Origin of the sequence: Bradyrhizobium sp. WBAH42 (genome assembly GCF_024585265.1) — a bacterium.
Classification (GTDB): domain Bacteria; phylum Pseudomonadota; class Alphaproteobacteria; order Rhizobiales; family Xanthobacteraceae; genus Bradyrhizobium.
The window spans coordinates 7,353,979-7,469,321 of sequence record NZ_CP036533.1 but is presented as its reverse complement, the minus strand read 5'-3'; the positions used below and the strand labels follow the sequence as shown (position 1 = coordinate 7,469,321).

Here is a 115,343-nt window from a genome sequence, read left to right as displayed (position 1 = left end):
CGTTCTTCGAACGCCTGATCAAGGTCCAACGGCTGATCCGTCAAGGGCTTTCGACGCAACATACCCACGCCGAGCACGATGACGACGGCGATCCAGACGATCGCCGCGATGACGAGAAAAATGAACAGCGTATGCTGGATCTGCTCTGACTGAAGGCCCTGCGGGTCGAGCGCCGACTGCTGACCGGCGCACGCAGCCAGCGGCCATATCGTGCATAGCACCAGGACCCCTCGTACCCAGACCGACATGGAAATCTCTATACTCCGCCTCACAGGCGGAACCGTGCGATCCTACAAAGGTTCCTATTCGTCGTCCGAGCGATTGGCAGAATGGGAGCCGCCCAGCCGTGATAACGGCGAGTGCGCTGGCACTGGGCCCGAGCGTCCTGGTGACGCTGAAAGTGCCGTCGGCCTCGGGCACGACAGCATCCACATCTTCAACGCGGCCAATACCTTGATGCCGGATCGCCGCGCGGACGTCCGCCTCGGCGACGCGCTGGCGGCGCATCGCATCCTGAAGAAACTTCGCGCGATGGAGCAGCAGTTCCGGTTGCGGATTGGCCACGATCCGCAGTTCGCTCCAATGCGCTACCGGAAAGCGCCATTACGGATCGCAGCGCGATCGGGATGGCGAAGCCTACCAAAGACTACGCCACGCTGATGTTGCCGGACAGAACGCTGTTGGTGAAGGTCGACCCGAGTGCGATGGGTGACGATTAGGTCGAAGGCGTACCACTTTGCAAGGGTTCGCGGACCTGCGAGGCGGAGCAGGACAATCACGGCGATATAGGTGATCGTGGTGCCGATCGCGGTTCGCAGAAGGGGCGCCCAGCCCAGAAAATGATTTGGCTGACGTCGACCATGGCCGGCCAACTAAAATGGCCAGCCCTTGATGGCAATCAGAATGAAAACGTCACCCCCGGCCATCAGCAGCAGGACCATCAGAACAGCGACGATCGCTCCGGGCTGGGCAAGCACGCGCAGGTCTTCGTGCATGGTCGGCTCCGTATCCCGATGTTCTGTGTGCAATATCTTGATGCGCGGGAGGTTCCTAGAAGGATCTGGTGGCGTGAACCCTGCTTCAGGAAGGGCACATCAATCGGCTTGATGAAGATGCGTCGAAGCGTTGCATATTTGCAACCCGCGCTGCCGTGCAGGCTAGTAAGCTCGTCGACCGGAATGACGAAAACATATTTCGCTTTGATATAATCGCGGGGACGAAAAATGTTTGATGTTTATCGCAATGGCAAGCGTGACGTGCTCGTTCTAAGCGCAGGCTCCTCAATCCCAGGCGCTTGTTCTACAAATAGGTGGCGCAAGAGCAGAACAAGAATTCTCAAAGTAAGCGAGGAGATTAGGTCAACGGTTCAGCGACAAGGGTATTACGTCCGTAGCTTGCGGGTCACGAAAAAAGGACTGATCTAATTCGGGCGCGGACCCCGGCATCACTACCACCTAGCCGCTATGCTTTCGCTTTTCCGGGTGTCAACCGCTACTTGCCTAAATCCGGCGCCCCGGCCATTTCCGAGCCAACGTTTGCCGACAGCGTTCTCGACGCAACCTGCATACCGCATCGGCTGCTCGCAACCTCCTAGCTGCTTGCCAATCGCTTTGGCGTAAAGTTCGGAGTACGGACATTCTACGGGAGGTGCGAGCACGGGCGTGATGGCCAAGCTCGCCCGAGCTGGCCTGTCCAGATTAGGGCGTCGAGATCAATCCGTTGGCTGTGGCAACTATCCAGCGATTCCCCCAGCGCACGATAGAGTCAATTCGCCCTATGCCAGGGACCACGTCACCGCGTGCGGCCATCCGAATTCCGTCGGGCCCTTCGAGCACCGCCGTTCCCCCGCGAACGTCCAGCACGGCCCAACCTGCAATGGTCGTTGGTCTTGTCTCGGCGGCCGACAGGAGCGGCCCCGCAGGCGCCAGCGAGCCAGTCACAGACGCGTCCGCGCCGACAGCCGAAGAAGATGGGTTCGAAGTTTCCGCGGATTGCGCCCCGCTCGAGGTTTTGGCCAGAGGCTTCGCAGCAACGCTCGCGAACACCGTGGAGGGTTGCGCTAAAGCAGGCGCTGTTCGCGAGGCCGACGCTGACGCAATCTTTCGGGCGCTTTCGCCCTTACCGCCTGACTTTGTGTCCGGCATGCGGCGTGAAGCCGTTTCTCCCTGAGCAGTCGGGCTGAGAGCGGAGAGAGCTGCAGGACCATACCAAGCACCAACCCAGCCCAATCCGAAGCCCCCAGCCAAAGCGACCACGACGAGCCAAATGGTGGGTTTTGAGGGACCGCTTGGTGCCAATAACGCCAGGACCTCATCTCGCGTAGAGGTCGAGAAATCCGATTGGTCGAAAGTGACGGGCCGTGCCGCGACCGCGCCATTGCCGTGATTGGCGACGGTCACGATCCTGTCCAAGGTATTCGCATGGTGCAATTGCATGCTCGGGTCCCTTGCGGTCGCCATGATCGCGCCGGCAGCTAAACCAACCCTTAACAGCCGGCGCACTCAGCAATAGTACGAGAGCCGTGGATCGAAGGGCTACCCAAGCGATACGAGCGTCATCCCTGTTAGCAGCCGTCGCGCGAGTAAAGGGCAGAATGGGACCACCAGCCTGAGAGTGGTGCGCGTGAATGCTGCGGTACCAAGCCTGTAGCTTTGCCGAACAGGCCGAACTTGCAGAACGAAAACGACCCGAAAGACAAGCGAAAGGAATGCGCTGTGACAACGGTGTAGGGACCTTTTCATGGCCCCATTTTAATACGGTCGTCATTTAAGGGTTAATACCGCCGTCATTTATGGGGTGTATGTTCGTACCTGGATTGCATATTTTCCCGTTGTCGACCGCCTATTGCTTTCAACGATCATGGTTTGGGCAGTAATGAGTAATCGAGGTCGGGTTTACAATTGTTCGACTATTCTGGGCGAGCGGGTCGAGGGACTGCTCGCACTGTTTCGAGAACTGCAGACTCTCCGGCGTCGCCTACGAGCCGCTCAGGCGAGAACGATTGCGAGGACCAGCCGTATCCCCAAAGCCCGCCGTAGAAGGGGAGTGCTTCGGCGGAGATAGCTATTGCGAGCTCGTAGCCGTTCAGTGCGATGACCGAACTTGCCACTTCCGCTTTCTGGAAAGCTCGCGCCAGATCGCTCGACCGCGACCTCACTATCCGGTACGCGCGCAGCACCGAAGCATTGGAGCAACAGTCGCACAGCTTTTTGGATCGGTGCACGACTGTTAATTTGCGTCGCGTGCGCGATTCAGGCCTGCTCTCTGCCAACGAACCAGACAATAGATGGGGTGGCGGGAATGATCGTACGGGCCGGGGCTATTGTTGCGTTGTTGCTGATCCCGCTGGGGTCCGAAGCCTTCGCTTCGCGTCACCACAGGCCGACGGGGCGCATCTCGTGCAGCGAGGTCAGATATTACGTCGGGAAATATTCGGCACCAGTGGCCGAGATGTACGCACGCAATCATGGTGCTACTGACGCACAGATCGAACGGGCGCGACGTTGCTTGGCCTCAAACGAGACTGCAGAAACCGAGCGACCACGCGCTTATACCGATTAAGGTCGGAGATCGGCCCCCATGGAAGTGCTCTTGTGTGTCGTTTGCGACACAAGGATGTAGGGCTGAGTGCTAGCATTGCCGAATGGATCATGCTGCGCATGCTAAACGGCTCAGAGATCGGCCGAAGAGTGCCGGGTACTCGCCGAGATCATGAAGGCTAGGTGGCCCGCGACAGCTACTTAAAGCTCGCTGAGGCTTGCGAAAGTTCTGGCGCAATAAAGCAGGTCGGCACCACTTTCGCTATATCCCCCGGGAGTGGCTCTAGTTCTTGTTTCGCGCTAGCCTTGGCGATATGTGAGTCGGGGCAGTCATGGAACGGACGCCTTTCGAGAGCATGGCTCTTGAAGAGCTCTGGCAACTTCACACCCTCGTCAATGATATTCTGGCCAAGAGACTTTTGGCGAAGAAGGAAGAGCTAGAGCGACGTCTGGAGCTTCTCAAGCGAGAAGACAAATCCCGCCATTAAGGCTCGCAATCCGCTCGCCGGTTCACGCTGGTGGGACTAGCTGCTTGAGGGAACCTTCATTGCCGGCGCGAATCGTTCGGAGAACGTTGCCGCTTTTGCATCCCATGCCGCGGACAGGGCAGCCGAAATAAACGTGGAACACCCGATGGTTGCCAGCGCCAGGAGGGTCGCACCGAAAATCAGGCTACGCATTTGACCCTCCCTCAACAGGCGTTGCGATCACCACAGCATCGGACTGCATTGTTTCAGCTTCGCTTCGTTGGACGCCTCAAATGGCTTCGTACACGCGGCCGTGAATGCGCCGCACGTGCACCTAAAGCTCCCGATCGATCGCCGGGCGGCTAGCGGCCTGGTTGTTCATTGATCTATCATAAGTACCGCACGTGCTCCGGATGCAGCCTCTTCCAGTGAGGCAACGATGCAGCTTTTGGATCTTGGATGCGCTGGGGTCGCAGGTATCGAGAATACGCGGTTGGCAGGATGCTGCAGTGTTCCCTCCGGGAACAACTCGAGCTGGCTGGGACGCGGTAGTCGTCGTTTAAATTTGTTAACGACTAGGTTCGCCGAAAAAGGAAGACTCCGAGCGGGTGCCAACGGCGGCCCCAAAGAAGAACAAGTTGGGGGCGTCCATGAGCACCCGCGGTCGAGCGGTGATTCCTGCTGCTGCAATTCGCGAACGTCTTCAGAGCATCGTTTCTGCACTGGTTGAATTGGAGGAAATCCGAGCTCGAGTTCTCGCGGCTGAACAGAGCGAAAGACCAACAAGGTCCAAGCCGAAGAAGCGCCCCCACCGAGGCAAGCCGACTGGCAGGAAGCGCTAGCCACACATCGCTTGCGACCGCACGGCGGGCGGCTAGGTGCGATCGTGCCTGCTCTCAGTTCGACTGTCGGTCTTGCGTGACGTCCTTCGCACGACCTGTTGCCAGCTCGTTCCCCCACGGGCTGGAGTATTCCATGGATCGGATTCACAAAGTTGAATCCCAAGTGGACGATTTCTTGGGATGAAGCTGTGTTTGCCGACCAGACAGCGGCAGACCTCTCGGTCCCAGCTCCGTTTTTCGATCCGGAAAAACCTCCAGGCTGGGGCCGATGTGGTCTACTCCGGAAGCAAGCCTTTTCCTTCTAGCAGCCGCACACTGCAGCTCGAGCCAATGTCCGGCCCATACACGCCGGCCGATGATGGGGCCTGCTCAATTGATCTATCGCAACGGTCTCCTCGGTCCGCGAGGGATGGTCGGTTGGGAGCTTGCGATGGGCATGGATTACATGGCGGAAGCCGCCCGGCATCGGCACGTGGCCGAGGAGTACCGAACCATAGCGTTATGTAAGTCAGATGAGGGGCTGCGTGGGATCTACCTTAGACTTGCAGACGATTATGATCTGCTCGCTGCAAACGAAGATAGGATTGCCAGCAATCGCAAGCTCGTAAACTAGAGGTCGCTCAATTGTGACTTCATGCCAACGTCGGCGTTTGACCATCTCGGATTTCTAGGCCCTTATCCTTCGACCAGTGCTCGCGCTCGGGAGATTGCCCACACTTCGACTGCTGTTGGAGCTTGAGCGGGACATCAGCCGGCAAGTCGATCATGAGTACGCAGGCCCAATTTTGGGCTATGCGGCGCCTCTTTCTGAGGTCGCGATGATGCACTCAACGCCGGGGCGGGACGCAACCATGGCGCCCCGCCGCCCGCGGATCACAGGACGCATCCGCACCGAGCCGATTGGGCATAGGCCGACAGGCGCGGGTCGATCCCGGAATGCACCTCGCAGAAGCGATCGATGATGTGGCTGACCTTATTGCTGTAGTCGCGGTGCCAGTGTCCAAGGCCGTGGAGAGCACTTTCCTGACAGGCGATCGATTCAAGCTGAAGGATGCGGTCCATGGTTTGCAGCGCACAATCGTGGAGCGTTGGCAGGTCGGGATCGTCGGCAAGAGCCAAGCTCGGAAACGCATCCCACCACATATAGCAAACACCGTTGAGTGCTTTGCTCGCGGCTTGGCTGAGGTGAGACAGGCGAGGCTCGCAACGAGGCTCGAACAATTTGGCAAATAGAGCAGCGACAGACCGGACGCAGCGAACACGACCTTCGACCGGAACGTCAGTTGAACAGAGCCACCGGCGATCGCCGGCGGCGTTGGTATTCACAAGGTAGGTTAGGCCCTGCGCGATTTGGCTGTCGGAAAATCCCTGTAACGCTGGCTCCGGGTCTTCAAACAGTCGAGTGAGATAAGACACGGCTTCAAGCGCCGGCGGATCCCACCAATCATGCTCGGGATCGAAGTACCAAGGTGCTTGCTGAAAGCGAACCTCGCGTCCAAATGCGTGCTCCAGCCAAGCATCGAAGCTGAGGTATTGAAGGCGCATAGTGCGGCGGCTCGAAGAAGCAAGTGGATCGGCCGAACGACGTCGCGGCCGGATAAACCCTATCGAACGAAGGGCGCCGGCCGAGGCGGTTTCGCCTTGAAACGAACCTAGGCGAGATGCGGCATGAAGCCAAGCCGCTAGAAATCGCGACCGCGTGCCGCCTGCAAGGTCATCGCCCGCTCTGGCTTCCACCGTCGCAGAACGCGGCAATGCCAGCAGCGGGGTTGTCGCAGCCCGTACTCGCTCCGTCTTGGCCAGCTTGACCATCCGGCGTTTGTCCGTCTCGCTGAATCGTCGTCTTGGACGCGTCCAGAGCGGCCGCTGCTACGCATCGATCAGCCGCGTTCTGCACCATGAAAGCAGAGCGGGCGATGACCGTTCTCCTCATCTGCAAATCACAGCGAGAACGGATCGTGCTTGCCGAACCACAGGAAAAGTGCGGAAGCAATGGACGCTTGCGACCGTTCCCTGTTCGGACGCCGCCCGCTCCCTGATCTTCAGCAAAAATTCCCTGTTCGGTGTTGGCCCCCGACCACCGTGACACGCTTGGATTCGAAGGCGTTTCTGTCGTTTCTTACGTTGCGGCGGCGGCGATTGCGCTGCGGTTTCCCTGTAGTATTCCCTGTTACCAGGGAATTGAACGTCGGCGGGGCCTTTCCGCGCCCGAACAATGACCCGGTGCTCGTGAGAAGATCGAGTTGAGGTGATTTGCGGAGCCGTTTAGGCACCGAAGTGCCCCATCGGACTGTTGCAAGCAGTGCGCCAGTAGCCGTCGGGACTAGACGGCGCCGCCCCAAACAAAAACCGCCGCGACCGTTTGCTCGGCGCGGCGGTTGATGATTGAGGACGGTTGGGTAGCGGTTAGCCTGTTGCCCCGGCGCGTCAGCGCACGTACCAATATCCCCACCAGCGCTGCGACACCGGCCGCGCCTGCGCCTTCATGGCCGCGACTTCCTCCACGGGGCGCAGCTGCGGGCCGTAGATTGCCGGCGGGTAGACGTCGTCCCAGAACACAAGTCCGCCTTGGACGGCGGCCGCCCGGTGTGACCGGGCAAGCGCGAGCTCGGCGGCTGAGGTGACGGATGTCGCCAGGGTGAGGCCGAGAGCCGACAGGGCAATGGACGAAACAACGGCGCGGAAGTTCATTGGATCGAATCCCTCATGAAATGCGATGTGCGATAATGCGACGGGTTCCGGATGGTTGCAAGGGTATGGGCTCACCGGCTGACGCCGAATTTCCAGTTGCAGGGGCGCATGGTCTCGCCGGCGCGCGTCGGCTCGACCGCGACGGGCCTGGGTGCATCGCTACGAGAACGTCTCCAAGATTGTGGTCGCCATATATAGAGTGTTCGATGATCACCACCGGCCGAGACGAGATCGGGCAGAGGTCGGCCGCTTTGGCACGCGCGCGGCATGCATGCAAAGCAGGCCGAACCTTGAACATTTTTTCGGCGCCCGTGAATCCTCTTGAACCATGATGTCGACACACTGCTCACTCTTCATAGGAGGCGCACGATCCAGGACGCTCCCATGACTTCTACGTTTGTCTCGGCTTTCATTTTCGGCGCTGGCCTCATTTTCGGATACGCGTTGCGCGCGTGGCGCGTCGAACGAAGAGCTGTGAACTCATCCAGCGGCGCCTCGCGCCGGGCGTCGCGGCCCGCTCCGACCTCTACGTTCGGCCATGCCCGGCGAGCCTTCTAGGCATCGTCCCATGCCACGGCTGCATCCAGCGTCACACCGAACCGATGGGACATGAAGACATGAGTGAGCCCAAGAACGATGCGCCGCGACGCTATATCGTGGACGGCGCCGGACAGCGCGTGCTCGTTGGTCTCACGATATCGGAAACGATCGAGTTCGAGGCGCTGGACAAGCCGGACACTCGTGCCGGTGCCGGCATGCTCGGCGAGGCGGCGCGCGTCCGCGAGGCCAGGCATGGCGAACGGTGGGTGGAGCTCTACGTCAAGCACGAACGCGCCTGGAATGACTGGATGGCCCAGACGCGTGTGCGGCCGGCGCAGTCGCCGCTGCTCAACTAGAAACCGCGAGCGTCCATTCCATCCTTGAGACCCTCTCGCGCGTCGGGGGCAGGAGGCTGAAACTCATCACACCGCGAGCATGCGGCTTCCCTGGATGCTCATCAGGGTGAGGTTGCCGGTCGCATAGGCGCCGGTGTCGATATTGGCGCGGTTGGCCAGCAATTCGGCGCTGCGGACCGGCGTATGACCGTGGACGATATATTTGCCGAACTGCTCCTCGCTCCGCAGGAATTCCTCGCGAATCCAGAGCAGATCGCGCTCGGTCTGCTCGGCCAACGGGACGCCTGGACGTACGCCGGCGTGGACGAAAAAGAAGTCTCCGCAACTGAAGCTCAACCGCAGATTGTCCAGAAATTCCAGATGCTCGGTCGGCATCGCGCGAATCAAGTCACGCAGGATCGATGCCGGCTCGTCGCGCTTGAGATCGGGCGGAGCAAGCCCGTAGGACATCAATGTCTGGGTGCCGCCGAAGGCAATCCAGTCCTCGAACAGTGAAGGGTCTTCGAACACCCTCACCAGAAAGGCCTCGTGGTTGCCCTTGAGGAAGACCGCATTTCCCCGGCGACTCCGCTCGACCAGAATGTCGAGGGTGGAACGCGTATCCGGGCCGCGATCGATGTAATCGCCCATGAAGACTTCGATAGCATAGCGCGGCTGGCTGCGCGCAACGTCGGCGTCGATCACCCGCAGCATGGGCTCGAGCAAGTGCGCGCAGCCGTGAATATCCGAGATCGCATAGATGCGGACGCCGTCCGGCAATTGCGGTTTGGGAAGCGACGGCTGGGATCGCGCGAAAGATTTCATGGCGCTCATCGATCGGGTGGTCGGAAAAACATCCCCAAGTCGCCGGCACCGGAGAGCGTCCATCCAACGCGAACAAGGCGAGTTCCATGGGGGCGCAACCTGTTGTCCGTCCCGATCACGCCAAAAGAAGGGCACGGCATTTTTTGCCGAGTTGTTTTTGATGGTGTCAGGAACGAGAGGGCTCCGTAGGAATTGCATCGCTGCCTCGAAGCGTGCGGCAAGTCTGCATGACTCGTGGCAGATTCTCGCATACACCCGCAGATAGAAATCCCTGGAAATTCTCGCAAGTGATCCGATGTTGCGTTCGGCGGCAGCAAAGCAGCGCCTCAAAGTTGAGCGAAGAGCGGTTCGTGCAACGATTGCGTCGCGTCCGATGCGGAACTTGATTCAAAATAGGGCAGTCCGTTCGCTCATATGTCAGCACTGTGACGACATTTTCAGCGCGTCGAATTTCGCGACGCATCTCAACGCGACGCATCGTTCGTGCGCCGCAAAAGTTTCGCGTGCAGCGCCACAATGTCGCTGCGATCGAACAACACTTTCGGTGCGGGGGATTGACGAGTCTTCAGCATCACGATGAGCGTCAGGCACTCTCTCGATACGCAGAGGTTCGAATGGCTGTTGCAACTTATGGTTCTGAAAGCGCGCATGCGCTGTCATCTGCGCGCGGCAGTGCGCTTCAGAGGCCCTTTCAGATCGTCGTCATCGCTGCTGACTTTCTGTTGATTCTGCTGAGTTACGTGGCGGGGGCTTCGCTGTATGGTGTGGCCGTCGCATCGCCGCCCGACGGTGCATCGGTGGGAGCCGGATTGTTCGTCGGCGTGGTGTTCGTCGGAATCGCCTATTTCCGGGACGTCTATTCCACGCACCGCCTGCTCAATCTGCTTTGGCAGCTTCGAATGGCGGCGTTTATCTGGCTGACGTCGCTCACGATCCTTGCTGTTGCGGCCTTCCTGCTGAAGTCGACGGACAATCTGTCGCGCGGCACCGTGATCCTCTTCGCCGTGATCGGCGGGCTCGGCTTGATCAGCCTGCGCTTCGTCTGGCAGGCCGTGTTCGGCACGAGCTTTGCGAGAAGCCGCTTGGTCGATCGCAAGGTGATCCTGCTCAGCCTGAAGCCGCTCGACTTCACCTCGAGCCGCTTCAAGGATCTGCGCAGGAACGGCTTCGACGTCATGCGCCATTTCGTGCTCGGAGATGACCGGGATGATGGCCAATGGGAGCGGCAGATTCGCGACGTCATCCGTCAGTCGCGCGCGGCCGATGTCGACGAATATCTGCTCGCGATCGACTGGAACGAATTGCCGATGCTGCGCAAGCTCGGGCCATATTTGCGCGCCGTCCCGCAGCCCATTCGCCTGCTGCCGGACGATTCGGTTGCCGACCTGGTGACCCGTCCCTTTTTGCCGGTCAGCGGCACCGTCGCGGTCGAGATCCAGCGGCCGCCGCTCACCATTCTCGAACGGCTGCAGAAGCGCTGTCTCGACGTCGGCGTCGCTCTGTTCGCGCTCGTGCTGCTGACGCCGCTGCTGCTGACCGTGGCCGTGCTGATCAAGCTGGATTCGCCGGGAACCGTCATATTCCGGCAGTCGCGCCGCGGCTTCAACGGCAAGCCATTCGAGATCTGGAAGTTCCGCACCATGACGGTCTCCGAGAATGGCGAGACGGTAACCCAGGCGACCAAGAAGGATGCTCGCGTCACCAAGATCGGCCGCTTCCTGCGCATGACCAGCATTGACGAGCTGCCGCAGCTCTGGAACGTGCTGCGGGGGGACATGTCGCTGGTGGGACCGCGTCCGCACGCGCTCGCCCATGACAATTACTACGACGAGCTCATCAGCAAGTATGTCTACCGCCATCACATGAAGCCGGGCCTGACCGGCTGGGCTCAGGTGAACGGATTCAGGGGCGAAACGCCCACGATCGATCTGATGGAAAAGCGGGTCGAGTACGACGTCTGGTACGTCAGCAACTGGAGCATCTGGCTCGACCTGAAGATCATGGCCCGCACAGCGTCCGCAGTGATGTTCCAGGAAGCCTATTAGGCGCTCAATCTCTCAATCGCCTGCCTCCGGCCCCCCGGGGGCCTCAGGTTTTATTCTGCGGGGGCTTGCCGAGGAGCCGCATGATCGCATCGCGCAGGGCGAGCAGCGGCGGCACGAGCACGAAGAAGGCGCCCATCGCGACGGAGACGATGACGTGGCGGATCGAGAAAGGCTCGTCCTGCTCGATCTGGCGCCGGCTCGGGTCGATGGGCGCGGGTGAGAGCGTCGTCGCCATGGGTTGGCGGAGCGGCTTGCGTGGAGGGACCACGATCAACACGAATAGAATGTTGAGCAGAACCCAAATAGTCAAAATCGTCAGGACGATCAGCATCCGAGCCTACCGGAAAAGAACTGCGAGTATGAGCCGAGATTAGCCTCGGGGAACCGAGAAAGAAAGATGCCTAAAGTTTCGGCATTTTCAGGCATCAAGCTCGGATTGTCTCGTCTTATCGACGGATGATTGTCCCTCGGCGCATTGTTCCGGCGACCACCGTACCCGTCAATCCTTGCTTTTGGCTAGAGCAATAACTGCAAGTTGTGGATTCCGGACGAATACGGACTCGCGCGCAGGTCCGGCGCGCTTGCCGCATCTCCGGTCCGTGTGCGAGGGCGCACGCGACGCCATTCCAGCGACCGCCAAGCACGAATAAGGCCCGCTGCCAGACGGCTGCGGGCCTTAAGATCGCTCAGTTCGGCTGGACCTCGCTCTAGGCGTGCTCGACGTAATAGCTGTTGTGGTGCTTGCCCTTGTAGGCCTCGATGCGCTTGAGCATCTTCGGATTGGCGCGGTTGAGCACGGCGCCGAGCAGCTTCTTCTGCAGGACCTCCGACCCGGAAACCGACTCCTGTAGCGCGCTTCGCGTCGTCTGCCCCCATTCGATGACGTAGACCATGGCGTCGATCAGGAGGCTGACGGCCTTGGAGTCCGCCACCGGCATCACCGGGGCGAGATCGATCACGATGTACTCGTAGTGCTCCCTCAGCACCTTGAGCAGCTCGGCCATCGCCTTCGAGCCGATGACGTCGGCGGAATTCACCATGCGGGACGCCACGACGGAGGGGAGGAAATCCAGTCCCGTCTCCTTGCTCCGCTGCACGTGGTAGCCGAGGCTCGCGGGGTCGTTGAGTGCCTCCACGAGCCCGCTCTTGGCGTTGGGCGCGAGCTCCCGCGTCAGCGAGCGCGTGTGCAGGTCGCCGTCGATCAGAACCGTGCGATGGCCCGTGAGCGCGATCAATTGCGCGAAATTCGCAGCGACGGTCGTCTTTCCTTCCTTGGGAAGGGAAGAGACGATGCCGATCACCTTGATCTCGCGGGTCAGGCGCGCGACATCGATCGACACCTTGATATTGCGCAGTGTCTCGGCGAACCGCGAGAACGGATGGTCGACGACGTAGCGAGACACATCGGATGCGCCGGTCTTCGTGGCCGGACCGATATCGGGCAGGACGCCGAGGCACTTCACGCCGAGCTCGTCCTCGACCTCGCCGGGGGTTCGCAGCACGTCGCTCAGCAGCTCGCGTGCAAAGGCGACGCCGAAGCCGAGACAGAGGCCGCCGACGAGGCCCCCCACCAGCGCGAGGACCGTGCGCGGCGAGCTCTTGCGATCGGGCTTGGTGGCGGTGCTGATGAGGCGCGATTCGCTCAGCGGGAAGCTCTGATTCTGCGTCGCGCTCTGCAGCTTCTCGAGGAAATTGTTGTAGAGATTGCGATAAGTGTCGGCGGCGCTTTCGAGATCGCGCAGCTTGACTGCGGCCTGGCCGGTATCGCCGGCCTGGGCGACGAGCTCCTTCACGTTCTTTTCGAGCGAGGCCTCGCGGCTCTTTGCGATCTCATAGTCGCTGCGATAGGCGTCGCCGATCCGATGCAGCTCATCGGCGATGTTCTTGCGCAGCTCCTCCATCTTGTTGGCCAGGTTCACCGCCGCAAGATGGCCCTTGCCGTAGCGCCTGGACCAGTCGGCATATTGGGCCTGGAGGTCGAGATATTGGGCGCGCAAGCGGGTGATGACCGAGTTGTTGAGAGCATCGGTCACCGTCGATTGTGCGACGTCCTGGTCCGAAATCGCGGTGATCCGGTCGAGCCGGGCCTTGGCTTCGGCCGTCGACGCCCGCGCTTGAACCAGCTGGGTGTTGAGGTCCGACAATTGTTGTTCGGACATCAGGCCGCGGCTGGTTCCGACGATGTTGTGCTCGGCCTTGAAGGTCTGCACGGCGCGATCGCTGGCCGACGCCTGCTCGCTCAGCTCGATGCTGCGCTGCTGAAGCCATTCGGTGGCCCGCTTGGTGGATTGATATTTGGCCTCGAGAGCGCCGACCAGGTAGGCATTGGCGATGGCGTTGGCGATCTTGGCGGCCTTGTCCGGGCTCCGCGCGCGATAGTTCAGCGACAGGACATAGGTCGTCAGCACGCGCTCCGTCCGCAGGTTCTTCTGAACCTGCTCGACCACGGCATGTTCGATTCGCTCCTGTGACGCCGGCTCGCCGGAGCCGAACAGCGAGGTGATCTTGCCCATGATCAGGGAGAGAAGGCCCGGATTGGAGCCGTTGAACTCCGGATCCTCCGTCAGCTTCAGGCGACGGACGACGGACAGGATCAGATCGTCCGAGTTGATGACTTCGACCTGACTGTCGACATAACCGGTGTCGATCAGGGCGCTGCTGGCGTTGCTGTCCTTGTCCAGCACCTGCGCCTGGCGCGTGTCCATCATGATGCGGGCGTTCGCCGTATACATGGGTTGCGCCGTGACCAGATACAGCATTACCAGCGCCAGCGAAGCTCCGACACACGCCGCGATGATCGGCCACTGGCGGCGGAGCACATCGGCCACACGCTCGAAGCTGAGGACTGCCCCGCCGAATTCGATGCCGAATCGGTGTCCCGACTGGAAATGTTCTCTAGGCTGGTACATGTGCTAATTCGCTGCCTTTGGTCATCATCGATCAATTCGGAAGGGGGACGGGCTTGAATGGATTGGCCAGCTTGGTCTTCCACTCGCCGTCGAGCAGGCCGCCGCCTCGGGGCGGTTGGGCCGGGCCTTTGATCTGCGATTGCGCCTGGACGCCGGAATTGTCTTCGCCCGCGGCGGCATAACCAGACTGCACGTTGAGATCGCCGATCCGCTGCGCGAAATCCCTGATCTTGCGCGCGGCATCCGGCTTCGTCGTCGTGCACCGCCCTTCGGCGATCCGCAACGCGGCGCCGATGGCCGAACGATCGCTCGAAGCCGATGCCGAAATAAGCGTCTGCACCGACGGCAGCAAAGACGGATTGGTCGCAATCAGCGTCGCGAGCCGGTACCGCAACTTTTCCTTGTCATTGCGCAGTCGCTCCAGAAGCGAGGAGGGCGACTTCACGAAGGTGTCGAGTTCCAGTTGCGAGGCGCGGTCCGAAAATTCGACGCACTGAGCGCGGCAAGCATCGGCGCTCGAGACGATCAGCGCAGAACCTATCAAGACAGTCGGTAGCCATCGCGGTTGTGCATGACGACGTGTTAGTCCGCGGCCCATCCGTGTTCCTTGCTTCTGTTGCAATTGGAGAACAGGCGAAACTTGGCAGGTAACTGTGTCATCTTTTTGTGCGGCGCAAAAGCTGGAGCGCGAACGTCCATGCCGCACCACGTTGCTCGAATTTGCGCCGGTTGCAAAAGCACGATTTACAATGCCTGCGAGATTGGCATATCGCGCTCACGAATGTTGCAACTTGAAAACATATCAGGCACTCGCAGGCCGCCACGTCGCAAAACCGACACAAGTCGAAGCGCGCGACTATTGTTCCCTCGCATAAAAAATTTTTCATTGCCGCATCCATGCGCAGACGGATCAATCTCATACGCGCCGCTCTTCATCGCATCAGCGCCGAATTTCGCGCACACTTTCCACGCAAATACTCGCAATCATCACGGCTGATGAAATTTGCGCCCGAAGCACGCGGCGTCTCAAACAAAAAGTGGCGTGAAGTTGGCGCTCGCATGTCCGAATGATCTGCGAGCACTGAAAGTATCGTCGGTCGTCATGCATCGCGTGCGAGTCGTGGGATCGCGGCGATTGAACATGCGCGAGACCTGATACACACTGCTGCGGTGCAATAGCTATGGAATGTTGATGTGACGGAGTTGGTTCATCGTGAGAAGGCACATGTCCTGCCGCTCGACAGCATTCGGGGGATCGCCGCGACGTCGGTGGTGATTCACCATCTCCTGCTGATGCCGACATTCCTCGCGGCGTTTCCGCACAATGCGTGGATCAATTGCTCGTTCTTCCGAAGCGCTTGGCTGCTGGTCGACTTGTTCTTTGTTCTCAGCGGGATCGTCATGTCGCTCAGCTACGTCGAGAGCGACTTCGGACGCTTCTCGCTACGCGAATTCATGGTGCGGCGCCTGGCGCGGGTCTATCCGCTGCATATCGTCATGCTGGTTGCCAATCTGTTGTTTCGCCTCCTGCGCATCAGCCTGGTCATGGCAGGCGTCGTCGTGGCCGCGCCGGCGGCCTTCGAGGTGAACAACGCCTATTCGTTCGTGCTCAACGTCTTTCTGCTGCACTCGATGGGCTTCATCGACTATCTCAGCTGGAATGCGCCGAGCTGGAGCATCAGCGTCGAGTTCTACACATATCTGGTGTTTGGCCTGATCGTCCTGTTTGCCCAGCGCATGCGCTCCCTGCTGTGGTTCTACGTTCTCTGCGGCCTGGTCGCGGTGGCTAGCCTCGTCGTCATCATCTTCGTGCTCGATAAGAGAAGCCTCGGGCTTCAGACCGATTTCGGCATTCTGCGCTGCTTCGTGAGCTTCTTTCTGGGCGTGTTGACGGTGCGGATCGTCGATCGCCTGCCGGCCAAGCCGGGCCCGGCCGTCCAGGGCCTGGTGCAGCTCGCCGCCATGATCGCCAGCGTTGTCCTGGTGAGCTTGGCGGAAACGAATCCCGCTGCGACCTTCCTCGCGCCGGTGACGTTTGCGATCTTCCTCGGCAGCCTGCTCGCCTTTCCCGATGCGATTCTCGTTCCGCGGATGCTGGTGGCGGGGCCGCTGGTCTGGCTCGGACGCCGCTCCTATTCGATCTACATGGTGCACGCGCTCGTGGTGCTGCTGTCCGAGTATTTCGTGCGGGCGCTCGGGGCCGGGCGGATCGCCGCTCTCGATTCGGTCTGGGCGGGCCTGCCGGCCACGCTGAATCTCGTGGTCTCGCTTGCCGCCGTGCTCGTGGTTTCGCACTTCACTTATCGCTACGTCGAGATTCCCGGCGGCAGGTGGATGCGGAACGCTCTGGGTAGCCGGACCGATTTCTCCGCCTCTCCGGCGCCATCGGCGCGGCCGACGAACTGAGCCGGACATGACCATCCTCGCGCTGAACCGGCCGAAAATGACGCTGATCAGCCTCAACATCGAGGCGATCGCGCTCGGCGTCTATCTGATCCGCGACGCCTTCGGCGGCGTCATCCGCTACTACACCAGCATCTATCACTTGAATCCGCTGTGGTATCTGCCCGACGCCGTTGCGCTTCTGTGTCTGGCCCAGTTCTTCGTCCATTGCATCCTGCGTAATCGTAGCACTCTGGCCCTGCTGGTGCTCGTGCAGATCATGCTGTCGCTCGTGCTCGGCTATTTCATGCTGGGGACGACGAACGCAGCGATCTCGTCCTTCAAGATGATGTTGCCGGTCTTCGTCGGATTTTGTTTCTGCGATTCGAGCCTCGGCTCATACCGCAAGCTGCTTTCGGTGATCGCCGTGACGTTCTACCTGTCCGTGATCGGCGTCTTCCTGACGAAATTCTACCTGATGCCTTGGGTCGGCTACAAATACGAATCCTTCGGCGCCGTCCGCGAAGCCGGCCGGCTGTGGTGGGCCTATGGCGGCGACGACCAGCGCCTGATGGGCTTTGCGGCCGACAATACCATGGCCGCCTTCTTTATCCTGGTGTCGTTCGCGATCACCTCCATTCGCAAGAGCACGACGTGGTGCCTCCTGTTCGGCTCCATCGCGATCTATGCCATCAAGCTGACCACGAGCAAGACGACCATGATCGTCCTGGTGCTCTATTTGCTCTTGCTGGTGTTCGTGCGGATGCTGCCGGAAAAGTCACGCTTCCCCGCCATCCGATCCATCGCGCAATGGTCTTTCGCCTCGATCTTCGTGCCGTTCTTCATGATCGTGGTCGCGTCCGGCACCGCCGCCGTGCCGCATTCGACCTTGTTCAGCATCCTCGATCGCATCAACAACAGTTGGCAGAAGCCGTTCATCTACCTGAGCCAGCTCATGCCGGTCGGCCTGGTGACCGGCTGCGGCGCGGGCTGCTTCAACTATCCGCAGCAGCTGTTCTCGCCGCTCGCGCCGTTTTGGGTGCCGGTCGACAATTTCTACATCGGGACGTACCTGATGTTCGGTCTTCCCTTCGTCGCATTCATGGTGATGGTGTTCCGGGCAACATTCGGTGCGACTGACGTGTACAAGCTGACGCTGCTCTTCATCGTCAACCTGTTCACGATCACGGTCTTGAACTACGGCCCCGCCTCCGGCCTTCTGATCATCGCGCTGAGCTTCAGCGAAGTGTTCTCGCGGCGTGCGACCTCTGCACGTGGGGCCGACGCCGTGCCAATCGTCATGCGGCCACCGGTGGTGCCGCCACTGGATGGCTTCCGCCCGGATCTACCGGCGGCGAGCGGAAGCAGGTGAGAACGAACGATGCATAGACGGCTCGCATTCATCGACACGCTGCGCGGTATTGCCGTGTTGTCGGTCCTGGTCCAGCACGTATTCGAGGTGATCGTCGAGAAGCACCCGACGGGCGCCTATTACTGGCCCATCCACGACGTGTTCGGCTATTACATGAACTTCGGCCGGTTCGGCGTCGTCTTGTTCTTCTTCGTCAGCGGCTTCGTCATTCCGTTCAGCTTCCCGGACAGCGCCACGCCCGTGCGGGATTTTACCATCAGCCGCTTCTTCCGGCTCTATCCGGCCTACTGGACATCGCTCGTCGTCGGGCTCGTGACGATGCAGCTCTTCGACTCGAAAGTCTATCCGCTGGGGCAGATTGCCGCCAACGTGACGATGTTGCAGACGTTCGTGAACGTCCCGAACCTCTGGGTGTTCTACTGGACGCTGGCGATCGAGCTCTTGTTCTACGTCGGATGCACGATCCTCTTTGCAATGGGGCTGCTGAACCAGCGCTTCACGGCGGTGACGATCGTCATCGCAGCCGCTCTGGTCGGAACCACCGCTGCGCTTTGGGTCGAGAACAGGGCCGTCTCGTCGGTGATGGAGGTCGGGTTGAACCTGTCGGCGATGTTCCTCGGCAAGATCATCCGTGACACCGTCATTGGTGGCAAGCTGCGATGGACCCATGTGGCCGTCTGCACCCTGCTGTATGCGGTCTTCGCCGCCACCCTGTCCGACCGGCGTTTCGGAGGCGTGTACCACGAGAATTTCTTCTACAGCTATTCGATCGGATCGGCCTATGTCTGCGCGGCGCTGGTCTTCATCGCCTTTGCCGTGTTCGGCGAGCGAATGGCGTGGCGTCCGATGGCGTTCGTCGGCGTCATCAGCTATTCGGTCTACCTGATGTCGCCGTTCGTGATCGTCGCCGTCCATCGCCTCGTTTGGTTCGGCGACGGGCCGCTCGGATGGTCGATCTTCATGGGCGTGATCCTGGCGTTGTCGATCCTCGTCAGCTGGATGACCTACGCCTTCGTCGAAAAGCCCTGCATTTCCTTCGGGCAGAGGTTCCGCTCGGCGCGACGGAAGCCGGTCGTTCTCGAGCCCGCTCTCAGCACTCAGGGTGCCGCGGAGTGATCAAGACACCGCACCAGCCGGGCGCCGCCTATGACGGGTCGTTCGTTCCGTCGGTCCAGGGCCTGCGCGGCATCGCCGCGCTGAGTGTGCTGATGGACCATTTCTACGACATGCCGAAGGGCGGCATGTACGACATCCCCGATCCCGGCTTCCTGCCGCCGCTCTGGGCTTGGCTGCAATCGGTGATCAATGTCGGCGGGCACGGCGTCGAGCTGTTCTTCATGATCAGCGGCTTCCTGATCCCGGCGAGCCTGGTGCGGCACGGGTCGTTGTCGCGGTTCTTCTTCGATCGCGTCCTGCGCATCATGCCGGTGTTCGTCGTGCTGCATCTTGCGCTGTTCGCGATCGGTCCGATCGTGGCGTACAAGTTCTTCCGCGGCATCGACCTGAGCAACTATCTCGCGATCTTCGCGGCCAATCTCTTCTTCGTGCAGGACGCGCTCGGCCTGCCGATCGCCCAGCAGAACGCCTGGACATTGACCTATGAGTGGGCGTTCTACATCTGGTTTGCGCTGACGTTCTCGGTCTGGCGCACCGGTGGCAGATTGCTGGCGGCGCCTTTGCTGCTGCTTGGCATCGCCTGCCTGATGCACTGGCCGATCACCGCCTTCTTCTGTATCGGCATGCTGTTCAGCGCCACTGGATTTCGCATCTCGATTCCGGGGCGGGCCGGCTTGGTCGCCGGCCTTGCTTGCGGAGCTGCGCTATATGCGAGCCTGGTGTTGTTTCACCCCTTCGTCGGGCTCATCCCCGGATTTCTGCTGTTCGGCATGGTGCTTGCTCCGGACTCCGGCCTCGGCAAAGCTCTGAGCGCACCGGCGCTGCAATATGTCGGCAAGATCAGCTACAGCCTCTATCTCGTGCACCCCTTCGTGCTCTTCCCCCTGCAGGTGATCGGCCTGAAGCTGGTCGCCGTCGGCGTCGACCGCTGGCTGCTGTGGGCCGGCTTCATCGGGCTTGGGCTGGTGATGTCGTTGGTCGCAAGCGCGATCAGTTATGAGCTGATCGAGGTCAGGCTGAGGCGATTGCTGGACGGCGCGATCCGCGGCATGTTCTTCCGGCCGCAGATCGAGCAATCGGTTTGAGGGCGCCGCTCGCGCTCAACTCACGGTGCGACCGGCGAGCCGGTGATACGATCCAAGGAGCTGCTCGGCGATGCGATCCCAATTGAGAAGGCCGGCGGCGGTCTGCCGTGCGCCTTCGGTTAACGTCGCGGCCAGCGGCTTGGAGGTCAGCACGCGTTCGAGTGCGTCGGCCAAAGCCGGGGCATCGCCGGGCGGAACCAGCAGCCCGTTGACGCCATCCGTCACGACGTCGGGAATGCCGCCGGTGGCGCTGGCAACGACTGGCCGGGAATTGCCATAGGCCGATGCAAGCACGCCGCTCTGCGATGCGTCCTTATAGGGCAGGGCAACCACGGTGGCGGATTGAAACAGTCGGCCGGTATCCGCGGGCGAGATATAGGCGTTGATGGTCTTGACCGTCGGCATCGCCTCCATTCGCGCGCCGAGCCGTGTCATCTCGGGGCCGCGGCCGGCGACGATCGCTTCATGAGCCACACCGCGCTTGGCCAACATGTCGATCGCATCGATGAAGACGTCGAGACCTTTGTAGGCCCACATCCGCCCAAAAAACAGGATGCGTGCAGCCTCAGGCGCGGTGACCGCACCTCCGGCCGGCGGGACCATGAGCACGCCGTGCATGCTGGAGACGATTTCGCCCTTGAAGTCGGGCGAGGCGCTGCGAAAATCGGCGATGCAGCTCTCGCCATGCGTGGTGACGACCGATGCTACCGCGCGCATGCGACCCCGCCATGCATCTTCGCGCGGCGACGTACCGGAGCCGCCTTCCGAATGCGGGATCGCATCGTGAACGGTCAACACCAAGGGAATGCCGAGCGGACGGAGAAACTGGATCAGCTTGGACGTGTAGATCTCCGGAACTTCGTGACAATGAATCACGTCGGGGCGAAACGAAATTATGTCCAGGAACGAGGCCGGGATGCCGATCGCGCCGCCGCGCCGCAGGCTCAAGTCACGAATTCTCGTCTCGAACGGAGCCGTCACGGCGATATCGGCCAGTTCCCATTGCTGATTGGCGTCTTTGCGGTTGAGCACCAGCCGGACGTCGCAATGGCGGGCCAATCCCGACGCGAGACGGTAGGAATATTCCGCAAAATGCGGTGCGTAGATGGCCACACGCAAGCGCCTGGAGCTGCGGAGAGAACGCTGGGCGGGCGGGTTCATCAAGGCATCCATTTTGCATCACTCGCAAAGTTGATCGGAGTGTAGTCCACGATTTGAACTCACTTCCACTCTAAATCGGAATCGTGACGGCACTCATCTGATTGCCATCACTCCGTCGTATTGTCGCGAGCATTCAGTGCTCCGCCGTGATCGGAGATGGTGACGTCGCGGCAGCATCGCATGCCACGCGTCTAGCTTACGATTGTGGTTGGATCTGTCGGAATTGGGTCGAATTGTTGATGAACGTCACGGGCAAACAGCATCAGGTCGTAATTGCCTTGTTCTGGTCGCTTGCCCAGAATTGGGGCGGCCGGGCGCTGTCCTTCGTGCTGTTCCTGGTGCTGGCCCGGCTGCTCAATCCCGCGGATTTCGGCGTTGCCGCGCTCGTCGCCTTCATCCTGCTGCTCTTGAGCTCGGTCGCCGAATTCGGCTTCGGTGATGCGTTGATCCAGCGGCGAACGCTCGAACCTGCCGATGTGACGCTGCCGTTCTTCTGCTCATTTGCAGCGTCGACGATCCTTGCGGTTCTGATTGCTGTCCTGGCGACGGATATCGAGCGCTGGTTCGACGTGAAGGGGCTCGCGCCGCTGCTCACCGCCGCGAGTCTCTCGCTTCCGATCGGCACCGCGACCCTGTTCCAGGAGGCGCTCTACAAGCGCCAGATGGATTTTCGCGTGCTCGCGGTCAGGACCATGGTGGCGACCGCCATCTCCGGCGTCGTGGGAATTGCCTGCGCCTATGCCGGGTTCGGTGCGCTCAGCCTGGTGATCCAGGTGGTGGTTCAGAGCGCGGTCAGCGGCCTGTGGCTCTGGAGCCAGCCGCGTTGGCTGCCGATGCGCGGCTACGATGCCAGAAGCTTCCGCGAGCTCTCCGGCTATAGCGTCCATGTCGTGCTGAACCGGCTGCTGGATTTCGCCATCGTTCGCACCATCGACATGATCATCCTGTCGCTCTATGGCGTCGCCGCCCTCGGCATCTACACGGTCGGTGCGCGGGTCTACATCATCCTGATGCAGCTGCTCACCCAGGCGGTCATGGACGTCGCGCTCAGCGCGCTGTCCAAGATCGCGCATGAGCGCGACCGGATTGCCGGGGCCTACCTGCGCAGCGTCAGTCTCGGCGCGCTGGTCGGATCGCCCATCTTCGTGCTGCTTGCGGCGATCGCGCCGGAAGTGTCCCTGCTGCTGTTCGGCGCGAAGTGGAGCGGCAGTGAAGCGGTGATGCGGCCGCTGATGCTGGTCGGCGCGATCCAGACGGTGCAGTTCGTCAACAGCGCCTATTTCGGCGCGCTGGGCAAGCCGAACTACGTCTTTGCGCTGAACATCATCAAGTTCTGCACGGTCGTGCCTGCGATGTTCCTGCTGCCCTCGCGCGACATCGGCCAGCTGGCGACGATCTTCGCCTTCGCGCAGCTCGTGGTGACCCCCGTGACTTTCGCGCTGGCGCTCCGGCTCTTGGGCCTGAGCTGGAGCCAGTTCCTGCGTCCGATTGCGGGCTGCCTGTGCGCCATCGTCCTCGCCTATGGCGCGGTCGTGCTGTGCCGCGCGGCGACGCCGGACATCAACCCGTATTTGCGGATGGGGTTGCTGTCGTCATGTTTCGGCGCGACCTATCTGATGAGCATTCTGCTGTTCTGGCGGAAGCAGCTCTTCTCCCTGATCGATTTCGTCGTGAAGCGCGGTGCGACCGCCTGAGGAAGACGAGGAGGACCACGTGAAGCAATTGATCCCCGTACCCGTGCGCAGGCAGCTTCGAGGCTGGCTCAACAGCGCGAAGAACACGCCCTTCGCGGTCGATCTCCTCGAATTGCGCAGATGGCAGATCGCCCGGAAGGATGTCGGCATCAACGCCGCACCGCGCAACAATCCGCGCCGTCTGCTGGTGCTGCCCTCCGATCCCTGGAGCATTCATCAGTCGCGCGGCGACGAGGCCATGATCGAGGCGGCCGCCGGAGAGATGAAGCGGGCCTATCCGGATCTCGAGATCTACATCGTCACCGCCACCGCGGCGGCCAGCGCCGACGTCCGCGTCATGGGCTTCAAGCCGCTCGAGCTCTGGAAGCAGCCGTTTTCCTATGAGACGGTCGCGCAGGAGCTCTCGATCATCCGTCCCGATTTCGGCGTCATCCTGGGCGCCGACGTGCTCGACGGCTATTATTCTCCGGTGGATGCCGCGCGCATGCTGCTCGTCGCCGACCTGATGGCGGCGTTCGGCGCCAAGGTCAGCGTGCTCGGCTTCAGCTTCAATTCCCGCCCCGCGAAGGCGCTGCGCGAGGTGTTCCGGCTGATCGATCCGGGTGTGGTCCTCAATCTGCGCGATGCGATATCGCTCCGGCGTTTCGACGACTTCGCCCGGAAGCGCGCCCGGCTCGTGGCGGACGCGGCGTTCATGCTGACGCCGCGAGCGGACACCGCCGCAGTCAAGGCAATCGCGGCCACGATCGCGCGACAGCGCGCGCAGGGTCGCAAGGTCTTCGTCTTCAACATCCACCCGATGCTGTTCAAGAAGCCGGAGCCGGCCAAGCTGCGGAAGATGATTGAGCTCGCGGCGAGCGCCATGGAGCGGCTGTCGCGGCAGCACAATGTAAGCTGGGTGCTGCTTGCACATGACTACCGCCCCGAGATCGCCGACGACAATTGCCTGCGGCCGCTGGCCGACCGGCTCAAGCCCACGCTCGGCGAGCACGTGCACCATGTCGAACAGACGCTGTCGGCGGGCGAGATCAAGGCCGTCGTCGGGCTGGTCGACGGCGTGATCACCGGCCGCATGCACCTCGCCATTGCGGCGCTCGGACAGGGAACGCCTGTCGCCGCGATCACCTACCAGGACAAGTTCCAGGGCCTGTTCGCGCATTTCGGCATCAGCGAGCAGCTGCTGCTCTCGCCGGCCCAGTTCCTCAACGGCGACAGCTTCGAGCAGTTTGTGGAGCACTTCATCGGTGCCTACGAGGCCGCCGGCGACCAGGTCCGCCAGGCGCTGCCTGATGTCATGGAGCTGTCGCGTGCCAATATCGCACCGTTACTCGGCGATAGCGCGATCCGGATGGCAGCGAAGGCCGACGGCAAGGTGGCCTGAACGCCTCCTAAAGCGCGATGCGATTAGGATCAATCGTCATCGCGCTTTAGGCGTCAGTTGACCGCCCGCTCGGTATTGTCGAAGCGCAGCGCCGGTTCGGCTGCCTGAGTCGCGCGCGGCGACGCGACGCCGATGTCGGCCCAGCGATTGATCAGGCGCCGGGCAGGATTTTCGAAATAGGCGTAGGTACGGTCCGCGATGACGGTGAGGACTACGCAGCATGCCAGGGCGAACAGGCCGAACTGGTCCGGGCGCAGCTCGAGCCAGGTCCATAGCGGCTTGAACACGGCAATAAGGATGGCGTCGTGCAGCATGTAGATCGCGTATGAGGTGTTGCCGAGCCGTCCGAGCAGCCGCGCGCCGGGAAATTCCTTGAAGGCGCTTTCGCCAACCGCGGTGAGCAGGATGGCACAGGAGAACAGCAGAATGGCCAGATCCGGCTTGGCGAAGACGTTGAGCACGAGCACGGAGAGCCCGAACATTGCGATGCCGGCGAACACGACCGGCTTGTGCCGGTAGGGCCCTGACATTCGGAACAGGATGGCGAGCAGGATGCCGTTGAGGAAGCTCGGCAAGGCGCGCAGCATGCCGTAGTCGAAATTGGCGCCGTACATCTGCGATCGCTCCTGCCAGATCGGCAGATGGCCGTGGGCAAGGACCAGATAGAGCGCCGCCACGATGACGCCGAGCATGACCGGCTGGACCTTGCGCGCCAGCAGCATCAGGAGCGGAAAGATCAGATAGCAGAAGAATTCCGCGCTGATCGACCATGACGGCGAGTTGAAGCTGAGATGGTTGGTGACGCCCCAGGCCTGGAGCAGCAGCAGGTTGTAGAGGAAGTCCAGCGGGGTTGATCGCGCCGTGCGCTCGAGGCCGACGCCGATCAGCACCACGAAGACGAGCAGGCTCAACAGGTGCAGCGGATAGATCCGCGCGATGCGCCGGATCATGAACCGGGAATAGGCCCTGACACCACGCGCGTCGGACGGGTAGGAGTAGGAGATCACGAAGCCGGACAGGATGAAGAACATGTCCACGAACAGGCCGAAGGACCCGTTCCAGGCCGGCGAGATGCCCGGGTCGATCATCTTGAGATGAAAGATGAAGACGCCGAGGGCGGCAACGAAGCGATAAAAGTCGAGGACGACGAAACGTCTTGCTTCACTGGCTTCCATCGGGCCTCGGAGTCCTTGCGCGGGTCGTCTGTCTTCTAGAGACGAATTGTGACGCAAGTTCGCAGGGCGCGGCGCCGTCGCGGCCATCCGTCCGAATTCATGCGGCCCATCCAATAGCGGATGGCTGCCAGCTCTCTGCTCATCATTGAGGCAGGCGCCCTGCAAACGAACAGGGGGCCGGAACATGGTCCCGGCCCCTGCGATGTCGATGCCCGCTTGGGCAAATGGCGCCCAGCTCAGACGAACAGGAAATCGTGGCTCGTCAGGTTCGAGACATAGACGTTCTTCAGCAGGATCGTGTCGTTGGCCGAGAACGTGATGACCGCGTTCGTGCCGGACTGCGTCATCTGCAAGTGGCTGTAGTCTGCGGCCAGGAGCTTCGAGATCTGGATCACGTCGTGGCTCGTGCCGTCGCCGGCCTGGAAGTTCAGAACCTGGTCCTGGCCGTGATCGTAGGCGATCGTGGTCGAGCTCGGCGCGGCCGAGAACACGTCGTTGCCGGCCCCGCCCTGGATCGTCACGCCGGCAGCGACCGCCGTGACGTTGTGGGTGCCGTCGGTCTTGGTCTGATCGAAGAACTGCAATGCGCTGGCGCTGTTGTAGTTCTCGTGCTGCGTCGTTCCGGTCTGTCCGTTGAAGTTGAACAGGAACACGTCCTTCGTGCCGTCGGCATTGTTGGCGATCTCCTGGGTCTTGACGCCGGCACTGTTGTAGATGTCCGTCAGCTTGCTGCCGTCGTTGTGGATGACCTGGGTATAGTCCAGCGTGCCGTCGGCGTGGGTCCGGGTGAGCTCGACCAGCTTGCCCGAGGCGTCGAGGTGCTGATGCTGGGTGGTGTAGGACTGCCCGGTGACGTTGTAGTTCCAGTTGTCCGATGTGCCGTCGGCATTCTTGATGTAGGCGGCGGTCTTCACGCCGGCGGTGTAGACCGTCGTGGAATTGTAACCGTCGCTCTTGGTCGTCACCTCGCTGGTGATGACGCCGTTGGCATCGTACCAGTCCGAGGTCTTGGTGCCGTCCGCGCTCTGCACCAGCTTGAAGGCCAGGCTGTTGTCGGCGTGGGTGCGCACGATGTTGGTGAGGAAGCCGGTCGTATCGTAGGTGTCGTGCTCGTTGGTGTAGTTCTGGCCGACGACGTTGAACTGGAACACGTCCTTGGATCCGTCGGCGTGATAGTCGGTCTCGGTCTTCTTGACGCCTGATGCATCGTAGTTGGTGACGACGCTGCTGCCGTCGCTGTTCACCACCTGGGTGTAATCGAGCGAGTTGTCGGCATGCCAGCGGATCACCTCCGTCGTCCGGCCGGCCGGATCGAGGTGCTGATACTGCGTCGTATAGGTCTGGCCGGTGATGTTGTAGCTGTAATTGTCGTGGCTCATGTCGGCGTTGGTGATGTAGGCCGCGGTCTTCACGCCGTTGGTATAGACCGTGGTCGAGCTGTAGCCGCTGGGCTTCTCCAGCACCTCGCTGGTGAGCACGCCGTTTGCGTCGTACCAGTCCGTCGTCTTGGTCCCGTCGCTGCTCTGCACCAGCTTGAACGCCATGCTGCCGTCCGCGTGCTTGCGGATCAGCGTGGTGAGGAAACCGCTCGCATCGTAGATGTCGTGCTCGGTCGTGTAGCTCTGGCCTTTGATGTTGAAGAGGAAGACGTCCTTGCTGCCGTCGGCGTGGAGATCGGCTTCCTTGATACGCGTTCCCGCCGCATCGTAATTGGTGACGACGCTGCTGCCGTCGGCGTTGATGACCTGCGTATAGTCGAGCGTGCCGTCGGCATGCTTGCGGGTCACTTCCGTGATCTTGCCCGTGGGATCGACGTGCTGGATCAGCGTGGTGTAGCTCTGGCCGGTGATGCCGAAGGCGTAATTGTCCTGGCTGCCGTCGGCGTTCTTGACGTAAGTGTTGGTCTTGACGCCGTTGCTGTAGACCGTGGTCGACATGCTGCCGTCGGCTTTCTGCACCACCTCGCTGGTGAGGGTGCCGGCGGCATTGTACCAGTCGGTCGTCTTGGTGCCGTCGGGCGTCTGAACCAGCTTGAAGGCGAGGCTGCCGTCGCTGTGCAAGCGCGTCAGGTTGGTGAGGAAGCCGGTCGAGCTATAGACGTCGTGCTCGGTCGTGTAGTTCTGGCCCTTGATGTTGTAGGTCCAGACGTCCTTGCTGTGATCGGAATGATAGGTGGTCTGCACCAACTTGACGCCGGTGGCGCTGTAGGTGGTGATCACGCTGCTGCCGTCGCTGTTGTAGACCTGGGTCGAGTCCAGCGTGCCGTCGGCGTGGCTGCGGGTCACCGAGGTGACCTTTCCGGAGGCATCGAGGTGCTGCACCTGCGTGGTGAAGCTCTTGCCGGTGATGCCGTAGGTGTAGTTGTCCTGCGAGCCGTCGGCATTCTTGACGTAGGCGGCGGTCTTCACGCCGTTCGTGTAGAGCGTGGTGGAGTAATAGCCGCCGGACTTCTGCACGACTTCGCTCAGCAGCGTGCCGGCCGTGTTGTAGGTGTCGGTGGTCCGGGTCCCGTCGGTGGCGATGTGGACGAATTTCGTCTGCACGCCCGAGGTGTAGCTGATCAGGTCCTTGGAGCCGTCGGTGTAGGCGACGGTGGTCGAGGTCGGCTGCCCGTTCGAATTCAGGCCGGTGTCCGCCTTCGACACAAGCGTTCCGCTGGCGTTGTAGGTCTTCGTGCTGCTCCAGGTCGCGGCCGTATTCGTCACCGAGAACGAGTACCCGCCCTGGATCTTGGAGAGGGCGCTGCTGTAATGGGAGATGATGTAGTCCATGGTCGCCTTCGAGGCGACCGGCAGGACGTGTGAGTCGGTCAGTGTGATGGTCTGCAGCGCCGTCGACTTGCTGAGGTCGGACAGTTGCGGGACGATCTCGGCCGCCGTGCCGGTGACGCTGGTCCGCGTGTCCGGCGGCGTCGGCGTGGTCGCAGGCGCGTCGATCTCGATGATCAGCGGGTGATCGCTGACCGGGATCGTGATAGAGCTGACGTCGGTATAGCTGGCGATCGCGGTGGTTCCCGTCAGCGTGTCGTACACCTTCACGGTATGATGGACGGCGCCGAGGTTCACCGTGACCGTCTGGGCTGCATTGGACAGCTCGGTATCGGTGGCGTCGTTCCAGAGCTTCGGCTCGGCCCAGACGACGAGCTCGTAGGCGCCGTTGCTCTTGCCGAGCACCATGCTGTTGCCGGTGGCCGGCATGTTGCTCAGGGTGTAGTTCAGTGGGTCAGTCGGCTGCAGGCCGCCTTTGCCGTCGTCGGCCAGAATGGTCGTCAGATTGTGAATCGCCGTCGCGGCGAGCTTGGGCGTGCCGTCGGAATTGAACAGTCCGAAGTTCGCTTCCGGGTTGGTGTTGGCGGCCGAGGAGTCGCGGTCGAACAGCTCGTAGAGATAAGTCGCGCTGACGCCGGCCTTGTAGGCATCGACCAGCGTGTTCAGGATCGATTTGGCCTGCACCGTCTCGTTGACGCCGAGATATTGGGTGTTGGCCTGCGTGGTATAGCCGGTCTCGGTGATGACGACGGGTTTTCCCGGTGCCGCGGTCATGACGGCGCTGAGCGTTGCCGCGATGGAGCTGTCGGTGGTCAGGCTGGTGCTGACATAGGCGTGGGCGTTGGCATAGTCGACCGAGCCCGACATGTCGCCGAGCTGCTTGTAGCCCTGTGGATCGTTGTAGGCCAATGACAGATTGTAGACGGGGATGCTGGCGAGCGTGGCGTTGGAATTGACGGCCTGATAGAGCGCGCTCTGGAACTGGGCCGCGGCCGAAAGGCTGGAGCTGCCATTGTAGCTGAAGGGCTGGTGATTGGCCTCGTTGAGCCCCTCGATGGCGCTGATGCTGCCCGCATGGCTCGATGCGAATTTCTGCAGCGAGGCGATGTAGTTCTGCAGCCCGACCGTGCCCGTCTGCGGCAAAGCGGACGAAACCAGGAAATCGAACTTGTAACCGGCGGCGGCGAGGCCCTCGACCACCGGTTGCGCAGCCGGGCTGGTTCCCATCGCGTCGCGGAGATGGGTGACGCCGAGATATTTGAGGTCATCGACCATCAGCGCGAGATTGTTGTAGCCGGTCCACCCGAACCCGGCATGCGTGTTGACGCCGATGGAGTTGATGAAGCCGCTGGCAGACAGGATTGTTTGATCGGACATTGCCCACTCGAATTTCAGCGCGAACGAAATTGCTCGCAGGGATTTGCGTTCAACCTTCTCTGTCGAGTGTGAATTTCAGATAAAAATGGAAGCTACAAATCGCGAGTGAAACGCGGTTCCTTGCGTAGGAACAGATCGACTCGAGTCGCAGCAGAATGCTTGATGCGATGCCCGTGCAGCGTGGCGTCACGAAGGCGCTTTCAAGATTTTCATGATCTGCGTTGCTGAATATATGCGCATAAGATCCGAGATCGTAGGATTGCACAGCGAGCCGGCAGCCATGCCGCCTTCATGGGCGGGTAAGTTGATGCTTTTTAACGCACTGGTTGTGTCCGTATTTTCCCGGGTATTGGTGCCTCGGCTTCTGGGGAAAGGCTGACGGTCTCGCGAGGGAACTGGATCGGCTCGGCTCAAGCATCGGCTTGACCATCCGCAAGGTCCGGCAAGAAGCGATGCGTGCCGCCGATTAACCGCGGCGGGCCAGCATCAGAAAGTCGCCGCGCCATCCGACGATCGCCGTTGCGATCGCGGCGATCATGATCTTGCCCGCGAGCCAGGCCGCCGGCTCGGTCGGCATCGCGCCGAGCGATCCGATCAGGACCGCGGCTGCCAGCGCCTGCACGACCAGGGACCAGCGCGGGAATGCCTCGAACCGCAGCGTCGGGCCGAGCGCGACCAGGATCGTCGCGAGCGTGGCGAGGCAAGCGCAGCCCACTGCCTGTCGCGGCGACAGGCCGGCCCATGTCGCGGCCAGCGCGAGGGCGGCGACGATCGCGAGCTGGCCGGCCGCAACGACCACGAGCCTCGTCGCGCGCTTCTCCAGGTGCGGAACGACCGCAACGGTCGCCTGGAGGTGCGTGTGCAGGAAATAGAAGACGGCGACAACAGGTGCCGTCGTCAGGAAGCCATCAAGGCTCTCCCGCGGCACCAGGATTCGGGCTGCATCCGGAATGAAGCCGACCAGGCCGCCGAGCAGCACGAGAGTCGTGCAGACCATGAATTCGAACATCCGCCGCGCCGATTGAACCGACTTCATGACGGTTCCGCGTTCGAAGTCCTTCACCACATCGGGATAGCTCACGGTGTGGATCGCTGCATTGAGGACCCAGAACGGGCGTTGCAGCAGGTCGAGCGCGATCGAAAATCCGGCGCCGGCTCCCGTCGCGCCCAGCCGGCCGATGATGATGAAGCGGAGCAGCACCGGCACCGACAGATGGATGACGGACGCGCCCGCCGCCAGCATGCCGTAGCGGGAGAAATCCTTCCAGTCGGCCAGCACCCTCCGCAGCGGTACGCGCTCCAGGGGTGTGCGATAGGCCAGCAGCCCGGTGAGCAGGCCGAGCGCGTGGCCCGCGCCGACGCCGAGCAGCGCCGCCTCGGCCGTTCCCCAAATCGCGGCTCCCGCGGCGGCCCCGGTCAGGAGAGCGGTGGCGCGAAACGCCAGAAGAGAGGAGGCGATGCCCAGTCGGTCGGACAGACGGACCGACAGGAAATAGAGGTCGGTCAGGCCCTGAAGCACGGAGATGCCGAGGCCCAGCGCGATGATCCCGGCCGGGAGCACGCTGGCCAGCGATGCGCAGCTGCCGACCACGACGAGCGCGGCCGCGCTCGACAGGCCTGCGGCGAAGAGCGACCACCTCAGCCGCGCCGCCTCGTCCTCCCCGGCTGCTGCCAGAAAACGCAATCCGGCGAGCTGCAGCCACTCGAACATCAGGACGCAGAGCAATTGGCTCGAGGCCAGTGGCAGCGAGAAATTGGTGTAGTCGGCGGCGGGCAACAGGTGACTGATCGCGAAGATCAGGATGATCGCCGCGGCACTCTGATAGAGGTAGCCCGCCATCGCGAAGAGGCGTGTCATCTCGGAATGAGGCGTTCCTTGCCGACGGCCCGCGGCGCTTTGGTTGCCGAGCGCATGCGCGACATCCGCTGCTCGCGCAATTGCTCATACAGAGTCTTGTAGGATGACAGCACGTCGGCAAATATCCATTTGTTGGTATCCGCGATCAGGCGCCGGCTGATCTCGTCGATCTTGTGCGGATCAGACGCGACTGCCAGCATGCTGTCGGCCAGGGATTGCGGATCGGCATCGGTCAGCCAGCCCGTCACGCCGTGCTCGATGACCTCGGGCATGCCGCCAAAGCGCGTTCCGAGCAGCGGCCTGCCGGCCGCCTTGGCATCTGCCACGACGAGTGGACCGGGGTCGTGCCAGATGGATGGCGCGACCACCACGTCGACCTGCTGGTAGAAATCGTCCGGCGCCACGAAGCCCATGAACTCGATGCGCGCATGCGGCGCGAGCGCCCTGAGGCGGCGTTGCTCCTCCTCGCTGACCCGGCCGGCGATCATCATCCGGATGCGCTCGGGCGGCAGCATGGCAAGGGCATGCATCAGGTTGTCGATGCCCTTCTCCTCGGTGAGGCGGCCGATGAACCCGAACGTCACTTCCGAGGTGCAGACCGGGCGAGGATAGGGCTCGCGCGGCGGCTCGGTCGAGGCGTTGCGGATCACGGTGCGGATCGGCGTCTCCGCGAACATGCCCATATCGGTATGGATCGACAGCACGCGCTCGCTCACGCCGACCACGGCGCTCAGCCAATGCGTCGCCCGCTTGCGATGAAAGGTCAGGATCCCGCAGCTCGTGCAGGTGTGCTCGCAGGAGCGTCCCTTGTCGAAGCGCGAGCAGCGCGGGCAGGTCAGATAATAGTCGTGAAGCGTATGCAGCACCGGCACGCCGAGCTGGGCGGCGACGCGCCAGATCGCGGTGGTGAGACCCGACAAATTGTTGGAGTGCAGCACGTCCGGCTTGAAGGCCCGGATGCGTTCCGCGATCAGCGGCGCCTCAATCTGCCAGTCGTCGACCGCATGCCAGATGCTGCGCAAGACGGTGTTCTTCTGCTCGGTGAAGGGCCGATAGATGTTCTGGACCGGCGCGGAATAGACGTTGATGCCGTTGCAGCTTTCGCGCTCCTGCCCATGGGAGGACGCGGCCCGGATCACCTCGACCTCGTCTCCGCGCTGCGCCAGGCCCTCGGCGAAGCGCCGCGCGAAGATCTCTGCACCGCCGACGATCTTCGGGGCCTGAGGCGTCGGATAAAGCGTGGACGTCAAAAGAACTTTCATGGCGTAACCTCATGTCTTGCAAAATCGCGCTTACCGCGCCGGTCTTATCTCCAGGGAGGGCATGGCACCGTTGCTTGCTGCAATGAGAACCGGCGTGCTCGAAACCGGAATCCAGGCTCCGGACGCAGGTCTTGCGGCCGAGTCGCACGGCAGCGCAAACGTTGCGCCTTCCTGATCGCCCTTGAGCCGGACCTCGTAACGCCGGTCGGGAGCCTCGGACCAGACCGCAACTCTGGCGCCGGACGTCGTCGTTGCATTGATCGACACGACGCCGCTGGCGAGCTCGCGCTTCTCGGCGCTCAGGCTGGAGCGGATGAAGGCCCAGGCGCCCTGGACCGCGCAGGCGACGGGCTTCGGCGAATTGTCGAAACGGTAGAGCCCGAAATTGTGCTCCAGCTCCGATGGATTCTGCCCGCTGTCCTTGAGCTCGTAGAGCCAGATGCCTTTGAGCCAGCGCGCCGCGGTCGACGCCCACAGAATGAGCTGCGCACTATTGTCGGCCTGGGCCTGCTCGCTGACGCCGCATTTGTTGCTGGCCGTGGTCCATCCGGTCTCGGTGACATAGACCGGGAAGTCGGGGTTTCCGCTCGCCTGGCCGACGAGGCGGTGAAACGCCGTGAGCCGCTCGATGATCTCGGCCGAGGTCCGTTTGCTCGGGCCCATGCAGAAATTATAGAGATGGATCGAAGCGCCGTCGGCATACTGCAGAATGCCGGTTCGCAGCATCTTCTCCGTCCACGCCCAGCCCAGATCGTCACCGAGGGCGCCGACCAGGAATGGCGCATTCGGCGCCGCGCGCTTGACCGCAGGTCGCGCGACTTGCGCCAGCGCCAGATAATTTTCCGGCGAGAATGCGGCATCTTTCTTTGCCGCCAGATTCCACTCGTTCCAGAGCTCGAACAGGGGATGCTGCGCCACGACGGATTGCGCCGCCGCTGCCGCATAGTCGGCGAACCGCTGCCGCGCCTCATCGGTCGTCGGCGGCGAGGAATTCGGAACGAGATGATGGCCGAAGGCGAGGATCAGCATCGGACGCGCAATGCCGGATCTGACCTGCGCCTCGAGCCGGCCCAGTCTGGGCGTGAAGCCCATCCGGCGTCCCGCCGTTTCGAAATCGGACCAGGGGAAATCGTCGCGGAAGGCATTGAGGCCGAGTTGCTTGATCTGGGCGATGTTCTCCGCAGGCACGTATCCCCGCGCGCTCACCGGCCCGCCCAACCCCTGATGGGTGCCGACACCGAGCAGGAATCGGGCGTCGAGCGGTTGAGCGCAGGCGGGGACCGACAGAACAATGACCGAGATGAGGCCCGCGAGGCGAAGGACATTGTCGCGAAGCAACGTGCGTGGGCGTGTCATGGTCTAGATCATGCTCACGCGCGATGCAGGGGCAGTGACATTATTCGAGAGCATCGCCATCGCGATCTCCCGCATCTGCTAGGGCAAGCGTGCATGTTGATCATCAGAAATTCTTGGAGAGGTCCGACTGCAGCCCCGCCTTCGCTTCGACGGGCGTCTGGTCGTCCCGAAGCAGCTCGGCATAGACCTGCTGCAATTGTGCATGCGTCTTCTCGACGTCATAGAGCTGCTTGAAGCGGTCGTAGCCGCGCTGTCCCAGCACCTTGAGGTCGAGATCGAGTGCTCGCCGGAAGCCGTCGACGAGCGGCTGCACCGCGACGGGCTCGCAAAGCACGCCGGTGACGCCGTCGACGACGATTTCGGGCAAGGCGCCGCTGCGGAATGCCAGGATCGGCTTGGCCGCGCGCATCGCTTCCAGGGCGACGAGGCCGAAGGCTTCCCATCGTGACGGAATCACGACGAGATCGGCTGCCTCGAGCTGGGTCTCGATGGTCGGGCGGTCCAGCCAGCCCAGCAGGGACACGTTGGGCGGCACCGCCGGGCCTTCATACTTGTTGACGACGGAGGCGCCGATCATGCGGATGTCGAGGACGTCCTCGAGCGCGCGCGCCGCTTCGATCAGGAGATCGAAGCCCTTCTGCCGATCCAGGCGTCCGATGAACAGCACCTTGACCTTCTTGGAGGTCCAGTCGGCCGAGACGGGCTGCGGCGTGCGGCTCTTCGAGATGCCGTTGTGGACCAGGGTGAGGCGGTCGGCAGGAATTCCCGCGCGCAACGCCTCGCTATGCTCGTCGCCGGAAATGCAGATGATTCGGTCCGACGTGCGCGCAAGCAGGTTCTCCGCCGCCTTGGTCAGCACGTGACTGAAGCGGCCGGTCTCGCGCGAAAATGCCCAGCCGTGCGGACAATAGACGACGCGCGGTCCGCCCGAGCGGGCTGCCAGCGCGGGCCGGAGCACGAGCCCTGCAAAGGACGAATGCAGGTGCACCACGTCCGGTCTGAAGGCATCCAGCGCTTGCATGCTTGCACGCAACATTTGGAATAGGCCGGCGACGCTGCGGCCGGATCGCTCGAATGTCGTAATCTGGTTGTCATCGACCGCGCCGAGGTCGTCTCGATGATCCGACGGCACGACATAATGCACGTTCTCGGCCCCGAAGCTGGCCTGCTGCTGAGGATGCAACTCGTTCAGATAGCTCGCGATCCCGCCACGGATCGTTTCGGCGATGTGCAGCACTTTCATCGTTTGCCTTGCATAGGGCCGCGTTGGAGAGCCGGACATCTGTATCCCTGTTCTGTGTTCGCTAGTGCGAAACACAGTTCCTCGAATACGTAGCGATATTGGGGCAGGGATGTGGTCATGTTGCGCCAAGGCGCTCGTGCTTGCGATCGCCGCAAGAACGAAGAAGAAGTTTCATGGAACCGTGCTGAGAGACGCGAGTTGCAAATCGTTTGTGCAAAAACCATTGCGCGCGATAGGCGAACCGCGCCGCGTTTCACGCAGCGCTGGCGACGTTCGCCGGCGCCGCGAGGTGATCGAGCAACGCCTTCGCCGATTTCTTCCACGAATAGAATGCAAGACGATCCTGTTGTCGTCTGCGTTCCTGCTCAGAGATCGCGCCGATTGCCAGTCTTTCGAGCATGAGCTGCTTCAGTGCTTCGGCATCCGTGGCGCCAAAATACGCAGCCGCGTCGCCGCACGTCTCCACGACGGCGTCGGCCGTCGAGGCGATCACCGGGCAGCCGAAGATCATGGCTTCGAGTGGCGGGACACCGAATCCCTCGTAGAGCGACGGAAACACGAAGGCCGATGCGTGCGCATAAAGTGCGGCAATCTCGCTGTCGGTCAGGCGGCCGGCCAGCAGCAGGCCGGAAACCCCTTCGCCGGAATGATCCTGAAAGACCTTGCTGTTGTCGCCGCCGACGATGACCAGGGGAACGTCAGCCCGGTCGAGCAGCTGGATGGCACGGATCGCGACGGACAGATTCTTGTTCTTGGTTTTCGAGCCCACGAACAGGAAGAACTTCTGCGGCCGGACGCCAAGTCGGGCCAGAATGCCGGGATCGGGCTTCGTGGCCGCAAAGTGTTCGGCACTGTTGGGGAAGATCGGAATGCGCGATGCCGAGAGATTCAGCACATCCGCAAGCTCCTTGCGTGAAAATCCCGATACCGTTGCGATGCTTGCGTGCCGGGCGAGCATCCGACCCATCGTGCGATGGACGGTCAGATAGCGCCAATTGAAGAAGTCGGGCCTGCGAAAGACCTGGGCGTCGTGAATCACGACAATGTGGTCGCGATGGAAGACGGGCCCGGAATTGGCCAGGCTGATCAAGCGGCCTCCGGCGGCGGCGCGGGCGAGATCGACTTGATCCCACGCGTGCCCATGCAACCGGCCGACGACGCGAATCTTGATCCGGTCGAGATGAAGTTCCTCGCTTGCATCCGCGGGCTTCAACAATTGCCAGTCTGCGTTGCGAAGCACGGCCGGAATCTGCTCCGACGCGAGCAGCCCGTCGATCGCCTTGACCATTTCGGCGGCATAGCGCTGCACGCCCGTGAGCTTTTGCGACAGAAAGCGGCCGTTGATGAAGAATTTCAATTGACTACCACGATGGTTCATGGAGTCCCGGCCGGGTTCGCGGGGAGCTCGCGGTGGAGAAGCCGCACGTGAGCAATCGTTAGGTACAGAAATATGACGCAGCCCGGCATGGCTCGGAGGCGCCGCCTGCATGGCCGGCGTCGCCTTGCTGCGTGCCAGGGCGGGGTGTAGAGGTCGGCAATGACCGACGACACCCACTCCTTTCGCAGCGGCTCGCTCACCGCGACCGTCAAGGCGCACGGCGCCGAGCTCTGCTCGCTGAAGGGCGGCGGCACCGAATTCCTTTGGCAGGCGGGGCCGGAATGGCCGCGTCACGCGCCGCTGCTGTTTCCGATCGTCGGGCGCCTTGCCAACGACGAATTGCGGCACCAGGGCAAGACGTATCGGATGACGCAGCACGGCTTTGCCCGCGACAGCCGCTTCGTGTGGGCGGAACGCGGCGAGAGCCGCTGTACTCTTGTGCTCGAGGACAACGAGACGACGCGCGCGCTCTATCCATTCCCGTTCCGGCTCACGGCGGCCTATGCGATCGATGAGTCCGGCCTCGATCTGACGCTCACGATCGCAAATACCGGCAAGGAGACGTTGCCGGCGTCGATCGGCGGTCATCCCGCCTTCAATTGGCCGCTGCAGCCCGGCGCGGCCAAGGAGAGCTATGCACTGACCTTCGCGAGCGCCGAATCGTCTCCGATCCGCCGTCTGGAAGCTGGATTGCTGCGCCCCGTGGCGGAGCCGAGCCCGGTCATGGGCACGTCGCTTCCCTTGTCGGATTCCCTGTTCGTCGACGATGCCATCATCTTCGACCGCATCGAGAGCGGTTCGGTCCGCTATGCCGCGGCGGGTGATGCGTCCAACGGGCCACGGCTGAAAATGTCCTGGCGCGGATTTCGCGAGCTCGGCGTCTGGTCGAAACCGTCAGGCGTGCCGTTCCTCTGCATCGAGCCCTGGCGCGGCTATGCAAGTCCCGCCGGCTTCCAGGGCGAGTTCACCGACAAGCCGGGACTGATGCACATCGCGGCCGGCGCGGAAGAGCAATTGTCGTTCCGCATCGAGGTCGGATCGTCCTGAGGCCGGCGAGCTGATCGACGATGCCTAGACCTCGATGCGCGTGAGATCCTCGCCGAGCACGACCGGTCCTGCATAGTCCCGCCTGACGTCATCGAGCAATGCGGTCAGCATGGCGTCGTCGGTGCGCGGACGGTGATGGGTCAGCGCGAGCTTCTTGACGCCGGCTTTGGCCGCGATCCTCCCGACGGTGTCGCCGCAGGCGAGCGTGTGTTTCGCAAGCCGGCGGAAGTGCTCGTTGTTGATCTCGGGCGTTGCGAGAAAGCAGACCTGGACCAGCAGGTCGGCGCCTTCGGCCAGGCGCTCCAGTCCCGGGCAAGGGACCGTGTCGCCGGAAATCGCAATGACCTTGCCCTCGGCCTCGAAGCGATAGCCGAGACACATCCAGCGCGCCAGGAAGGCCGGCGACATGTCGAGACCGTCGCCATGCGAGACTAGTTCGGCGCTGATCTTCCAGCGACCGGTATCGAGAATGGGACCCGGCACGATGTCCGTTGCGGCGACAGGCTTCCAGCCGCCGAAGGTCGGCTCGCCCTGGTCGCGCCAGGCGATGTCCTTGTCGTAGACCTGCGTGACCAGCGTGTTGACGAGCCGCTCGGTGTCCGGCGGTCCATAGATGCGCAGCTCGTCCTTGCGCCCGTGCATCCACGAATTCAACATCACGTCGTAGAGATCGCCGATGTGGTCGAAATGGTGATGGGTGGGGAAGACCGTGTTGATGGCGCCGAGCGGCACGCCCGCCTTGTGAAGCTGCACCATGACGCCACGGCCGGCGTCGAACAGGATGTTCTCCTCGCCAAGCCTGATCAGCGTGGTCGTCGCCATGCGACGCGGGTCTGGACGTGGGCCGCCGGTGCCGAGCAGTATGACCTCCATGGGCCACCTCCGAGTGCAGGCTTTTGGACGCACAGTAGATGTGAGCTCACGGGCGGAGCAAGCCGCAGCGGGCTACCCGAAGTGTAATCTGATTTTCAGAGATCGGGAGGCTGCCGGCGCGATGGTGCGCGGAATGAGAATTGTGGGCCAATTCATACTAAATACGTTGAGACCATGACCAATATTGTTTGCGCGTCACAACGCGCCTAGTATTGCGGCAGGCAATTTCGGGGGCTCGAACAGGCTGTGAATGTCCGTTCACATGACAGCGCGACGCGCAGCGACTTGAATTCGCAGGTCGGATCATCCAGGACCGTGACGGTTTCCGCACGTCAGGAATCGCGTCCGGTCGGCCGCGAGCGGCTGATCGTCGTCGAGGACGATCCGGTGACACGGACCATGCTGGTCGACTATTTCAGCGACAACAATTTCGATGTGGTCGGCGCCGGCTCCTGCACGGAGTGCCGTCAGGCGCTGCGCGCGCGCACTGATCTCGTCTTCCTCGACGTGCAACTGCCCGACGGCGACGGCTTCGAGCTCGCCAAGGAGATCCAGGCCGCCGGCAACGTGGGCATCATCTTCGTGACGCGGCGCGACACCGACGTCGACCGCATTCTCGGCCTCGAGGTCGCCGGCGACCATTACGTCACCAAGCCGATCAACCTGCGCGATCTGCTCGCGCGTGCGCGCAGCGTGCTGCGGCGGCGCTCGATCGACCGCAAGGCGGCGCGCAACCACAATTCGATCGCCTTCGGCGACTGGATCATCGACCTGACCCGGCGCGAACTGCTCGGCAACGACGGCAAGCCGGTGGCGCTGACGCGCGCCGAATTCGACCTGCTGGCGGCGCTCGTCGGCGCCGACGGCAGGCCGCTCAGCCGCGACTATCTGATCGAGGTCGTCAGCAACCGCCAGGCCGACGTCGACATCCGCACGGTCGATGCGCTGGTGGCACGACTGCGCCGCAAGCTGGTCGGCAGCGGCACGCCCGTGATCGCGACCGTCACCGGCGTTGGCTACAAGCTCGCGCTCAGCGAGCGGCTCTAGAGCATAGGGCATCGCCGTCAGCGCGATGCAACGCGCTTCCAACGTGCTTCGATGCGCGCCTTGATCTGGCTGACCCTCGCCTCGTGAGCGGCCCAATAGGCGCGGCTGCCGGCTGCAGTGCCTTGACGATAGCTGGCATAGACGGCTTTGGGCTGCACCGGCATCTTCGGGCGGCTCGCCGCTTTTGCGGGCGCCGCAGCCGCGGCCGCAACGGCAACTGCAGGCGCCGGATCCGGAGCAGCCGCAGCTTCGGGGCCTGCCGGCATCGCGCTCATCGCGAGAAGCCGGTTGCGGGCCCGGTTGCAATAGACCTGCGACCGCCCGGTCATCCCCTCTTCGCCGTGACCCGCCCGGTATTTCATCAGGGCGCGGCAGAGGTCCCCGCCCGAAAGACGCCAGGCCTGGCTGAGATAAAGCACCCCGTAATGGATGTTGACGTCGGGTTCGGCCAGCTCCGCGTTGCTGCCGCGGAAGCCCAGCATCGCCGCCGTCTCGGGGCGCACCTGCATCAGGCCGATTTCGCCCGCGCCACCGATGATTGCGGGGTTGTAGCCGCTTTCGACGAAGACGACCGCCTCGGCGATATCGGCCGGCAGATTGGTGCTTTTCGTTTCCCGCTCGATGATCTTCCGGATCATCGCGCGCGACGACGGCGTTTCGCCGGCGCCGAGCTCGGTGTCCCCGTCGCCCGCAAGCGCGCCGATCGGAGCCGACACGAGCAGGACGACCGCGACATGCCTCCACGTCGCGCCGAGATTGAAGCGTGCCCGATCCCACAGCATGGGCTTGTCATAGAGCTCCGGAGTTAACAAACCGGCCTCTGGCGCGTCTGTCACTGCCGCGCGCGGGCGCTCTGGTCGGTGGGTCTGGCCTGCGATGGCTCGGCCAGCTGGTCATCGACCGCATAGAGCGTGCAACTGGGCGACCATTTCATGCAGGCCGCCAGCGAGTCGCGCCGGGCCTCTTCAGTTGTCGCACGGCCGGTGCGCCAGCCGTAGCCGCCGTTCGGCGACACCGCAAAGGCCTTGTGCGGCAGCAGGCTGGCGAGATAGCGCGCGAACTCGGCCCGCGCGGCCTCGCTGAGCTGGGGCGGTGGCGGCAGCGGATCGGGCAGGCTCAGGAGTTCACGGCCGAGCCCGCGCTCGCGCAGGAAGGCGTCGAGATACGGTGTCCATTGCGGCCGGCCCGCGACCGAATAGAGATAATGGCCGTCGTCGCCGTAAGCCGGCGCCGCCACGAACCTCGCATTGCCGCCACCGGCGCGAAACCCGTCATGGAGGCGGCGCGCGAGATCGGGACCGAAATAGGAATCGTTGCTCGCATAGACCCACAGCATCGGCACGCGCGAGCTCTTGCCGAAGGTGGCGAAGGCCTGCACCAGCCCCTCCTCGTTGCAGACATCGTCGTCGTCGCGCGAGCCGCGGCCGCCGGCGAAGTTGATCGCGGCGACGAGACCGGGCGGGGCCTGCGCGCTCAGCGCCACCGTGGCAAGGCCGCCGGCGGAATGGCCGGCCGCGATCATGCCCGAAATCGTGACGTCGCCCCGGTGCGCCATCGCATCGATCGCGGCGCGCAGATCGGAAACTGCGACGGCGGCCGCCGGCAGGTACGCCGCCTTTGCGCAACCGCCGACGCTGTCGACGCGCCCGCCGGGCGAGGTGCCATAGCCGCGCCGCATCACGATCAGCGCCGCAAAGCCGCGCCGGGCGTATTCCAGCGCAATGCCGTAATATTTATGCGCCGACATCGCCGCTCGGTCCTCGAACTTGCGCGGCGAGCCGTGGCTGAGCAGCGCCAAGGGATAGCGCTTCGTCCCCGCAGGTCGGACCAGGAAGGCCTCGAGCCCCTGCGGTCCGGCCTCCGCCATCGGGATGCGAAGGTCCTCGGTGTAGAACTCCGCGGCGCGCGCCGGTGCGCCGGCCAGGATGAGGCCGGCGATCAACACGAGCAGCTTGCGCGAAGGGATCATGAGACGATTCGATGGGTGGTGGTGCCGAGCATAGCACGAACCCGCTGCACCACCTTCGCTACCCCCAAGGAACGCCTTCCCCCTCGCGCGTGTTGTGCCCTTGGCGGGGGCCGGGCCGATGCTATGGTGTCCCGCACTCACGACAGGACGAGGATATTTCAGTGGCAGAAGTCGATCCCGCGGCGGGCAAGCAGGCCTCGCCGGACGTGCTCACCAATATTCCGCGGCTGGTGACGGCCTATTTCGCCAACAGACCGGATGCATCGGATCCGGCGCAGCGCGTGGCGTTCGGCACGTCGGGCCATCGCGGCACCTCGTTCAAGAACACCTTCAACGAAGGCCACATCCTCGCGACCACGCAGGCGATTTGCGATTACCGGAAGGAGAAGGGCCTGACCGGCCCGCTCTTCATCGGCATCGACACCCATGCGCTGGCCGAGCCGGCGCTGGTCAGCGCCGTCGAGGTGTTCGCCGCCAACGGCGTCGAGGTCATGATCGACAAGGACGGCGGCTACACGCCGACGCCGGTCATCTCGCATGCGATCCTCACCTACAACAAGGGCCGCAGCAGCGGCCTCGCCGACGGCGTCGTCATCACACCCTCGCACAATCCGCCCGAGGATGGCGGCTACAAATACAATCCGCCCCATGGCGGGCCCGCCGATACGGACGTGACGGGCGTCGTCGAGAAGCTCGCCAACGCCTATCTTGCAGGCGACCTCGAGGACGTGAAGCGCATCGACTATGCCAAGGCGCGCAAGGCCGCGAATGTCCACGCCTACGACTTCGTCACGCCTTACGTCGCCGATCTCGGCAATGTCGTCGATCTCGACCTCGTCAAATCCGCCGGCGTCAAAATCGGCATCGATCCGCTCGGCGGCGCCGCCGTGCATTACTGGCATCCGATCATCGAGCGCTATGGCCTCAACGCCACGATCGTGAACGAGGCGATCGACCCGACCTTCCGCTTCATGACGGTGGACTGGGACGGCAAGATCCGCATGGACTGCTCCTCGCCTTACGCGATGGCGAGCCTGATCGGCATGCGCGACCGCTTCGACGTCGCCTTTGCCAACGACACCGACGCCGACCGCCACGGCATCGTCACGCGCACCGGCGGGCTGATGAATCCGAACCATTACCTGGCGACCGCGATCTCCTACCTGTTCGCGCACCGTCCGGACTGGGGCAAGGACGCCGCGATCGGCAAGACCGTGGTGTCGAGCTCGATCATCGACCGCGTCGCCAAGAAGCTCGGCCGCAAGCTGGTGGAGACGCCGGTCGGCTTCAAATGGTTCGTCGACGGCCTCGTTACCGGCGGCTTCGGCTTCGGCGGCGAGGAGAGTGCAGGGGCCTCGTTCCTGCGCCGCGACGGCGCGGTGTGGACCACCGACAAGGACGGCGTCATCCTCGGCCTGCTCGCTGCCGAGATCATGGCCAGGACCGGCCGCGATCCCAGCCAGATCTTCAATGAGCTCACCGCCGAGTTCGGCATGCCGCACTACGCGCGCATCGATGTCGCCGCCACCGGGCCGCAAAAGAACATCCTGAAATCCGTCACGCCGGAGCAGCTCGGCCTCAAGAATCTCGCCGGCGATCCCGTTCGCGCGACGCTGAGCAAGGCGCCCGGCAACGGCCAGCCCTTCGGCGGCATCAAGGTCGAAACCGATTTCGGCTGGTTCGCCGCGCGGCCGTCCGGCACCGAGGACGTCTACAAGATCTACGCCGAAAGCTTCCGCAGCCCCGAGCACCTGAAACGGATTCAGGAAGAAGCTCAGGCGGGGTTGGCGAAGGTGTTCGCGGCGTAGCTCCCCGGCGCAAGCGCCCCTCTTACCCCTCCCTTGGAGTCCCTTGAGGGTGGGCCGCGTGCCCCGCTTGGACCGCAGTCACCGCTGTCATTCCCCGCGAAGGCGGGGAATCCAGTACTCCGCGGCGGTCATTGGTTCAGGCAATTTCCGCTGCGGAGTACTGGATCGCCCGCCTTCGCGGGCGATGACCTCCGAGAGTTTATGTATACAGAAGTTGGTATAGAGGTATCTTATTAGGGCTTATTTGGTGTTGAACAATTCTGCGCCTCAGTTATTGTATACATAACGTATTCATAAGCCGTGGGAGCGAGACAATGACAAAACCCTTCCCCATGAACGCCTGGTACGCTGCTGCGTGGGACGCCGACGTCAAGGCGGCGCTGTTGCCGCGGACGATCTGCGGCAAGCATGTCGTGATGTATCGCAAGGCCGACGGCTCGGTGGCCGCGCTGGAGGATGCCTGCTGGCATCGCCTGGTGCCGCTGTCCAAGGGCCGGCTCGAGGGCGACACCGTCGTCTGCGGCTATCATGGCCTGAAGTACAACGCGCAGGGGCGCTGCACCTTCATGCCCTCGCAGGAGACCATCAACCCGTCTGCCTGCGTGCGCGCCTATCCCGTGGTCGAGCGTCACCGCTATGTCTGGCTCTGGATGGGCGATCCCGCGCTGGCCGATCCCGCGCTGGTGCCGGACATGCACTGGAATCACGATCCCGCCTGGGCCGGCGACGGCAAGACCATCCACGTCAATTGCGACTACCGCCTCGTGCTCGACAATCTCATGGACCTCACCCACGAGACCTTCGTGCACGGCTCCTCCATCGGCAATGATGCGGTGGCCGAGGCGCCGTTCGACGTCACCCATGGCGAGAAGACGGTCACGGTGACGCGCTGGATGCGCGGCATCGAGCCGCCGCCGTTCTGGGCCAAGCAGCTCGGCAAGCCCGGCCTCGTCGACCGCTGGCAGATCATCCGCTTCGAGGCACCGTGCACCATCGCGATCGACGTCGGCGTCGCGCCGACAGGCACCGGTGCGCCGGAAGGCGACCGCTCGCAGGGCGTCAACGGCTTCGTGCTCAACACCATCACGCCGGAGACCGAGAAGACCTGCCATTATTTCTGGTCCTTCGTCCGCAATTACCGCCTCGGTGAGCAGCGCCTCACCACCGAGATCCGCGAGGGCGTCTCCGGCATCTTCCGCGAGGACGAGCTGATCCTGGAAGCGCAGCAGCGCGCGATGGACGAGAACCCCGATCGCATCTTCTACAACCTCAACATCGATGCCGGCGCGATGTGGTCGCGCAAGCTGATCGACAAGATGGTGGCGAAGGAAAACGCCCCAAAGCACCTTCAGGCCGCGGAGTAGAACATGGCCGAGCGTGAGGTCGACCGCTCCATCTCGCAGACCGTCAAGGCGCAGCTCGCGTTGCGCGACCAGATCCTGTCGGGCGCCTTGCGTCCTGGCGAGCGCATCTCCGAGCTTCAGGCGGTGGAGACGACCGGCGCCTCGCGCACGCCGGTGCGCATGGCGCTGGTGCGGCTGGAGGAGGAGGGCCTGCTCGAGGCCATCCCCTCCGGCGGCTTCATGGTGAAGGCGTTTTCCGAGCGCGACATCTCCGATTCCATCGAGCTGCGCGGCACGCTGGAAGGTCTGGCGGCGCGCTTTGCCGCCGAGCGCGGCGTCGCCGCGCGCGAGCTCGAGCCGCTGAAGGAGTGCCTCGCTGCAATCGACGAGCTGCTGCGGCAGGTGCCGATCTCGGTCGATGCTTTCTCGTCCTACGTCACGCTGAATGCGCGCTTCCATGCCCAGCTCACCGAGCTGTCGCGCAGCCCGCCGCTGATCCGGCAGATCGACCGCGCCTCGGCGCTGCCGTTTGCCTCGCCGAGCGGCTTCGTGATGGCGCAATCGGCACTGCCGGAGGCGCAGCAGATCCTGATCATCGCCCAGGAGCACCATCGCGTCGTGATCGACGCCATCGAGAACCGTGAAGGCGCCCGCGCCGAGGCCGTCATGCGCGAGCATGCGCGGCTCGCGGTGCGAAACCTGCGGCTCGCGCTGCGCAACCGGACCCATCTCGACCTCTTGCCGGCGCTCGCGCTGATCAAGACCGCAACCGATTGAGGGCAGCCACTATGCGCTTCATCGAAACCTGGACCCCCGCGACGCTCGTCGCCACCCGCGATCTCACCCCGAACGTCCGCGAATTCCTGATCAAGCCGGATCAGTTCGAGGCCACGGCCTATCCGGTCGGCAGCCACATCAATGTCAGCGTCACCATCGACGGCCTGCCGGAGACGCGGTCCTATTCGCTGGTCGGTGAGGCCTCGTCGCAGGGCTTGAAGATCGCAGTGCGCCGTGCTGAGGATTCCCGCGGCGGCTCGCGCTACATGTGGTCCTTGCAACCGGGCGCACGGCTCGATATCACCCAGCCGGCCTCGCTGCTCGCGGTCGATTGGACCCGCAACACTTATTGCCTGATTGCCGGCGGCATCGGCATCACCCCGATCCTCGGCGCCGCGCAGGCGCTGGCCCGGCGCGGTGCGGACGTGACCCTGCATTATGCCGTGCGCTCGCGCAACGAGGCCGCCTATCTCGACGATCTCGCCGCGATGCTCGGCGATCGTCTCGTGGTTCATGCCAGCGACGAAGGGCACCGGCTCGATCTCGACCCGCTGTTTGCTTCACTTCCGCAAGGCGCGCTGGCCCTGTTCTGCGGCCCGATGCGCATGCTGGACGCCGCGCGCCATGCCTGGATCGGCGCCGGCCATCCGCTCCCCGATCTCCGCTACGAGACCTTCGGCTCCAGCGGCACGCTGCCGACCGAAACGTTCCGCGTGCGCCTGAAGGACTCCGGTGTCGAGCTCGAAATCCCACGCGAGCGCTCGATGCTCGACGTGCTCAATGCCAGCGGCCACGACGTGATGTATGATTGCAAGCGCGGCGAATGCGGCCTCTGCGCCATCGACGTGGTCGAGGTCGACGGCGAGATCGATCATCGCGACGTCTTCTTCAGCGACCACCAGAAGCAAACCAACCAGAAGATCTGCGCTTGCGTCTCCCGCGCGCGCGGTACGATCACGGTGGATACGCTACTGCGGGCGGATGCGGTTTGACCGAGGCCGGAGCGGGATTCTCTTAGGGGGAAGCGGACGGCGCCGCGGGCTCACCTCTCCCGCTTCGCGCCGAACGCGCGGGTCAGGGCTCTCTCCTCTGGGGGAGTCCCGCCGCGGAGACAGCCCTCTCCCCAGCCTCCCCCGCAAGCGGGGGAGGGAGCGTACCTCCCGAGTCGCCGGACCGAGGCACAATTTTTCTACGCCGCGTAAATCGCCCGGTACTTCTTCGTCTCCAGCAGCGCCATCACCCCGTCCGCGGCCACCGGCCGGCTGATCAGATAGCCCTGCACCTCGTCGCAATTGATCTGCCTGAGATATTCGAGCTGGTCGGCGGTCTCGACGCCCTCCGCCACGACGCCGATCTGCAAATCGCGCGCGAGCGAAATCACCGACTTCACGATCGCCGCGCAGTCCGGCTGCACCAGCATGTCGCGGATGAAGGACTGGTCGATCTTGATGCGGCTGAACGGCAGCTTGCGCAGGTAGGTCAGCGAGGAGAAGCCGGTGCCGAAATCGTCCAGCGCCACGGTGACGCCGAGCTCCAGCAGCGCGTTCAGGACCGTCGCGGCCGAGCCGTATTTCGACAGCAGCATCGATTCCGTGATCTCGATCTCGAGCCGATGCGGGGCGATCCTGGCCTCGGCGAGCGCCTCCACGATGGTCTGGAGGATGGCCGTGTTGTGAAACTGCGCGGCCGAGAAATTCACGGCGACCCTGATCTCTTCGGGCCACTCCGCAACCGTCGCGCAGGCGCGGCGGATGACCCATTCGCCGATCTCGTGGATCAGCCCGGTCTCCTCCGCGATGGCGATGAACTCGCTGGGCGGCACCAGCCCGCGCGTGGGATGCTGCCAGCGCAGCAGTGCCTCGAAGCCGGTGATGCGGTTGCTGCCGAGATCCAGGAACGGCTGGAACACCAGGAACAGCTCGTCGCGCACGATCGCGCCTGTGAGGTCCGATTGCACCGCCTTGCGTTCGCGGGACGACCTGTCATCGGCTTGCTCGAAGAAGCAGACCGTGCCCGGCCCGGCCTTCTTGGCGCGGTAGAGCGCGGCATCGGCATTCTTCATGAGATCGAGCGGCGTGTTGCCGTCGCGCGGCGCCAGCACGATGCCGACGCTGGTCGCGCCGACGATCTGACGGCCCTCGATCTGGAACGGTTCGGCGAACGCCGCGACGAAGCGTTCGGCGATCTCGAGCGCATCCTCCGGCCGCGTCAGGTTGGCCATCACCAGCGCGAACTCGTCGCCGCCGATGCGCGCGACGTGCTCGGCGGCGCGCGTGCAGCGTTGCAGGCGGTTTGCCACCTGGACCAGGAATTCGTCGCCGGCAGGATGGCCGAACTGGTCGTTGACCTCCTTGAAGCGGTCGAGATCGAGCAGGAGCACCGCGAATTCCTCACCCGATAGCGCCAGCCGCTTGAGCGCGGCGTCGAGCGTTTCATTGAAGGCGACGCGGTTGGGCAGATGGGTCAGGGAATCCAGCCGCACCGTGCGCTCGGCCTCGATCTGCCGCATCACGCGCCGGGCGAACGAGAACGAATTGACGAACACGCTGCGCAGCAGGACGCTGCCGTAGACCACGACGAGAAAGGCGATCAGGAGAAAGGCGAGATCGCCGTTCCGGCCGAGGCAGATGGCGATACCGAGGAAGATCGGCGCCGTGAAGGCGATCGCCGCGATCGGGATGGTGGCGAAGGCGAGTGCCCCGCCGGCCAGCATGCCCGCGCACAGGCAGGTAATGACGAGCTGGCCGCCGGTCGAAGCGCCGGCGAAGAAGGCGACCGGGACGATGCCCCAGGCGGCGCCGAGGATGAAGGCGTTGCGCACCAGCCGGTGCATCGCGCGACGCGAGACGAATTGCGGCTTGGTGATGCGGCGCGCCGCGTGCGATTGCAGGCCGAACGCGATCGCGGCGCCGGCGACGGAAGCCGCCCAGATCAGCGCAGGGATCCTGTCCGGCGACGGCCACAGCGCGATCGCGAGCACGATGGCGTTGCAGGCATTGGCCAGCATGATGCCGACCGAATAGCCGAGCACCAGCGACATCTGCTCGGCGCGGATTTGGCCGGCGACGGCCTCGTCGGCTGCGGGACCGCCAAAGGCCGACAGATCGCCGGCGAACAGCCGTGCGACATAGTTGGTCGTTTGAGTCCGCATTCCAGAGCCTAGCACCAGGGCCGTTCCTTTCGGCTCGATCCGGAGAATTCGCCGCAAACCTTTGACGAACTATGAATTATCCACGGCTGCGGGGCGCGCCGTAACCACTTCTGCGTGTTCGTCACGCAGTATCGATAACAAATCGATACAAATGCCCGACAGGCCGGACATCAAGCGGGGCGGGGGCGCGGTCTCAGCTGAGTGATGGCGACCCCGGACATCGCGAGCAGTCCGCCGACGATCAGCTTTGGCGTGAGCCGGTCACCGAGAAACAGTACGCTCGAAAGCAAGGCAAACACCGGAAGCAGCAGACCGAAGGGCGCAACGCGCACCATCGAGCAACGGGCGATCAGCCAGAACCAGAGGCCAAACCCGACAATTCCCCCCACTAAAATCGTGTAGGCGAGCGCCAGCCAGCCGAGTTCGCCCGCCGTCACAAGGCTCGCCGCTTGTCCATATTCAAGGAGCAGCGACATCAACATGACCTGCGGTACCGTGAGCAGCGAAGACCACCCCATCAACATCAAGGGATCAAAGGGGCCGTAACGCTTCGTCAAGACGTTAGACACCGCGAAGGCAAAAGCGGCACCACCTACAAGCAGCAGCGGAATCAGGTTGGTCGACAGGCCCGGCTCCGCCGCGAGCACGGTCACGCCCACGAATGCAAGTCCGACTCCGGCAGAGGTGGCGAGAGACGGCCTCTCCGCCAGAATGGGCCAGGACAACAGGATGGTGAAGGGCGTGGCGAGCTGGTACGCGACGGCCGACATGCTTCCCGAGCCGAGTCCAAGCCCGACATAGAAGAGCCCGAAATTCAGTACGCCCAGGAACAGCGAAATGGCCGCAACAGGACCGAGTTGCCGACGCGTAGGCCTGTCGACGAAGGGAACGAGCAGCACAGCGATGACCAGAAAGCGGAGTGCGAGGAAGAACAGCGGCGGAAACTCCGCGACGCCCACCTTGATGGCGACGAACTGATATCCCCAGATCATGGGAACGGCGATGGCGCAAACGATCTGGATGCTAGACATGGCCCACCCTTTCAGGACCGATCGGTCCATATATGGATGCGCCGATATGCCAAAGGCATCCATGGGATTACTTCACGAAGCGGCCGAGGAGAGCGTCGGCGGCGGCTTGCGATGTGATCCGTGCCGGCCCCGTCTTGCCGACCACACGCAGTCCTTCGACGAAACGGACGAGGATGTTGGCGGCGATCGCGGGCTCGACATTGTCGGCCAACTTGCCGGCCGCTTTCGCGCGGGACAGTGCATCCGTCACCTTGGCTTCCATGGCCTTGAAGAAACTCGCAACGCGGCGACCGACTTCGGCATCCTGGCCGGCCAATTCCATCGCTGTGGCCACCAAGAGGCATCCGCGCCGACCGTTGCTCCCGCTGGTGCGCTCGACGTAGCCGGCAAGGTAGGCCCGCAGGCCCGCCACCGGATCGTTGCGGGGATCGAATTCCCCGTCCATACGCCTCGAGGCGTCCGCGATGTAGCGATCAAGCGCACGCAAGAACAGCGAATGCTTGTCGCCGAAAGCGGCGTAGAGGCTGCCCCGCGACAACCTCGTCGCCCGAAGAAGGTCGGGCAGCGCCGTGGCATGATAGCCACGCGCCCAGAACACCTCCATCGCGCGCTCGACGGCGATTTCCATATCGAAACTTCGCGGCCGGCCACGGGGCAGCCGCGCTGGGGTTGTCTGCCGCATGCCGATATATATAGACCAATCAGTCCTTAAATGGCAAGCGACGCACGGGACTTGCGCGTGGAGCGCTCCGGATGAATCTTCATCCCTTCCGAATGGGAGTCGCGCCAATGTCCGGCCTCAGGCGCGTCAGCGTCTCGCATCAAGGCCTGAGGGGCTCCTGGAGAGCGGCTCTTCGATCGGCCTTTTGCCGCACCCGGCCAGATCGAGACGCCCCCCTCGATCGCGTGATAGGTTTCGCGGACCGACAGGCACCGTGCGCCGCGTCGGCACCCGATGCATTCGAAATCCCGAGGGCCTGTCGATGAGCGAGCCTTCAGCTGACGTGTCGGCAACGGTCGAATACACGATGGACCAATGGCGGATGGACCGGGTCCCCTGGGCCATGTGGGCTTGCGTCGCCGGCCTTGCGATCGGGCTTCACGCCGAGAGCCGCGGCCAGAATGGAGCGGTTTTGGCCACGATCTATTTGGCTCTGCTAGGTCTGGCGTTCGCAGGCTATGCACTGACGGCCCTGATCGGACGGTCCGGCCTGCCATTGCTTCTGGAATTGTTGATCGGCGTCCTTGTCCTGATCGTCGTCTCCGCCCTCATCGGTGGGATCAGCTTGATAGTCGGCGGGTCGGGCGGCGGCTCCAGCTATGTCGGCGCGATGCGCAGTCTCTATTGGAGCCATCTCGTGAACCCATCGCTGAACGTTTTCGGCTGGATGTTGCTCTATTTGGGATTGGGATGGATCGCGTTCTCGTCCTACCGGCACTTCTATGCGGATCGGGCAGTCGTCTCCATGTCTGCCGCGGGCATCCGCTTTCACAGACCCTGGCTCAAGGGTTTGTTCATCCCCTGGCAGGAGGTGCGTGGGGTGGGCCACCTCGAGGTCCCTGGCATCTCGGGGGTGCCGTTTGTCAGTCCGTATGCTGCTGCCGTCACGGTCGGTCAGAACTTCTATGAGCAGCATATCGCCCCGAAGCGCAGCTTCTTCTCGCCGCCCGGGGCCGAGGCCATGTTCCAGTCGAAAGGCGAGATGATTCAGGTCGTGCTCAATAGCGCCGACATGACAGTCAAGCCCGATGATTTTCTCGGGCCCGCCGAGGCGCGATGGAAAGCCTTCAGGGATCGGGCCGGACCGCCATCGCAGCCCGGCGGCACCATCGTCTATGGACGGTGGTCCATCACCGGCTCTGCATGGCAGGCCGTTCAGTTTCTTGCGCCTCTCGTCGGCATTGCCGTGGTCATGCTGTACCGATAGGGAAATCCTGATCAGCGTCCGAGTTGCTTCGGATCGTAGAAGAAGCGCTCTTCGATGATCTCATTGCCTCGCCAGGTCTGCCACGCGATCTCCTCCAGCGTCCGTGTCACGCCCTCGGCGTTGGTGAAGGAGAATTTCCAGCGACTGGCGACAATGTCGCCATCGATCAGGCTCGGGCCGAGGCGCACGGCAGTGACCTCCTTGAACGCCGCCAGCACGCCGCGCTCCTTGTCCGCGAGCTTGTCGCGTCCGACCACGGGCGCGGCGAGGTTCTCATAGGTTGATGCGTCGGGGGTGTAGTAGTCGAGGATCGCGCCGACGAAGTCGCCATCCTCCAGCCGCTTTGCAAAGGCTTCGACGATCTCTCGGCTCGGCATGTTGTCACCTCAAGGCTAAAACCGACTGATGGTCGGTAAATACCGACCGATAGTCGAAAAGTCAACTGGCCGCCCGAACTGAATTCGACTAGACGGGAAGGAAGATTGAGTCGATGCGAGCCAAGAACTCGAAACACCTCTCCCGTAGGGAGAGGTCGGATCGCATCGCAAGATGCGATCCGGGTGAGGGGTTGCAGTCTTACCCAACGCTGCAGCAGCCCCTCACCCGGATTGCTGCGCAATCCGACCTCTCCCCGGTGGGGAGAGGTGGAGACAAGACCCATGGTCAAACAGGCGGAACGGCGGGCGGCGACATCGGAGGCGATCCTGACGGCGGCGCGGCGCCTGTTCGGGACGCACGGCTTTGCCGCCACCACCATGGACGACATTGCCGAAGGCGCTTCGGTCGCCAAGGGCGCGGTCTATCATCACTTCAAGACCAAGGAGGCGGTGTTCGAGGCCGTGTTCGACCAGGTCTCGCGCGACCTCGTTGTCGAGATCGACCGCACGGCACGCGCCGAGAAGGACGTGCTCGCCGCCATGGTTGCCGGCACCCAGCACTACTTCGCAGCGACCGCGAAGGGGCCGACCGGCCAGATCATCCTGCGCGACGGCCCGGCGGTGCTTGGCTGGGAACGCTGGCGCGAGATCGACGCGCAGCACTTCGGCGGCAAGATCCCGCGCGCGCTCTCCGCCGCGATGGAGGCCGGCCTGATCGCACGGCAGCCTGTCGAGCCGCTCGCGCGGCTGCTGCTCGGGGCGGTCACGGAGGCCGCGGTCGCCTGCGCCCGACGCGCCGATATCGCCAAGGCGGGCGCGGAATATGCCCGTGCGTTCAAGTCGCTGGTGGAAGCGCTGCGCGTCAAGGCATGATCGCCTTAACGCGGAGCCAGCTATGTGGGTGGTGTCGACTCCGAGTTCGCTTCACCTCTCCCGTAGGGAGAGGTCGGATCGCATCGAAGATGCGATCCGGGTGAGGGGTTACGGTCTCACTTTCCGTTGCGGCCCCTCACCCGGATTGCTACGGACGATGCTGCGCATCGCCGCGCGCAATCCGACCTCTCCCCGCCGGGGAGAGGTGAAGTCGGAAACGCCCACGCCAACAAGAAGAACAGTAGCGCATGAACGCAACTTCCGCCCTCGCACCCACCGATCCCGAATTCGACTACATCATCGTCGGCGCCGGCTCCGCCGGCTGCGTGCTCGCCAACAGGCTTTCGGCGAACGGCAAGCACAGCGTGCTGCTGCTCGAGGCCGGCCCGAAGGATTCCAATATCTGGATCCACGTCCCGCTCGGCTACGGCAAGCTGTTCAAGGAGAAGAGCGTCAACTGGATGTACCAGACCGAGCCGGAGCCCGAGCTCAAGGGCCGCCAGGTATTCCAGCCGCGCGGAAAAACGCTGGGCGGATCGAGCTCGATCAACGGCCTGCTCTATGTCCGCGGCCAGCACGAGGATTACGACCGCTGGCGCCAGCTCGGCAACACCGGCTGGGGCTATGACGACGTGCTGCCCTATTTCAAGAAGGCCGAGAACCAGTCGCGGGGCGCCGATCATTATCACGGCACGGGCGGGCCGCTGCCGGTGTCCAACATGATCGTGACCGATCCGTTGTCAAAAGCCTTCATCGATGCCGCAGTCGAGACCGGTCTGCCCTACAATCCTGATTTCAACGGTGCGACGCAGGAAGGCGTCGGCCTGTTCCAGACCACGACGCGCAACGGTCGCCGCGCCTCGACTTCGGTCGCCTATCTCGGTCCCGCGAGGGCGCGCAGCAACCTCAAAATCGAGACCTCCGCACACGCTCAGCGCATCCTGTTCGAAGGGCGCCGGGCGGTCGGCGTCGAATACCGGCAAGGCGCCTCCTTGCGCCGCGCCCGCGCGCGCAAGGAGGTGGTGCTGTCGAGCGGCGCCTACAATTCGCCGCAGCTGCTCCAGCTCTCCGGCGTCGGCCCCGGCGATCTCCTGCGCCGGCACGGCATCGATGTGGTGCTGGACGCACCGGGCGTCGGTCACGATCTGCAGGATCACATGCAGGTCCGCATCGTGATGCGCTGCTCGCAGAAGATCACGCTCAACGACACCATCAATCATCCGCTTCGCCGCACCATGGCCGGCGCGCGCTACGCGCTGTTTCGGAAGGGCTGGCTGACGATCGCAGCCGGCACGGCGGGCGCATTCTTCAAGACCAGTCCGCGCCTCGCCTCGCCCGACATCCAGGTGCACTTCCTGCCGTTCTCGACCGACAAGATGGGCGAGAAGCTGCACGATTTCTCCGGCTTCACGGCGTCGGTGTGCCAGCTCCGGCCCGAGAGCCGCGGCACCTTGCGCATCAAGAGCGCAGACCCGACCGTGCCGCCGGAGATCCGCATCAACTACATGTCCACCGAGACCGACCGCACCACCAATGTCGAAGGCATCAAGATCCTGCGCAAGATGTTGAACGCACCGGCGCTGAAGCCGTTCGTGGTGGACGAGTACGATCCCGGGGCGAAGGTATCCACGGACGCCGAGATCCTGGACTATTGCCGCGACCGGGGCAGCACCATCTATCATCCGACCTCGACCTGTCGTATGGGCAACGATGCGCTCGCCGTGGTCGATCAGCGGCTGAAGGTGAGGGGACTCGAAGCCTTGCGTGTCGTCGACGGCTCGATCATGCCGGATCTGGTGTCGGGGAACACCAATGCGCCGATCATCATGATCGCCGAAAAGGCCTCCGACATGATATTGGAGGATGCGCGATAAACTTCGCTGCTTGAGAGGGTTTGGACTTGGCTACGCGATTCAAGATCGGCACACGCAAGAGCGCCATGGCGCTGGCACAGACGGAAGAGATTGCGCGCCGCCTGACCGCCGCCGTGCCCGGTCTCGACGTCGAGATCGTCAAGTTCGACACCACGGGCGATCTCGACCAGACCAGCAAGCTGTTGCCGCATGGCGGCAAGGGCGGGGCCTTCGTGGCTCAGATCCGCGCCGCGGTGCTGTCGGGTGAGCTTCAGGCAGCGATGCATTCGCTGAAGGACATGCCCGGCAACGAGGACACGCCCGGCCTTGTCATCGGTGCCACGCTGTCGCGCGATCCGCCCAGCGACGCGCTGGTGCTGCGCGACGGCGTGTCGTTGGAAGCGCTACGCCAGTCCCGCGGCAAAGGCTTCAAGATTGGCACCAATGCCGTCCGTCGCGCCGCCTACGCGCGGCGGTTGTTCCCAGAGGTGGAGGTGATCCATTTCCGTGGGGCCGCCGACACAAGGGTGCGGAAACTCGACAATGGCGAGAAGCAGCGCCTTCCGGATGGCGGGGCAGTCGGGCCGGCCGATGCGCTGATCATGGCGCGCTCGGGCCTGGATCGCGTCGGGCTGGCGCATCGCATCGCCTACGAATTCACCGCGGTGGAGATGCTGCCGGCGGCAGGGCAGGGCATCGTCGCGGTCGAATGTGCCGCGCAGGACTGGCAGACGCGACAGATCCTGTCGTCGATCGACGACGCCTCTGCGCACGCTTCCGCCGACGCCGAGCGCGAGGTGCTCTGGGTGCTCAACGGCCACTGCAATTCGCCGGTGGCGGGCTTCTCGACCATCACAGGCGATCAGATGTCGCTCACCGCCTCGGTGCTCGATCTCTCCGGCAACACCATCATCGAAGCTTCGCGCGCCGGGCCCGCCAACCGCCCGCGCGAGCTCGGCCGCGCGGTGGGACTGGACCTGCTGGCGAAGGGTGCAGCGGAGATCATCGAGCGCAGCCGGCCGCGCTAAAACCGTCAGGTCCCGCGCGCGCCGCTCAAATTGATGACAGCCTCCTATCGATGCCGTCGCGCCGGTGTTTCACGCCGCCGACTTGAAGCGCAAATTGGCGCGCGAGAGTTGGCCGATCGAGGTGCATCCCATCAGCTTCATGTCGCGCTCGAGCTCGGCCCGCAACAGGCCGAGGGCCCGCTCGACGCCGGGCTGGCCGGCCGCCGCCAGCGGATAGAGATAGGAGCGCCCAAGGCCGACGGCCTTGGCACCGAGCGAGAGCGCCTTCAGGATGTGGGTCCCGCGCTGGATGCCGCCATCCATCATCACGTCGATGCGATCGCCGACGGCGTCGACGATTTCGGCGAGTTGGTCGAAGGCGGAGCGAGAACCGTCGAGCTGCCGGCCACCATGGTTCGACAGGATGATCCCGGCGCAGCCGATCTCGACCGCGCGGCGCGCATCGGCCGGCGACATGATCCCCTTCAGACAGAACGGCCCGTTCCAGCTTCGCACCATCTCGGCGACATCGTCCCAATTCATCGACGGATCCAGCATCTCGGTGAAATACCGGCCGATCGACACCGCGCCACCGCTCATGTCGACATGCTCCTCCAGTTGCGGCAGCCTGAATCTCTCGTGGGTGACATACTGGATGCCCCATTGCGGCTTGATCACGAACTGGAGCATGCCGGCGAGCGTCAGACGGAAGGGGATACTGAATCCCGTCCGCAGGTCGCGCTCGCGATTTCCACCGGTGATGCTGTCGACCGTCAGCATCATCACCTCGACGCCGGCGTCCTTGGCGCGCTGCATCATCGCACGGTTGAGCCCGCGATCCCTGTGGAAGTAGAACTGATAGACCTGCGGCGTATCATGGGCCTTGCGCAGGTCCTCGAGGCTGACCGTGCCGAGCGAGGAGACGCCGAACATGGTGCCGTAGCGCGCCGCGGCCGCAGCGACGGCACGCTCGCCCCGATGGTGAAACAGACGCTGCAAGGCCGTCGGCGAGCAATAGAACGGCAGAGCAAGCTTCTGTCCCATGACGGTGACCGAGAGGTCGACCTCTTGCACGCCGCGCAGCACATTGGGCACGAGGTCGCATTGCTCGAAGCTCGCCGTGTTGCGGCGGTGGGTGACCTCATCGTCCGCCCCACCGTCAATGTAGTCGAAGATCGGCCCGGGCAGCCGGCGACGCGCCAGCCGCCGGAAGTCGTGAAAATTGTGACACTGTGACAATCGCATCGCCAGCCCCCGATCAGGGCACGAGCAGCTTGAGCGGCCAGACATAGGCCTGGCCCAGCACCAGGATGCCGACGAGAACGACGAGCGCGAAGCTGTGGAAGAAGACGAAGCGCAGGATCGTGCCCTCGTGGCCGTACCATTTGGTGGCGGTGGACGCGACCACGATGCTCTGCGCGTCGATCATCTTGCCCATGACGCCACCGGAGCTGTTGGCGGCTGCCATAAGCACCGGACTGACGCCGATCTGTTCGGCGCTGATGCGCTGAAGTCCCCCGAACAGCACGTTCGAGGACGTATCCGACCCCGTCAGCGCGACGCCGAGCCAGCCGATCAGCGCGCCGAAGAACGGATAGAGCGCCCCGGTCTTGGCGAAGGCCAGTCCGAGCGTGGCATCCGTGCCGGAGTAGCGGGTGACGAAACCGAGCGCCAGCATGCAGGCGATGGTCGCGAGCGAGTAGCGCGTCAAATAGAGCGTGCGCGCATAAATCCGGATCAGACCGAGCGGACCGTAGCCGACCAGCAGGCCCGAAATGATCGCCGACAGGAGAATGCCGGTGCCGGCCGCCGAGAGCAGATTGAGCGCATAGACCGCGCCCTCTGCGACAGGCTTGGCCACGACCGGCGGCGCCTTCTGAACGAGGTTGTGCAGCCCGAGCACGGGAAACTTGGCGACCCAGATGCCGTCGAGCCAGCTCTTCACCTGCGGCGTGCCCCAGGCGAAGACGAAGGCCGAGAAGATGAGCCAGGGCGTCCATGCCTTGGCGACAGCCGCCTTGGTGGCCTTGCCGACGGAAGCCTGGTCCGATAGCGGGGCGCCATAGCGCGCCGGCATCTCCTTCATCGCATGCCTGGGCCGCCAGACGCGCAGGAACAGCGCGAGGCTTGCCATCGACACCACCGCGGCAATCACGTCGACCAGCCACGGGCCATGGAAGTTCGAGACCAGATATTGCGGAACGGCGAACGAGACGCCGGCCACCAGAATAGCGGGCCAGATCTCGAGCATTCGGCGGAAGCCGACGAAGGCCCAGATCAGCCAGAACGGCACCAGCAGCGAGAAGAACGGCAGCTGCCGCCCGATCATCCCGCTCAGCTCCTGGAGATCCAGTCCGGTCACCGCGCTGAGCGCGATCACGGGCGTTCCGAGGGCGCCATAGGCGACCGGCGCGGTATTGGCGATCAGCGACAGGCCGGAGGCGGCGAGCGGCGAAAAGCCAAGCCCTATCAGCATCGCGGCGGTGACCGCAACCGGCGTGCCAAACCCGGCGGCGCCCTCGAAGAACGCACCCAGCGAAAACGCGATGAAGAGCAGCTGCAGGCGGCGATCGTCACTGATCGAAGACACCGAGCGTTGCAGCACCGCGAACTCGCCCTTCTCGTTCAGAAGCTGATAGAGGAAGATGATGTTGATGATGATCCAGCCGATCGGCAGGAGCCCGAAGCCCGCGCCGTAGACCGCGGCCATTCCGGCCATGCCCGCCGGCATGCCGAACGCGAACACGGCTACGCCGAGGGCGGTGACGAGGCCAATGGCCGCCGCCCAATGCGCCTTGATCTCGAAGACCGCAATTGCACTCAGCAGCACGATGACTGGCAGCGCCGCCGCGGCGGTCGAGAGCCATGGATTGTTGAAGGGGTCGTAAGCCTGGGTCCACGCCACGAAAATCTCCTCGGGTTGTCCTCATCCGCCGCCGCGCTGGTCCACGGTCTTGGGCATCGAAATTTGTCGGATATCCACTTTGGTAAAATTAATTTACCACAACTGTCAATTGGGAAATATTATTCATCGTGTATCGATGGTGGGGATGAGGCTTGACCGACGGCGCGGAAGCGCCATACTTCGCAAGCGAAATCTCACGCCGCGTCAAAGGGATAGGTGCCATCTTGAGCAACGTCGTCCGGACCCCGAAAATTGCGGAAGCGATGGCCGATCACATCGAGAAGCTGATCCTCGAGGGCGTATTGCGGCCCGGAGAAAAGCTCGCGGCTGAGCGGGATCTCGCCGAGAAGCTGGAAATCTCGCGACCCTCGCTGCGCGAGGCGCTGCAGATCCTCGAAAAGCGTGGGCTGCTCGCCACCACCCGCTCGGGGACGTTCGTCGCCCAGTTCCTGTCGCCGCTGCTGCGGCCCCTCGCAACGCTGATGCAGGACAAGCCGCGTGTCACGGCCGACTATTTCGAATTTCGCAGGATTCAGGAGGCGCACGCCGCCCGCTTCGCCGCGCTACGCGCCACCGATCTCGACCGTCAGGCGATCCGGGATTGCGCCGATCGGATGCGAAAGGTCCACAAGCTCGAAGATCCGAGCCAGGAGGGTGATGCCGACGTGGAGCTTCATCTCCTGATCTACGAGGCGAGCCACAACGTGGTGTTGCTCCACGTCATGCGCGCGCTTGCCGACCTCTTGCGCAACAACATCTTCTACAGCCGCGCGCAACTCTATTTGCGCGAGGGCGTCCGCGACCAGCTGCTGGAGCAACATCTGGCGCTCGCGGAGGCGGTGATCGCAGGCAAGACCAAGGAGGCTGAAGCGGCTGCGGCCGAGCACATCCGTTTCACCTTCGAGACGGTCGAAGAGATCAGGCGCGACGATCTCCGGCTAGAAACGTCGCTCAGCCGAGTGAATCGCAGCGATTTCCTCGCTTGATGTGGCCTCTCTCCGAGCGCAGCCCGCCTCGGTAAGCCCTGCCGAAATCACGATCTGCGATGATGTCATTTTGCGCCTGTTTTGCCCGACAAGTCAAAACGCACAGGCGAGTCATGCCAGTCCAAGGTTTTCAATGACTTGGCTACTGTGCATGGGGTTGTTTTCGCACTTTTGTTTTGCCGCGCCCAAAAGGGCGAAACAAATCAGCCGCGCACGCGCTTGATCATCTGCTCGACATGGGCGATCGGCGTTTCCGGCTGGATGCCGTGGCCGAGATTGAAGATCAGCCGCCCGGCAGCAAAATTGGCCAGCACGTTGTCGACCGCGCGGTCGAGCGCGGCGCCGCCCGTGATCAGCACCAGCGGATCGAGATTGCCCTGCACCGCGACCTTGCTCTGCACCCGCTCGCGGATGAAGGCCGGCTCCGCGGTCCAGTCGATGCTGACCGCGTTGACGCCAGTCGCCTCGACATAGGCCGGCAGCAGCGCGCCGGCCCCGCGCGGGAAGCCGATGATCTTCGCGTCCGGCACCTTGGCCCTTACGCCCTCCACGATGCGCTGCGTCGGCTCGATCGACCAGCGCGCGAACTCGGTCGGCGGCAGCACGCCGGCCCAGGTGTCGAAGATCTGCAACGCGTCGGCGCCGGCGGCGAGCTGTGCCAGCAGATATTGAATCGAGTTGTCGACCAGCACGTCGATGATCTCAGAGAAAGCTTCGGGATGCCGGTAGGCCATCATCCGGGCCGGCGCCTGGTCCGGCGTGCCGTGGCCCGCGACCATGTAGGTCGCCACCGTCCACGGCGCGCCGCAGAAGCCGATCAGCGCAACCTTGGGATCGAGCGCGCCGCGCACGATCTTCAGCGCCGCGAACACCGGCTCGAGCTTGCCGAAATCGGCGCGCCGCGCCAGCGTCGCCACCTTGGCCGGATCGTCGAGCGGCTCGAGCCGCGGGCCCTCGCCGACCTCGAAGCGCACCTCACGTCCGAGCGCGTAGGGGATCACCAGAATGTCGGAAAAGATGATCGCCGCGTCGAAGCCGAACCTTCGGATCGGCTGCAGCGTCACCTCGGCCGCAAGCTCCGGGTTGAAGCAGAGATCGAGGAAGCCGCCCGCCTTGGCGCGCACCTCGCGATATTCCGCCAGGTAGCGTCCGGCCTGGCGCATCATCCACATGGGCGGGACGCTCTGGCGCTGGCCGGAGAGGACGTCGATGAAGGGTTTCGTCGAAGACTGGGGCACGAATGGTCCTGAAGAGGGTTGTGCCTCCTGATACACCGCCGCGGCCCTCAGCGGAACAGGGGAACCTGGACGATCGGGCCGCGTTGACCAGCCAATGGAGGAGATCATGGCTGAGACATTCAATCCCGCGCCGCACGACAAGCACGCCGAAGACCTGCGCGAGGCGCTCGCTGCCGATCGGCAGTCCAAGCTCGACAACGGGCTGAGGGACACGTTCCCAGCTTCCGATCCCGTGAGCGCCGCGCAGCCGACGCCCTCGAAGGCCGATGCCGATGCCGAGCATCCTTCGCTCTGGGCCAAGGTTAAGGCCATCTTCAGCTAGCGGCGTCGGGGGCGCCGGATTCCGATAGGCCTGCTAATGTCTTGTTAGCGATGCGTCGATCGCCGAGTCCGTAAGACTACTGGAAACGGCGGAAACCGCCGCGTATTCCGGTGGGGATTTCAGGATTAAATAACAGAAGCGGCAGAGGTTTCCGACGATCGGAGGACCCTGCCGCATGAGTGCTACCCAACGAGCCGGATGGAGCCGTCTGCCGCTACGCGCGGCGGCTTTCGTCGCGCTGACCTGCGCGACCATCCTCGGCGTCAGCGGTTGGCGTGAATGGGCGGCACGCGATGCGGTCCTCAAGGGCGCCGAGACGGAGATGGCGAACGTTGCGCGTTCGCTGACCCAGCATGCCGAGGACAGCCTCGATCTCCTGGATTCCGGTGTCGTGGGCGTGGTCAGCCGGTTGGAGATGGACGGCACCGCGCCGGCCACGATCGGCAAGCTGCGCACCTTGCTGGACGTGCGCAAGAAGGCGATCGCGCGCATTCACAGCCTCGACATCATCGACGATCAGGGCAACTGGCTGACCTCGCCTGGCACGATCGGCGCGACCTTCAGCGACGATGCCTTCTTCCGATATCACCAGCTCTCGCCGAAGCGCGAGGCCCATGTCGGCCGTCCCGTGAAGAGCCTGCTGGACGGCGAATGGGTCGTCACCCTGTCACGCCGCTTCAACAAGCAGGACGGCAGCTTCGGCGGCGTGGTGCTCGCGAGCATCAGCTCGAAATATCTCTCGCATTTCTACGAGCAGTTCGAGATCGGCCGCAACAGCTCCGTGTCACTGGCGCACGGCGACGGCCTGATCGTCGCGCGCAATCCCAGCAACGAGACATTCGTCGGGCGGAGCGTCGCCGACAAGCCGTTGTTCCGCGAGCCGAGCCTGCAACGGCCGAGTGGCGCCTATCATTTCACGTCGCCGTTGGATGGCGCCGAACGCGTCAGCTTCTTCAATCGCAGCAGCCGCTTCCCGCTCCTCCTGCTCGCCACCGTCGACAAGGACGAGTTGCTCGCGCCCTGGCGCACGGCGGCAATCTCGCGCATGCTCTACGTGCTCGCGCTGGTGATGCTGATCGCGGTGATCGGCGGCGTGCTGGTGCGGCAGTTGCAGCGCGGTCAGCGCATGGCCGTCGCACTGGCCGAGACGGAGGCGCATTTCCGCCTGCTCGCCGAAGGCTCTAGCGACATGGTGACCCGCATCGGCCTCGACGAGCGGCTGCGCTATGTCTCGCCCTCGTCGGTCCGCGTCGTCGGCTGGCGTCCAAATCAGCTGATCGGTTCGCTGGCCCTCGCGGGTGTCAATCCGGAGGATCTGCCGGAGGTCCAGGCGATCGTCGATGCCATGAAGCGCGGCGAGAAGGAGGAGGCGCGTCTCACCTACCGCAACTCGCACCGGCAGAACGGCGAGATCTGGCTCGAATCGACCATGCGGGTGACGCGCAAGGACGACGGCCGCGTCGACGGCGTGGTCGCGATCTCCCGCGACATCACCGAGCACAAGAAGCTGGAAACGAGACTCGAGACGCTGGCGATCGAGGACAGCCTCACCGGACTTGCCAATCGCCGCCGCTTCGACGAGCGTCTGAAGGAGGAATGGGCGCGTGCCTATCGCGACCGCTCCAGCCTTGCCTTGCTGATGATCGATGTGGACCACTTCAAGGCCTACAACGACGAATACGGCCATCCCGCGGGCGATGCGTGCCTGCGCCTGATCGCAAAGATCATCGCGGCCGAAGCGCAGCGCGTCGGCGATCTGGCGGCGCGTTATGGCGGTGAGGAATTCGCCATGCTGCTGCCTAACATCGACGCCGCCGGCTGCGCCCGCGTCGGCGAACGGATCCGCAACGCCATTCACGAGGCCGGCCTCGCTCATGGCAGCAACCTGGCGGCCGGATGCGTCACGGCCTCGCTTGGCGGCGCAGCCTGCAGGCCGGCGTTCGAACGAACCGCAGGGGTCGCTGCGCTGGTCGAAGCTGCCGACCAGGCGCTCTATGCCGCCAAGGCCGCAGGCCGCAACCGCCTGGTGATGTCCAGCGAGGTCATGGACCTGCTGCCCAAGGCGTCCGGCCAGTAACACCGCTTAATAATGCGGCGGAGGCTCGTTGGCAGGCCCTGGCGCACTTGCCTCGGCCTCCTGCAGCCGAGCATTGAGCTCGGTGATCTGCCGCGTCAGCCTGTCGATCTGCTTCCACTGCGCGGTGATGGTCTGGTTCAACGTCTCGATCGTGTCGTCCTGATAGGCGAGGCGCGTCTCCAGCCTGTCGATGCGCTCGCTCAGCGTCTTGATCTCATTCGTCACGCGTTACGTCCTTGTTTCGCTCGCGCAAACCGTGGCCGATCGCCACGCGCTCGTCGAACACGAAGCATTCGCCGCGCCAGCGGCTCTCCGCCTCCGGCACCTCTTCCAGATATCTCAGAATGCCGCCCCTGAGGTGATAGACCTCGGCAAAGCCCCGCGCGAGCAGATGCGCGCTCGCCTTCTCGCAGCGAATGCCGCCGGTGCAGAACATCGCGATCCTGCGGTGCCGTGTCGGATCGAGCCGCTCGGCGGCAAAGTCCTTGAACTGGCCGAAGCTCTTGATGCCGGGATCGACCGCGCCCTCGAACGTCCCCATCGCGACCTCGAAGGCGTTGCGGGTGTCGAGCACTAGGGTATCGGGTGCCGCGATCAGCGCGTTCCATTCGCGCGCGTCGACATAGGTGCCGACCTGGCGGGTCGGATCGGCGGCCGCATCGCCCAGCGTGACGATCTCCCTCTTCAGCCGCACCTTCAACCGTCCGAACGGCATCGCCTCAGCAGCGGAAAACTTCAATTCGAGATTGACGAGCCTGCCGCCGAACATGTCGCCGTGTGCGAGCTCATGAGCGAAGGCGTCGATCGCCTCCGGCGCACCGGCGATCGTGCCGTTGATGCCCTCCTGCGCCAGCAACACGCTGCCCTTCAGCCCAAGGCCGGCGCAGCAGGCGCGCAGCGGCTCGCGCAGCTCGCGGTAATCCGGGAGGGCGACGAATTGATAGAAGGCGCAGACCTTGTAAGCCGTATTCATGGCCGCTCGTTTAGCAGGCCGACGGCGCCCGGAAAACCCGCATCGCGAAAGCCGGAAAAAGGTCTATACGCCCAGCGGATGGCTGCCATTTTCCTGGTATGCCAGCATTGCCCCGCCGGGCGGGAATGTGTCATGTAGACGCGGTTTTCGAGATGGCGCGCCCATCGCGCCGACGGCCAAGAGAGCAAGACATTCGATGAGAAACTTCCATTTCCCCGGCAGGTCCACGGTCCACGCCACCAACGCGATGGTGGCGACCTCGCATCCGCAGGCCTCGCTCGCCGCGATCGAGGTGCTGCGCGAGGGCGGCACCGCGGTGGACGCGGCGGTCGCCGGCTCGGCCCTGCTCGGCGTGATCGAGCCGCAATCGACCGGCATCGGCGGGGATTGCTTTGCGCTGATCCAGCCGCGGGGCGAGGGCAAGATCGTCGCCTATAACGGCTCCGGCCGCGCGCCGAAGGCGGCGAATGCCGACTGGTATCTCGAGCGCAAGATCAACTCCGTGCCGCTCACCTCGGCGCATGCGGTCTCGATCCCCGGCGTGATCGACGCCTTTGCCACCGTGCTGCGCGATCACGGCAAGTTCGGTTTCGACCGGCTGCTGCAGCCTGCGATCAAGGCGGCCGAGGAAGGTTATGTCGTCGCGCCCCGCATCGCCTTCGACTGGAAGAACCAGTTCGAGAAGCTGAAGAATGGCACCAACACCGTGCGCTATTTGTTGCCGGGCGGCCAGCCGCCGGTCGCAGGCGACGTCATCCGCCAGGCCGAGCTCGGCAAGACGCTGCGCGCGATCGCCAAGAACGGCCGCGACGCCTTCTACAAGGGCGAGATCGCGGAGGACATGGTCGAGACCCTCAGGGGCATCGGTGGCCTGCACACGCTCGACGATTTCGCCGTGCACACGACCGAAGTGACCACGCCGATCGGCACCATGTACAAGGGCTACGACGTCTGGCAGTGCCCGCCGAACGGCCCGGGCGTCACCGCGCTCTTGATGCTCAACATCCTGTCGCGCTTCGATCTGACCAAGTATGCGCCAGTGAGCGTCGAGCGCTTCCATCTCGAGGCGGAAGCGGCACGCATCGCCTACATGAACCGCGAGATGCATGTTGCCTCGCCTGCGCACATGAAGATCAACGTCGCCGAGATGCTCGAGAAGGGCTTTGCCGACGAGTACATCAGCAAGATCCGCATGGACGGCATGCTCGACCTGCCGAACGTCGCGCCGCCGATGAATCCCTCGACCATCTACATCACGGTCGTAGACAAGGACCGCAACGTCTGCTCGTTCATCAACTCGGTTGCGCATTCCTTCGGCTCGGCGATCGTCTCGAACAAGACCGGTGTCTTGTTCCAGAATCGCGCCGGCGGCTTCCGCATCCAGCCGGGCCATCCCAACTGCATCGAAGGCGGCAAGCGCCCGCTGCACACGATCATGCCGGGCCTGCTCACCAAGGGCGGCCGTTCCACGATGTCGTTCGCGGTCATGGGCGGCCAGTACCAGCCGACGGGCCAGACTCACCTCCTGACCAACATCCTCGACTACGGCTGCGACGTGCAGGAGGCGATCGACATGCCGCGCGGTCTGCACTACGAGGGCCAGTACCAGCTCGAGGACAGCGTGCCGGCCGCCATCGTCGAGGGCCTGAAGAAGCTCGGCCACAAGACCACCAGCGTGGTCGGCCCGCTCGGCGGCGCCCAGGCGATCTGGATCGATTGGGACAAGGGCACGCTCACCGGCGGCTCCGATCCCCGCAAGGACGGCTGCGCGCTGGGTTATTGATCGGCCGCGCAGTTCCCCACGCGAGATCAGGAAAAGTTGACGAAGGGCGGCGCGGCATTTGCTGCGCCGCCCTTCTCTCATTCGGAACTGCACTCATTGCTTCCGGTTAAGGGGCGATGAGCGGTGCAGGCGTGCGCTGCTTTAGCAGATCAGCGGCGGAGGCCTGCCATGCCCGACAAACCAGGTTCCAGATCATCCGGATTCGACCGACGCGCCTTCATGGCCGGCGCGGCTGGCAGCGCGCTGATTCCGATGACGGCGCGCGCGGCGCCCGAGGACGCGCGGGCGCCAGCGGCGCAGGATCCGTCGCTTCCCGTCGAGGTCACACTGCGCGTCAACGGCACGGACAAGCGCCTGAGCATCGATGCGCGCGCCACGGTGCTCGATGTCTTACGCGAACATCTCAAGCTCACCGGCAGCAAGAAGGGCTGCGACCACGGCCAGTGCGGCGCCTGCACGGTGCTGATCGACGATCGCCGCGTGGTGTCGTGCCTGACGCTGGCCCTGGCCGCCGAAGGGCAGGAGATCACGACCATCGAAGGCCTCGCCACCGACGACCGCTTGCACCCGATGCAGCAGGCCTTCATCGACCATGATGCGTTCCAGTGCGGCTATTGCACGCCCGGTCAGATCATGTCGGCGATCGCGTGCGTGAAGGAGGGCCATGCCGGCAGCGAGGCCGACATCCGCGAATACATGAGCGGCAACATCTGCCGCTGCGCCGCCTATCCCAACATCGTCGCCGCCGTGAAGCAGGCCGCGCCCGAGATCATGAAAGGCTAGGCGCATGCGACCGTTTTCGTACCAGAGAGCATCAGACCCCGACATGGCCGTGCGAGCGCTCGGCGCCGCCGCGGCCGCCAACGATCCACTGACGAAGGCGTCGGCGCAGCCGCTTGCCGGCGGCACCACGCTGATCGATCTGATGAAGCTCGACGTGATGCGGCCCACTGCGATCGTCGACATCAATCCGCTGGCCAACGCCTGGTCGGCGATCGCGCCAGGCGATGATGGCTTGCGCCTCGGCGCGCTGGCAAGGATGTCCGACGTCGCCGCGCATGCCGAGATCCAGCGCAGCTATCCGGTGATCGCGGATTCGCTGAAGCTCGCCGCCAGCGCCCAGCTGCGCAACATGGCAACGCTCGGCGGCAACGTGATGCAGCGGACGCGCTGCAACTACTTCCGCGATGTCTCCTATGAGAATTGCAACAAGCGCAATCCCGGTTCCGGCTGTGCCGCAATGGATGGGGTCAACCGCATGCATGCGGTGCTCGGCGTCTCCGAACAATGCATTGCGACCTATCCCGGCGATTTCGCACAGGCGCTGATCGCGCTCGATGCGATCGTCGAGATCACCGGCAAAGCCGGTACGCGCAGCATGCCGTTCGCTCAGCTTCACAAGGCCCCGGGCAGCACGCCTGATATCGAGACCGCGCTTCAGCCCGGCGAACTGATCTCGGCGTTCTCGATTTCCGGGCGCTGGCCGCGCTCGGTGTATCTCAAGACGCGCGACCGGCAATCCTACGAATTCGCGCTGTCCTCGGCAGCGGTCGCGCTCGACGTCCAGGACGGCACGATCCGGGACGCGCGCGTCGCGCTCGGCGGCGTCGCCACCGTGCCCTGGCGCGCGCGTGAGGCGGAGGCGCTGTTGAAGGGACAGAAGTTCGATGACGGCCTCGCGCAACGTGTTGCCGATGCAGCTTTTGCAGACGCCCGCGGCCGCCGGCACAATAGCTTCAAGATCGCGCTCGGCAAGCGTGTGGTGGCACGCGCGCTCCAGCAGGCCGTAACGATGGAGATCTGATCATGACCGCTGCAGCTCCCGGGCCCAAGACGAATATGGGGCAGCCCGTGCCGCGCTATGATGCGGCCGCAAAGGTCACGGGGCGGGCGACCTATGCCTCCGATATGCCGCTGGACAATCCGGCCTACGCGTTCCTCGTCACCAGCGCCATCGCCAAGGGCCGCATCGACCGCTTCGAGTTTGACGATGCCAAGCGCGTCCGCGGCGTGATCGACATCGTCACGCACGAGAACGCCCCGAAGCTGAAGGACTCGAAGCTGTTCAGCAATGGCGGCTATGCCGGCACCACGATCCAGCCGCTGAAATCGGCCGAGATCGCCCATGACGGCCAGATCATCGCCGTGGTGGTCGCGGAGAGTTACGAGGCCGCGCGCGAGGCGGCCAACCGCGTCAAGGTCAGCTACACGGCTGCTGCGCCCAGCGCGACCTTCGATTCGCCGGGGACGACGACAGCCGCCGCGAAAGGACAAAGTTCGCAGTTCAAGGAGGACCCGAAGGTCGGTGATTTCGCCAAGGCGTTCGATGCGGCCGAGGTCAAGCTCATCGCTTCCTACGACACGCCGACGCAGCATCACAATCCGATGGAGCTGTTCACGACCAGCTGCACCTGGATGGGCGACCATCTCGTCATCTACGAGGGCAGCCAGTATGTCCATGGTCTGAAGAACGGCGTGGCCGAGCAGCTCGGCATCGACGCCGACAAGGTGCGCGTGGTCAACCCTTACGTCGGCGGCGGTTTCGGCGCGCGCGGCTCGATGACACCGCGGACCGCCATCATCGCCGCCATTGCCAGGCGCCTGAACCGCCCGATCAAGCTGGTCCCGACCCGCGACCAGGGCTTTACCATCGCGACCTACCGCGCCGAGACGCGGCATGAGATCAAGCTTGGTGCCAGCCGGGACGGCAAGCTGGTCGCTTTGAGGCATGAGGGGGCTGAAGTCTCCTCGCGCCCCGATGCCTATTGCGTCGGCGGCACCAAGACCACGACGCGGCTCTATGCCTGTCCGAACGTGGACAGCCTGGTGTCGATCGTGCGCGCCGATCGCAACACGCCCGGCTTCATGCGTTCGCCCCCGGAGGTGCCGTATCTGTTTGCGCTGGAGAGCGCGCTGGACGAGCTCGCCGTCAAACTGAACATGGATCCGGTCGAGCTTCGCCGTATCAACGACGCCACCAGGGATCCCATTGACGGCAAGCCCTACACGTCGCGATCGCTCATGGCGTGCTTCGACGAAGCCGCCAGGGCGTTCGGCTGGTCGCAGCGATCGCCGCAACCGAAATCGACGTCCGATGGCGACTGGTTGATCGGCTACGGCTGCGCCGCCACCTGCTATCCGACGGCGATGGCGCCGTCCGCCGCACGCGTGCGACTGCAGCGTGACGGCCGCACTCGCGTCGAGATCGCCGGCCACGAGATCGGCACCGGCGCCTACACCGTCATCGCCCAGACTGCGGCCGAGCGGCTCGGCGTGCCACTGGAGAAGGTCGCGGTCTTCATGGGCGACAGCGACTTGCCGCCCGCGCCGGTTGCCGGCGGCTCCAACTCGACCGCCAGCACCTGCTCGGCCGTGATGATGGTGTGCGATCAGATCCGACGGCGCCTGCTCAAGGCGGTGATGCCGAGCGACAGCCTCGCCGACAAGGCCAAGGAGACCGTCGGCATCAGCCCGGCACCGTCGACCCAAGCGGCCAAGGGCGATCGTCCGCTCGATATCGAGAAGGCGTTCGATGCGCTCGGCGTCGGCGTGGTCGAAGAATATGGCGAGTGGAAGCCGGAAGGCGCGCCGATGGACTCCTTCCGCGCCATGCACAATGGGCAGGTACGGCTGGTCGGCGGCCACCAAATGAAGGACAAGATCGCCTACGCCTTCGGCGCCGAATTCGTCGAGGTCCGCGTCAATCGCTTCACGCACGAGATCCGCTGCCCCCGCCTGGTCGGCGCGTTCGCGGCAGGCAGGATCATGAATCCGCGCACCGCACGCAGCCAGCTCATGGGTGGCCTGATCTGGGGCATGTCCTCGGCGTTGCTGGAAGCCACCGAGATCGATGACCGCTATGCGCGCTACGTCAACGACAATCTTGCCGATTACCTCCTGCCCGTGAATGCCGATGTGCCCGGCGTCGAGGTGATCATGCTGTCCGAGCAGGACGATCATATCAATCCGGTGGGCGCAAAGGGCCTCGGCGAGCTCGCCAATGTCGGCACCAATGCGGCGATCTGCAACGCGATCTATCACGCCACCGGCCAGCGCATCCGCAAGCTGCCGGTGCGGCTGGAAAATATCGAGGTCTAAAGGGGTGGAAACGGCGACCGCCTTGGGTTAGACACCTCCCGCCTCAAACGGAAGGTGTTTAATGCAGCGTTTCCAGCGCGCGCTCCTCGCCCTGATGTCGGCACTCGCGATCACCGTGATCGCCAGCGTGTCGCATTTCGTTTCCACCACGGCCTCGGCCCAGACCGCAGGAAAGACCATGACCACAGCTTCAGGCTTGCAGATCATCGACTCCACCGTCGGCACCGGTGCCTCGCCGCAGCCCGGCCAGATCTGCGTGATGCACTACACCGGCTGGCTCTATGAGAACGGCCAGAAGGGCAAGAAATTCGACTCGTCGGTCGACCGCAAGGAGCCGTTCGAGTTTCCGATCGGTAAGGGCCGCGTCATCGCCGGCTGGGACGAGGGCGTCGCCTCTATGAAGGTCGGCGGCAAGCGCACGCTGATCATCCCGCCGCAGCTCGGCTATGGTGCCCGCGGTGCCGGCGGCGTGATCCCGCCGAACGCGACGCTGATGTTCGACGTGGAATTGCTCGCGGTGAAGTGACGGCACAACAAAAAGACCGGCCTTGCGGCCGGTCTTTTCATTTTCAATCTTACGCGCGTCACTCCGCGGCGCGGCGAGCCGCAGCGGCGGCGCGATCCATCGCATCCTTTGCGGCGTCCTTGGCATCGCCCATGGCCTGCTGGCCCTTGCCCTTCACTTCCTGCACGACGCCCTCGCCCTTCATGCGATCGGATCCGGTGGCTTCACCGACGCCCTGCTTGGCCTTGCCGATCGCCTCGTTGGCGGCGCCCTTGATCTTGTCGGTCGTGCTGCCCATGAAAATCTCCTTTCGAGTTGCTTGGAATGACAACGCTGGGCGGCTACGAGGGTTCCGATTTTGGTATGGCTTGCGGCTGCGGCTTTGGGTTAGTTTGCCGCGCACGGAACCAACAGAAAGCAAGTCCCATGACCGGCCATGACCATTCGCATTCCCACCATGACCATGGTCATCATCATGATGACCGCTGGAAACATGACGGCGTTCGCGTCATTCCCGGCAATCAGCTCGATACCAATGTGCCGTCGACAGCGGGCATGGACCGTGCAGCCGCGATCAATTTCGCCCGCGTCGGCGCCCAGAAATTGTGGGCGGGCACCGTCAGCATCAAGCCGGACGCCAAGACCGGCGCGCATCACCACGGCCATCTCGAAAGCGTCATCTACGTCGTGAAGGGCAAGGCGCGCATGCGTTGGGGCGAGAGCCTGCAGTTCACCGCGGAGGCCGGCCCCGGCGATTTCATCTTCGTCCCGCCTTACGTGCCGCATCAGGAGATCAATGCCAGCCCGGACGAGGTGCTGGAATGCGTGCTGGTGCGCAGCGACGGCGAGGCGGTGGCGATCAACCTCGACATCGAGCCGGTCGAGAAGCCCGAGACCGTGCTATGGATCGACCCGGTGCACCGCGATCCCAACGAGAAGAAGTAAGACCCTTCAGGGGGCGGGGGCGGTACGACAGACCCCGCGGATCGGGGTCAAGAAAATTGTCGGAAGCGGTGTCGGATAGCGGCCTGGCCGTCCGTCCTTGGGCAGAACCCCGCCAAGGAGCTTCCGATGCCCAAGATGATCTTCGTCAACCTGCCGGTGACCGACCTCAAGCGCGCGACCGCCTTCTACGAGGCCGTCGGCGCGGTCAAGAACCCGCAATTCAGCGACGACACCGCGAGCTGCATGGTCTTTTCCGAGACCATCTTCGCCATGCTGCTGACCCACGACAAATTCCGCCAGTTCACGCCGAAGCCGATCGCGGACGCCAGGACCTCGAACCAGGTGCTGTTTTGCCTGTCCGCGGACAGCCGCAACGAGGTCGACGAGATCGTCGGCAAGGCGGAGGCGGCGGGCGGGGTGGCCGATCCCGGCCCGAAGGACGAATACAGCTTCATGTACGGCCGCAGCTTCGAGGATCCGGACGGGCACATGTGGGGCGTGAACTGGATGGATCTTGCGGCCGCCCCTCTGCAGCCCGACTTGGCGAACGCCTGAGCAGACACCCATAGACCTCACGAGGAGCATTCATCATGTCCAAGCTCGTGCCCTGCATGTGGTTCAACGGCGATGCCGAGGACGCTGCAAAATTCTACGTCTCGCTGGTCCCGAATTCGGCGATCACGCACGTTCAGCGCAACGTTGCGGATGGCCCGTCCGGCAAGGAAGGCTCCGTGCTCGTCGTCGAGTTCACGGTGGCCGGGCAGCCGCTGGTCGCGCTCAATGGCGGCATGAAGATGGAATACACCCATGCGATCTCGCTGATGATCCATTGCGACGACCAGGCCCAGGTCGACAGCGTCTGGAACGCGTTCCTCGCCCATGGCGGCAAGGCGGAGCAGTGCGGCTGGCTGAGGGATCGCTGGGGCGTGGCCTGGCAAATCGTGCCAAAGGTGATGTTCGAGTTCCTGTCGAGCCCGGACAAGGCCGCAGCCGCGCGCGCAATGCAGGCGATGATGAAGATGGTGAAGCTGGACGTCGAGGTGTTGCGGCGCGCGTTCGAAGGCAAGTCGGCGGCGTGAGCCTGATTCTCTCGCCATTCGATCGGTGTCATCGCCCGGCTTGACCGGGCGATCCAGTACTCCGAGACGGAGAGGCCGCGGCGTACTGGATGCCCCGGTCAAGCCGGGGCATGACAGCCGGTGTGAGGTGAGACCTCGCCGCTAATAATTAATCCTCAGCCCCACGCCGCCATGGATGGTGTTGCCGACCGGCTGCGGGCCGAGCGTACCGTTGGCGAAGAGGTCCACGATCCAGCCCTTCTGCACGCGGAAGCCGAGCCGGCCGCCATATTCGAACCAGCCCTGGTTGCCTATGGTCGGCACCACAATGCCCTGGCCGGTCACGGTGGCGACGATGCCGCTGTGGCTCGCAAAGGACTGCACCCAGCCGCCATTGATGTTGGTCTCGATGTTGCTGCCGAACAGATGCGTCCACTGGCCGCCGATCTTGACGAGGCCGGTGCGGTCGGTGCCATCAGCGATGCTGGCGTCGAACGGATTGAATGCCACCGCGCTGTCGTTATAGCCGGAGACGCGTTGCCAGAGCTGCCAGACCTCGATCGAGGCCGCGACCTCGTCGCGCGGCGAGAGGCGGCTCATCCAGCCGGCGCGGCCGTAAACGGCGTAGTTGGACGCGTTGGTCGAGCTCGTCACGCTCACCGGGCCGAGACTGGTGTCGTAGCTGCGCGTGTAGCGCGCCTTCTCCCAGGGCGTCAGGATCGCGCCGACGTCGAAGAACGGGCGCGACGAGCCCCAGTCGGTGAAGTCATAGCGCAGCGCGAAGGCGCCGATCGGTGCGCTCGTGATCTTGTAGCCGCCCTCGTTGTAGTGCGTGTAGGCGATGCCGGCGAGCAGCGACAGATTGTTGGTCAGCTCCTTGCGGCCGTGGATGCCGGCCGAGAACGAGCCGGCAGAGCCGAACGCGCTGATGCAGTCGCTGCAATTGACCTGCTCGTTGACACCGAGCAACACCGTGCCGAGCACCCGGTTGGTGATCATCTGGTTGAAGCGCTGATTGGCGAGACCGCCGATCGAATTGCCGCTGGAATCCGCGCCGGTCGGTGTCGGGCTCGGCGACGGATACGGGCTGGGCGTGGGCGACGGATAGGGGCTCGGTGACGGGGAGGGCGAAGGTGAGGGAGAATATGTAGGCGTTGGCGTCGGCTGGGTACACTCGGACTGGCACGACGCTTGGGCTGTAGCCGGACGCGCGTTGAGCGTCGCGAAGGCAAGAACGGCCCCCGTGATCAATGCGCCCGAGAGGATGATTCGTCTGAAGCCGGGGGGCGCCATCGTCACCGCCCGCACAGCATGCCGTCGTCCTGGACGGCGGGCGTGATGGTCGGCGAGGCGCCGGCGTACTGGTTGACCGCGCATAACCCGGCGCTCGCGGCGCAGTTGGCGGCGAAGGTCCAGGGCGGCGTGTTGGTCTTGGTGATGCTCACCTTGCCGCCGGTCGAGGTGATGATGGCAGTGTCGTCGGGCTGCGTGAGTTGCACGCACTGGCCGCTCTTCGTGCAGACGCTGGCCGCGCCGTCCTGAAGCACGACGACGGAGCGCCCGCGCTGCGAGAGAATGTCGAGCGTGGTGCCGCGCACGCCGATGGTGGCGAGCGGCGTCGTGATCTTGTAGGCGGCCTTGTCGGAGCGTCCGGTGACGAAGCGGAAGGCGCCGGTGGTCATGCGGATCGCGACGTCGCGATAGCTGTGCTCGTCGTTGAAGACGGTGCGGTCGAGCTTCAGCGTTGCGCTCGGGCCGAGCGACAGGTTGGTGCTGTCGGCCATCACGAAACGCGCCGCGCTGTCGGCGCCGGTCCGCACGGTCTCGTCGCGCAGCATGCTGTCGCCGACATTGATCGGCGTCGTGGTCGCGGCGACGCGCACCACTTCGTTCTGAATCACGACGGCCTCGCCGACGCGCGTCTGCGCCTTTGCGCCGGACGTCGCGCAGATTGCGGCCGTGAGCAGTGTGGGTAAAAGCCAAAAACGCAAATTCATTTCGCAACCGATCGATGTGTCCCTGATCGTACCGGATCGCGCGCGCTTCTGATGTGGCGGAATTATCACAAGCGGCGCAGGACGTGCGTCATGCTTAGTGACAGTAGCGGCAGAATGCGTTCAATGACGTGGAGCAGTTTCTTTTTCTCCGCGGTGCAGCCAATTTGCCACGCAAGACAGCCCCACAAAAGACGCGCGAATTGCCTGCGGTTCCGGCGGTGTCGCGGAGCGCAGTGATCGCTGTCGCGATCTTCCTGATCGCGCATCTCGCGCTGCTGATCGGCGTCACCACGCCGGAAAAATTCGTCTTCGACGAGGTGCATTACGTGCCGGCGGCGCGCCAGATGCTGGCGCCTGCGATGTCGCAGCCGATGCTCAATCCGATGCATCCGCCGCTGGCCAAGGAGCTGATCGCGGCATCGATCGCAACCTTCGGCGACAGCGCGCTCGGCTGGCGTTATCCCGCGACCTTGTTCGGTGCGCTCGCGATCGTCGCGATCTATCTGTGCGGACTCGCGCTGTTCGCAGGGCAGTCGCCGGCGATCGCCGCCGCGCTGATCGCGGCCTTCAACCAGATGCTCTACGTGCAGGCGCGCATCGCGATGCTGGACATCTTCGCGCTCGGCTTCGGCCTGCTCGCGACCGCCGCCTTCATGCATGGGTTTCGCAGGGAGCGGCCGCAAGCGCTGTTCGCGGTGGCGGGCAGCCTGTTCGGCCTTGCGGCCGCGTGTAAATGGAGCGGCCTGTTCCCGCTCGGCGTCTGCATCGTCGCCGTTGCCGTGATCCGCCTGATGCAGGGCTGGCACACGCTGTTCGCCGATGCAAAGCCGGACGACTGGTATCGGCCGGAGCTTTGGCCCGGCCTGAAGCTGCATCATGTCGCGCTCTGCTTCGCCGTCCTGCCGGGCATGACTTATCTTGCCGCCTTCGTTCCGCTCTACGGATTGTCACTGCCGGACTTGATCGAGGCGCAGCGGCGGATCTTTGCCGACAACACCACGACGGCCATCGCCGGCCACACCTATATGAGCGCATGGCCGTCCTGGCCGCTGCTCGCGCGCCCGGTCTGGTTCCTGTTCGACAAGACGGCGGAGGACCACGTCGCTGCGATCGTCTTCCTCGGCAATCCCCTCGTGCTGTGGCCGGCACTGCTCGCACTCGCCATCGTGCTGCGCGACTTCATCGTGGCGCGGCGCTGGGACGCATTCCTGATCGCGGCATTCTACTTCGGCCCCTGGCTCGCCTGGGCGTTGCTGCCGCGCACGCTGGGCTTCATCTACTACTATCTGCCGGCCGCGACAGCGGCGTCGCTGGCGCTGGTCTATGCAATGCGCCGCGATGGGCTGCCGCGCTGGCTGCTGTGGGTCTATGTCGGCATCGCCGCGGCCGGCTTTGCGGTGATGCTGCCGATTTCCGCAGCATTCGTCGGCACCTCGATGGGAAGCTTCAACCGGCTGATGCTGTTCCAAAGCTGGATATGATTTCGCCGCCTGCCGGGCTGCGGCAGGCGGCGTGTTTCACCCAGGGGCGGAGAGTTACTTCGCCGCGGTCTTGGTGTCCATGTTCACGACCTGGACCCGGCGGTTGATCGGGTCGGCGCCGTTGGCTGCATCCTTCAGCTTGGTCTCGCCGTAGCCGACGGTGACGAGATCGTTGCCGTTGAGGCCGTAATTCTGCATCAGGTACTTCTTGATGGTGTCGGCGCGCCGTTCGGAGAGACCTTGATTGTATGCTTCGCCACCCGTCGCGTCGGTGTGGCCGGCGACGACGAAGGTCGAGCCCTTCAGCGCCGGATCGGACAGCGCCTTGCCGAGCGCCTGGACCGAGGCCACCGACGTCTTGGCGATGTCGGCCGAGTTGTAGTCGAACTGGATCTCCAGATCGATTTTCGGCTTGGTCGCAGCGAGCTCGGCGATCTGCTCGCGCTCGCCCGTCGAGAGCGACCGGGTCGAGCGGTTCCGCACGGTGTTCAGGAAGGTCGCTTCCTTGGCCTGCACGGTCGTGTCGGCCTGGGGGCCAACGGACAGGCCGCGCGTCGCCGGCTTCGGCTTCAGCGCATCGACGATCTGGTCGGCGGAGAAGTTGTTGTCGCCGGCCAGCGCAAGGCCCGCCGTCATCGACAGGGCTGCGGAGAGGGTTATCGCCTTCAGTCCAAAGAATTTATCAAAACGGGTCATTGTCGTATCCTCGCTGTTACGCCTGATGGCGATTTGATGCTGCGAGCCTAAGGCAGGTTCAACGGCGTCGATGTGATCTTGGTCACATTCGAAACGACGAGCCGAGGGCACTCTGGTCCGGTTCGATCGTTCGCAGTCTGCTTTCGAGCCGGCAGTCGCGGGTTCCGGGAAACCCGAACGTCGCAAAGGCGTCGCCGCACCGCCCGCCCGCGAACAAGAATTCGACCAGATGCCCGCCTAGCACGCTTCAATCATTCGACAATTTGACGCGAAGGGAGGCGAGTTCCGTCCTGTGCCGAGGCCAAGTGACTATCAGCGCGACTATCAGTTCCATCGCAGCGGCCCGCCGGACCGGACAGTGACCCCGAGCACAATGCCCATCTATATCGGCGCGGCGATGATCGCGGTGGCGATCCTGCTGTCGACACTGATCACGGGGCTGACCTCCCGCTATGTCGGCCTGGAAGGGCCGACCGAGGAGAACATCTGGCTGGTCGATCGTCTCACCGGCAGTGTCTATCGGTGCCAGTCGGAGGGGCGCGGCAAGGCGTCGTGTGAACCCGATGTGGCGACCGGCAGCGTCGGGGAGCGCCCAAAAGCCGCACGTTAGGCGCAACGAAAATATCTTCTCTGCGAGCCGTTTGTCCGGGAAAGATGGATGCTGCGTTGGCCGGCATGTAGCCGGCTTCGTTTCCGGAGGAGAAATTGATGAAGACCCTGTTGCTCGCGGCAACGTTCGTTGCACTTGCTCTGTCTCCCGCATCCGCCGCCAAGATGGCATGCACCAGTGCGAACATGGCAAAGCTCGTTGGCGGGCTGGGCGGCGAAGACACGCCGGGCAAGATGGCAGCGAGGAAGTCGATGGCCTCGGCCAATTCCGAGATGAGCAAAGGCAACATGAGCGCCGCCTGCAAGCACTACATGAGCGCCGAAAAATCTCTGGCGATGAAGTAAGGTTTCCTGCCGAACTTGCACGTTCTGGCCGCGCTGGCAGCAGATGGCAGCGCGGCTTTTTCTTTTTCGGTTCTGCTCAGGTTCTTTCTCCCGGCGCGAATCTCGCTACATTCCTCCTCGCAATGTCTCGCGCGCCCAAACCACTCCCGCTCACCACGACACAGGCCCGGCAGATCTGGCTGCATGCCCAGCGGCTGGATCAGCGCGCCCCGTTCGGCGAAGGCGCACAGGCCGCCGCGGCCGCTGTCGCCCATCTCGGCTATGTGCAGATCGACACCATCAACGTCATCGAGCGCTGCCATCACCACATCCTGTTCAGCCGGATCCCCTCCTACCACCGCGCCGATCTGCGCCATGCCCAGAGCATCGACAAGACCGTGTTCGAGTACTGGACGCACGCGCTCTCCTACGTGCCGGCGAACGACTTCCGCTTCTTCCTGCCGGCGATGCGCGAGCACCGCCGCGAGGGGCACAAATGGTTCGCCGCGGTGAAGCCGGCCGACACGCGCAAGGTGATGCGGCTGCTGCGCACCGGGCCGCTGACGATCCGTGACATCGACGACGACGTGCTCGTCGAGAAGGAGCATCTGTGGCAGAGCCGCAAGCCGTCGAAGCGGGCGCTGCAGCTCGCCTTCTATACCGGCGCCGTCACCATCAGCGAGCGCCAGGGCATGCTCAAGACCTATGAGCTGACGACGCGTCATTTCGGCTGGGACAGGCTGCCGAAGCCGGCGCCGGCAAGCGAGATCACGGCCTATCTGCTCGATCGCGCGCTGCGCTCGCAGGGCGTGGTCAGCCTCGATTCGGTCTGCCATCTCGATGCGCCGAGCAAGAAGCCGGTCGCGCGCCTGATCGCCTCGCGCGTCCGCCGCGGCGAGCTCGTGCCTGTCGCGATCGAGGGCGCCGGCAAGCAGGAGCACTGGGCCTCGCCCGCAGCGCTCGAGCCGCATGAGGTATCGCCCGATCTCGTCCACATCCTTTCGCCGTTCGATCCCCTGATCATCCAGCGCAAGCGTACCAACCTCATCTTCGGCTACAACCATCTGTTCGAGGCCTATGTGCCGAAGGCCAAGCGCAAGCTCGGCTATTTCGCGCTGCCCGTGCTGGTCGGCGACGAGATCGTCGCCGCGCTCGATCTCAAGACCGACCGGCAGAACAAGAAGCTCTTGATGCAGAAATGGACCTGGGTCGGGCAGGGCAGGAAGACGGCGGGCCGCAAGGAGCTGAAGCGCGTGATCGAGGAGGAGCTCGATCGCTTCGAACGGTTTCAACTGGCGGAGTGAGACCAGGCACCGGTCCCGTAGGGTGGGCAAAGGTGCGTTAGCGCCGTGCCCACCATCTGCTTGTGGTGGGCACGCTGCGCTTTGCCCATCCTACGAGGGTGTGCATCTTGGCAACTCGATCGATCCAAACGCCGAGCGCAATCCCGATCACGTAGGCCACGAGATTCCACAGCGAAAAGATGCGCCCCAATAGCAGCGCGCCGGCCGTGGTCAGCCGGAACGCATCGAGCCATGGCGTGTGCACCAGCCGGGAGAATTCGACGACGACGGCAATCACAGCCGCGATCGCCGCAATCTGCGTCTGCGTGAGTCTCGGCAGCACGGCTCCGACCAGCAGAAACACCATCGTGGCCCATAACAGCGAGCCGCCATACTTGACCACGAAGGCTGGAAACCCGAGCGGGAATCCGTACCAGCGCAGCGACAGCCCGCAGACGATCACCGCGAGCGCGAGGCCGGCGCGGATCAGCGAGATCCGCATCGGCGCCACGGGTTGATCCGGCTGCGCTCCGCGCATTGCTCGCTCCATTGACTCTTTGCCCGCGATGCTCAAAACCGCCTGTTGAGCCCTAGAAAAGCAACAACCCGGGGGAAGCCATGAGCCAAACCACCTATGCCGGTTCTGTCGGCGGTGCCAAGAGCGCCAAGAGCGACATCGAAACCGCGACCATCCGCGCCATTTCCTGGCGCCTGATTCCCTTCCTGGTGCTGGCCTACTTCTTCTCCTATCTCGACCGCGTCAATCTCGGCTTTGCCGCGCTGACCATGAATGCGGACCTGAAGTTCACGCCGCTGATCTTCTCCTGGGGCGCTGGCATCTTCTTCATCGGCTATTTCATCTTCGAGGTGCCGAGCAATCTGGCGCTGGAGAAATTCGGCGCCAGCCGCTGGATCGCCCGGATCATGGTGACCTGGGGCATCATCTCGGCGCTGATGGCAATGGTCAGCGGCGTCACCAGCTTCTATGTGCTGCGCTTCCTGCTCGGCGTGGCCGAAGCCGGCTTCTTCCCGGGCATCATCCTCTATCTCACCTATTGGTATCCGGCCGAATATCGCGCCCGCTTTCTTGCGGCCTTCGCCATTGCGGTGCCGGTCTCGACCGTGATCGGCGCGCCGATCTCGGGCCTGTTGCTCGGGCTCGACGGCATGATGGGGCTGAAAGGCTGGCAATGGCTGTTCATCATCGAGGGCATCCCGTCGGTGCTGCTCGGCATCGTCACCTGGTTCTACCTCACCGACAAGCCGGAGAAGGCGGACTGGCTCTCGGCCGAGCAGAAGGCGTGGCTCAAGGCGAAGCTCGATTCGGAGATTGCGGCCAAGCAGGCGGTGAAGCATTTCTCGCTCGGCGAGGCGCTGTCTTCACCGAAGGTAATCGCGCTCAGCCTGATCTATTTCGGCTTCGTCGGCGCGCTCTACGGCATGCAGTTCTGGCTGCCGCAGATCGTCAAGGCGTTCGGCCTCACCAACGCCCAGACCGGATTCGTCACCGCGATCCCGTATCTGTTCGGCACCATCGCCATGATCCTGTGGGCGCGGCATTCGGATGCGAGCCGCGAGCGCGTCATGCATGTCGGCGCGCCGCTGCTGCTCACGGCGATTGCGCTCGGCATTTCCTCCTATCTCACCGATCCCACGCTGACCATGGTGGTGCTGACGGTCGCCGCGATCGGCGTGTTCTGCTGCTTCGGCGTGTTCTGGACGCTGCCGACCGCCTGGCTCTCCGGCACGGCGGCCGCCGGCGCCATCGCGCTAATCAACTCGATCGGCAATCTCGCCGGTTTCGGCGGGCCGTACCTGATTGGCTGGGTCAAGGAAGCGACGGGGCAGACCTCGACCGGTCTGCTTGTGCTCGCCGTGCTGCCGCTGCTCGCGGGCATCCTGGTGTTCGTCGGCGGCCACGACAGCAAGCACGAATTCGCCGACCACGGGCGATAGTGCAGGGTCTTGCAGGGTGGGCAACGGCGCGTCCTTTGCGCGCCGTGCCCACAGTCTTCCCCTACGCTGACCTGATTGGTGGGCACGCTCCGCTTTGCCCACCCTACGATAGCACCGCTGTCGCCCATCCACTCAGTACTCCACCACCCCTTAACGATCACGCATTCCTGATGACTGACGATTATTGACTTTTATCAGTGAACAGTCGACATTCCTCTCAATCGAGATGCAGGAGTGTCCTTCGATGTTCGTCCGGTCGGTTTTGTCGAGCTATTCCAAGCTTTTGGTAGGAGCCTCGCTCGCCCTGATGGCCGTTTCGCTGGCAGGGTGCAATGACACCGTTGCCGAAAAGGCCGAGCCGCCGCGGCCGGTTCTGGTGGCAACCGCCCATTACGATGCCGAGACGCCGGAGCGCAGCTTCGTCGGCACCATCCGCCCCAGGATCGAGAGCGATCTCGGTTTCCGGGTCGCCGGCAAGGTCGCCAAGCGCCTCGTCGAAGTCGGCCAGACGGTCGAAGTCGGCCAGCCGCTCGCCACCCTCGACGAGGTCGATTTGAAGCTCCAGGCCGAGCAGGCCGTTGCCGAGCAGGGCGCCGCAACCGGCGTGCTGGCCCAAGCCGCCGCCGCCGAGCAGCGCGCCAAGGACCTCAAGGCAAAGGGCTGGACCACCGACGCGCAGCTCGACCAGAGCCGCGCCGCCGCCGATGAAGCCCGTGCGCGCTTGAACCGGGCCGAGCGCTCGGTCGAGTTGACCAAGAATTCCCTTTCCTACGCGACGCTCGTTGCCGACGCCCGCGGCGTCGTCACCGCAACGCTGATCGAGCCCGGCCAGGTGGTCGCCGCGGGCCAGGCTTCGATCCGTGTCGCCCGCTTTGCCGAGAAGGAAGCGGTCGTCGCGATCCCTGAGACGCTGGTTGGACGTGCCAAGTCGGGCGTCGCCAGCGTCACTCTTTGGTCCGAGCCGAACAAGAAATACACGGCCAAGCTGCGCGAGATCGCGCCGGCGGCGGATCCCGCCACGCGCACCTATCTGGCAAAGTTCTCGCTGCCCGAGGCCGACGACAAGGTCGCGCTCGGCATGACCGCGACGCTGACGCTGTCGGATGCCGCGACCGAGCGGGTCGCGCGGCTGCCGCTGTCGGCGCTGTTCAACGAGGGCGGCAAGCCGTCCTTCTACGTCGTCGACGACAACGGTGGCGTCACGCTCAAGCCGGTCACGGTGAAGTCCTACGAGAGCAAGGACGTCGTCATCACCGGCGGTGTGGAGGAGGGCGCCAAGATCGTCGCCCTCGGCGTGCAGAAGCTCGATCCAGGCCAGAGGGTTCGGATCGTGTCGTCGCTGAGTTTCTAGTTCTTACCGCTCTGGGTTCGCCCTGCGGTCGCCCCGGAGCGGCAAGAGCAATGAGTTCGTCGTGTGAGGTGAGTTTCGGCCGTTGTCCCTAAGCAAAGGCTGAAGCGGCGAAGCGATCCAGAACCTGCCCAGCCCCCTGGATTGCTTCGCTGCCTCGCGACGACGGTTTGAGCAAAGCGGCTGTCGTTGTTTGCAACTGGATCGTCTTTCGGAGAGTGCGATGAAGCGCTTCAACCTTTCGGCCTGGGCCGTCAGCCATCCGACGCTGGTGCTCTTCCTGATGCTCGTGCTCGGCGTCGCCGGCTTCTTCTCCTACGAGAAGCTCGGGCGTGCCGAGGACCCGTTCTTCACGGTGAAGGTGGTCAACGTCTCCGTGATCTGGCCCGGCGCGACCGCGCAGGAAATGCAGACCCAGGTCGCCGATCCCATCGAGAAGAAGATCCAGGAGCTGCCGTATTTCGAGAAGGTGCAGACCTATTCCAAGCCCGCCTTCACCGCGCTCCAGGTCACCTTCCGCGATTCGACGCCGCCGAAGGACGTGCCGTACCTCTTCTATCTCCTGCGCAAGAAGCTGGTCGACGTGCAGGGCCAGCTGCCCGCAGGGATCCTCGGGCCCGTCGTCAACGACGAGTTCTCCGACGTCGATTCCATCCTCTACATGATGACCGGCGACGGCGCCGACTATGCCCAGCTCAAGAAGGTCTCCGAAGGCTTTCGCCAGCGCCTGCTCAAGGTGCCCGGCGTCACCAAGGTCGACGTCTACGGCAACCAGGATGAGCGCATCTTCGTCGAGTTCAGTCATGCCAAGCTCGCCACGCTCGGCATCACGCCGCAGGCCCTGTTCGATTCGCTCGCCAAGCAGAACAACGTGACCCCGGCCGGCACGGTCGAAACCTCCTCGCAGCGCGTGCCGCTGCGCGTCACCGGCGCGCTCGACGGTGCCAAGGCCGTCGCCGAAACGCCGGTCGAGAGCAACGGCCGCGTGTTCCGTCTCGGCGATATCGCCACCGTCACCCACGGCTATGTCGATCCGCCGAGCTTCGTCGTGCGCCAGGAAGGCAAGCCCGCCATCGGCATCGGCGTCGTCACCGCCAAGGGCGCCAACATCCTCGAGCTCGGCAAGCAGGTCGAGAAGGCGACGGCCGACTTCATGAAGGCGGTGCCGCAGGGCGTCGACGTCAGGCTGATCGCCGACCAGCCCAAGGTGGTCGAGCACGCCGTCGGCGAGTTCGTGCATTCCTTCATGGAAGCGCTCGTCATCGTCCTGTTCGTCTCGTTCCTGGCGCTCGGCTGGCGCACCGGCATCGTGGTCGCGCTGTCGGTGCCCTTGGTGCTCGGCATCGTCTTCGTCGTCATGAACACGATGTCGCTCGACCTGCACCGCATCACGCTCGGCGCGCTGATCATCGCGCTCGGCCTGCTCGTCGACGACGCCATCATCGCGGTCGAGATGATGGTGGTGAAGATGGAGCAGGGCTGGGACCGCATGCGCGCGGCGTCCTTTGCCTGGGAATCTACTGCGTTTCCGATGCTCACGGGGACGCTGGTCACGGCCGCTGGCTTCCTCCCCATCGGCTTTGCCAATTCCGCGGTCGGCGAATATGCCGGCAGCATCTTCTGGATCGTGGCGATCGCGCTGGTCGCCTCCTGGTTCGTGGCGGTGATCTTCACGCCCTATATCGGCGTCAAGCTGCTGCCCGAAATGAAGGCCCACCACAACCATGATCCGCATGCGGTCTACGAGACCCGCATGTATCGGGGCCTGCGCGCCATCGTGCAATGGTGCGTCAACCACCGCATCACCGTGGTGGTCGCGACCGTCGGCGTCTTCGTCGCCTCGATCGTCGGCTTTGGCCATGTCCAGCAGCAGTTCTTCCCGCTGTCGGAGCGGCCCGAGCTGTTCCTGCAGCTGCGCCTGCCCGAGGGGACCGCCTTCAACGTCACCGAGAAGGCGGTGAAGAAGGCCGAGACGCTGCTCAAGGACGACAAGGACATCGAGACCTATACCGCCTATGTCGGCCAGGGCTCGCCGCGCTTCTGGCTCGGCCTCAACCCGCAGCTTCCGAACGAGGCCTTTGCCGAGATCGTCATCGTCGCCAAGGGCGTCGAGGCGCGCGAGCGCATCAAGGCCAAGATCGAGACCGCGGCTGCCGAGGGCTTCCTGACCGAGGCGCGCGTGCGCGTCGACCGCTTCAATTTCGGCCCGCCGGTCGGCTTCCCCGTCCAGTTCCGCGTGATCGGCCCGGATGCCAACAAGGTCCGCGAGATCGCCTACCAGGTCCGCGACGTCATGCGGGAGAACAAGAGCGTCAAGGACGTCCAGCTCGACTGGAACGAGCAGTCGCCTTACCTGAAGCTCGTCGTCGACCAGGACCGCGCCCGCGCCATGGGCCTGACCCCGCAGGACGTCTCGCAGGCGCTGGCGATGCTGATCTCGGGCTCGCAGGTCACCACCGTGCGCGACGGCATCGAGAAGGTCGGCGTGGTCGCCCGTGCGATCCCGTCCGAGCGTCTCGATCTCGGCGGCGTCGGCGATCTCACCATCACCTCACGCAATGGCGTCGCCGTGCCGCTGCAGCAGATCGCTCGAATCGAATATGCCCACGAGGAGCCGATCATGTGGCGGCGCAACCGCGACATGGCGATCACCGTGCGCTCCGACGTCGTCGACGGCGTGCAGGCGCCCGACGTCACCAACCAGATCACGCCGAAGCTGAAGGCGATCAAGGATCACCTCGAGCCGGCCTACCGGATCGAGCCGGGCGGCGCGTTCGAGGAATCCGCCAAGGGCAACGCCTCGATCTTCATCCTCTTCCCGGTGATGGTCATGGTGATGCTGACGCTGCTGATGATCCAGCTGCAGAGCTTCTCACGCCTGATCCTGGTGTTCCTGACCGCGCCGCTCGGCATCGTCGGTGCCTCGCTCGGCCTCAACGTCGCTAACGCCCCGTTCGGCTTCGTGGCGCTGCTCGGCCTGATCGCGCTCGCCGGCATGATCATGCGCAACGCGGTCATCCTGGTCGACCAGATCGAGACCGACGTCAGCCACGGCCTGACCCGGCGCGAGGCGATCGTTGAGGCGACCGTCCGTCGTGCCCGACCGGTGGTGCTGACGGCGCTCGCCGCCATTCTCGCCATGATACCGCTGTCGCGCTCGGCCTTCTGGGGCCCGATGGCGATCACCATCATGGGCGGCCTGTTCGTCGCGACCTTCCTGACGCTCCTGTACCTGCCGGGCCTCTACGCCCTGTGGTTCCGCAAGAGCCTGGACGAGGCCGGAACGCCCGAGCAGCCTGCCGCGCCGCAGCATGGGAGCGATGACCCGCACGCAATTCCGCTTGCCGAAGCGGCTGAATAGATGAGAAGACTGCTGACCAACGAGTCCTGACTGATGGCCCTTGTTTCGGAACATATCGAAGTCGACACCCGGGATCGCATCCTCGAGGTGGCCGAGCGGCTGTTCCGCCAGATCGGCTACCAGAAGACGACGGTCGGCGACATCGCCAAGGAGCTCAGGATGAGCCCCGCCAACGTGTATCGCTTCTTCGAATCGAAGAAGGCGATCCATCAGGCGGTGGCGCGGGGCCTGATGGGCGAGGTCGAGCTGGAGGCGCAGCGGATCGTGGCAAAGCCCGGTCCGGTCAAGGAGCGCTTCCGCGAGCTGCTCACCACCATCAATCGCATGAACACCGAGCGCTATGTCGGCGACAACAAGCTGCACGAGATGGTCGCGATCGCGATGGAGGAGGACTGGGACGTCTGCGTCGCCCATATGGAGTGCATCGCCGGCGTCATCGGCCAGATGATCGCGCAAGGCGTCGCCTCCGGCGAGTTCGAGGCGCCGGACCTGCAACTGGCTGCGCTCTGCTCATGCACCGCGATGATCCGCTTCTTCCACCCCCAGATGATCGCCCAGTGCGCCACCAAGCCGGGCCCGACCATCGACCAGATGATCGATTTCGTCATCGCGGGTCTGTCGCCGCGCCACTGACGGGCGGGGGCGTTTGCTCCTATAAGCAAGCCGTCCCGCCCCGGAATGACGGGCCGGTGGCGGGCAATGACGGACCAACAAACTCCGTCATTGCGAGCGCAGCGAAGCAATCCAGACTGTCTCTGCGGAGGGATTCTGGATTGCTTCGCTGCGCTCGCAATGACGAGCGGGGGAAAGCCAGCGTGACCGACAAAGACCTGTACTTCTACGAGCCCTCCAAGGGCCACGGCCTCAAGCACGATCCCTTCAACGCCATCATCGCGCCGCGGCCGATCGGCTGGATCTCCTCGCGCGACGCTAGGGGCCACGTCAACCTCGCGCCCTACAGCTTCTTCAACGCGTTCTGCTACGTGCCGCCGATCATCGGCTTCTCCTCCACCAACTGGAAGGACACGGTGGCGAACATGGAGCAGACCCGCGAGTTCGTCTGGAATCTCACCACGATGGATCTCGCCAAGCACATGAACGCGACCGCGGCGCATCTGGCGCCGGAGGTCGACGAGTTCGAGGTCGCGGGGCTCACGGCCGTGCCCGGCAAGGTCGTCAATGTGCCGCGGGTAGCTGAGAGCCCCGTCGCCTTCGAGTGCAAGGTGTCAGACATCGTCCGCCTCAAGGGCGCCGACGGCAAGGAGGCCGACGCCTGGCTGACGCTCGGCGAAGTCGTCGCCGTTCACATCGACAAGGCCTTGATCAAGGACGGCGTCTACCAGACCGCCGCCGCCCGCCCCATCGTCCGCGCCGGCCGGCGCGGCGATTACTTCGAGATCAAGCCGGAAAACATGTTCGAGATGGTCCGGCCGGATTAGGTCACTCCGTCATTCCGGGCTCGCGCCAAGAGGCGCGCCCCGGAATGACGCTGAGAGACATTGCTCCCAATTCCCTCCCGGAACTGTCCCCACGCCCCGGCCGTTATCGCCTGGGCGGCCGCCCGGCCGCGTCAATTCGCTTGTTTTTGCCCGCGAAGTGTTCACGCACCCCGGCCACTTTCCGCTAAAATGACCTGTCACCGCGCCGATGCATGAGGTCCGCCATGAGCTTCCGCCGCGACACCATCACAAAGCCGATCTTCTCCTGGGCGCGCGGCGTGCTGCCGGCGATGTCCGGCACCGAGCGCGAGGCGCTGGAGGCGGGTGACGTCTGGTGGGATGCCGATCTCTTCACCGGCGACCCTGATTGGTCGAAGCTGCTGAAGGTCCCGCAGGCGAGGCTGACGGACGAGGAACGGGCGTTCCTGAGTGGCCCCGTCGACGAGCTCTGCGCCATGCTCGACGAGTGGAAGATTTTTTGGGAAACGCGCGACCTGCCGCAGGACGTCTGGCACTTCGTCAAGCGCGAAAAGTTCTTCGGCATGATCATTCCGAAGGAGTTCGGCGGCCTCGGCTTCTCGCCCTACGCGCATTCGGAAGTCGTACGCAAGATCTCGACCCGCTCGATCGCGGCCGCGGTCACCGTGATGGTGCCGAACTCGCTCGGCCCCGGCGAGCTCCTGATGCGCTTCGGCACGCACGAGCAGCAGCAGCGCTGGCTGCCGCGGCTCGCCGACGGACGCGAGATTCCCTGCTTCGGCCTCACCAGCCCGGAAGCCGGCTCCGATGCCGCCTCGATGGTCGACAGCGGCATCATCTGCAAGGGCGAATTCGAGGGGCGCGAGGTCGTCGGCCTCCGCCTCAACTGGCACAAGCGCTACATCACGCTCGGTCCGGTCGCGACGCTGCTCGGCCTCGCCTTCAAGGCCTATGATCCCGATCATCTCGTCGGGAGCCAGGAAGAGCTCGGCATCACCGTGGCGCTGATCCCGACGAACTTGCCCGGCGTAGAGATCGGGCAGCGCCACCTGCCCTCGATGCAGGTCTTTCAGAACGGCCCGAACTGGGGTCGCGACGTCTTCATTCCGCTCGACTATGTCATCGGCGGAAAGGAGCGCCTGGGGCAGGGCTGGAAGATGCTGATGACCGCGCTCGCCGCCGGCCGCGGCATCTCGCTGCCGTCACTGTCGGCGGCCGGCGCCGCCTATGCGGCGCGCACCACCGGCGCCTATGCCCGCATCCGCGAGCAGTTCGGCATTTCCATCTCCAAGTTCGAAGGCGTCGAGGAGCCGCTCGCGCGCATCGTCGCCACAGCCTATCAGCTCGATGCGGCGCGCCGGCTGACCTGCGCGGCGCTCAATGCCGGCGTCCATCCCGCCGTCATCTCCGGCATCATGAAGTTGCATGCGACCGAGCGGATGCGCAGCGCGGTCGATGACGCCATGGACATCCATGGCGGCAAGGCCGTGATCGACGGTCCGCAAAACTATCTCGGCAATTTGCATCGGGCCGTTCCGGTCGGCATCACGGTCGAAGGCGCCAATATCCTGACCCGCAATCTCATCGTGTTCGGGCAAGGAGCGATCCGTGCCCATCCTTACCTGCTCGACGAGATGAATGCGCTCGCCGATACCGATCGCGAGCGCGGCCTCAGCGCGTTCGACAAGACGTTCTGGAAGCATGTCGCCCACAGCTTCCGGACCCTGTTCCGCGCCTTCGGCCGGAGCTGGACCTTTGGCGCCTTCGCGCCGGCGCCGGATGCGGGCGACGCCGCGCCTTTCTACCGCCAGCTCTCGCGCTACTCCGCGGCGTTTGCGTTCTGCGCCGACATGGCGCTGCTGACGCTCGGCGGCGCGCTCAAGCGCAAGGAGATGCTGTCGGCCCGCTTCGGCGACATCCTGTCCGAGCTCTACCTGCTCTCGGCCGCGCTGAAGCGCTGGCAGGACGAGGGGCGGCAGAAGGAGGATTTCGCGGCGCTGGAATGGTGCATGGCGACCGGGCTCAAAACCATCGAGAACCGGCTTGCCGAAATCCTGGCCAATTTGCCGAACCGCTTCGTCGCCGGCCTCCTCAAGCTCGTGGTCCAGCCGTTCGGCGCCCGCGTGCTCGGCCCGTCCGATCGCGTCGTGCACCAATGCGCTGCCATCGTGCTGGACCCGTCCGCGGCACGCGAGCGCCTCACCCCGGATCTCGCTCATGTCGACGACGACGGCGGCTTTGCCCGGCTGGAGCGCGCGTTTAAGCTGGTCGCGGCGACAGATGCGATCGCCAGGCGCATGCGTGCTGCGCATATCCGCGACTGGAAGGAGGCCGTCAGCAAGGGCGTGGTCACCCAGGCTGAGGGCGAGCAGCTTGCTGCAGCTCATGAAGCCGTCACAAAAGTGATAGAGGTCGACGATTTTGCGCCGGAGGCGCTGTCGCCGATTTACAAGAAAACCGTCAATGTGCATCAGTTCTTCCAGGAACTCGGTGAGCAGAGGGCGGCGAGCTGATGGCACGACCGGTATTCATCGTCGACGGCAGCCGGACGCCGTTCCTGAAGGCGCGTTCTGGGCCCGGGCCGTTCACGCCGGTCGATCTCGCCGTGCAGTGCGGCCGGCCGCTGCTGGCGCGCCAGCCGTTCTCGCCCGATAGCTTCGACCAGGTCATCCTCGGCTGCGTCAACGTGATCGCTGACGAGATGAACCCGGCCCGCGTCGCCGCGCTCCGGCTCGGCATGGGCGAGGACATGGTCGCCTTCACCGTGCAGATCAATTGCGGCTCGGGCATGCAGTCGATCGACACCGCCTATCGCTATATCCGCGAAGGCCATGCCGACATGATTTTGGCTGGAGGCACCGAGGCCTTGAGCCACGCGCCGCTGGTCTGGCCGAATTCCGGCGTGCGCTGGTTCGCCGGTCTTGCCACTGCCAAGGGCGTTGCCGCGAAGGTTGCCTCAGCGTTCAAGCTGAGGCCGCGCGATCTCAAGCCGATCATCGGCCTCGAGCGCGGCCTGACTGATCCCGTCACCGAGCTGAACATGGGTCAGACCGCCGAGGTCGTCGGCCATCTCTTCGGCATCACCCGCGCGCAGTCGGATGCCTATGCCGCCGAAAGCCATCGCCGGCTCGCGCATGCGCAAAGCGCGGGTTATCTGAAGGGCGAGGTCGAGACTGCGTTCTCCCGCGACGGCAAGTTCTTCGACCACGACGACGGCGTGCGCCCGGACTCGACGGCCGAGACGCTCGCCAAGCTCCGGCCGGTATTCGAGCGGCCGTGGGGCCAGGTCACGGCCGGCAATTCCTCCCAGATCACCGACGGTGCGTCCTGGGTGATCCTCGCCTCCGACGCCGCCGTGGCAAAGCACAAGCTGACGCCGAAAGCCGTCATCGTCGACAGCCATTGGGCCGCGCTCGATCCCAGCATCATGGGGCTCGGCCCGGTGATGTCGGTGACGCCGCTGCTCCAGCGCAACGACCTCACCATCAAGGACGTCGAGACCTGGGAGCTGAACGAGGCCTTCGCAACGCAAGTGCTCGGGTGTCTCGCCGCCTGGAACGACGACAAGTTCTGCCGCGAAATATTGCGGCTCGATGGTGCCGCCGGCGAGATCGACCGCGAGAGGCTGAACGTCGACGGCGGCGCGATTTCGCTCGGCCATCCCGTCGGCACCTCCGGCAATCGCATCGTGCTGCATCTCGTCAATGCGATGAAGCGGCTCGGCACGCGGCGCGGAATTGCCACCGAATGCATCGGCGGCGGGCTCGGTGGCGCCATGCTGATCGAGGCGGTGTGACCATGGATTCCAAGATCATGACCGCGCTCGGCGGCCGCGTGCTGGAGATCGGGCCGCGGCCCGCACCGGATGGTCCCTACAAGCACTTCAAGCTGACGCGCCATTCGGATGGTGTCGCCTGGCTGCTGTTCGACCGCGCTGACGGCAACGCCAACACGCTCTCGTCCGACGTGATGGAGGAGTTCGACGCCGTGCTCGCGGCGATCGAGACCGAGCGCCCCGCCGGTCTCGTCATTCGCTCGGCAAAGCCGTCGGGCTTCATTGCCGGCGCGGATGTCAACGAATTCCGCGGCGCGTCCGATCCCGACATGGTCGAGACGCGCATCCGCGCCGCGCACGCGGTGGTCGACCATCTGGAAGCGCTAAAGCTGCCGACGGTCGCGGTCATTCACGGCTTCTGCCTCGGCGGCGGGCTCGAGGTGGCGCTGGCCTGCCAGGCGCGCATCGCCATCGAGGGGGCGCGTTTCGGCTTCCCGGAGGTGATGCTCGGCCTGCATCCTGGTCTCGGCGGCACCGCCCGGTTCACCGCGCTGGTCAATCCGACCCAGTCGATGGCGCTGATGCTGACCGGCCGCACCATCGACGCGCGCCGCGCCAAGGCGCTCGGCCTCGTCGACACCGTGACGCAGGAGCGCCACGTCCAGGGCGCGGTGAAGGATGCGCTGTTCGGCCGTCTGAAGCGGGCCAAGCCCGGTCTGCTGACGCGCGCCGCCAATCTCGGGCCGGTGCGCGGCCTGCTGGCCAAGCGCATGCGCGCGGAGGCCGCGAAGGCTGCATCGCGCGAGCATTATCCCGCGCCCTATGCGCTGATCGATCTCTGGGAGACCCACGGCGGCAGCAAGTCCGCGATGCTGAAGGCCGAGCAGGCCTCGTTCGCCAAGCTGATGGTTACGCCGACCGCGCAGAACCTGATCCGCGTCTTCTTCCTGCGCGAGCAGATGAAGAAGGCGGCAGGCTCCGCTAGCACGGTGAAGCAGGTCCACGTCATCGGCGCCGGCGCCATGGGCGGCGACATCGCGGCCTGGTGTGCGGGGCAGGGCTTCCGCGTCTCGCTCGCCGACATGAAGCCGGAGCCGATCGCGGGCGCAGTCAAACGCGCGGCCGACCTCTACGGCAAGATCATCCGCAAGCCCACCGACGTGCGCGACGCGCTAGATCGCCTGATCCCCGACATGGACGGCGAGGGCGTCCGCAACGCCGATCTCATCATCGAGGCGGTGCCGGAGAAGCTGGAGCTGAAGCAGAAGGTCTATGCCGGGCTCGAGCCGCAGATGAAGTCCGGCGCGATCCTCGCGACCAACACTTCGAGCATTCCGCTCCAGGACCTGCGCACGACGCTGGCGCGGCCGGAGCGGCTGGTCGGCCTGCATTTCTTCAACCCGGTGTCGCGGCTGCAATTGGTCGAGGTCGTCAGCCATGACGGCAACGATGCGCAAGTGTTCAAAGAGGCGCTCGCCTTCGTCGGCGCCATCGACCGCCTGCCGCTCGCCGTGAAGAGCTCGCCCGGCTTCCTCGTCAATCGCGCGTTGACGCCCTACATGCTGGAAGCGATGGTGATGCTGGACGAGAAGACGGACCAACGCCTGATCGACGCTGCGGCCGAGCAGTTCGGCATGCCGATGGGACCGATCGAGCTGGCCGATCAGGTCGGGCTCGATATCTGCCTCGACGTCGGCGACATGCTGCGCACCAAGTTCGGCGATCTCCTGCCGCCGACGCCGGCCTGGCTGCGCGAGAAGGTCACCAAGGGCGAGCTCGGCCGCAAGACCGGCAAGGGTTTTTACACCTGGAAGGACGGCAAGGCGGAGAAGACGCCGTTGCCGCAGACCGGTCCGCGCGTCACTGACCAGATGATCGACCGCCTGGTGCTGCCGATGTCCAACGTCTGCGTCGCGGCCCTTCGCGAAGGCATCGTCGACGATGCCGATGCAGTCGACGGCGCCATGATCTTCGGCACCGGTTATGCACCGTTCCGCGGCGGTCCGCTGAACTATGCGCGCACGCGTGGCGTCGAAAACATTGTATCCACTCTTCGCGCGCTGGCTGAACGATTCGGCGCGCGTTTCGCGCCCGATCCGGGCTGGGACAATTTCAAGTGAGCAATCTCGCGTGAGAGGGGCATGAACGAGCAAGCCACGACCGGGCCGAGCGGCGATCTCTGCATCCGCACGCTGGCGATGCCGGCCGACACCAATGCCAACGGCGACATCTTCGGCGGCTGGCTGCTCAGTCAGATGGACGTCGGCGGCGGCGTGTTCGCCTCGAAGGTTGCGCGGTCGCGCACCGTGACGGTCGCGATCGAGGCGATGAATTTTCGCAAAGCGGTCTATGTCGGCGATCTCGTCTCGGTCTATGCCAATCTCGTGCGCGTTGGGCGCACCTCGCTGACCGTGCATCTCGAGGCCTGGGCATTGCGGCGCAAGGAGCTGCATCCGTTCCTCGTCACCGACGGTCATTTCACCTATGTCTCGATCGACGACCACGGCCGTCCGCAGGCGATCCAGCGAAACGATCCGCCGATCGCGACGTAATCGCGCGCGGCGCTCTGCCTCATCTTGCAGCTTTGCAGCGCCGCAAAACGCGGCACGAGCAAGTCACCTCGTCGCGGCTTCGCCAAGAACCAGTCATAAAACGGATGAGGTCCCGGCGTACTCAATTGCGTGTCGATTCGGGGTGGAAACGGCCGCAAATGCCTAGGGAACCTTTGGGCAGGAGCACCGTTGTTTGCCCGCACTGAGGAATCCACGGACTATGCCGGACAGCTACATCATCGAAGTCGATTCGCAGACCGCAGGTATCGTCGTTCGTTCTTCTGGAGGCTACTGCTTCTTCGCCTCGTCGCACCGCTTCAACCGTCTCGAAGGCCAGCTCTTCCGCAACGCCCGCGAAGCCGAGCGCGCCGCGCGCAGGCTGGTGAACGGCGATGTGAAGGAGGCGGCGTAAGCACCTACCGCCGGTGATTTCGACGCGCGAGGCGTGGTCGGAATTTTTTGCCGAGCGCACCGCTGCCCCTTCTCCCCTTGTGGGAGAAGGTGGCGCAAAGCGCCGGATGAGGGGTTGCTTCAGCAAGCTCACATGTGAAGGGTGGCTCGCGGAGAGAGACCCCTCACCCGTCTCGCCGCTGCGCGGCGAGCCACCCTCTCCCACAAGGGGAGAGGGTAATAAGTCATCACAACTTCGTCGCCGCCCGCGACAACAGCTTCCACTCGTCGCCCTGCTTCTGCCAGTTCATCAGGATGTGAAGGTTGGTCGATACTTTTTTCCCATCGGCCGCCATCTCCTGCTCGCCCAGCCAGTGGAAACGCACGATCGCTGCGGGGCCGACCACCTTGATGGTGGGATCCTTGTATTCGATCGACAGAAACTTGGACTTGCCGTCGGTCGCGTTGGCGATGAATGTCGCCTTGTCCTCGACCTTGCCGCTGGAATGGCTGTAGCTCAGCTCCTCCGCGCACAGCGCGCCGAGCGCCTTGGGATCGGCCGCGATCTGGGCGAGGCGGAAGGCATCGACCCTCTTCGCCACGGCTTCCTCGTCTGCCGAAGCGGCGAGCGCCGGCGTCGCGAACGCAAGCGCGGAGACGGCGAGAGTCGAGAGAGCCAGATCGCGTCGGTTGATCGTCATCGTTTCCTCCTTTTTGATCTTGTGGCCAGTGTTGCAGTCGCGCGCGGCTTTGTCGAGCGTCACCTGCTGGTCATGTGGATGCGTCATTGCGCGATCGAGGCCGTATTGATACGCCTTCCGCATCGATGCGTCGCGCATTTGGGAAAGTACGGAAATGATCGAGACCAAACACGATGGAACGGGCCGGGCGTTGTTGTTCGACATCGACGGCACGCTCGCCGACACCGACCCGTTGCACTTGAAGGCTTTCAACCAGGTGCTCGGCCCGCACGGACACGTCTTCGATCACGCACGTTTCTCCCGCGAGCTGCAGGGCTTCGCCAATGTCGCGATCGGCGATCGCTTTCTGCCCCACGAGGCGCCGGAGCGGCGCGCCTTGATCCTCGAACAGAAGGAGGAGGTCTTCCGCACCCTGGTAGCCGGGCAGATCGCACCGCTGCCGGGCCTGATGGCGCTGCTCGACCGCGCCGATGGCGCCGGCATTCCCATGGTCGCCGTGACCAACGCGCCGCGTCTCAATGCCGAGCTGCTGCTCTCCGGCCTTGGCATCACGCATCGTTTCAGGGCGCTCGTGATCGGCGCCGAGCTGCCGCATGGCAAGCCGCATCCGCTACCGTACCAGGAAGGGCTGCGTTTCGTCGGCGCGAGGCCGGAAAGCTCGATCGCATTCGAGGACTCCCGCACCGGCGTGCAGTCCGCAACCGCCGCCGGCATTCCGACCGTCGGCATTCGCACCAGCCTCAGCCATGCTGACCTGATTGGAGCAGGCGCGGTCGCCTCCGCCAGCGCGTTCGACGATCCGGACCTGATCGCACGTCTTGCAAGCGTCATGGCGTGGTAGGAAATGGCGTCGTGAGAACCTCCATCCGTTAACCGTGATCGGCATCCGCATTGACCGCAGGCGCGAACCGCCGCACCATGCATCATCCTGATGTGAGGCCTTTGCCGTGACCGGACTGACCCATCGCCAAGCCGAAATCCTCAACATCGCGCGCGCCTCCGGCCGAGTCATGGTCGAGGAGCTCGCGCGCCGCTTCGAGGTGTCGGCGCAGACCATCCGCAAGGATCTCAACGATCTCTGTGAGCGCAGATCGCTGACCCGTATCCATGGCGGCGCCATCATCGCCTCGGGCGTCGAAAATCTCGCCTATGAGGCGCGCCGCTTCGTCGCCGCCGACGAGAAGAAGGCGATTGGGGCGGCCGCCGCCTCGCTGATCCCGAACGGCTGCTCGCTGTTCATCAACATCGGCACCACGACGGAGGAGGTCGCGAGCGCGCTGACCTCGCATGAGGACCTGCTCGTCATCACCAACAACCTCAACGTCGCCATGCTGCTCTACCGCCATCCGCGCATCGAGGTGGTGGTCGCCGGCGGCACGGTGCGGCGCGCCGACGGCGCCGTGGTCGGCTCGACCGCGACGCAGCTGATCGGCCAGTTCAAGGTCGACTACGCCATCATCGGCGCGTCCGCGATTGACGAAGAGGGCGCGCTACTCGACTTCGACTATCGCGAGGTGCAGGTGGCGCAGGCCATCATCGCCAATGCCCGCAGTGTCATGTTGGTCGCCGATTCCACAAAACTTCGCCGCAGCGCGCCGGTGCGCATCGCCCACATCACCCAGATCCAGACCTTCGTCACCGACCAGGAGCTGCCCGAGCGCCTCGCCACCATCTGCCACAGCAAGGGCATCGAGGTGGTCGAGGCGATGCCGAAGGGCGCGGATATCGACGATGCGCCGACCGACGGCCAGGACGCCGCACCGGAAGCCGCGCCAGTGGTGCGGCTGAGATAGCGGCTAAGCGTCGTCCCACGGGTTGAGCAGCGCAACGCCCGTCGGTTTGAAATCCTCTACATTGCGCGTAACAACCGTCAAACCATGAACTAGCGCGGTTGCAGCAATGAGCGCGTCGCGTTCGGCGCGCGGGTTGGGAACGTGAAGTTGTGCCCAACGCTGCACGACAGCCGTATCGATAGGCAGGATCCGACCCTCGAAGCGAGCCAGAATCTGGCTGTTGATCCAGCTGCGCAAGATGGCACCTTGCGCTGCGTCCCTGCGTTCGATCAGGCGTGCGCCAAGTTCGATCTCGAGAATCGAAATGACTGAGATGAAGAAGTTTGCTGCCGGAATTGCGCCTGCCCAGGCAACGACGTGCCGGTCGGCCTTGTCCGGTCGCCTCAATTCGGAAATGACATTGGTGTCCAGCAGGAACATCAGTCGAGATCAGTAGCCCTGAAGATGCCCTCATCCACGCGAGGCGGATCGAAATCAAAATCCGCGTTCGTCTGCGCCAGAGCTTCCGCAAGGCTCATGTGTCCGCCGGTGAGGCGCAAGTAGTCCTCGATGGTCAGCAGGACATGGGCTGGACGGCCGCGGTCTGTAATGAAAACGGGTCCTTGCGATGCCGCTTTCTTGGCGCCGCTGGTGTCTTGATTGAATTCTCGGCTGGTCAGGGTGGTCACCATCGTCTGAGCCTCCAAGCCGTGGCCATGCTCCGCTTGGGAAGCTATGTAGGAATGTTGCTACATACAAGTGCAAAGACGTGCCGGCCCACTGGCCCGTGCCTGGATGCCGTTCGGTCGAGCTACTTGCCCCAAAATCTGTCCGTCCACCTGCCGATTTCGCTGCCTCATTGCCCACCAAAAAGTTCCGCTTTCGCTTCCTTTCGCCTCTCTTTCATCTTGCTTTCGTTTTCCGGTGTGATCTAATCAAAAGCGAAAGTAGCCGCTCGACGAACGGGCGGTCGCCGGGGGATGCGTCTGTTGGAGCGTATTTTCGATCTCGCCATCATTGGAGGCGGTGTTAACGGCTGCGGCATCGCGCGCGACGCGGTGGGCCGCGGTAACACGGTTTTCCTGTGCGAAATGAACGATCTGGCGAGCGGGACATCGTCCTGGTCGACCAAGCTCGTGCACGGTGGCCTGCGCTATCTCGAATATTACGAGTTCCGGCTGGTCCGCGAGGCGCTGATCGAGCGCGAGATCCTCTGGGGCATCGCGCCCCACATCATCCGACCCCTGCGTTTCGTTTTGCCGCATCACGCCGGCCTGCGCCCGGCCTGGCTGCTGCGCCTTGGCCTCTTTCTCTATGATCACATCGGCGGCCGTCACCTGCTGCCGGCGACGCGCTCGGTCGATCTCAAGCGCGATGAGGTCGGTAAGCCACTGATCCCGAATCGCTACAGCCGCGCCTTCGAATATTCGGACTGCTTCGTCGACGACGCCCGCCTCGTCGTGCTCAATGCGCGCGATGCCGCCGACAAGGGGGCCGAGATCCGCACCCGCACCCGCGCCACCGAGATTCGCCAGTCGGACGGCCTCTGGACCGTCAGCATGGTCGACACGCTGACTGGCGCGCGCTCGCAGATCCGGGCCAAGGCGCTGATCAATGCCGGCGGCCCCTGGGTCGAGGACGTGCTCGGCCGCGGCGCCGGCGTGAATGCGAAGGCCAAGGTGCGCCTGGTGCAGGGCTCGCACATCGTCGTGAAGAAGCTCTACGACCACGACCGCGCCTACATGTTCCAGAACGCCGACGGCCGCATCATCTTCGTGATCCCGTACCAGGACGACTTCACGTTGATCGGCACCACCGACCGCGACTATGACGGCGATCCCGCCAAGGTGAAGGCGACGACTGAGGAGATCGAATATCTCTGCAAGGCGGCGAGCGAATATCTGGCCAAGCCGGTCGCGCCCGCCGACGTGGTCTGGACCTATTCCGGCGTGCGCCCGCTCTATGACGACGGCGCCAGCGAGGCCAAGGCCGCCACGCGCGACTACGTGTTCGAGCTCGACACGCCCGGCGGCGTGCCGCTGCTGTCGATCTATGGCGGCAAGATCACGACCTATCGCAGGCTCGCCGAGGAGGCGCTAGAGCGCCTTGCGCCCTATCTGCGCAGCGCGAAGGCGCGCGAGGGCTGGACCGGCAAATGGCCGCTGCCGGGCGGCGACATGAATGTATCCGACATCGACGGCCTGATCGCCGAGCTGCAGAGCGGCTATCCTTTCCTCAGCCATGCGCATGCGCGGCGCCTGGCGCGCGCCTATGGCACCCGCGCCATCAAGCTGCTCGGCGATGCGAAATCGGCAGCGGATCTCGGCCAGGCCTTTGGCGCCACGCTGACCGAGCGCGAGGTCCGCTATCTCATGGCCAATGAATGGGCCGTCACCGCCGAGGACGTGGTCTGGCGCCGTTCCAAGCTCGGCCTGCGACTATCTGCCGACGAGATCGCGGCCCTCGACGACTGGATCAGGAGCCACGCGGTGGCGCAAAGTCCCCTGCTGGAAGCGGGAGGACGCTCATGACCGTGACACTCGATCACGTGACCCGGACCGTCGAGGGCGTGCCGCACATTCGCGACGTCTCGCTGACGCTCGAGAGCGGCACGCTCAACGTGCTGCTCGGGCCGACGCTGTCGGGCAAGACCTCGATCATGCGGTTGCTCGCCGGCCTCGACAAGCCGACCACGGGCAAGGTGTTCGTCAACGGAAAGGACGTCACCGGCGCCGATGTGCGCCAGCGCTCGGTCGCCATGGTCTATCAGCAGTTCATCAACTACCCCTCGCTGACGGTCTACGAGAACATCGCCTCGCCCCTGCGCGTGCAGGGCAAGCCGCGCGACGAAATCGAGGCGCGCGTGGCGGAGGCGGCAAAGCTGCTGCGGCTCGAGCCGTTCTTGAAGCGCACGCCGCTCCAGCTCTCCGGCGGTCAGCAGCAGCGCACCGCGATCGCGCGCGCGCTGGTCAAGGGCGCCGATCTCGTGCTGCTCGACGAGCCGCTTGCCAATCTCGACTACAAGCTGCGCGAGGAGCTGCGCGCCGAGCTGCCGCGCATCTTCGAGGCCTCGGGCGCGATCTTCGTCTATGCCACGACCGAGCCGACCGAGGCGCTGCTGCTCGGCGGCAACACGGTGTGCATGTGGGAGGGCCAGGCGCTGCAGATGGGCGAGACGTCGAAGGTCTATCGCCGCCCGCGGACCCTGCGTGTCGCCCAGGTCTTCTCGGATCCGCCGCTCAACCTGGTGGGCCTCGAGAAAGGGGATGGCATGGTTCAATATGCCGGCGGCAGCGCTGCACCCGCGTCCGGACTTTATGCGGGCCTTCCCGACGGCTTCTATCGCGTCGGCTTTCGTGCCCATCAGCTCGGGCTTGCCAATGGCGAGGCTGACCGTCACGCCTTTCACGCCACTGTCACGGTGACCGAGATCACCGGTTCGGAGAGTTTCGTGCATCTGACCCGCGACGGATCGAACTGGGTGGCGGTGCTGCACGGCGTGCACGAGTTCGAGCCCGGCCAGATGCTCGACGCCGTGCTCGATCCCAATGATGTTTTCGTATTTGACGCGGCGGACCGGCTGGTCGCCGCGCCGGGCTTGTAAGAGGGAGATGCGACATGGCCCGCATTGACCTCGTCGATCTCGCCCATTCCTACGGCGGCAACGGTGCGCCGCAGGAGAGCTTTGCGCTCAAGCCCGTGACCATGACCTGGCGGCAGGGCGGCGCCTATGCGCTGCTCGGCCCAAGCGGCTGCGGCAAGACCACGCTGCTCAACGTCATCTCCGGCATCATCACGCCGTCGCGGGGCAAAATCCTGTTCGACGGCAAGGACATCACACCGCTGTCAACTCAGAAGCGCAACATCGCGCAGGTGTTCCAGTTTCCGGTGATCTACGACACCATGACGGTGGGGCAGAACCTGGCGTTCCCGCTGAAGAACCGCGGCGTGCCGAAGGCCGACATCGACAGGCGCGTCGCCGAGATCGGTCGCCTGCTCGATCTCGAGCCCTATTTGAACCGCAAGGCCACGCGCCTGACCGCCGACGCCAAGCAGAAGATTTCGCTCGGCCGCGGTCTCGTGCGCAACGATGTTGCCGCCGTGCTGTTCGACGAACCGCTGACGGTGATCGATCCCGAGCTGAAATGGCAGCTCCGCTCCAAGCTGAAGGCGCTGCATCGCGAACTCGACCTCACGATGATCTACGTCACCCACGACCAGACCGAGGCGCTGACCTTCGCCGACACCGTGGTCGTGATGCATGACGGGCGCGTGGTGCAGAGCGGCACGCCGGCCGAGCTGTTCGACAAGCCGGCGCACACCTTCGTCGGCTATTTCATCGGCTCGCCCGGCATGAACATCCTGCCGGCGGAGGTGAGGGGGCGCGAGGCGCGCATTGGCGGTCACGTCATCGCGCTGAACCGCAGCTACGACAACCTGCCCGCGGGGGCGAAGATCGAGATCGGCGTCCGTCCCGAATTCGTCGAGGTGGTCGCGCCCGCGCCCGGCCTGCTCACCGCCAGGATCGAGCGCATCGACGATCTCGGCCGCATCCGCTTCGCGCGCGTGCGCGTCGGCGACGCCAAGCTCGCGGCGCGTGCCCCCAGCAGCTTCACCAGCGCGGACGGCACCGCCGGGCTGAGATTCGATCCGTCGCACGTCCACGTCTATGCCGACAGCCTTCTGGTGGAGGGAGCCGCCTGATGGACAAGACCGTCAACCAAAAAGCCTGGTTCCTGGTGCTGCCGGTGTTCCTGGTCGTCGCCTTCTCGGCGGTGCTGCCGCTGATGACGGTGGTGAACTATTCGATGCAGGACACCTTCGGCAACAACCAGTTCTTCTGGAACGGCGTCGGCTGGTTCAAGGAGCTGCTCGATCCCTCCACCGATCTCGGCGGCCGCTTCCTCGCCTCGCTCGGCCGCAACCTGTTCTTCTCGCTCGTCATCCTCGCCATCGAGGTGCCGCTCGGCATCGTCGTTGCGTTGTCGATGCCGCGCGAGGGCTGGACCGTCGCGGCCTGCCTCGTCATCCTCGCGCTGCCGCTGCTGATCCCCTGGAACGTGGTCGGCACGATCTGGCAGATCTTCGGGCGTCCCGACATCGGCCTGCTCGGCTACGTTCTCAACGCCATGGGCTTCGACTACAATTACGTCTCCAACGACGTCGATGCCTGGGTCACCGTCATCGTGATGGACGTCTGGCACTGGACCAGCCTGGTCGCGCTGCTCTGCTACGCCGGCCTGAAGTCGATCCCCGAAGCCTATTACCAGGCCGCGCAGATCGACGGCGCCTCGCGCTGGGCCGTGTTCAAGGCGATCCAGCTGCCGAAGATGAACCGCGTGCTGTTGATCGCGGTGCTGCTGCGCTTCATGGACAGCTTCATGATCTACACCGAGCCGTTCGTCGTCACCGGCGGCGGGCCCGGCAATTCCACCACCTTCGTGTCGATCGAGCTGGTCAAGATCGCGCTCGGCCAGTTCGATCTCGGCAAGGCCGCCGCGCTGTCACTGGTCTACAACCTCATCATCCTGATCGTCTGCTGGATCTTCTACACCGTCATGACCAACGCCGGTGTCGAACGCAAAGTCCAGGCGGAAAGCGAGCCGGCGCTGGAGCCCAAGCCCTCGGCCGCGCTCAAGCCCGTGCCCGCACTCAAGCCTAGGGAAGGAGTGGCCTGATGCATTCGATCCCCGGCCGCCGCCTCATCATGGGGCTGTTCCTGGTCTTCCTGCTGCTGCCGATCTACTGGCTCGTCAACATGAGCTTCAAGACCAACAGCGAGATCGTCTCGACGATGACGCTGTGGCCGCACACCCCGACGCTGCAGCATTACAAGCGCATCTTCACCGACGAGAGCTGGTATTCGGGCTACATCAATTCGCTCGAATACGTCGTCCTCAACACCGTCATCTCGATCGCCGTGGCGCTGCCGGCGGCTTACGCCTTCTCGCGCTACCGCTTCCTCGGCGACAAGCACCTGTTCTTCTGGCTGCTGTCGAACCGCATGGCGCCGGCCGCGGTCTATGCGCTGCCGTTCTTCAATCTCTATTCGGCGATCGGGCTGTTCGACACCCCCTGGGCGGTCGCGCTCGCGCACTGCATCTTCAACGTTCCGCTGGCGGTGTGGATCCTCGAAGGCTTCGTCTCCGGCGTGCCGCGCGAGATCGACGAGACCGCCTTCCTCGACGGCTATTCCTTCCCGCGCTTCTTCATCAAGATCCTGGTGCCGCTGATTGCGAGCGGCATCGGCGTCGCCGCCTTCTTCTGCTTCATGTTCTCCTGGGTCGAGCTGCTGCTGGCGCGCACGCTGACCTCGGTGCACGCAAAGCCCATTGCCGCGATCATGACGCGCACGGTCTCGGCCGCCGGCATGGACTGGGGCCTGCTCGCCGCCGCCGGCGTGCTCACCATCATTCCGGGCGCGCTGGTGATCTGGTTCGTCCGCAACTACATCGCGCGCGGTTTCGCGCTCGGCCGCGTGTAGGAGGCATCAATGGAATCCATCGCATGGATGGCCTGGACGCTGCCGACCGCGATCTTCTTTGCCGCGCTCGCGTGCACGCTGGCGGTGATGACCTGGCTCGCCGCGGTCTATCCCGAGGCCGAGCGTGTCGGCGTGCTGCGCATCCCGACCACGCGCGGCGACCGCCTGTTCATCTCGCTGATCGCGGCCGCCGTCATCCACCTCGCGTGGATCGGCCTCGTCGGCACCGACGCGATCGCCACGCTGCCGGTCGGCGAGGAGGGGTTTGAGATCTCGAGCCTGTGGCTCGCATCAGGAATTTCGCTGGTCACGGCCGCGCTCATTTTCCGCACGGTCTGAAGCTTGCGAAGGGACGGCCAGATCCGGGACCAACCCGGGCCTGTATAAAAGTTTGTCGCTGCAACGGAGGAAAACATGCGACAGTTTAGGAGAAGGAAAGGTCCATTGACCAAGAATAGCTTTTTGACCATGTCCAGCGCCGCTGCGATCATCGCAGTGTCGTTCGCCGTCTCGGCGCCGGTTCGCGCCGCCGACGACGCCGTGATCCAGAAGTGGATCGCGGAATTCACGCCTTCGACGCTGTCGAAGGAAGACCAGAAGAAGGAGCTGGAGTGGTTTGCCAAGGCCGCCGAGCCCTTCAAGGGCATGGAGATCAACGTCGTCTCCGAGACGATTACGACTCATGAATACGAGGCGCAGACGCTCGCCAAGGCATTCTCCGAGCTCACCGGCATCAAGCTCAAGCACGATCTCATCCAGGAAGGTGACGTCGTCGAGAAGCTGCAGACCCAGATGCAGTCGGGCAAGAACGTCTATGACGGCTGGATCAACGACTCCGACCTGATCGGCACGCATTTCCGCTACGGCCAGACCATTGCGCTGTCGGACTACATGACCGGCGAGGGCAAGGACGTCACCAACCCCATGCTCGACGTCAACGACTTCATCGGCAAGTCGTTCGGCACCGGGCCGGACGGCAAGCTCTACCAGCTGCCCGACCAGCAGTTCGCGAACCTCTACTGGTTCCGCTACGACTGGTTCACCAATGCCGACTACAAGGCCAAGTTCAAGGCCAAGTATGGCTACGAGCTCGGCGTGCCCGTGAACTGGTCGGCCTATGAGGACATCGCCGAGTTCTTCACCAACGACATCAAGGAGATCAACGGCGTCAAGGTCTACGGCCATATGGACTATGGCAAGAAGGACCCATCGCTCGGATGGCGCTTCACCGACGCCTGGCTGTCGATGGCCGGCAACGGTGACAAGGGCATTCCGAACGGTCTGCCGGTCGACGAATGGGGCATCCGCATGGAGGGCTGCCGCCCGGTCGGCTCTTCGGTGGAGCGTGGCGGCGACACCAATGGTCCGGCCGCAGTCTACTCGATCACGAAGTATCTCGACTGGATGAAGAAGTATGCGCCGCCGCAGGCGCAGGGCATGACCTTCTCCGAGTCGGGCCCCGTGCCGTCGCAGGGTAACATCGCCCAGCAGATGTTCTGGTACACCGCCTTCACCGCCGATATGGTGAAGCCGGGTCTGCCGGTGGTGAATGCGGACGGTACGCCGAAATGGCGTATGGCTCCGTCGCCGCACGGCTCCTATTGGAAGGAAGGCATGAAGCTCGGCTACCAGGACGCCGGCTCCGCCACGCTGCTGAAGTCGACCCCGCCGGATCGCCGCAAGGCAGCCTGGCTCTATCTCCAGTTCATCGTCTCCAAGTCGGTGAGCTTGAAGAAGAGCCATGTCGGTCTCACCTTCATCCGTGAATCCGACATCTGGGACAAGTCGTTCACCGAGCGTGCGCCGAAGCTCGGCGGCCTGATCGAGTTCTACCGCTCGCCCGCGCGCGTGCAGTGGACCCCGACCGGCAACAACGTGCCCGACTATCCGAAGCTCGCGCAGCTGTGGTGGCAGAACATCGGCGATGCGTCGTCCGGTGCGAAGACGCCGCAGCAGGCGATGGATGCTCTCGCGGCGGCCCAGGACTCCGTGTTGGAGCGCTTGGAGAAGTCCGGCGTGCAGGGCGCCTGCGGTCCGAAGCTGCACAAGAAGGAGTCGGCCGAATTCTGGTTCGCCAAGGCCCAGAAGGACGGCACCATCGCGCCGCAGCGCAAGCTCGCCAACGAGAAGCCGAAGGGCGAGACGGTGGACTACGACACCCTGATCAAGTCGTGGCCCGCCACTCCGCCCAAGCGCGCATCGCTGCAGTAAGCGACGTCTCATAACCACGAAAGGCCGGGAGCAATCCCGGCCTTTTTGTTTTGGTGGTGTGTTGCTTCCACACCCGTCACTGCAAGCGCAGTTCCCAACGACGCGTCTGTTGAGGAGGGCGCCCACCACAACCACGGTGTGGTCCTGGCGAAGGCCACGACCCATAACCACCGAACTTTGTTGTGGCGAACAATGCTGGCCTCGTCGCGCCCAGACAACGCCCACCGGGGAAATGGGTCCTGGCTTTCGCCAGGACGACGCGGGGAGACGGCGTAGTCGACCGCGCCTCCGCTTGACTCCCCATCACATCGAATTCATGATCAGCATAATGCGATTGAAGTAATCGTATATCGATTACTCGCGAAAGCCGTTTGGGCCAGCATTGGCCCGTTCCGGAGGCGGGTGGATGGCATTGATCGAGGCGTTCAGGCAGTTGCTGGGCGACACGGCCGTGCTGACGCGCGAGGAGGATCTCGCGGGTCTGACCGAAGATTGGCGCGGCCGGTTTCACGCGCCCGCGCTCTGTGCGGTCCTGCCCTCGACGACGGAGCAGGTCGCGGCGATCGTCCGTCTCTGTGTCGCCCATGGCACGCCGGTGCTGCCGCAGGGCGGCAACACCAGCCTGTGCGGCGGCGCGACGCCGTCGGGGCAGGGCAAGCCGCCTGTGATCGTTGCCCTGACGCGCATGCGCCGGATCCGCTCGCTCGATCCCGTCAACAATACCATGGTGGTCGATGCCGGCTGCGTGCTTGCGACCATCCAGGAGAGCGCGGCTGCCGCCGGCCGGCTTTATCCGGTCAGCCTCGGCGCTGAAGGCTCGTGCCAGATTGGCGGTAATATCGGAACCAATGCCGGCGGCACCGGCGTGCTCCGCTATGGCAATACGCGCGACAATGTGCTCGGGCTCGAAGTCGTGCTGCCGGACGGCTCGATCTGGGACGGCCTCTACGCGCTGCGCAAGAACAACACCGGCTACGACCTCAAGCATCTGTTTATCGGTTCGGAAGGCACGCTCGGCATCATCACCGGTGCGGTGCTGAAGCTGCATCCGCTGCCGACGGCGGAAGCCGTCGCCTGGCTCACTGTCGACAGTCCGCATCAGGCGCTCGACGTGCTCGGGCTGTTCCAGGCGGCCTGCAACTCGCGGCTCTCCGCCTTCGAGCTGATGAATGCCAAACAGATCCAGCTCGTGCTGGAGCAGGTACCGGGCCGGCGCTGCCCGGTCGCAGAGATCGACACCTGGCACGTGCTCGTTGAACTCTCCGACACCGGCGATGCAGCCGCGCTCGCGGCGACGATGCAGGCGGTGCTCGAGCAGGCGCTTGAAGCGGGCCTGGTCAGCGACGGCGTCGTCGCGTCGAGCGAGGCGCAGCGCAAGGCGATGTGGCTGGTGCGTCACAGCGTGTCGGAAGCCAACAAGAAGGCCGGCGTCGGCCTGACCTCGGATACCGCCGTGCCGGTCTCCACCGTGCCTGCCTTCATCGACCAGGCCATGGCGGCTGTGCGCGCGATCGTGCCGGACCTGCCGTTCATCATCGTCGGCCACATGGGCGATGGCAACATCCATCTCATCCCCTTCTTCAGCTTCGCCGAATGGGACGCGCTGCCGGACCGCGACGTGACTGCGCAGAAGATCCGCCGCGCCATGAACGATGTCGCCAGCTCCTTGCGCGGCACCTTCAGCGCCGAGCACGGCGTCGGGCGCACGCTGACCGGCGAGATGAGCCGCTACAAGCCGCCGGTCGAGCTCGCTCTTATGCGGGCGGTGAAACAGGCGTTCGACCCGTCGGGTCTGTTCAATCCCGGCCGCGTTCTGCCGCCGTCATCGGCGCCTGAGGTGGCCCCAATTTCGCCGACCACCGCAACATCGTAGAGAGGGGACTGACATGACCAACGCATCGAAGCTCATTACTTCCCGCCGTCGTCTGCTGCTTGGCGCGGGAGCCGGCGCTGTCGCGCTGGCCGCGCCGTCCGTCTGGTCGCCGTCCCGCGCCGCGGGCAAGCGCATCGTCGTGCGCGACGACGGCGGCATCTACACCAAGGCCTATGGCGCGGTGTTCTATCGTCCGTTCACCGCAGCGACCGGCATCGAGGTCGTCGGCGTGCAGGCCAATGCCGAGCCGGTCGCGCAGATCAAGACCATGGTCGACACCAAGAACTACACCTGGGACATGGCCAAGATCTCCTGGCCCGCGATCGAGATACTGACCACCGGCGGCAAGCAATATCTGGAGAAGCACGGTCTCGAATCCGAGCCGGTCGTCAAGTCGATCCCGGCCGAATTTGCTTCGCCCTACGGTGTTGCCACCAACGTCTACACCACCGTGCTGGCCTACCGCACGGACGCCTTCAAAGGACGCAAGGCACCGCAGTCTTGGGCTGATTTCTGGAACGTGGCGGAGTTTCCGGGCCGCCGCGCCGTGCGCAAGCATCCGTTCGACACGATCGAGCAGGCGCTGATGGGTGCGGGCGTGCCGACCGCGCAGGTCTACCCCTGCGATCTCGACAAGGCCTTTGCCTCGCTCGACAAGATCAAGTCGCAGGTCGCCGTGTGGTGGACCAGCGGCGCGCAGGTCGAGCAGATGCTGACCTCGGGCGAGATCGATCTGCTGCCGACCTGGGTGTCGCGTCCCCAGGCAGCCCAAGCAGCCGGCGCGCCGGTCGAGATCGTCTGGAATCAGGGCATCTGGGGCGGCGACAATTGGTCGATCCTATCAGGCACGCCGAACGCCGATGCCTGCCGCGAGTTCATCAAGTTCGCTTCTGATCCGAAGCGCCAGGCGGCGCTCGTCGAATATTTCCCGGCCGGTCTCACGCAGCCGGAGGCCTTCAACTACGTCAAGCCCGAAGTCGCGAAGAACTGCCCGACCTACCCCGACAACATCAAGGCCGGGCTGAAGATCAACGCCAAATACTGGCTCGACAACCAGGCCGCCGTCATCGAGCGCTTCAACAGCTGGATCCTGGCTTGATCGGCAAGGGAGGCGCCAGCGGATCGGAGCGGCCCATGGTCTCGTCGAGCCTGCGCATTCACGCGCTGTGCAAGCGCTATGGCGACTTCGTTGCGCTGGCGCCGACCAGCCTCGACGTCGCAAAGGGCGAATTCCTCACCCTGCTCGGCCCCTCGGGATCGGGCAAGACCACGCTGCTCAGCCTGATCGCCGGGCTCGCCCATCCCGACGAAGGGCAGATCCTGATCGACGACACCGACGTCACGCGCAGCCCGGCTTATGCGCGCGACATCGGTGTCGTGTTCCAGAACTACGCGCTGTTTCCTCACATGACGATCGAGGACAACATCGCCTTTCCCCTCAAGATGCGGAAAGTCTCTGATGCGGAGGCGCGCCGGCGTACCGCCGAGGCGCTGGAGACGGTGCGCCTGCCGCACGTCGCAAAGCGTTATCCGCGCGAATTGTCCGGCGGTCAGCAGCAGCGCATCGCGCTGGCGCGCTGCATCGTCTATCGCCCCGCCATCATTCTGATGGACGAGCCGCTGGGCGCGCTCGACAAGAAGCTGCGCGACCAGATGCAGCTCGAGATCAAGCGCATCCATCGCGAGCTCGGCACCACGATCGTCTATGTTACCCACGACCAGGAAGAGGCGATGACCATGTCGGATCGCATCTGCCTGATGAACGCAGGCGCGATCGAGCAGCTCGGCACGCCGCAGGATCTCTACTTCCGGCCGCGCTCGGTATTCGTCGCCGACTTCCTCGGCGAGTCCAACCTGCTCAGCGCCACCGTGCGCGGCGTCGACGGCGAGGGACTCGACATCGTCCTCACCGCGCAGCTTGCGGCCTCGCGCGCGGTCGGCAATGGCTCCCGGTTCGTCGCCGGCGAGCCGGTCAAGGTCATGGTGCGCCCGCAGAACCTCGTGGTCGGCGAGGGCGGCCAGCTGTCCGGCCGGCTTACGGACGTGATGATCAGCGGCAGCCTGACGCGGCTCTACATCGCACCGGAGACCGCGGACCTGCCCCAGCTCGTTGCTGCCCATCCGACCCGCAGCGGAGCGGCGCCTTACGAGATCGGCCAGCGCCTGTCGCTCGGATGGCATGCGGCGGATGCCGTCGCCATCCATGACGGGAAGGGGGGCTGAGCTTGGCTGGCATGCGCGCGATATCGCAGAGGCTGGCCTGGACGCGGGCCGCAATGGGCGCGCCGCTGGTGCTGCTGCTCGTGCTGTTTCTGGTCTATCCCGTCGGCCAGCTGCTGCTGCTCAGCGTCTACGGCGACAATGGCTTCACGCTTGCGCAATATCGCCAGCTCTTTGCTTCGTCCGTCTATCTCGACGTTCTCCTGATCACGCTCAAGATATCGCTGGCGACCACGCTGGTCTGCGTCGTCACCGGCTATCCGATCGCCTATCTGATCTCGGTCGTCGGCAAGGAGCGTAAGGCGACGCTGCTGTTCTGGGTGCTGCTGTCGTTCTGGACCAGCTTTCTCGTTCGCGCCTTCGCCTGGATCGTGCTGCTCGGCCGCAACGGCGTCATCAACAAGCTCCTGCTCTCGCTCGGCATCATCTCGAGCCCCGCGAGCCTGCTCTACAATTTCGGCAGCGTCCTGGTCGGTATGGTCAATGCGCTGCTGCCGCTCGCCGTGCTGACCATGCTCTCGGTGATGGAGAACATCGATCGCACCCTGCCGCGCGCTGCCGCCACGCTCGGAGCGCGACCGGGCATGGCGTTCTGGAAGATCTATTTTCCGCTGTCGTTGCCCGGCGTTGCCGCTGCCGGAATCATGGTGTTCGTCACGGCGATCGGCTTCTTCATCGTGCCGGCGCTGCTCGGCGGACGCCGCGAGACCATGATCACCCAGCTCATCATCGACCAGGTCCAGCAGACCATGAACTGGGGCTTCGCCGGTGCGATCTCGGTGCTGCTGCTGGTCGTCGTGCTCATCGTCTTTGCCGCCTATGACCGGCTGCTCGGCCTGTCGACCATGACGGGCGCATCGGCACCGAGCAATGCGAAGCCGTCGCGTCTGTCGGGCCCGGTCGTGCGGACAGGCGATGCGCTGCTGACGCTGCTCGGCGCGATTTCCGACCGTATCGTTCTGCTATGGCCGTCACGCCGTCGCGACCGCAATCCCGATCAGGCCGGCATGGGCTTGCAGGCTTTCGTCTGGACCATGCTGCTCATCATCAGCGCCCCGACGATACTGATGATCCCGCTGTCATTCGGCACCGGCGGTCTGAATTGGCCGCCGCAAGGCTTTACCCTGCATTGGTACGAGACGGTGCTGAATTCGCCGGTCTGGACCCAGGCCATGCTGCGCTCGCTGCTGGTTGGCATCGGCACCGGTCTGCTCGCCATGCTGATCGGCACGCCGGCCGCGTTCCTGCTGGTGCGCAGCGATATCCGCGGCAAGGCGGCGTGGCTCGCCTTCATCCTGTCGCCGATCGTGGTGCCGCGCATGATCATCGCAGTCGGCCTGTTCTACGTGTTCGCGCGCATGGGTCTCGTCGGCAGCGCCGTCGGCCTCATTCTCGGCCACACCGTCGTCGCCGTGCCTTACGTGGTCATGACCATGATGGCCGTGCTGCGCAATTATGACACGCGGCTGGATCAGGCTGCGCAGAGCCTCGGGGCGCGCCCGGTCGCGACGCTGCGTTTCGTCACCTTCCCGATCCTGGGCGCCGGCATGATGTCGTCCTTTCTGTTTGCGTTTGCGACCTCGTTCGACGAGCTGACCATCGCGCTGTTTGCCACCGGCGGCCTCAATGCGACGCTGCCCAAGCAGTTCTGGGACGAGGTGACGCTTCAGGTCTCCCCCTCGATCGCCGCCGTCTCGACCTGCCTGTTCGTTTTCATGGGGCTTCTCATCTTCGTGGCCGAACGCCTGCGCCGGCGCGCCGCCGCGAGATAGAAGCGCCACCGTCCAACCAGAGGTTCTCAAGTCATGCTCACTGCCAATCGTCTCCGCGGCCTGTTCCCGGCCATTCCGACCCCGGTCAAGGCCGACGATACCATCGATGCCGGCGCGGTCTCTTCCATGTTCACCTGGCTCAACAAGCAGGGTATCGACGGCGTGGTGCCGCTCGGCGGCACAGGCGAATACGGTGCGCTGGCTAGATCCGAGCGGATCAAGATGGCCGGTCTGTCGGCGAAGGCGATGGCCGGCAAGGGACCCGTCATCGCAGGCGTGCTCGACACCGGCTTCCACGATGCCCTGCAGGCGGGCCGTGAATTCGCAGCCGAGGGCGTGGACGGCCTGCTGGTTCTTACGCCATATTATACCAACCCGACTCAGGCGGGCATTCGCGACTATTTCCTGCGCTATGCCGATGCCTCGCCGGTGCCGATCCTGATCTACGAGATTCCCTATCGCACCCGGATCGCGATCGAGCCCAAGATCCTGCATGAGCTCTCCAGGCATCCCAACATCATCGGCATGAAGGCCTGCAATCTCGACATGTACCATTTCCTTCAGGTCGTGGCCGGCGTCGACGAGAGCTTTGCGGTGCTGAGCGGCGAAGACAGCCTCTTTCCGCTGCATCTCGCCGCGGGCGCCAGGGGCGGCATCATCGTGACCGCGTGCCTGTTGCCGCGCGCCTGGCGTCAGATCTTCGAGACGGCGACCGCAGGCAAGACGGCGGAGGCCCTGAGCCTGCATCGCCGCCTGATTCCACTGATGAACATGGCGTTCGCCGAGACCAATCCGGGACCGATGAAGGCGGTGATGGACATGGTCGGCGTCGAGGCGCCGCGGATGCTGGCGCCGCTGGTGCAGCCGGCGCCGGCGCTGATCGCCTCCTTGCGCGCCGAGCTCGGCCGGCAGCTGGCGATCTCGGAGGGCATCGCATGAGAGGATGGCAGCATGGCGCGTAGCAGCCGCGTGAGCGGCGGCCGGCCTGCGAAGGCAAAGGCCGCCAAGGTAGGCGACAAGACAAGCGCAAAGTCCGCGGCGAAGGCGACTGACAAGGCGGACGAGCCGCGCTCGTCTCTGTTCGTCGGCTCGACCGAGAAGGCGTTCCAGGTTCTGCATGCCTTCGACGGGCCACGACGCTTCATGACACTTGCCGATATCGCGCGGGCCGCCAATCTCGATCGCAGCGCCACGCAGCGCCTGGTCTACACGCTGGAATCGCTCGGCTATCTCAAGCGGGTTGAGGGCACGCGCAACTACGGGCTGACGTCGAAGGTGCTGCAGTTCTCCCACAGCTATCTCAAGGCCAACGAGCTCATCGACAAGGCCTCGCCCTATCTTCTCGAGATCAGCCGCAATCTTGGCGAGACCTGTAACCTGCATGAACTGGACGGCCACGAGGTCGTGTTCGTGGCGCGCTTTCCCGGCCAGCACCTCATCCATATCGACTTCGTGATCGGAAGCCGGCTGCCGGCGTACTTCACGGCTTCCGGCATAGCCATCCTGGCGGCTCTTCCTGAGGCAGAGCAACAGGAGCTCTTGAAGCGTACGCGGCTTGAGCCACTCACGCCTTACACGATTACGGATCCGGATAAGCTCATGAAGCAGGTGCACCTCGCCGCCAAGCGCGGCTATTCGATCCAGATCAACCAAAGCGTCATGGGCGATATTTCCGTTGCGGCGCCGATCATCGACGAGCACGGACGGGCCATCGCCGCGGTCAACATCTCCGTCCCCACGACGCGTTGGACCACGGAGCGTGTCGAAGCCGAACTCGTTCAGCATGTTCACGTTGCCGCAACCTCGATCTCGAAGTCCAAGTTCAAGCGCTACGCGGCCTGAACGCCGATGCCGATGCTCCTCAATTCCAGCGACTATCGCCGCCGAGCGCGACGGTTCCTCCCGCGCGGCTTGTTCGAGTACATTGATCGCGGCTCGGAGGACGAAACGGCATTGACGCGCCTGCGGGCCTCGCTTGACGCCATTACCCTGCTGCCCGCGGTACTGACGGGGCGCGACCGGCGCGATCTCGACACGGTGTTGTTCGGCCGAAGGCTCGCCGCGCCCCTCGTTGTCGCGCCAACGGCGCTCGCCGGGCTTGTTTCGCATGATGGGGAGACGAAGCTCGCCCGCGCGGCCTCGCGCGTCGGCATTCCCGTCTGCATCTCGACGCAATCGGTGACAACCGTGGAGACGATCCGGCGCGGGGCGCCGGATGCCTTGCTCTGGTTCCAGCTCTATGTCTGGCGCGATCGCGCCCTGACCGCGCGCCTCCTGGAGCGGGCGAGCGCCTGCGGCTGCGACAACCTGCTCGTCACGGTCGATACGCCGGTCTCGCCGAAGCGGGAGTATAATGAACGCAACGGTTTCGGTATTCCTTTCAAACCGCGGCTGCGCAGCATGCTCGACGTGTCACTGCATCCGAGTTGGCTGTTCGGGGTTCTGGCGCGCTATTTGGTGAGCGAGGGCATGCCGACCTACGGCCATTATCCGGAAGCGTTCCGCACCGCCATCACCCGCGCTGACATTGCCGAGTCGGTCCGGATCGAGCCGCGGCTGAGCTGGGATGACATGTGCTGGCTGCGCGAGATCTGGCCGGGCAAGCTCACCATCAAGGGCGTGCTTGCGGTGGAGGACGCCGAAAGGGCAGTCGAGATCGGCGCCGACGGCGTCGTGGTTTCGGTCCATGGCGGCCGCAATCTCGACTGTCTGCCGGCTCCTGCGGACTGCATTCCGGCGATTGTCGGCGCCGTGAAGGGGCGTCTGACGGTTCTGGCCGACAGCGGCGTTCGGCGCGGCACCGACGTCCTGAAGTATCTGGCGCTCGGCGCGGAAGCCGTGCTTCTCGGCCGCTTGCCGCTGTGGGGTCTTGCGGCCGGGGGAGAGGCGGGCGCCGAAGCCATCCTGCGCATGGTCCTGCGCGAGATGGATACCGCCATGGCTTTCCTGGGAGCGCATTGCGTTCCGGCCTTGCGGAATGGGCGCGTGAGCCAGCTAGGGAATTAAGATCAACTGCAACATTTGGAAAACCGCCATGTCCGTCAAATCAGCACCGCAGACGCATACCGCCAATGCCGATCTTGCCGGCGAAGTCGACAGGCTTCTCGCCGAGCTCGGCGTCAAGCGCTCCGACTATACGGAGGGCGCCATCGTCGTTCGTACGCCGATCACGGGCGGGATCATTGGCCGCGTCATGGAGATCGGCGCAGCCGAAGCTGCCGGCGTGATCGATCAGGCCCACGCGGCGTACCTTCGCTGGCGGCTGGTACCGCCACCCAAGCGAGGGGAGCTCGTGCGCCTCTTCGGCGAGGAGCTACGTACCAGCAAGGAGGCTTTGGGCCGACTGGTGTCGATCGAGGTCGGCAAGATCGTCTCCGAAGGCCTTGGCGAGGTTCAGGAGATGATCGACATCTGCGATTTCGCGGTCGGCCTGTCGCGGCAGCTCTACGGACTGACGATCGCAACCGAGCGCGGCGAGCATCGCATGATGGAAAGCTGGCATCCGCTTGGCGTCACCGGCATCATCTCTGCGTTCAATTTTCCGGTCGCTGTGTGGGCCTGGAACGCAGCCCTGGCGCTGGTGTGCGGCAACAGCCTCGTCTGGAAGCCGTCCGAGAAAACACCGCTGACTGCGCTTGCGACCCACGCCCTTTTTGAGCGTGCGGTCAAACGCTTCAACGAGGCTGGCGGGGATGCGCCGCAGGGGCTCGCGGCGGTGCTGTTCGGCGGCCGTGAGATCGGCGAGGTGCTCGTCGACCATGCGAAGGTGCCTCTGGTCTCGGCAACCGGGTCTACAGCAATGGGACGCGCGGTCGGTCCGCGGCTCGCCAGCCGGTTCGCCCGGGCGTTGCTCGAGCTCGGCGGCAACAACGCGGCGATCGTCGCGCCGACGGCCGACCTCGACCTCACGCTGCGTGGCGTTGCCTTTGCCGCGATGGGAACGGCGGGACAGCGTTGCACGACGTTGCGTCGCCTGTTCGTCCACGAGAGCATCTACGACAGCTTTGTGCCGCGCCTGAAGCGGGCCTATGCGTCCGTCACCGTCGGCTCTCCGCTGGAAGGCGGTAACCTGGTTGGTCCGCTGATCGATGGCGCGGCCTATCACGCGATGCAGCGTGCGCTCGAGGCTGCGAGCGCTGCCGGAGGTCAGGTCCAAGGTGGCGAACGCATTGCCATCGAAGGGGCCGCCGACGCTTACTATGTCCGCCCGGCGCTGGTCGAGATCGCGGCGCAGACCGGACCGGTTGAGCACGAGACCTTCGCGCCGATCCTCTACGTGATGAAATATCGCGATTTCGACGCCGTGCTCGAGTTGCACAACGCCGTTCCGCAGGGGCTGTCGTCG

At 64.1% G+C, this 115,343-nt stretch carries 98 protein-coding genes and 1 pseudogene (2 of these 99 only partly in view); 61 read left to right on the top strand and 38 right to left on the bottom strand.

Going from position 1 to position 115,343, the window contains the following annotated elements; all coding sequences use genetic code 11:
- From coxB to DCG74_RS35120, 3 genes and pseudogenes are all read right to left on the bottom strand, one after another.
- Positions 1-248: the 5' end (the start) of a cytochrome c oxidase subunit II gene (gene coxB, locus DCG74_RS35130; RefSeq protein ID WP_172785793.1), read on the bottom strand. Its footprint begins 763 nt before the window's first position; the window shows 248 of its 1,011 coding nt (coding positions 1-248); the start codon lies at positions 246-248; its stop codon lies beyond the left edge, outside the window.
- A 193-nt stretch (positions 249-441) separates the two neighbouring features.
- Positions 442-564: pseudogene (locus DCG74_RS39090) on the bottom strand (hypothetical protein); the annotation flags it as partial.
- Between the two features lie 308 nt (positions 565-872).
- Positions 873-995 carry a hypothetical protein gene (locus DCG74_RS35120; protein WP_257187481.1) on the bottom strand — a complete coding sequence of 41 codons (123 nt, stop codon included), beginning with the start codon at positions 993-995 and terminating at the stop codon, positions 873-875.
- A 2,876-nt stretch (positions 996-3,871) separates the two neighbouring features.
- Here DCG74_RS35120 and DCG74_RS35105 point away from each other — a divergent pair.
- Positions 3,872-4,027, top strand: coding sequence for a hypothetical protein (locus DCG74_RS35105; protein ID WP_172785794.1), 156 nt, complete (start codon positions 3,872-3,874; stop codon positions 4,025-4,027).
- 36 nt (positions 4,028-4,063) lie between these two features.
- Here the strand turns inward: DCG74_RS35105 and DCG74_RS35100 are convergent, their stop codons facing one another.
- The 3 genes from DCG74_RS35100 to DCG74_RS35090 all read right to left on the bottom strand — a co-directional run bounded on the left by DCG74_RS35100 (position 4,064) and on the right by DCG74_RS35090 (position 7,539).
- Positions 4,064-4,219 (bottom strand): hypothetical protein, encoded by a 156-nt coding sequence (locus DCG74_RS35100; RefSeq protein WP_172785795.1) that lies wholly within the window; start codon positions 4,217-4,219, stop codon positions 4,064-4,066.
- Positions 4,220-5,721: 1,502 nt separating this feature from the next.
- Positions 5,722-6,660, bottom strand: a complete 939-nt coding sequence (locus tag DCG74_RS35095) for a hypothetical protein (protein ID WP_246708842.1) — start codon at positions 6,658-6,660, stop codon at positions 5,722-5,724.
- A 615-nt stretch (positions 6,661-7,275) separates the two neighbouring features.
- Positions 7,276-7,539, bottom strand: a complete 264-nt coding sequence (locus tag DCG74_RS35090; RefSeq protein WP_172785796.1) for a hypothetical protein — start codon at positions 7,537-7,539, stop codon at positions 7,276-7,278.
- Positions 7,540-8,156: 617 nt separating this feature from the next.
- Here DCG74_RS35090 and DCG74_RS35085 point away from each other — a divergent pair.
- Complete coding sequence (locus tag DCG74_RS35085) at positions 8,157-8,435, top strand: hypothetical protein (RefSeq protein WP_172785797.1); 279 nt, start codon at positions 8,157-8,159, stop codon at positions 8,433-8,435.
- Positions 8,436-8,501: 66 nt separating this feature from the next.
- On the opposite strand, the gene DCG74_RS35080 is transcribed toward DCG74_RS35085, so the two are convergent.
- Positions 8,502-9,239, bottom strand: a complete 738-nt coding sequence (locus DCG74_RS35080) for a metallophosphoesterase (RefSeq protein ID WP_172785953.1) — start codon at positions 9,237-9,239, stop codon at positions 8,502-8,504.
- Between the two features lie 614 nt (positions 9,240-9,853).
- On the opposite strand from DCG74_RS35080, the gene DCG74_RS35075 reads away from it, so the two are divergent.
- Positions 9,854-11,284, top strand: a complete 1,431-nt coding sequence (locus DCG74_RS35075; protein WP_172785798.1) for an undecaprenyl-phosphate glucose phosphotransferase — start codon at positions 9,854-9,856, stop codon at positions 11,282-11,284.
- A 43-nt stretch (positions 11,285-11,327) separates the two neighbouring features.
- On the opposite strand, the gene DCG74_RS35070 is transcribed toward DCG74_RS35075, so the two are convergent.
- The 3 genes from DCG74_RS35070 to DCG74_RS35060 form a co-directional block, all read right to left on the bottom strand.
- Positions 11,328-11,615, bottom strand: coding sequence for a hypothetical protein (locus tag DCG74_RS35070; RefSeq protein WP_172785799.1), 288 nt, complete (start codon positions 11,613-11,615; stop codon positions 11,328-11,330).
- Positions 11,616-11,991: 376 nt separating this feature from the next.
- A complete protein-coding gene (locus DCG74_RS35065; protein WP_172785800.1) occupies positions 11,992-14,193 on the bottom strand; it encodes a Wzz/FepE/Etk N-terminal domain-containing protein in 2,202 nt (733 codons plus the stop codon).
- Positions 14,194-14,224: 31 nt separating this feature from the next.
- Positions 14,225-14,791 (bottom strand): hypothetical protein, encoded by a 567-nt coding sequence (locus DCG74_RS35060; protein WP_246708843.1) that lies wholly within the window; start codon positions 14,789-14,791, stop codon positions 14,225-14,227.
- A 596-nt stretch (positions 14,792-15,387) separates the two neighbouring features.
- Between DCG74_RS35060 and DCG74_RS35055 the strand changes: the two genes are divergently transcribed.
- Genes DCG74_RS35055 through DCG74_RS35040 form a run of 4 tightly spaced genes read left to right on the top strand, consistent with a single transcriptional unit; the run spans position 15,388 to position 20,148 of the window.
- On the top strand, positions 15,388-16,599 hold the full coding sequence (locus tag DCG74_RS35055) for an acyltransferase (RefSeq protein ID WP_257187480.1): 1,212 nt from the start codon (positions 15,388-15,390) through the stop codon (positions 16,597-16,599).
- A gap of 7 nt (positions 16,600-16,606) precedes the next feature.
- Entirely contained in the window at positions 16,607-17,947 is a 1,341-nt protein-coding gene (locus tag DCG74_RS35050) for a hypothetical protein (RefSeq protein WP_172785801.1), read from the top strand.
- 9 nt (positions 17,948-17,956) lie between these two features.
- On the top strand, positions 17,957-19,063 hold the full coding sequence (locus tag DCG74_RS35045) for an acyltransferase (protein ID WP_172785802.1): 1,107 nt from the start codon (positions 17,957-17,959) through the stop codon (positions 19,061-19,063).
- Positions 19,060-20,148 (top strand): acyltransferase, encoded by a 1,089-nt coding sequence (locus DCG74_RS35040; RefSeq protein ID WP_172785803.1) that lies wholly within the window; start codon positions 19,060-19,062, stop codon positions 20,146-20,148. The genes DCG74_RS35045 and DCG74_RS35040 overlap by 4 nt, the downstream gene beginning before the upstream one ends.
- Before the next feature lie 15 nt (positions 20,149-20,163).
- On the opposite strand, the gene DCG74_RS35035 is transcribed toward DCG74_RS35040, so the two are convergent.
- On the bottom strand, positions 20,164-21,261 hold the full coding sequence (locus DCG74_RS35035; protein ID WP_257187479.1) for a glycosyltransferase family 4 protein: 1,098 nt from the start codon (positions 21,259-21,261) through the stop codon (positions 20,164-20,166).
- 287 nt (positions 21,262-21,548) lie between these two features.
- On the opposite strand from DCG74_RS35035, the gene DCG74_RS35030 reads away from it, so the two are divergent.
- Positions 21,549-23,003, top strand: coding sequence for a lipopolysaccharide biosynthesis protein (locus DCG74_RS35030; protein ID WP_172785805.1), 1,455 nt, complete (start codon positions 21,549-21,551; stop codon positions 23,001-23,003).
- A gap of 19 nt (positions 23,004-23,022) precedes the next feature.
- Positions 23,023-24,384, top strand: coding sequence for a polysaccharide pyruvyl transferase family protein (locus DCG74_RS35025; RefSeq protein WP_257187478.1), 1,362 nt, complete (start codon positions 23,023-23,025; stop codon positions 24,382-24,384).
- A gap of 53 nt (positions 24,385-24,437) precedes the next feature.
- Here the strand turns inward: DCG74_RS35025 and DCG74_RS35020 are convergent, their stop codons facing one another.
- The 7 genes from DCG74_RS35020 to DCG74_RS34990 all read right to left on the bottom strand — a co-directional run bounded on the left by DCG74_RS35020 (position 24,438) and on the right by DCG74_RS34990 (position 36,780).
- Positions 24,438-25,559, bottom strand: a complete 1,122-nt coding sequence (locus DCG74_RS35020) for an acyltransferase (RefSeq protein ID WP_172785807.1) — start codon at positions 25,557-25,559, stop codon at positions 24,438-24,440.
- A 236-nt stretch (positions 25,560-25,795) separates the two neighbouring features.
- A complete protein-coding gene (locus DCG74_RS35015) occupies positions 25,796-29,704 on the bottom strand; it encodes an RHS repeat protein (RefSeq protein WP_172785808.1) in 3,909 nt (1,302 codons plus the stop codon).
- Positions 29,705-30,170: 466 nt separating this feature from the next.
- The gene (locus DCG74_RS35010; RefSeq protein WP_172785809.1) at positions 30,171-31,562 is read right to left on the bottom strand and encodes a hypothetical protein; all 1,392 of its coding nucleotides are present in this window, start codon (positions 31,560-31,562) and stop codon (positions 30,171-30,173) included.
- Complete coding sequence (locus tag DCG74_RS35005; RefSeq protein WP_172785810.1) at positions 31,559-32,824, bottom strand: glycosyltransferase family 4 protein; 1,266 nt, start codon at positions 32,822-32,824, stop codon at positions 31,559-31,561. Before DCG74_RS35005 ends, DCG74_RS35010 begins: the two co-directional genes overlap by 4 nt.
- Positions 32,825-32,854: 30 nt before the next feature.
- Positions 32,855-34,180 (bottom strand): cellulase family glycosylhydrolase, encoded by a 1,326-nt coding sequence (locus DCG74_RS35000; protein ID WP_172785811.1) that lies wholly within the window; start codon positions 34,178-34,180, stop codon positions 32,855-32,857.
- Positions 34,181-34,283: 103 nt separating this feature from the next.
- On the bottom strand, positions 34,284-35,423 hold the full coding sequence (locus DCG74_RS34995) for a glycosyltransferase (RefSeq protein ID WP_172785812.1): 1,140 nt from the start codon (positions 35,421-35,423) through the stop codon (positions 34,284-34,286).
- Positions 35,424-35,676: 253 nt separating this feature from the next.
- Entirely contained in the window at positions 35,677-36,780 is a 1,104-nt protein-coding gene (locus DCG74_RS34990; RefSeq protein WP_172785813.1) for a glycosyltransferase family 1 protein, read from the bottom strand.
- Positions 36,781-36,960: 180 nt separating this feature from the next.
- Between DCG74_RS34990 and DCG74_RS34985 the strand changes: the two genes are divergently transcribed.
- A complete protein-coding gene (locus tag DCG74_RS34985) occupies positions 36,961-37,848 on the top strand; it encodes an aldose 1-epimerase family protein (protein WP_172785814.1) in 888 nt (295 codons plus the stop codon).
- 24 nt (positions 37,849-37,872) lie between these two features.
- Here the strand turns inward: DCG74_RS34985 and DCG74_RS34980 are convergent, their stop codons facing one another.
- Positions 37,873-38,721, bottom strand: coding sequence for an MBL fold metallo-hydrolase (locus DCG74_RS34980; protein WP_172785815.1), 849 nt, complete (start codon positions 38,719-38,721; stop codon positions 37,873-37,875).
- A gap of 246 nt (positions 38,722-38,967) precedes the next feature.
- Here DCG74_RS34980 and DCG74_RS34975 point away from each other — a divergent pair, with 246 nt between their 5' ends.
- Positions 38,968-39,768 (top strand): response regulator transcription factor, encoded by an 801-nt coding sequence (locus DCG74_RS34975; protein ID WP_172785816.1) that lies wholly within the window; start codon positions 38,968-38,970, stop codon positions 39,766-39,768.
- A 17-nt stretch (positions 39,769-39,785) separates the two neighbouring features.
- On the opposite strand, the gene DCG74_RS34970 is transcribed toward DCG74_RS34975, so the two are convergent.
- Together DCG74_RS34970 and DCG74_RS34965 are read right to left on the bottom strand one after the other, a co-directional pair.
- A complete protein-coding gene (locus tag DCG74_RS34970; RefSeq protein ID WP_172785817.1) occupies positions 39,786-40,550 on the bottom strand; it encodes a transglycosylase SLT domain-containing protein in 765 nt (254 codons plus the stop codon).
- Between the two features lie 50 nt (positions 40,551-40,600).
- Positions 40,601-41,737, bottom strand: coding sequence for a S9 family peptidase (locus DCG74_RS34965; protein ID WP_172785818.1), 1,137 nt, complete (start codon positions 41,735-41,737; stop codon positions 40,601-40,603).
- A 161-nt stretch (positions 41,738-41,898) separates the two neighbouring features.
- Between DCG74_RS34965 and pgm the strand changes: the two genes are divergently transcribed.
- From pgm to DCG74_RS34945, 4 genes are all read left to right on the top strand, one after another.
- Positions 41,899-43,545 carry a phosphoglucomutase (alpha-D-glucose-1,6-bisphosphate-dependent) gene (gene pgm / locus DCG74_RS34960; RefSeq protein ID WP_172785819.1) on the top strand — a complete coding sequence of 549 codons (1,647 nt, stop codon included), beginning with the start codon at positions 41,899-41,901 and terminating at the stop codon, positions 43,543-43,545.
- Between the two features lie 314 nt (positions 43,546-43,859).
- Positions 43,860-44,909 carry an aromatic ring-hydroxylating dioxygenase subunit alpha gene (locus DCG74_RS34955; protein WP_172785820.1) on the top strand — a complete coding sequence of 350 codons (1,050 nt, stop codon included), beginning with the start codon at positions 43,860-43,862 and terminating at the stop codon, positions 44,907-44,909.
- Positions 44,910-44,912: 3 nt separating this feature from the next.
- On the top strand, positions 44,913-45,665 hold the full coding sequence (locus DCG74_RS34950; RefSeq protein ID WP_172785821.1) for a GntR family transcriptional regulator: 753 nt from the start codon (positions 44,913-44,915) through the stop codon (positions 45,663-45,665).
- Between the two features lie 11 nt (positions 45,666-45,676).
- Positions 45,677-46,657: a PDR/VanB family oxidoreductase gene (locus DCG74_RS34945; RefSeq protein ID WP_172785822.1), complete on the top strand. Its 981-nt coding sequence runs from the start codon at positions 45,677-45,679 to the stop codon at positions 46,655-46,657.
- A gap of 197 nt (positions 46,658-46,854) precedes the next feature.
- On the opposite strand, the gene DCG74_RS34940 is transcribed toward DCG74_RS34945, so the two are convergent.
- From DCG74_RS34940 to DCG74_RS34930, 3 genes are all read right to left on the bottom strand, one after another.
- Positions 46,855-48,816: a bifunctional diguanylate cyclase/phosphodiesterase gene (locus DCG74_RS34940; protein ID WP_172785823.1), complete on the bottom strand. Its 1,962-nt coding sequence runs from the start codon at positions 48,814-48,816 to the stop codon at positions 46,855-46,857.
- A gap of 170 nt (positions 48,817-48,986) precedes the next feature.
- A complete protein-coding gene (locus DCG74_RS34935; RefSeq protein ID WP_172785956.1) occupies positions 48,987-49,847 on the bottom strand; it encodes a DMT family transporter in 861 nt (286 codons plus the stop codon).
- 67 nt (positions 49,848-49,914) lie between these two features.
- Positions 49,915-50,475 carry a TetR/AcrR family transcriptional regulator gene (locus DCG74_RS34930; protein ID WP_246571915.1) on the bottom strand — a complete coding sequence of 187 codons (561 nt, stop codon included), beginning with the start codon at positions 50,473-50,475 and terminating at the stop codon, positions 49,915-49,917.
- Between the two features lie 355 nt (positions 50,476-50,830).
- Here DCG74_RS34930 and DCG74_RS34925 point away from each other — a divergent pair, with 355 nt between their 5' ends.
- Positions 50,831-51,775: a hypothetical protein gene (locus tag DCG74_RS34925; RefSeq protein WP_172785824.1), complete on the top strand. Its 945-nt coding sequence runs from the start codon at positions 50,831-50,833 to the stop codon at positions 51,773-51,775.
- Positions 51,776-51,786: 11 nt separating this feature from the next.
- Here the strand turns inward: DCG74_RS34925 and DCG74_RS34920 are convergent, their stop codons facing one another.
- A complete protein-coding gene (locus DCG74_RS34920) occupies positions 51,787-52,152 on the bottom strand; it encodes a nuclear transport factor 2 family protein (protein WP_172785825.1) in 366 nt (121 codons plus the stop codon).
- Positions 52,153-52,434: 282 nt separating this feature from the next.
- On the opposite strand from DCG74_RS34920, the gene DCG74_RS34915 reads away from it, so the two are divergent.
- From DCG74_RS34915 to hemC, 3 genes are all read left to right on the top strand, one after another.
- Positions 52,435-53,025 carry a TetR/AcrR family transcriptional regulator gene (locus DCG74_RS34915; RefSeq protein WP_172785826.1) on the top strand — a complete coding sequence of 197 codons (591 nt, stop codon included), beginning with the start codon at positions 52,435-52,437 and terminating at the stop codon, positions 53,023-53,025.
- Between the two features lie 248 nt (positions 53,026-53,273).
- The gene (locus tag DCG74_RS34910; RefSeq protein WP_172785827.1) at positions 53,274-54,899 is read left to right on the top strand and encodes a GMC family oxidoreductase; all 1,626 of its coding nucleotides are present in this window, start codon (positions 53,274-53,276) and stop codon (positions 54,897-54,899) included.
- 26 nt (positions 54,900-54,925) lie between these two features.
- The gene (gene hemC, locus DCG74_RS34905; protein ID WP_172785828.1) at positions 54,926-55,906 is read left to right on the top strand and encodes a hydroxymethylbilane synthase; all 981 of its coding nucleotides are present in this window, start codon (positions 54,926-54,928) and stop codon (positions 55,904-55,906) included.
- Between the two features lie 69 nt (positions 55,907-55,975).
- On the opposite strand, the gene DCG74_RS34900 is transcribed toward hemC, so the two are convergent.
- Both DCG74_RS34900 and DCG74_RS34895 read right to left on the bottom strand, forming a co-directional pair.
- Complete coding sequence (locus tag DCG74_RS34900; protein ID WP_172785829.1) at positions 55,976-57,130, bottom strand: alpha-hydroxy acid oxidase; 1,155 nt, start codon at positions 57,128-57,130, stop codon at positions 55,976-55,978.
- A gap of 13 nt (positions 57,131-57,143) precedes the next feature.
- Positions 57,144-58,790, bottom strand: a complete 1,647-nt coding sequence (locus DCG74_RS34895; protein WP_172785830.1) for an L-lactate permease — start codon at positions 58,788-58,790, stop codon at positions 57,144-57,146.
- Positions 58,791-59,014: 224 nt separating this feature from the next.
- Here DCG74_RS34895 and DCG74_RS34890 point away from each other — a divergent pair, with 224 nt between their 5' ends.
- Complete coding sequence (locus DCG74_RS34890; protein WP_246708844.1) at positions 59,015-59,776, top strand: FCD domain-containing protein; 762 nt, start codon at positions 59,015-59,017, stop codon at positions 59,774-59,776.
- Between the two features lie 203 nt (positions 59,777-59,979).
- Here DCG74_RS34890 and hemE read toward each other — a convergent pair whose 3' ends face one another.
- Complete coding sequence (gene hemE, locus DCG74_RS34885; protein WP_172785831.1) at positions 59,980-61,014, bottom strand: uroporphyrinogen decarboxylase; 1,035 nt, start codon at positions 61,012-61,014, stop codon at positions 59,980-59,982.
- A gap of 106 nt (positions 61,015-61,120) precedes the next feature.
- Here hemE and DCG74_RS34880 point away from each other — a divergent pair, with 106 nt between their 5' ends.
- Positions 61,121-61,336, top strand: a complete 216-nt coding sequence (locus DCG74_RS34880) for a hypothetical protein (protein ID WP_172785832.1) — start codon at positions 61,121-61,123, stop codon at positions 61,334-61,336.
- Positions 61,337-61,511: 175 nt separating this feature from the next.
- Positions 61,512-63,413 (top strand): diguanylate cyclase, encoded by a 1,902-nt coding sequence (locus tag DCG74_RS34875; RefSeq protein WP_172785833.1) that lies wholly within the window; start codon positions 61,512-61,514, stop codon positions 63,411-63,413.
- A 6-nt stretch (positions 63,414-63,419) separates the two neighbouring features.
- Here DCG74_RS34875 and DCG74_RS34870 read toward each other — a convergent pair whose 3' ends face one another.
- Both DCG74_RS34870 and DCG74_RS34865 read right to left on the bottom strand, forming a co-directional pair.
- Complete coding sequence (locus DCG74_RS34870) at positions 63,420-63,638, bottom strand: SlyX family protein (protein ID WP_172785834.1); 219 nt, start codon at positions 63,636-63,638, stop codon at positions 63,420-63,422.
- Positions 63,628-64,386, bottom strand: coding sequence for a rhodanese-related sulfurtransferase (locus DCG74_RS34865; RefSeq protein WP_172785835.1), 759 nt, complete (start codon positions 64,384-64,386; stop codon positions 63,628-63,630). Before DCG74_RS34865 ends, DCG74_RS34870 begins: the two co-directional genes overlap by 11 nt.
- Positions 64,387-64,582: 196 nt before the next feature.
- On the opposite strand from DCG74_RS34865, the gene ggt reads away from it, so the two are divergent.
- From ggt to DCG74_RS34840, 5 genes are all read left to right on the top strand, one after another.
- The gene (gene ggt, locus DCG74_RS34860; protein WP_172785836.1) at positions 64,583-66,169 is read left to right on the top strand and encodes a gamma-glutamyltransferase; all 1,587 of its coding nucleotides are present in this window, start codon (positions 64,583-64,585) and stop codon (positions 66,167-66,169) included.
- A 168-nt stretch (positions 66,170-66,337) separates the two neighbouring features.
- Complete coding sequence (locus DCG74_RS34855; protein WP_172785837.1) at positions 66,338-66,952, top strand: (2Fe-2S)-binding protein; 615 nt, start codon at positions 66,338-66,340, stop codon at positions 66,950-66,952.
- Between the two features lie 4 nt (positions 66,953-66,956).
- Entirely contained in the window at positions 66,957-67,973 is a 1,017-nt protein-coding gene (locus DCG74_RS34850; protein ID WP_172785838.1) for a xanthine dehydrogenase family protein subunit M, read from the top strand.
- A 2-nt stretch (positions 67,974-67,975) separates the two neighbouring features.
- Positions 67,976-70,267, top strand: coding sequence for a xanthine dehydrogenase family protein molybdopterin-binding subunit (locus DCG74_RS34845; protein WP_172785839.1), 2,292 nt, complete (start codon positions 67,976-67,978; stop codon positions 70,265-70,267).
- Positions 70,268-70,328: 61 nt separating this feature from the next.
- Positions 70,329-70,793, top strand: coding sequence for an FKBP-type peptidyl-prolyl cis-trans isomerase (locus tag DCG74_RS34840; RefSeq protein WP_036013901.1), 465 nt, complete (start codon positions 70,329-70,331; stop codon positions 70,791-70,793).
- Between the two features lie 58 nt (positions 70,794-70,851).
- Here the strand turns inward: DCG74_RS34840 and DCG74_RS34835 are convergent, their stop codons facing one another.
- Positions 70,852-71,070: a CsbD family protein gene (locus tag DCG74_RS34835; RefSeq protein WP_172785840.1), complete on the bottom strand. Its 219-nt coding sequence runs from the start codon at positions 71,068-71,070 to the stop codon at positions 70,852-70,854.
- Positions 71,071-71,198: 128 nt separating this feature from the next.
- On the opposite strand from DCG74_RS34835, the gene DCG74_RS34830 reads away from it, so the two are divergent.
- From DCG74_RS34830 to DCG74_RS34820, 3 genes are all read left to right on the top strand, one after another.
- Positions 71,199-71,717 carry a cupin domain-containing protein gene (locus DCG74_RS34830; RefSeq protein WP_128262978.1) on the top strand — a complete coding sequence of 173 codons (519 nt, stop codon included), beginning with the start codon at positions 71,199-71,201 and terminating at the stop codon, positions 71,715-71,717.
- Between the two features lie 126 nt (positions 71,718-71,843).
- The gene (locus DCG74_RS34825; protein ID WP_172785841.1) at positions 71,844-72,272 is read left to right on the top strand and encodes a VOC family protein; all 429 of its coding nucleotides are present in this window, start codon (positions 71,844-71,846) and stop codon (positions 72,270-72,272) included.
- A 35-nt stretch (positions 72,273-72,307) separates the two neighbouring features.
- A complete protein-coding gene (locus tag DCG74_RS34820) occupies positions 72,308-72,796 on the top strand; it encodes a VOC family protein (RefSeq protein WP_172785842.1) in 489 nt (162 codons plus the stop codon).
- 141 nt (positions 72,797-72,937) lie between these two features.
- On the opposite strand, the gene DCG74_RS34815 is transcribed toward DCG74_RS34820, so the two are convergent.
- Complete coding sequence (locus DCG74_RS34815) at positions 72,938-74,068, bottom strand: hypothetical protein (protein WP_172785843.1); 1,131 nt, start codon at positions 74,066-74,068, stop codon at positions 72,938-72,940.
- Between the two features lie 2 nt (positions 74,069-74,070).
- On the bottom strand, positions 74,071-74,772 hold the full coding sequence (locus DCG74_RS34810; RefSeq protein WP_172785844.1) for a FecR domain-containing protein: 702 nt from the start codon (positions 74,770-74,772) through the stop codon (positions 74,071-74,073).
- Between the two features lie 200 nt (positions 74,773-74,972).
- Between DCG74_RS34810 and DCG74_RS34805 the strand changes: the two genes are divergently transcribed.
- A complete protein-coding gene (locus DCG74_RS34805; protein WP_172785845.1) occupies positions 74,973-76,253 on the top strand; it encodes a phospholipid carrier-dependent glycosyltransferase in 1,281 nt (426 codons plus the stop codon).
- A gap of 54 nt (positions 76,254-76,307) precedes the next feature.
- Here DCG74_RS34805 and DCG74_RS34800 read toward each other — a convergent pair whose 3' ends face one another.
- Positions 76,308-76,949: an OmpA family protein gene (locus tag DCG74_RS34800; protein ID WP_172785846.1), complete on the bottom strand. Its 642-nt coding sequence runs from the start codon at positions 76,947-76,949 to the stop codon at positions 76,308-76,310.
- Between the two features lie 373 nt (positions 76,950-77,322).
- On the opposite strand from DCG74_RS34800, the gene DCG74_RS34795 reads away from it, so the two are divergent.
- The 3 genes from DCG74_RS34795 to DCG74_RS34785 all read left to right on the top strand — a co-directional run bounded on the left by DCG74_RS34795 (position 77,323) and on the right by DCG74_RS34785 (position 79,186).
- A complete protein-coding gene (locus DCG74_RS34795) occupies positions 77,323-77,559 on the top strand; it encodes a hypothetical protein (protein WP_172785959.1) in 237 nt (78 codons plus the stop codon).
- A 98-nt stretch (positions 77,560-77,657) separates the two neighbouring features.
- Positions 77,658-77,903 (top strand): hypothetical protein, encoded by a 246-nt coding sequence (locus tag DCG74_RS34790; protein ID WP_172785847.1) that lies wholly within the window; start codon positions 77,658-77,660, stop codon positions 77,901-77,903.
- Positions 77,904-78,025: 122 nt separating this feature from the next.
- Entirely contained in the window at positions 78,026-79,186 is a 1,161-nt protein-coding gene (locus DCG74_RS34785; protein ID WP_172785848.1) for a winged helix-turn-helix domain-containing protein, read from the top strand.
- A gap of 37 nt (positions 79,187-79,223) precedes the next feature.
- Here DCG74_RS34785 and DCG74_RS34780 read toward each other — a convergent pair whose 3' ends face one another.
- Positions 79,224-79,703, bottom strand: coding sequence for a DUF2809 domain-containing protein (locus tag DCG74_RS34780; RefSeq protein WP_172785849.1), 480 nt, complete (start codon positions 79,701-79,703; stop codon positions 79,224-79,226).
- 80 nt (positions 79,704-79,783) lie between these two features.
- Here DCG74_RS34780 and DCG74_RS34775 point away from each other — a divergent pair, with 80 nt between their 5' ends.
- The 10 genes from DCG74_RS34775 to DCG74_RS34730 all read left to right on the top strand — a co-directional run bounded on the left by DCG74_RS34775 (position 79,784) and on the right by DCG74_RS34730 (position 93,987).
- Positions 79,784-81,121: an MFS transporter gene (locus tag DCG74_RS34775; RefSeq protein ID WP_172785850.1), complete on the top strand. Its 1,338-nt coding sequence runs from the start codon at positions 79,784-79,786 to the stop codon at positions 81,119-81,121.
- Between the two features lie 244 nt (positions 81,122-81,365).
- Positions 81,366-82,472 (top strand): efflux RND transporter periplasmic adaptor subunit, encoded by a 1,107-nt coding sequence (locus DCG74_RS34770; protein ID WP_172785851.1) that lies wholly within the window; start codon positions 81,366-81,368, stop codon positions 82,470-82,472.
- A gap of 220 nt (positions 82,473-82,692) precedes the next feature.
- Positions 82,693-85,830, top strand: coding sequence for an efflux RND transporter permease subunit (locus DCG74_RS34765; protein ID WP_172785852.1), 3,138 nt, complete (start codon positions 82,693-82,695; stop codon positions 85,828-85,830).
- A gap of 33 nt (positions 85,831-85,863) precedes the next feature.
- Positions 85,864-86,463, top strand: coding sequence for a TetR/AcrR family transcriptional regulator (locus DCG74_RS34760; RefSeq protein ID WP_172785853.1), 600 nt, complete (start codon positions 85,864-85,866; stop codon positions 86,461-86,463).
- A gap of 182 nt (positions 86,464-86,645) precedes the next feature.
- Entirely contained in the window at positions 86,646-87,269 is a 624-nt protein-coding gene (locus tag DCG74_RS34755) for a flavin reductase family protein (RefSeq protein ID WP_172785854.1), read from the top strand.
- 224 nt (positions 87,270-87,493) lie between these two features.
- A complete protein-coding gene (locus tag DCG74_RS34750; protein ID WP_172785855.1) occupies positions 87,494-89,761 on the top strand; it encodes an acyl-CoA dehydrogenase in 2,268 nt (755 codons plus the stop codon).
- A complete protein-coding gene (locus DCG74_RS34745; protein ID WP_172785856.1) occupies positions 89,761-91,044 on the top strand; it encodes an acetyl-CoA C-acetyltransferase in 1,284 nt (427 codons plus the stop codon). The genes DCG74_RS34750 and DCG74_RS34745 overlap by 1 nt, the downstream gene beginning before the upstream one ends.
- A 2-nt stretch (positions 91,045-91,046) precedes the next feature.
- Entirely contained in the window at positions 91,047-93,143 is a 2,097-nt protein-coding gene (locus tag DCG74_RS34740) for a 3-hydroxyacyl-CoA dehydrogenase NAD-binding domain-containing protein (protein WP_172785857.1), read from the top strand.
- Between the two features lie 21 nt (positions 93,144-93,164).
- Positions 93,165-93,575 carry an acyl-CoA thioesterase gene (locus tag DCG74_RS34735; RefSeq protein ID WP_027577195.1) on the top strand — a complete coding sequence of 137 codons (411 nt, stop codon included), beginning with the start codon at positions 93,165-93,167 and terminating at the stop codon, positions 93,573-93,575.
- A 220-nt stretch (positions 93,576-93,795) separates the two neighbouring features.
- Entirely contained in the window at positions 93,796-93,987 is a 192-nt protein-coding gene (locus DCG74_RS34730) for a hypothetical protein (protein WP_036013862.1), read from the top strand.
- A gap of 226 nt (positions 93,988-94,213) precedes the next feature.
- On the opposite strand, the gene DCG74_RS34725 is transcribed toward DCG74_RS34730, so the two are convergent.
- Entirely contained in the window at positions 94,214-94,666 is a 453-nt protein-coding gene (locus DCG74_RS34725; RefSeq protein WP_172785960.1) for a nuclear transport factor 2 family protein, read from the bottom strand.
- 154 nt (positions 94,667-94,820) lie between these two features.
- Between DCG74_RS34725 and DCG74_RS34720 the strand changes: the two genes are divergently transcribed.
- Both DCG74_RS34720 and DCG74_RS34715 read left to right on the top strand, forming a co-directional pair.
- Positions 94,821-95,507 carry an HAD family phosphatase gene (locus DCG74_RS34720; RefSeq protein WP_172785858.1) on the top strand — a complete coding sequence of 229 codons (687 nt, stop codon included), beginning with the start codon at positions 94,821-94,823 and terminating at the stop codon, positions 95,505-95,507.
- A 106-nt stretch (positions 95,508-95,613) separates the two neighbouring features.
- Positions 95,614-96,459, top strand: coding sequence for a DeoR/GlpR family DNA-binding transcription regulator (locus DCG74_RS34715; protein WP_172785859.1), 846 nt, complete (start codon positions 95,614-95,616; stop codon positions 96,457-96,459).
- 3 nt (positions 96,460-96,462) lie between these two features.
- Here the strand turns inward: DCG74_RS34715 and DCG74_RS34710 are convergent, their stop codons facing one another.
- Both DCG74_RS34710 and DCG74_RS34705 read right to left on the bottom strand, forming a co-directional pair.
- Complete coding sequence (locus DCG74_RS34710; RefSeq protein WP_172785860.1) at positions 96,463-96,879, bottom strand: type II toxin-antitoxin system VapC family toxin; 417 nt, start codon at positions 96,877-96,879, stop codon at positions 96,463-96,465.
- Positions 96,879-97,130: a type II toxin-antitoxin system prevent-host-death family antitoxin gene (locus tag DCG74_RS34705; protein WP_172785861.1), complete on the bottom strand. Its 252-nt coding sequence runs from the start codon at positions 97,128-97,130 to the stop codon at positions 96,879-96,881. The genes DCG74_RS34710 and DCG74_RS34705 overlap by 1 nt, the downstream gene beginning before the upstream one ends.
- Before the next feature lie 288 nt (positions 97,131-97,418).
- Between DCG74_RS34705 and glpD the strand changes: the two genes are divergently transcribed.
- The 15 genes from glpD to DCG74_RS34630 all read left to right on the top strand — a co-directional run.
- Complete coding sequence (glpD, locus tag DCG74_RS34700; RefSeq protein WP_172785862.1) at positions 97,419-98,969, top strand: glycerol-3-phosphate dehydrogenase; 1,551 nt, start codon at positions 97,419-97,421, stop codon at positions 98,967-98,969.
- Positions 98,966-100,042: an ABC transporter ATP-binding protein gene (locus DCG74_RS34695; protein WP_172785863.1), complete on the top strand. Its 1,077-nt coding sequence runs from the start codon at positions 98,966-98,968 to the stop codon at positions 100,040-100,042. The genes glpD and DCG74_RS34695 overlap by 4 nt, the downstream gene beginning before the upstream one ends.
- 14 nt (positions 100,043-100,056) lie before the next feature.
- Positions 100,057-101,142 carry an ABC transporter ATP-binding protein gene (locus DCG74_RS34690; protein ID WP_172785864.1) on the top strand — a complete coding sequence of 362 codons (1,086 nt, stop codon included), beginning with the start codon at positions 100,057-100,059 and terminating at the stop codon, positions 101,140-101,142.
- Positions 101,142-102,116, top strand: a complete 975-nt coding sequence (locus DCG74_RS34685; RefSeq protein ID WP_172785865.1) for a carbohydrate ABC transporter permease — start codon at positions 101,142-101,144, stop codon at positions 102,114-102,116. The genes DCG74_RS34690 and DCG74_RS34685 overlap by 1 nt, the downstream gene beginning before the upstream one ends.
- On the top strand, positions 102,116-102,922 hold the full coding sequence (locus tag DCG74_RS34680; RefSeq protein WP_172785866.1) for a carbohydrate ABC transporter permease: 807 nt from the start codon (positions 102,116-102,118) through the stop codon (positions 102,920-102,922). Before DCG74_RS34685 ends, DCG74_RS34680 begins: the two co-directional genes overlap by 1 nt.
- 9 nt (positions 102,923-102,931) lie before the next feature.
- A complete protein-coding gene (locus DCG74_RS34675; protein ID WP_172785867.1) occupies positions 102,932-103,261 on the top strand; it encodes a DUF2160 domain-containing protein in 330 nt (109 codons plus the stop codon).
- Between the two features lie 129 nt (positions 103,262-103,390).
- Positions 103,391-105,133, top strand: a complete 1,743-nt coding sequence (locus DCG74_RS34670) for an ABC transporter substrate-binding protein (RefSeq protein ID WP_172785961.1) — start codon at positions 103,391-103,393, stop codon at positions 105,131-105,133.
- A 406-nt stretch (positions 105,134-105,539) separates the two neighbouring features.
- Entirely contained in the window at positions 105,540-107,006 is a 1,467-nt protein-coding gene (locus DCG74_RS34665) for an FAD-binding oxidoreductase (RefSeq protein WP_172785868.1), read from the top strand.
- A 13-nt stretch (positions 107,007-107,019) separates the two neighbouring features.
- Entirely contained in the window at positions 107,020-108,105 is a 1,086-nt protein-coding gene (locus tag DCG74_RS34660; RefSeq protein WP_172785869.1) for an ABC transporter substrate-binding protein, read from the top strand.
- 35 nt (positions 108,106-108,140) lie between these two features.
- Entirely contained in the window at positions 108,141-109,229 is a 1,089-nt protein-coding gene (locus DCG74_RS34655; RefSeq protein WP_172785870.1) for an ABC transporter ATP-binding protein, read from the top strand.
- Between the two features lie 11 nt (positions 109,230-109,240).
- On the top strand, positions 109,241-110,998 hold the full coding sequence (locus DCG74_RS34650) for an ABC transporter permease subunit (RefSeq protein WP_172785871.1): 1,758 nt from the start codon (positions 109,241-109,243) through the stop codon (positions 110,996-110,998).
- 33 nt (positions 110,999-111,031) lie between these two features.
- Positions 111,032-111,937, top strand: coding sequence for a 4-hydroxy-tetrahydrodipicolinate synthase (gene dapA, locus DCG74_RS34645; RefSeq protein ID WP_172785872.1), 906 nt, complete (start codon positions 111,032-111,034; stop codon positions 111,935-111,937).
- A gap of 12 nt (positions 111,938-111,949) precedes the next feature.
- The gene (locus tag DCG74_RS34640; protein ID WP_172785873.1) at positions 111,950-112,840 is read left to right on the top strand and encodes an IclR family transcriptional regulator; all 891 of its coding nucleotides are present in this window, start codon (positions 111,950-111,952) and stop codon (positions 112,838-112,840) included.
- A 6-nt stretch (positions 112,841-112,846) separates the two neighbouring features.
- A complete protein-coding gene (locus DCG74_RS34635) occupies positions 112,847-114,004 on the top strand; it encodes an alpha-hydroxy acid oxidase (RefSeq protein WP_172785874.1) in 1,158 nt (385 codons plus the stop codon).
- A gap of 28 nt (positions 114,005-114,032) precedes the next feature.
- On the top strand, positions 114,033-115,343 hold the 5' portion of the coding sequence (locus DCG74_RS34630) for an aldehyde dehydrogenase family protein (RefSeq protein WP_172785875.1). Its footprint extends 255 nt past the window's final position; the window shows 1,311 of its 1,566 coding nt (coding positions 1-1,311); the start codon lies at positions 114,033-114,035; the stop codon falls past the right edge of the window.

Coding starts and splice junctions, on each gene's coding strand:
- DCG74_RS34655 (WP_172785870.1), top strand. CDS start 108,141: ATGGTCTCGTCGAGCCTGCGCATTCACGCGCTGTGCAAGCGCTATGGC.
- DCG74_RS35080 (WP_172785953.1), bottom strand. CDS start 9,239: ATGAAATCTTTCGCGCGATCCCAGCCGTCGCTTCCCAAACCGCAATTG.
- DCG74_RS35090 (WP_172785796.1), bottom strand. CDS start 7,539: ATGAACTTCCGCGCCGTTGTTTCGTCCATTGCCCTGTCGGCTCTCGGC.
- DCG74_RS35005 (WP_172785810.1), bottom strand. CDS start 32,824: ATGAAAGTTCTTTTGACGTCCACGCTTTATCCGACGCCTCAGGCCCCG.
- DCG74_RS34855 (WP_172785837.1), top strand. CDS start 66,338: ATGCCCGACAAACCAGGTTCCAGATCATCCGGATTCGACCGACGCGCC.
- DCG74_RS34650 (WP_172785871.1), top strand. CDS start 109,241: ATGCGCGCGATATCGCAGAGGCTGGCCTGGACGCGGGCCGCAATGGGC.
- DCG74_RS34900 (WP_172785829.1), bottom strand. CDS start 57,130: ATGCGATTGTCACAGTGTCACAATTTTCACGACTTCCGGCGGCTGGCG.
- DCG74_RS34915 (WP_172785826.1), top strand. CDS start 52,435: ATGGTCAAACAGGCGGAACGGCGGGCGGCGACATCGGAGGCGATCCTG.
- DCG74_RS34675 (WP_172785867.1), top strand. CDS start 102,932: ATGGAATCCATCGCATGGATGGCCTGGACGCTGCCGACCGCGATCTTC.
- DCG74_RS34840 (WP_036013901.1), top strand. CDS start 70,329: ATGCAGCGTTTCCAGCGCGCGCTCCTCGCCCTGATGTCGGCACTCGCG.
- DCG74_RS34680 (WP_172785866.1), top strand. CDS start 102,116: ATGCATTCGATCCCCGGCCGCCGCCTCATCATGGGGCTGTTCCTGGTC.
- DCG74_RS34765 (WP_172785852.1), top strand. CDS start 82,693: ATGAAGCGCTTCAACCTTTCGGCCTGGGCCGTCAGCCATCCGACGCTG.
- DCG74_RS35010 (WP_172785809.1), bottom strand. CDS start 31,562: ATGACACGCCTCTTCGCGATGGCGGGCTACCTCTATCAGAGTGCCGCG.
- DCG74_RS34695 (WP_172785863.1), top strand. CDS start 98,966: ATGACCGTGACACTCGATCACGTGACCCGGACCGTCGAGGGCGTGCCG.
- DCG74_RS34880 (WP_172785832.1), top strand. CDS start 61,121: ATGGCTGAGACATTCAATCCCGCGCCGCACGACAAGCACGCCGAAGAC.
- DCG74_RS34945 (WP_172785822.1), top strand. CDS start 45,677: ATGCGCTTCATCGAAACCTGGACCCCCGCGACGCTCGTCGCCACCCGC.
- DCG74_RS34935 (WP_172785956.1), bottom strand. CDS start 49,847: ATGTCTAGCATCCAGATCGTTTGCGCCATCGCCGTTCCCATGATCTGG.
- DCG74_RS34825 (WP_172785841.1), top strand. CDS start 71,844: ATGCCCAAGATGATCTTCGTCAACCTGCCGGTGACCGACCTCAAGCGC.
- DCG74_RS34950 (WP_172785821.1), top strand. CDS start 44,913: ATGGCCGAGCGTGAGGTCGACCGCTCCATCTCGCAGACCGTCAAGGCG.
- ggt (WP_172785836.1), top strand. CDS start 64,583: ATGAGAAACTTCCATTTCCCCGGCAGGTCCACGGTCCACGCCACCAAC.
- DCG74_RS34820 (WP_172785842.1), top strand. CDS start 72,308: ATGTCCAAGCTCGTGCCCTGCATGTGGTTCAACGGCGATGCCGAGGAC.
- DCG74_RS34920 (WP_172785825.1), bottom strand. CDS start 52,152: ATGCCGAGCCGAGAGATCGTCGAAGCCTTTGCAAAGCGGCTGGAGGAT.
- DCG74_RS34775 (WP_172785850.1), top strand. CDS start 79,784: ATGAGCCAAACCACCTATGCCGGTTCTGTCGGCGGTGCCAAGAGCGCC.
- DCG74_RS34780 (WP_172785849.1), bottom strand. CDS start 79,703: ATGCGCGGAGCGCAGCCGGATCAACCCGTGGCGCCGATGCGGATCTCG.
- DCG74_RS34635 (WP_172785874.1), top strand. CDS start 112,847: ATGCCGATGCTCCTCAATTCCAGCGACTATCGCCGCCGAGCGCGACGG.
- DCG74_RS34665 (WP_172785868.1), top strand. CDS start 105,540: ATGGCATTGATCGAGGCGTTCAGGCAGTTGCTGGGCGACACGGCCGTG.
- DCG74_RS34710 (WP_172785860.1), bottom strand. CDS start 96,879: ATGTTCCTGCTGGACACCAATGTCATTTCCGAATTGAGGCGACCGGAC.
- DCG74_RS34830 (WP_128262978.1), top strand. CDS start 71,199: ATGACCGGCCATGACCATTCGCATTCCCACCATGACCATGGTCATCAT.
- DCG74_RS34930 (WP_246571915.1), bottom strand. CDS start 50,475: ATGGAAATCGCCGTCGAGCGCGCGATGGAGGTGTTCTGGGCGCGTGGC.
- DCG74_RS34865 (WP_172785835.1), bottom strand. CDS start 64,386: ATGAATACGGCTTACAAGGTCTGCGCCTTCTATCAATTCGTCGCCCTC.
- dapA (WP_172785872.1), top strand. CDS start 111,032: ATGCTCACTGCCAATCGTCTCCGCGGCCTGTTCCCGGCCATTCCGACC.
- DCG74_RS34810 (WP_172785844.1), bottom strand. CDS start 74,772: ATGAATTTGCGTTTTTGGCTTTTACCCACACTGCTCACGGCCGCAATC.
- DCG74_RS34760 (WP_172785853.1), top strand. CDS start 85,864: ATGGCCCTTGTTTCGGAACATATCGAAGTCGACACCCGGGATCGCATC.
- DCG74_RS34740 (WP_172785857.1), top strand. CDS start 91,047: ATGGATTCCAAGATCATGACCGCGCTCGGCGGCCGCGTGCTGGAGATC.
- DCG74_RS35050 (WP_172785801.1), top strand. CDS start 16,607: ATGACCATCCTCGCGCTGAACCGGCCGAAAATGACGCTGATCAGCCTC.
- DCG74_RS34745 (WP_172785856.1), top strand. CDS start 89,761: ATGGCACGACCGGTATTCATCGTCGACGGCAGCCGGACGCCGTTCCTG.
- DCG74_RS34800 (WP_172785846.1), bottom strand. CDS start 76,949: ATGACCCGTTTTGATAAATTCTTTGGACTGAAGGCGATAACCCTCTCC.
- DCG74_RS34735 (WP_027577195.1), top strand. CDS start 93,165: ATGAACGAGCAAGCCACGACCGGGCCGAGCGGCGATCTCTGCATCCGC.
- DCG74_RS35100 (WP_172785795.1), bottom strand. CDS start 4,219: ATGCGTAGCCTGATTTTCGGTGCGACCCTCCTGGCGCTGGCAACCATC.
- DCG74_RS34910 (WP_172785827.1), top strand. CDS start 53,274: ATGAACGCAACTTCCGCCCTCGCACCCACCGATCCCGAATTCGACTAC.
- DCG74_RS35075 (WP_172785798.1), top strand. CDS start 9,854: ATGGCTGTTGCAACTTATGGTTCTGAAAGCGCGCATGCGCTGTCATCT.
- DCG74_RS34690 (WP_172785864.1), top strand. CDS start 100,057: ATGGCCCGCATTGACCTCGTCGATCTCGCCCATTCCTACGGCGGCAAC.
- DCG74_RS34660 (WP_172785869.1), top strand. CDS start 107,020: ATGACCAACGCATCGAAGCTCATTACTTCCCGCCGTCGTCTGCTGCTT.
- DCG74_RS34640 (WP_172785873.1), top strand. CDS start 111,950: ATGGCGCGTAGCAGCCGCGTGAGCGGCGGCCGGCCTGCGAAGGCAAAG.
- DCG74_RS34670 (WP_172785961.1), top strand. CDS start 103,391: ATGTCCAGCGCCGCTGCGATCATCGCAGTGTCGTTCGCCGTCTCGGCG.
- DCG74_RS34970 (WP_172785817.1), bottom strand. CDS start 40,550: ATGCTGTGGGATCGGGCACGCTTCAATCTCGGCGCGACGTGGAGGCAT.
- glpD (WP_172785862.1), top strand. CDS start 97,419: ATGCGTCTGTTGGAGCGTATTTTCGATCTCGCCATCATTGGAGGCGGT.
- DCG74_RS34875 (WP_172785833.1), top strand. CDS start 61,512: ATGAGTGCTACCCAACGAGCCGGATGGAGCCGTCTGCCGCTACGCGCG.
- DCG74_RS35060 (WP_246708843.1), bottom strand. CDS start 14,791: ATGGGCCGCGGACTAACACGTCGTCATGCACAACCGCGATGGCTACCG.
- DCG74_RS34685 (WP_172785865.1), top strand. CDS start 101,142: ATGGACAAGACCGTCAACCAAAAAGCCTGGTTCCTGGTGCTGCCGGTG.
- DCG74_RS35015 (WP_172785808.1), bottom strand. CDS start 29,704: ATGTCCGATCAAACAATCCTGTCTGCCAGCGGCTTCATCAACTCCATC.
- DCG74_RS34720 (WP_172785858.1), top strand. CDS start 94,821: ATGATCGAGACCAAACACGATGGAACGGGCCGGGCGTTGTTGTTCGAC.
- DCG74_RS34985 (WP_172785814.1), top strand. CDS start 36,961: ATGACCGACGACACCCACTCCTTTCGCAGCGGCTCGCTCACCGCGACC.
- DCG74_RS34955 (WP_172785820.1), top strand. CDS start 43,860: ATGACAAAACCCTTCCCCATGAACGCCTGGTACGCTGCTGCGTGGGAC.
- DCG74_RS35000 (WP_172785811.1), bottom strand. CDS start 34,180: ATGACACGCCCACGCACGTTGCTTCGCGACAATGTCCTTCGCCTCGCG.
- DCG74_RS34785 (WP_172785848.1), top strand. CDS start 78,026: ATGTCTCGCGCGCCCAAACCACTCCCGCTCACCACGACACAGGCCCGG.
- DCG74_RS35065 (WP_172785800.1), bottom strand. CDS start 14,193: ATGTACCAGCCTAGAGAACATTTCCAGTCGGGACACCGATTCGGCATC.
- DCG74_RS35045 (WP_172785802.1), top strand. CDS start 17,957: ATGCATAGACGGCTCGCATTCATCGACACGCTGCGCGGTATTGCCGTG.
- DCG74_RS34770 (WP_172785851.1), top strand. CDS start 81,366: ATGTTCGTCCGGTCGGTTTTGTCGAGCTATTCCAAGCTTTTGGTAGGA.
- DCG74_RS35070 (WP_172785799.1), bottom strand. CDS start 11,615: ATGCTGATCGTCCTGACGATTTTGACTATTTGGGTTCTGCTCAACATT.
- DCG74_RS34965 (WP_172785818.1), bottom strand. CDS start 41,737: ATGATCCCTTCGCGCAAGCTGCTCGTGTTGATCGCCGGCCTCATCCTG.
- DCG74_RS34845 (WP_172785839.1), top strand. CDS start 67,976: ATGACCGCTGCAGCTCCCGGGCCCAAGACGAATATGGGGCAGCCCGTG.
- DCG74_RS34850 (WP_172785838.1), top strand. CDS start 66,957: ATGCGACCGTTTTCGTACCAGAGAGCATCAGACCCCGACATGGCCGTG.
- DCG74_RS34815 (WP_172785843.1), bottom strand. CDS start 74,068: ATGGCGCCCCCCGGCTTCAGACGAATCATCCTCTCGGGCGCATTGATC.
- DCG74_RS34980 (WP_172785815.1), bottom strand. CDS start 38,721: ATGGAGGTCATACTGCTCGGCACCGGCGGCCCACGTCCAGACCCGCGT.
- DCG74_RS35020 (WP_172785807.1), bottom strand. CDS start 25,559: ATGGAAGCCAGTGAAGCAAGACGTTTCGTCGTCCTCGACTTTTATCGC.
- DCG74_RS34925 (WP_172785824.1), top strand. CDS start 50,831: ATGAGCGAGCCTTCAGCTGACGTGTCGGCAACGGTCGAATACACGATG.
- DCG74_RS34730 (WP_036013862.1), top strand. CDS start 93,796: ATGCCGGACAGCTACATCATCGAAGTCGATTCGCAGACCGCAGGTATC.
- DCG74_RS35085 (WP_172785797.1), top strand. CDS start 8,157: ATGAGTGAGCCCAAGAACGATGCGCCGCGACGCTATATCGTGGACGGC.
- DCG74_RS34995 (WP_172785812.1), bottom strand. CDS start 35,423: ATGAAAGTGCTGCACATCGCCGAAACGATCCGTGGCGGGATCGCGAGC.
- DCG74_RS35095 (WP_246708842.1), bottom strand. CDS start 6,660: ATGGTCAAGCTGGCCAAGACGGAGCGAGTACGGGCTGCGACAACCCCG.
- DCG74_RS34835 (WP_172785840.1), bottom strand. CDS start 71,070: ATGGGCAGCACGACCGACAAGATCAAGGGCGCCGCCAACGAGGCGATC.
- DCG74_RS34705 (WP_172785861.1), bottom strand. CDS start 97,130: ATGGTGACCACCCTGACCAGCCGAGAATTCAATCAAGACACCAGCGGC.
- DCG74_RS34725 (WP_172785960.1), bottom strand. CDS start 94,666: ATGACGATCAACCGACGCGATCTGGCTCTCTCGACTCTCGCCGTCTCC.
- DCG74_RS35120 (WP_257187481.1), bottom strand. CDS start 995: ATGCACGAAGACCTGCGCGTGCTTGCCCAGCCCGGAGCGATCGTCGCT.
- DCG74_RS34750 (WP_172785855.1), top strand. CDS start 87,494: ATGAGCTTCCGCCGCGACACCATCACAAAGCCGATCTTCTCCTGGGCG.
- DCG74_RS34795 (WP_172785959.1), top strand. CDS start 77,323: ATGCCCATCTATATCGGCGCGGCGATGATCGCGGTGGCGATCCTGCTG.
- DCG74_RS35105 (WP_172785794.1), top strand. CDS start 3,872: ATGGAACGGACGCCTTTCGAGAGCATGGCTCTTGAAGAGCTCTGGCAA.
- DCG74_RS35030 (WP_172785805.1), top strand. CDS start 21,549: ATGAACGTCACGGGCAAACAGCATCAGGTCGTAATTGCCTTGTTCTGG.
- DCG74_RS34940 (WP_172785823.1), bottom strand. CDS start 48,816: ATGCGGACTCAAACGACCAACTATGTCGCACGGCTGTTCGCCGGCGAT.
- DCG74_RS34790 (WP_172785847.1), top strand. CDS start 77,658: ATGAAGACCCTGTTGCTCGCGGCAACGTTCGTTGCACTTGCTCTGTCT.